Annotated in this window: 97 protein-coding genes and 1 pseudogene (2 of these 98 cut by a window edge); 27 read left to right on the forward strand and 71 right to left on the reverse strand. The window is 37.2% G+C overall.

Annotation, left to right across the window (positions count from 1 at the left end):
* The 4 genes from AAOP42_RS22305 to AAOP42_RS22320 all read right to left on the reverse strand — a co-directional run.
* Window positions 1-382 carry the 5' portion of an acyl-CoA thioesterase gene (locus AAOP42_RS22305; RefSeq protein WP_349530803.1) on the reverse strand. Its footprint begins 137 nt before the window's first position, so only the first 382 of its 519 coding nucleotides appear in the window; the start codon lies at window positions 380-382; the stop codon falls past the left edge of the window.
* A 2-nt stretch (window positions 383-384) separates the two neighbouring features.
* A complete protein-coding gene (locus AAOP42_RS22310; RefSeq protein WP_349530804.1) occupies window positions 385-897 on the reverse strand; it encodes a DinB family protein in 513 nt (170 codons plus the stop codon).
* 26 nt (window positions 898-923) lie between these two features.
* Window positions 924-1436, reverse strand: coding sequence for a gamma carbonic anhydrase family protein (locus AAOP42_RS22315; RefSeq protein WP_349530805.1), 513 nt, complete (start codon window positions 1434-1436; stop codon window positions 924-926).
* 145 nt (window positions 1437-1581) lie between these two features.
* On the reverse strand, window positions 1582-2085 hold the full coding sequence (locus AAOP42_RS22320; protein ID WP_349530806.1) for a toxin-antitoxin system YwqK family antitoxin: 504 nt from the start codon (window positions 2083-2085) through the stop codon (window positions 1582-1584).
* 370 nt (window positions 2086-2455) lie between these two features.
* On the opposite strand from AAOP42_RS22320, the gene AAOP42_RS22325 reads away from it, so the two are divergent.
* The 3 genes from AAOP42_RS22325 (at window position 2456) to AAOP42_RS22335 (ending at window position 7400) form a co-directional block, all read left to right on the forward strand.
* Window positions 2456-3364, forward strand: coding sequence for a hypothetical protein (locus AAOP42_RS22325; protein WP_349530807.1), 909 nt, complete (start codon window positions 2456-2458; stop codon window positions 3362-3364).
* A 219-nt stretch (window positions 3365-3583) separates the two neighbouring features.
* A complete protein-coding gene (locus tag AAOP42_RS22330) occupies window positions 3584-6619 on the forward strand; it encodes an ATP-binding cassette domain-containing protein (protein ID WP_349530808.1) in 3036 nt (1011 codons plus the stop codon).
* A 43-nt stretch (window positions 6620-6662) separates the two neighbouring features.
* Window positions 6663-7400 carry a YdcF family protein gene (locus AAOP42_RS22335; protein WP_349530809.1) on the forward strand — a complete coding sequence of 246 codons (738 nt, stop codon included), beginning with the start codon at window positions 6663-6665 and terminating at the stop codon, window positions 7398-7400.
* Between the two features lies 1 nt (window position 7401).
* On the opposite strand, the gene AAOP42_RS22340 is transcribed toward AAOP42_RS22335, so the two are convergent.
* The 5 genes and pseudogenes from AAOP42_RS22340 to AAOP42_RS23840 form a co-directional block, all read right to left on the reverse strand.
* Window positions 7402-8202, reverse strand: a complete 801-nt coding sequence (locus AAOP42_RS22340) for an SDR family oxidoreductase (RefSeq protein WP_349530810.1) — start codon at window positions 8200-8202, stop codon at window positions 7402-7404.
* Window positions 8203-8205: 3 nt separating this feature from the next.
* Complete coding sequence (locus tag AAOP42_RS22345; RefSeq protein WP_349530811.1) at window positions 8206-8703, reverse strand: dihydrofolate reductase; 498 nt, start codon at window positions 8701-8703, stop codon at window positions 8206-8208.
* 30 nt (window positions 8704-8733) lie between these two features.
* Window positions 8734-9639: a methionyl-tRNA formyltransferase gene (gene fmt, locus AAOP42_RS22350; RefSeq protein WP_349530812.1), complete on the reverse strand. Its 906-nt coding sequence runs from the start codon at window positions 9637-9639 to the stop codon at window positions 8734-8736.
* Window positions 9640-9780: 141 nt separating this feature from the next.
* The gene (locus AAOP42_RS22355; protein ID WP_349530813.1) at window positions 9781-11007 is read right to left on the reverse strand and encodes a DNA-methyltransferase; all 1227 of its coding nucleotides are present in this window, start codon (window positions 11005-11007) and stop codon (window positions 9781-9783) included.
* Window positions 10997-11628 (reverse strand): annotated as a pseudogene (locus AAOP42_RS23840) (ApaLI family restriction endonuclease). Before AAOP42_RS23840 ends, AAOP42_RS22355 begins: the two are co-directional and overlap by 11 nt.
* 151 nt (window positions 11629-11779) lie before the next feature.
* On the opposite strand from AAOP42_RS23840, the gene AAOP42_RS22370 reads away from it, so the two are divergent.
* A complete protein-coding gene (locus tag AAOP42_RS22370; RefSeq protein WP_349530816.1) occupies window positions 11780-14236 on the forward strand; it encodes a hypothetical protein in 2457 nt (818 codons plus the stop codon).
* A gap of 11 nt (window positions 14237-14247) precedes the next feature.
* Here the strand turns inward: AAOP42_RS22370 and yidD are convergent, their stop codons facing one another.
* Window positions 14248-14466: a membrane protein insertion efficiency factor YidD gene (yidD, locus tag AAOP42_RS22375; protein ID WP_349530817.1), complete on the reverse strand. Its 219-nt coding sequence runs from the start codon at window positions 14464-14466 to the stop codon at window positions 14248-14250.
* 138 nt (window positions 14467-14604) lie between these two features.
* Here yidD and AAOP42_RS22380 point away from each other — a divergent pair, with 138 nt between their 5' ends.
* The 5 genes from AAOP42_RS22380 (at window position 14605) to AAOP42_RS22400 (ending at window position 17482) form a co-directional block, all read left to right on the forward strand.
* Window positions 14605-15492 (forward strand): lysophospholipid acyltransferase family protein, encoded by an 888-nt coding sequence (locus AAOP42_RS22380; RefSeq protein ID WP_349530818.1) that lies wholly within the window; start codon window positions 14605-14607, stop codon window positions 15490-15492.
* Window positions 15493-15657: 165 nt separating this feature from the next.
* On the forward strand, window positions 15658-16257 hold the full coding sequence (locus AAOP42_RS22385) for a SatD family protein (RefSeq protein WP_349530819.1): 600 nt from the start codon (window positions 15658-15660) through the stop codon (window positions 16255-16257).
* Window positions 16254-16976, forward strand: coding sequence for a DUF3307 domain-containing protein (locus tag AAOP42_RS22390; RefSeq protein WP_349530820.1), 723 nt, complete (start codon window positions 16254-16256; stop codon window positions 16974-16976). Before AAOP42_RS22385 ends, AAOP42_RS22390 begins: the two co-directional genes overlap by 4 nt.
* Window positions 16977-17048: 72 nt before the next feature.
* Complete coding sequence (locus AAOP42_RS22395) at window positions 17049-17189, forward strand: hypothetical protein (RefSeq protein ID WP_349530821.1); 141 nt, start codon at window positions 17049-17051, stop codon at window positions 17187-17189.
* The gene (locus AAOP42_RS22400) at window positions 17186-17482 is read left to right on the forward strand and encodes an SRPBCC domain-containing protein (protein ID WP_349530822.1); all 297 of its coding nucleotides are present in this window, start codon (window positions 17186-17188) and stop codon (window positions 17480-17482) included. The genes AAOP42_RS22395 and AAOP42_RS22400 overlap by 4 nt, the downstream gene beginning before the upstream one ends.
* A 276-nt stretch (window positions 17483-17758) precedes the next feature.
* Here AAOP42_RS22400 and AAOP42_RS22405 read toward each other — a convergent pair whose 3' ends face one another.
* A complete protein-coding gene (locus tag AAOP42_RS22405) occupies window positions 17759-19213 on the reverse strand; it encodes a DUF1501 domain-containing protein (RefSeq protein ID WP_349530823.1) in 1455 nt (484 codons plus the stop codon).
* Between the two features lie 25 nt (window positions 19214-19238).
* Window positions 19239-22523, reverse strand: coding sequence for a DUF1553 domain-containing protein (locus AAOP42_RS22410; protein ID WP_349530824.1), 3285 nt, complete (start codon window positions 22521-22523; stop codon window positions 19239-19241).
* A gap of 177 nt (window positions 22524-22700) precedes the next feature.
* On the opposite strand from AAOP42_RS22410, the gene AAOP42_RS22415 reads away from it, so the two are divergent.
* The gene (locus tag AAOP42_RS22415; RefSeq protein WP_349530825.1) at window positions 22701-23933 is read left to right on the forward strand and encodes a hypothetical protein; all 1233 of its coding nucleotides are present in this window, start codon (window positions 22701-22703) and stop codon (window positions 23931-23933) included.
* 27 nt (window positions 23934-23960) lie between these two features.
* Here the strand turns inward: AAOP42_RS22415 and AAOP42_RS22420 are convergent, their stop codons facing one another.
* From AAOP42_RS22420 to AAOP42_RS22510, 19 genes are all read right to left on the reverse strand, one after another.
* Window positions 23961-26348: an FG-GAP-like repeat-containing protein gene (locus tag AAOP42_RS22420; protein WP_349530826.1), complete on the reverse strand. Its 2388-nt coding sequence runs from the start codon at window positions 26346-26348 to the stop codon at window positions 23961-23963.
* Between the two features lie 109 nt (window positions 26349-26457).
* A complete protein-coding gene (locus AAOP42_RS22425) occupies window positions 26458-28668 on the reverse strand; it encodes a hypothetical protein (protein ID WP_349530827.1) in 2211 nt (736 codons plus the stop codon).
* 42 nt (window positions 28669-28710) lie between these two features.
* On the reverse strand, window positions 28711-29439 hold the full coding sequence (locus AAOP42_RS22430) for a hypothetical protein (RefSeq protein WP_349530828.1): 729 nt from the start codon (window positions 29437-29439) through the stop codon (window positions 28711-28713).
* A gap of 188 nt (window positions 29440-29627) precedes the next feature.
* The gene (locus AAOP42_RS22435; RefSeq protein WP_349530829.1) at window positions 29628-31232 is read right to left on the reverse strand and encodes a DUF5060 domain-containing protein; all 1605 of its coding nucleotides are present in this window, start codon (window positions 31230-31232) and stop codon (window positions 29628-29630) included.
* Window positions 31233-31291: 59 nt separating this feature from the next.
* Window positions 31292-34237 (reverse strand): DUF5060 domain-containing protein, encoded by a 2946-nt coding sequence (locus AAOP42_RS22440; RefSeq protein ID WP_349530830.1) that lies wholly within the window; start codon window positions 34235-34237, stop codon window positions 31292-31294.
* A 64-nt stretch (window positions 34238-34301) separates the two neighbouring features.
* On the reverse strand, window positions 34302-36218 hold the full coding sequence (locus AAOP42_RS22445) for a hypothetical protein (RefSeq protein WP_349530831.1): 1917 nt from the start codon (window positions 36216-36218) through the stop codon (window positions 34302-34304).
* 29 nt (window positions 36219-36247) lie between these two features.
* Window positions 36248-38119, reverse strand: a complete 1872-nt coding sequence (locus AAOP42_RS22450; protein ID WP_349530832.1) for an alpha/beta hydrolase — start codon at window positions 38117-38119, stop codon at window positions 36248-36250.
* 142 nt (window positions 38120-38261) lie between these two features.
* Window positions 38262-41354, reverse strand: coding sequence for a golvesin C-terminal-like domain-containing protein (locus AAOP42_RS22455; protein WP_349530833.1), 3093 nt, complete (start codon window positions 41352-41354; stop codon window positions 38262-38264).
* Window positions 41355-41599: 245 nt separating this feature from the next.
* Complete coding sequence (locus AAOP42_RS22460) at window positions 41600-42817, reverse strand: hypothetical protein (RefSeq protein WP_349530834.1); 1218 nt, start codon at window positions 42815-42817, stop codon at window positions 41600-41602.
* A 54-nt stretch (window positions 42818-42871) separates the two neighbouring features.
* Window positions 42872-43669: a DUF1338 domain-containing protein gene (locus AAOP42_RS22465; protein WP_349530835.1), complete on the reverse strand. Its 798-nt coding sequence runs from the start codon at window positions 43667-43669 to the stop codon at window positions 42872-42874.
* Between the two features lie 204 nt (window positions 43670-43873).
* Window positions 43874-45592 carry a SusD/RagB family nutrient-binding outer membrane lipoprotein gene (locus AAOP42_RS22470; RefSeq protein ID WP_349530836.1) on the reverse strand — a complete coding sequence of 573 codons (1719 nt, stop codon included), beginning with the start codon at window positions 45590-45592 and terminating at the stop codon, window positions 43874-43876.
* A 12-nt stretch (window positions 45593-45604) separates the two neighbouring features.
* Entirely contained in the window at window positions 45605-49117 is a 3513-nt protein-coding gene (locus AAOP42_RS22475) for a SusC/RagA family TonB-linked outer membrane protein (protein WP_349530837.1), read from the reverse strand.
* A gap of 198 nt (window positions 49118-49315) precedes the next feature.
* Entirely contained in the window at window positions 49316-50398 is a 1083-nt protein-coding gene (locus tag AAOP42_RS22480) for a FecR family protein (RefSeq protein WP_349530838.1), read from the reverse strand.
* Window positions 50399-50453: 55 nt separating this feature from the next.
* Window positions 50454-51044, reverse strand: coding sequence for an RNA polymerase sigma factor (locus tag AAOP42_RS22485; RefSeq protein ID WP_349530839.1), 591 nt, complete (start codon window positions 51042-51044; stop codon window positions 50454-50456).
* Between the two features lie 218 nt (window positions 51045-51262).
* On the reverse strand, window positions 51263-51850 hold the full coding sequence (locus AAOP42_RS22490) for a LutC/YkgG family protein (RefSeq protein ID WP_349530840.1): 588 nt from the start codon (window positions 51848-51850) through the stop codon (window positions 51263-51265).
* A complete protein-coding gene (locus AAOP42_RS22495) occupies window positions 51843-53213 on the reverse strand; it encodes a lactate utilization protein B (protein WP_349530841.1) in 1371 nt (456 codons plus the stop codon). Before AAOP42_RS22495 ends, AAOP42_RS22490 begins: the two co-directional genes overlap by 8 nt.
* Window positions 53207-53944 (reverse strand): (Fe-S)-binding protein, encoded by a 738-nt coding sequence (locus AAOP42_RS22500; protein ID WP_349530842.1) that lies wholly within the window; start codon window positions 53942-53944, stop codon window positions 53207-53209. The genes AAOP42_RS22495 and AAOP42_RS22500 overlap by 7 nt, the downstream gene beginning before the upstream one ends.
* Before the next feature lie 27 nt (window positions 53945-53971).
* Window positions 53972-54826, reverse strand: coding sequence for a fumarylacetoacetate hydrolase family protein (locus AAOP42_RS22505; RefSeq protein ID WP_349530843.1), 855 nt, complete (start codon window positions 54824-54826; stop codon window positions 53972-53974).
* A gap of 83 nt (window positions 54827-54909) precedes the next feature.
* Window positions 54910-55656, reverse strand: coding sequence for an SDR family NAD(P)-dependent oxidoreductase (locus AAOP42_RS22510; protein WP_349530844.1), 747 nt, complete (start codon window positions 55654-55656; stop codon window positions 54910-54912).
* A gap of 165 nt (window positions 55657-55821) precedes the next feature.
* On the opposite strand from AAOP42_RS22510, the gene AAOP42_RS22515 reads away from it, so the two are divergent.
* Window positions 55822-56676 (forward strand): AraC family transcriptional regulator, encoded by an 855-nt coding sequence (locus AAOP42_RS22515; protein ID WP_349530845.1) that lies wholly within the window; start codon window positions 55822-55824, stop codon window positions 56674-56676.
* A gap of 7 nt (window positions 56677-56683) precedes the next feature.
* Here AAOP42_RS22515 and AAOP42_RS22520 read toward each other — a convergent pair whose 3' ends face one another.
* Entirely contained in the window at window positions 56684-57700 is a 1017-nt protein-coding gene (locus AAOP42_RS22520) for a Gfo/Idh/MocA family protein (RefSeq protein ID WP_349530846.1), read from the reverse strand.
* A gap of 133 nt (window positions 57701-57833) precedes the next feature.
* On the opposite strand from AAOP42_RS22520, the gene AAOP42_RS22525 reads away from it, so the two are divergent.
* Window positions 57834-58337 (forward strand): mechanosensitive ion channel domain-containing protein, encoded by a 504-nt coding sequence (locus AAOP42_RS22525; protein ID WP_349530847.1) that lies wholly within the window; start codon window positions 57834-57836, stop codon window positions 58335-58337.
* Between the two features lie 244 nt (window positions 58338-58581).
* On the opposite strand, the gene AAOP42_RS22530 is transcribed toward AAOP42_RS22525, so the two are convergent.
* The gene (locus tag AAOP42_RS22530) at window positions 58582-60381 is read right to left on the reverse strand and encodes a DEAD/DEAH box helicase (protein ID WP_349530848.1); all 1800 of its coding nucleotides are present in this window, start codon (window positions 60379-60381) and stop codon (window positions 58582-58584) included.
* A gap of 260 nt (window positions 60382-60641) precedes the next feature.
* Between AAOP42_RS22530 and AAOP42_RS22535 the strand changes: the two genes are divergently transcribed.
* From AAOP42_RS22535 to galK, 3 genes are all read left to right on the forward strand, one after another.
* Entirely contained in the window at window positions 60642-61475 is an 834-nt protein-coding gene (locus AAOP42_RS22535; RefSeq protein WP_349530849.1) for a hypothetical protein, read from the forward strand.
* A 163-nt stretch (window positions 61476-61638) separates the two neighbouring features.
* Entirely contained in the window at window positions 61639-64749 is a 3111-nt protein-coding gene (locus AAOP42_RS22540) for an ATP-binding cassette domain-containing protein (protein WP_349530850.1), read from the forward strand.
* A gap of 114 nt (window positions 64750-64863) precedes the next feature.
* A complete protein-coding gene (galK, locus tag AAOP42_RS22545) occupies window positions 64864-66009 on the forward strand; it encodes a galactokinase (RefSeq protein WP_349530851.1) in 1146 nt (381 codons plus the stop codon).
* 21 nt (window positions 66010-66030) lie between these two features.
* Here the strand turns inward: galK and AAOP42_RS22550 are convergent, their stop codons facing one another.
* On the reverse strand, window positions 66031-66834 hold the full coding sequence (locus AAOP42_RS22550) for a glycosyltransferase family 4 protein (protein WP_349530852.1): 804 nt from the start codon (window positions 66832-66834) through the stop codon (window positions 66031-66033).
* Between the two features lie 344 nt (window positions 66835-67178).
* Here AAOP42_RS22550 and AAOP42_RS22555 point away from each other — a divergent pair, with 344 nt between their 5' ends.
* A complete protein-coding gene (locus AAOP42_RS22555; RefSeq protein ID WP_349530853.1) occupies window positions 67179-68066 on the forward strand; it encodes a glycosyltransferase family protein in 888 nt (295 codons plus the stop codon).
* Here AAOP42_RS22555 and AAOP42_RS22560 read toward each other — a convergent pair.
* From AAOP42_RS22560 to AAOP42_RS22570, 3 genes are all read right to left on the reverse strand, one after another.
* Window positions 68063-68794: a glycosyltransferase gene (locus AAOP42_RS22560; RefSeq protein ID WP_349530854.1), complete on the reverse strand. Its 732-nt coding sequence runs from the start codon at window positions 68792-68794 to the stop codon at window positions 68063-68065. The genes AAOP42_RS22555 and AAOP42_RS22560 overlap by 4 nt on opposite strands.
* Window positions 68795-69171: 377 nt before the next feature.
* Window positions 69172-70065 carry a glycosyltransferase family 2 protein gene (locus AAOP42_RS22565; protein WP_349530855.1) on the reverse strand — a complete coding sequence of 298 codons (894 nt, stop codon included), beginning with the start codon at window positions 70063-70065 and terminating at the stop codon, window positions 69172-69174.
* A 95-nt stretch (window positions 70066-70160) separates the two neighbouring features.
* Window positions 70161-70952 (reverse strand): class I SAM-dependent methyltransferase, encoded by a 792-nt coding sequence (locus tag AAOP42_RS22570; RefSeq protein ID WP_349530856.1) that lies wholly within the window; start codon window positions 70950-70952, stop codon window positions 70161-70163.
* Window positions 70953-71111: 159 nt separating this feature from the next.
* Here AAOP42_RS22570 and AAOP42_RS22575 point away from each other — a divergent pair, with 159 nt between their 5' ends.
* Window positions 71112-71276: a hypothetical protein gene (locus tag AAOP42_RS22575; RefSeq protein WP_349530857.1), complete on the forward strand. Its 165-nt coding sequence runs from the start codon at window positions 71112-71114 to the stop codon at window positions 71274-71276.
* A 61-nt stretch (window positions 71277-71337) separates the two neighbouring features.
* Here the strand turns inward: AAOP42_RS22575 and AAOP42_RS22580 are convergent, their stop codons facing one another.
* The 29 genes from AAOP42_RS22580 to AAOP42_RS22720 all read right to left on the reverse strand — a co-directional run bounded on the left by AAOP42_RS22580 (window position 71338) and on the right by AAOP42_RS22720 (window position 98536).
* Complete coding sequence (locus tag AAOP42_RS22580) at window positions 71338-72201, reverse strand: glycosyltransferase family 8 protein (protein WP_349530858.1); 864 nt, start codon at window positions 72199-72201, stop codon at window positions 71338-71340.
* 45 nt (window positions 72202-72246) lie between these two features.
* Entirely contained in the window at window positions 72247-72933 is a 687-nt protein-coding gene (locus tag AAOP42_RS22585) for a class I SAM-dependent methyltransferase (protein ID WP_349530859.1), read from the reverse strand.
* A 26-nt stretch (window positions 72934-72959) separates the two neighbouring features.
* Window positions 72960-74285, reverse strand: a complete 1326-nt coding sequence (locus AAOP42_RS22590; protein WP_349530860.1) for a glycosyltransferase family 4 protein — start codon at window positions 74283-74285, stop codon at window positions 72960-72962.
* A 151-nt stretch (window positions 74286-74436) separates the two neighbouring features.
* Window positions 74437-75378, reverse strand: coding sequence for a glycosyltransferase family 2 protein (locus AAOP42_RS22595; protein ID WP_349530861.1), 942 nt, complete (start codon window positions 75376-75378; stop codon window positions 74437-74439).
* A 53-nt stretch (window positions 75379-75431) separates the two neighbouring features.
* Window positions 75432-76415 carry an NAD-dependent epimerase/dehydratase family protein gene (locus AAOP42_RS22600; protein WP_349530862.1) on the reverse strand — a complete coding sequence of 328 codons (984 nt, stop codon included), beginning with the start codon at window positions 76413-76415 and terminating at the stop codon, window positions 75432-75434.
* Window positions 76412-77296, reverse strand: coding sequence for an O-fucosyltransferase family protein (locus tag AAOP42_RS22605; RefSeq protein WP_349530863.1), 885 nt, complete (start codon window positions 77294-77296; stop codon window positions 76412-76414). The genes AAOP42_RS22600 and AAOP42_RS22605 overlap by 4 nt, the downstream gene beginning before the upstream one ends.
* Window positions 77297-77493: 197 nt before the next feature.
* On the reverse strand, window positions 77494-78477 hold the full coding sequence (locus AAOP42_RS22610) for a GDP-mannose 4,6-dehydratase (RefSeq protein WP_349530864.1): 984 nt from the start codon (window positions 78475-78477) through the stop codon (window positions 77494-77496).
* Between the two features lie 45 nt (window positions 78478-78522).
* Entirely contained in the window at window positions 78523-79794 is a 1272-nt protein-coding gene (locus AAOP42_RS22615) for a glycosyltransferase family 4 protein (RefSeq protein ID WP_349530865.1), read from the reverse strand.
* A gap of 9 nt (window positions 79795-79803) precedes the next feature.
* A complete protein-coding gene (locus tag AAOP42_RS22620; RefSeq protein ID WP_349530866.1) occupies window positions 79804-80700 on the reverse strand; it encodes a glycosyltransferase in 897 nt (298 codons plus the stop codon).
* 16 nt (window positions 80701-80716) lie between these two features.
* Window positions 80717-81841 (reverse strand): glycosyltransferase, encoded by a 1125-nt coding sequence (locus tag AAOP42_RS22625; protein WP_349530867.1) that lies wholly within the window; start codon window positions 81839-81841, stop codon window positions 80717-80719.
* Window positions 81838-82788, reverse strand: a complete 951-nt coding sequence (locus tag AAOP42_RS22630; protein ID WP_349530868.1) for a glycosyltransferase family 2 protein — start codon at window positions 82786-82788, stop codon at window positions 81838-81840. Before AAOP42_RS22630 ends, AAOP42_RS22625 begins: the two co-directional genes overlap by 4 nt.
* Before the next feature lie 129 nt (window positions 82789-82917).
* Window positions 82918-83736 (reverse strand): sulfotransferase, encoded by an 819-nt coding sequence (locus tag AAOP42_RS22635; RefSeq protein ID WP_349530869.1) that lies wholly within the window; start codon window positions 83734-83736, stop codon window positions 82918-82920.
* Complete coding sequence (locus AAOP42_RS22640; RefSeq protein ID WP_349530870.1) at window positions 83733-84422, reverse strand: WbqC family protein; 690 nt, start codon at window positions 84420-84422, stop codon at window positions 83733-83735. Before AAOP42_RS22640 ends, AAOP42_RS22635 begins: the two co-directional genes overlap by 4 nt.
* Complete coding sequence (locus AAOP42_RS22645; protein WP_349530871.1) at window positions 84419-85498, reverse strand: DegT/DnrJ/EryC1/StrS family aminotransferase; 1080 nt, start codon at window positions 85496-85498, stop codon at window positions 84419-84421. The genes AAOP42_RS22640 and AAOP42_RS22645 overlap by 4 nt, the downstream gene beginning before the upstream one ends.
* Before the next feature lie 24 nt (window positions 85499-85522).
* Window positions 85523-87286, reverse strand: a complete 1764-nt coding sequence (locus AAOP42_RS22650; RefSeq protein WP_349530872.1) for a hypothetical protein — start codon at window positions 87284-87286, stop codon at window positions 85523-85525.
* A gap of 69 nt (window positions 87287-87355) precedes the next feature.
* Window positions 87356-88513 (reverse strand): dTDP-4-amino-4,6-dideoxygalactose transaminase, encoded by a 1158-nt coding sequence (rffA, locus tag AAOP42_RS22655; RefSeq protein WP_349530873.1) that lies wholly within the window; start codon window positions 88511-88513, stop codon window positions 87356-87358.
* Entirely contained in the window at window positions 88501-89235 is a 735-nt protein-coding gene (locus AAOP42_RS22660) for a GNAT family N-acetyltransferase (protein ID WP_349530874.1), read from the reverse strand. The genes rffA and AAOP42_RS22660 overlap by 13 nt, the downstream gene beginning before the upstream one ends.
* A gap of 9 nt (window positions 89236-89244) precedes the next feature.
* Complete coding sequence (locus AAOP42_RS22665) at window positions 89245-90162, reverse strand: glycosyltransferase family 2 protein (RefSeq protein WP_349530875.1); 918 nt, start codon at window positions 90160-90162, stop codon at window positions 89245-89247.
* Window positions 90163-90195: 33 nt separating this feature from the next.
* The gene (locus tag AAOP42_RS22670; protein WP_349530876.1) at window positions 90196-91023 is read right to left on the reverse strand and encodes a class I SAM-dependent methyltransferase; all 828 of its coding nucleotides are present in this window, start codon (window positions 91021-91023) and stop codon (window positions 90196-90198) included.
* Window positions 91024-91110: 87 nt separating this feature from the next.
* Window positions 91111-91794 carry a class I SAM-dependent methyltransferase gene (locus AAOP42_RS22675; protein WP_349530877.1) on the reverse strand — a complete coding sequence of 228 codons (684 nt, stop codon included), beginning with the start codon at window positions 91792-91794 and terminating at the stop codon, window positions 91111-91113.
* Between the two features lie 236 nt (window positions 91795-92030).
* Window positions 92031-93296, reverse strand: a complete 1266-nt coding sequence (locus AAOP42_RS22680) for an ABC transporter ATP-binding protein (protein ID WP_349530878.1) — start codon at window positions 93294-93296, stop codon at window positions 92031-92033.
* A 315-nt stretch (window positions 93297-93611) separates the two neighbouring features.
* A complete protein-coding gene (locus AAOP42_RS22685; protein WP_349530879.1) occupies window positions 93612-93779 on the reverse strand; it encodes a hypothetical protein in 168 nt (55 codons plus the stop codon).
* 168 nt (window positions 93780-93947) lie between these two features.
* Window positions 93948-94229 carry a hypothetical protein gene (locus tag AAOP42_RS22690; protein ID WP_349530880.1) on the reverse strand — a complete coding sequence of 94 codons (282 nt, stop codon included), beginning with the start codon at window positions 94227-94229 and terminating at the stop codon, window positions 93948-93950.
* A 284-nt stretch (window positions 94230-94513) separates the two neighbouring features.
* Entirely contained in the window at window positions 94514-95854 is a 1341-nt protein-coding gene (locus AAOP42_RS22695) for an RNA-binding domain-containing protein (RefSeq protein ID WP_349530881.1), read from the reverse strand.
* Window positions 95855-95957: 103 nt separating this feature from the next.
* A complete protein-coding gene (locus AAOP42_RS22700; RefSeq protein ID WP_349530882.1) occupies window positions 95958-96821 on the reverse strand; it encodes an ABC transporter permease in 864 nt (287 codons plus the stop codon).
* 26 nt (window positions 96822-96847) lie between these two features.
* The gene (locus tag AAOP42_RS22705) at window positions 96848-97186 is read right to left on the reverse strand and encodes a HepT-like ribonuclease domain-containing protein (RefSeq protein WP_349530883.1); all 339 of its coding nucleotides are present in this window, start codon (window positions 97184-97186) and stop codon (window positions 96848-96850) included.
* A complete protein-coding gene (locus AAOP42_RS22710) occupies window positions 97179-97469 on the reverse strand; it encodes a nucleotidyltransferase family protein (RefSeq protein ID WP_349530884.1) in 291 nt (96 codons plus the stop codon). Before AAOP42_RS22710 ends, AAOP42_RS22705 begins: the two co-directional genes overlap by 8 nt.
* 99 nt (window positions 97470-97568) lie before the next feature.
* Window positions 97569-98063 (reverse strand): UpxY family transcription antiterminator, encoded by a 495-nt coding sequence (locus tag AAOP42_RS22715; protein ID WP_349530885.1) that lies wholly within the window; start codon window positions 98061-98063, stop codon window positions 97569-97571.
* Window positions 98051-98536 (reverse strand): ArsR family transcriptional regulator, encoded by a 486-nt coding sequence (locus AAOP42_RS22720; RefSeq protein ID WP_349530886.1) that lies wholly within the window; start codon window positions 98534-98536, stop codon window positions 98051-98053. Before AAOP42_RS22720 ends, AAOP42_RS22715 begins: the two co-directional genes overlap by 13 nt.
* 426 nt (window positions 98537-98962) lie before the next feature.
* Between AAOP42_RS22720 and AAOP42_RS22725 the strand changes: the two genes are divergently transcribed.
* A complete protein-coding gene (locus AAOP42_RS22725; RefSeq protein ID WP_349530887.1) occupies window positions 98963-99721 on the forward strand; it encodes a glycosyltransferase family 2 protein in 759 nt (252 codons plus the stop codon).
* Window positions 99722-100002: 281 nt separating this feature from the next.
* Window positions 100003-102051, forward strand: a complete 2049-nt coding sequence (locus AAOP42_RS22730) for a transketolase family protein (RefSeq protein ID WP_349530888.1) — start codon at window positions 100003-100005, stop codon at window positions 102049-102051.
* A 157-nt stretch (window positions 102052-102208) separates the two neighbouring features.
* Here the strand turns inward: AAOP42_RS22730 and AAOP42_RS22735 are convergent, their stop codons facing one another.
* The 3 genes from AAOP42_RS22735 to AAOP42_RS22745 are packed head-to-tail and all read right to left on the reverse strand — an operon-like array spanning window position 102209 to window position 106454.
* Window positions 102209-104173, reverse strand: a complete 1965-nt coding sequence (locus AAOP42_RS22735) for a fructose-1,6-bisphosphatase (protein WP_349530889.1) — start codon at window positions 104171-104173, stop codon at window positions 102209-102211.
* A gap of 48 nt (window positions 104174-104221) precedes the next feature.
* Complete coding sequence (locus tag AAOP42_RS22740; RefSeq protein WP_349530890.1) at window positions 104222-105358, reverse strand: glycerate kinase; 1137 nt, start codon at window positions 105356-105358, stop codon at window positions 104222-104224.
* A 28-nt stretch (window positions 105359-105386) separates the two neighbouring features.
* A complete protein-coding gene (locus tag AAOP42_RS22745) occupies window positions 105387-106454 on the reverse strand; it encodes an ABC transporter ATP-binding protein (protein WP_349530891.1) in 1068 nt (355 codons plus the stop codon).
* A 131-nt stretch (window positions 106455-106585) separates the two neighbouring features.
* Here AAOP42_RS22745 and AAOP42_RS22750 point away from each other — a divergent pair, with 131 nt between their 5' ends.
* From AAOP42_RS22750 to dinB, 4 genes are all read left to right on the forward strand, one after another.
* Window positions 106586-107956 carry a UDP-N-acetylmuramate--L-alanine ligase gene (locus tag AAOP42_RS22750; RefSeq protein ID WP_349530892.1) on the forward strand — a complete coding sequence of 457 codons (1371 nt, stop codon included), beginning with the start codon at window positions 106586-106588 and terminating at the stop codon, window positions 107954-107956.
* Between the two features lie 45 nt (window positions 107957-108001).
* Complete coding sequence (locus AAOP42_RS22755; protein ID WP_349530893.1) at window positions 108002-108811, forward strand: exonuclease domain-containing protein; 810 nt, start codon at window positions 108002-108004, stop codon at window positions 108809-108811.
* A gap of 153 nt (window positions 108812-108964) precedes the next feature.
* Window positions 108965-109480 (forward strand): thioredoxin family protein, encoded by a 516-nt coding sequence (locus AAOP42_RS22760; protein WP_349530894.1) that lies wholly within the window; start codon window positions 108965-108967, stop codon window positions 109478-109480.
* A 223-nt stretch (window positions 109481-109703) separates the two neighbouring features.
* Window positions 109704-110792: a DNA polymerase IV gene (gene dinB / locus AAOP42_RS22765; RefSeq protein WP_349530895.1), complete on the forward strand. Its 1089-nt coding sequence runs from the start codon at window positions 109704-109706 to the stop codon at window positions 110790-110792.
* On the opposite strand, the gene AAOP42_RS22770 is transcribed toward dinB, so the two are convergent.
* Window positions 110793-111161, reverse strand: a complete 369-nt coding sequence (locus AAOP42_RS22770) for an ArsC/Spx/MgsR family protein (RefSeq protein WP_349530896.1) — start codon at window positions 111159-111161, stop codon at window positions 110793-110795. It lies immediately after the preceding gene.
* A gap of 223 nt (window positions 111162-111384) precedes the next feature.
* On the opposite strand from AAOP42_RS22770, the gene AAOP42_RS22775 reads away from it, so the two are divergent.
* Complete coding sequence (locus tag AAOP42_RS22775) at window positions 111385-111786, forward strand: DUF3127 domain-containing protein (RefSeq protein ID WP_349530897.1); 402 nt, start codon at window positions 111385-111387, stop codon at window positions 111784-111786.
* A gap of 153 nt (window positions 111787-111939) precedes the next feature.
* Window positions 111940-112296 carry a hypothetical protein gene (locus AAOP42_RS22780; RefSeq protein ID WP_349530898.1) on the forward strand — a complete coding sequence of 119 codons (357 nt, stop codon included), beginning with the start codon at window positions 111940-111942 and terminating at the stop codon, window positions 112294-112296.
* On the opposite strand, the gene ddlA is transcribed toward AAOP42_RS22780, so the two are convergent.
* A complete protein-coding gene (ddlA, locus tag AAOP42_RS22785; RefSeq protein ID WP_349530899.1) occupies window positions 112297-113391 on the reverse strand; it encodes a D-alanine--D-alanine ligase in 1095 nt (364 codons plus the stop codon).
* A gap of 251 nt (window positions 113392-113642) precedes the next feature.
* Here ddlA and AAOP42_RS22790 point away from each other — a divergent pair, with 251 nt between their 5' ends.
* Together AAOP42_RS22790 and AAOP42_RS22795 are read left to right on the forward strand one after the other, a co-directional pair.
* Window positions 113643-114518, forward strand: coding sequence for a PASTA domain-containing protein (locus AAOP42_RS22790; RefSeq protein ID WP_349530900.1), 876 nt, complete (start codon window positions 113643-113645; stop codon window positions 114516-114518).
* 58 nt (window positions 114519-114576) lie between these two features.
* Window positions 114577-115343, forward strand: the start of a protein-coding gene (locus AAOP42_RS22795) for a T9SS type A sorting domain-containing protein (protein WP_349530901.1). 1120 nt of this gene lie beyond the right edge of the window; 767 of the gene's 1887 nt are visible here — the first part of the coding sequence; the start codon lies at window positions 114577-114579; its stop codon lies beyond the right edge, outside the window.

The following is a 115343-nucleotide window of genomic DNA, read 5'->3' on the forward strand; positions in this document are numbered from 1 at the left end:
CGTAATCGACGTAGCGCATAGTTGACCAAAGCACATTTTTCAATTCATTTTCTTCTTCATTGGTCATGAAGTATTCAACCAACATCGAATTTTGATTGTGCCAGATAATGCGGGAAAATATCTTCACCCACTCTCCCATCGGGGCAGGGCGTATATAGGCGATTTGATGGTTATAAACCACCCATACGGCACTGAACTCCTTAAATATCAAAGATTGTTTGACTCCATAAAGTTTAGGGACCTGATCTTCTCTGGCATTAAAATAATAATCGAAGTATTTGGCATTATTCAAATGCCTGAGTGGATCACAATCCTGAAAACGAATCAATGAACTGGATTTGGTTGTTTTTTGGTAATCTTTCTTTGGGTCAAAATCGAACATTCTTATAAATATTTTTCCTTCAAAACCAACTTATGATGTTCTATATGCCCGGCAAGGATATACATCTGAGCTCGAACAGAGATAGGAAATCCACTGGCTTTTCCCATATTTTTAGACAAAGCCGGGTCAAGGTTTTCTATCATAGAAATATTGGCCTTCCTTACATTGTTAAACTCTTCTACCAACATTTCAAAAGTATTTTGGGAGTCATTGGAATTAGTCATATAATCATTCTGATCCATTCCCGGAAGCTCTGCTGCTTTATTCTTAGCAATAGAATGCACCCTGTAACCAAAAACTATTTCGGTATCTATCATGTGACGGAGCACCTGTTTCACAGACCACTTGCCTTCGCCATATTTATAACTGTATCTTTCTTCAGGAATAGCATTCAAAAACCTAACAATACTTTTTCGTTGTGTCTTCAAAAATTCAATAATGTCTTTGGTTCGAACTTTATCAATATAGGTCTGATAAAATTCATTGTATTCACCTTCTTCTGGCTTTTCTATCATGTTATTTTGTTTGAGTGCTCCTACTATTATTCCTTAAACCAACCCGCATATTTAATGTAATTATTGGCTGTTCTTTCAATCAATCCTACTCCATTCTCCCCTATTTCTTTTACTTTTTTTGCCGGATTACCAACATAAATAGAATTTGGTTCGATCACTTGATTCTGTAAAACAATAGCACCGGCTCCTATTATTGAACCACTTTTTACTACAGCATGATCCATTACTATTGCTCCCATGCCTATCAGCACATTGTCTTCGATAGTGCAACCATGCACAATGGCGTTGTGTCCAATGGACACATTTGAACCTATTGTAGTACCGGCTTTTAGGTATGTACAATGAATTACCGCTCCATCCTGAATATTGGTATTTTCACCTATTTTTATAAAGTTCACATCCCCCCGTACGATGGCATTGTACCAAATAGTGCAATTATTACCCATTTCTACATCACCAACTATCACTGATGTTTCAGAATACCAGCAGTTTTCTCCAAACACAGGTTTCTTTCCGTTTATTTCTCTTATTACTGACATATCTGTAATTTAGAAATAGCCATCAATATGTCATTAAAAATTCAATAAAAGAAAAAAACATGAAAAGTTTAACAACAAATTTAATCAAAATTAAAGCAATCATTTAAAAGCCTGTGAGATTTACGTTAATGAGATTCCGCTTTCACTAATATGTTTTATACTTCTTTTTCTTTCCTTTTTTATTAATAAAATACCACTGTCCTATTTCTCTACCATTTTCATAATTCCCTTCGTATAGTACCCTACCTTTGTCGTCAAAGAATTGGAAAAAACCGTGCTTATTGCCATTCAAATATTGTCCTTTTTCGATGAGCGTTCCTTCTTCATTATAATGCCGCCATTCTCCATCCGGTAGCCCGGATTTATAATTTCCCCTTCTTTCCTGTTTTCCATTTTCATAATAAACAATCCACTCTCCTTCATACAACCCTTCTCTGTAGATTCCCTTTCTTTTTAATCTCCCATTTTCATGATAATAAAAAGCCGAATCGGAAGGAATTCCATCTTTCCAGTTTTCTACAGACATCAATTTGCCTTCCGGATTGAAATTGATGACTTTGCCATTCAGTACATTATCTTTATATGTTTCAATAGAATTTCTTGAACCATTGGGATAAAAATACAACCACTCTCCCTGCTTCTTCTCCATTTCCTGTATTCCTGTTGACCTGACCCGACCATTAGTATAAAATGTAGAATCTAATTGCTGAGATAAGGCATTATTTTGTAAAGCAGAAAAACAAAATACAACCAAAATACTCCGAATTGTACTTAAAAAATTTAACAAAGTCATAAATTTAGTTAGAGCCAATAGTTACAAATGAAGCTTTTAATCATAAGTAACGCAAATCAGCATTTCTAAAAAGAACCAAACGAGCAAAATCAGGAAACAAATAACAGCCTTATTTAAAATCTCTTTTTAATAATTAGTAGATTAATTAAAATATATTTGTAATCTTTCAATTGAAGTGAAAAAGAATTAAAATTGAATTTAAGAATTTTCATAAATCAACATACGTATGATAATCAACCTAAAACAAACTAAAACCTATTTTTCATTAGCTGTAACAGCTCTATTCTTGTATTCATGCGGTGATTCAGGAAAGAAAAATGCTGCTAGTGAAAAAGCTGCCGCATTCGATAAAGCTGAAACAAAAGTCATTGATGAAATCGACAAAGTAGTGCATGAGTTACCACCTCCATCTGAGGTTCCTTACATGCTACAGGCCACAGGTGCAGATTTCAATCCCGCATTGCCTAATTCATTAGAAAATGCCGGTAAATATCAAAATTCTATGGATAAGTCGGCTCTAAATCTGGGTGGTTATGCTACGGACATTGGATATTTAACCAGCAACGACAAAACACAAGAAGCACTGAAATATATGGAAGTTTGCCAAAAACTTGCTGACAAGGTTGGGATTTCTTCAGCGTTTGACCTTGATATGATGGAACGGTTTGAAAAAAATCTTGGTAATAAAGACTCCCTTTCCAACCTTATCAATATTGCCATCACTATGGCCGAAGATAAACTGGAAGACAGTGACAAGCTGAACATGGTTGCCATGATATTATCAGGCAGCTACATTGAAGGTTTGTATTTGTCAGTAATGGTTATTGATACTTATCCTGAAGACTTATTGACTGAAGAAAGCCGCAACCTAATTCTTGAGCCTTTGATGCGAGTTATCATAGAACAGGAAAAATCTTTGATTGACATCATCGCTCTACTGAAAGACATAGAACAAGATGAAATTATTGCGAATATAATAGCTGAATTTAGCATCTTGAGAATACTATATGATGATGATGTAGCAGCCATAAGCGAGAAAATATCAGGTAACGATTCCAAATTTGTTTTGAAAAAAGAAATGCTTGTAGATGTTATATCTGAGGTAAAAAGGATCAGGGCTGATATGATAAAATAATATTGTAATCATCACAAATAAAAAGAGCATTGGAGTACTCCAATGCTCTTTTTATTTGTCCAAAAGTCAGTATTGATAAATATCTGTCACTTCTAATCCTGAAATTACATCTTTGGCTAAAAACCTCAACAGATCAATTAAACTTAGAATTTGCTAATCTCAGCAGAATTGAATTATATTTATATTATTTAGAACTAACCTGTATTCTAATAATCTAACATGAGTGAACAATTATTAAGAGCTATCATAGAGTTACTGGCAATAGTGGCCATAGAAGATGACGTTACCGAAGATGAAAGGCTATCTGTAGAAAATTTCCTCCTTCAAAACCTAAACAAAGAAGAGACAAAAAAATACATGTCTCAATTTGACAAATTTGCTGCCTCCATCGAAAAAAAAGTACTTACCGGAGATTTTGATAGTAAAGAAGAAATATCTCAGCTTACCTCCAGAATAAATCAGGAATTAACGGTACAACAAAAAATCGTTGTTGTATTGAACCTAATAGAACTCGTAATTGCCGACGGGCAAGTATCTGATCGTGAAAAGGAATTAGTATATCACATTGGAGAGTCTTTTAAGTTTTCCAGCAGGGTAATTGATCACATCAAAGCTTTTGTTGTAAATGGTGAAAAAGAAAAGCTCAGTTCAGAAAATATTTTAATAATTGATGCTAAACCCAATGATGATACTCTTGCTTCAAAATACATTTTCAAAGAGCATCTTGATGGTCATTTGGCATTTTTCAGGCTTCCTAAACTGGAAATTTACTTTTTAAAATATATAGGAAATACAAGTTTATTCTTAAATGGAATAGCACTCAGGAAAAACCAAATTATGGTTTTTTCAGCAGGCAGCACTATACGTGGCAACAACATAAGTCCGATATATTATAGTGATGTGGTAAGTACCTATCGTGAAGAGCATTCTGACAGTAAAATATCTTTTGTAGCAGAAGACATTTCATTCGAATTTCCAAATGGAAAACTTGGCCTCAGGCATATCAACATTGCAGAAGAGACTGGGAAATTAATCGGACTTATGGGAGGTAGTGGTGCTGGTAAATCCACACTGCTAAACGTATTGAACGGGAATGAAAAACCTTCAGAAGGTTCCGTTCGAATCAATGGAATTGATATTCACAAAGACAGCAATAAAATTGAAGGCGTAATCGGATATGTGCCTCAGGACGATCTCATGATCGATGAGTTGACGGTATTTGAAAACCTTTATTATGCCGCCAAACTATGCTTCAGTGAAGCCAGTGAAAGTGAATTAACAGAACTGGTAAAGAAAACACTAGCCGCTTTGGGACTAACTGAAACCAGCAATTTGAAAGTAGGTTCACCTCTTGAGAAAACAATAAGTGGTGGCCAAAGAAAACGACTTAACATCGGACTGGAGCTATTAAGGGAACCATCCGTCCTGTTTGTTGACGAACCTACGTCAGGGCTGTCATCGAGAGATTCAGAAAACATAATGGATCTCTTAAAAGAGCTCTCCCTTAAAGGAAAGATGGTGTTTGTAGTAATACATCAACCATCCTCGGACATTTTCAAGATGTTCGACAAACTTGTGATTCTGGACGTAGGAGGCTACCAGATATATTATGGAAATCCTGTCGAAGCAGTTACGTACTTCAAAAGAATTGTCGATATGATCGACAAAGAGCAGGGTTCCTGTATAGAGTGTGGTAACGTAAATCCCGAACAGATTTTCAATATTATTGAAACCAAAGTGGTAGATGAGTATGGACATCTTACCGATACTCGCAAGATTTTACCTCAGGACTGGAATGAATACTTTAACGAGCACAATAAAGTAGAAAAAATCAATGAAACCGCTACTGAGCCGAAAAAGACCTTAAGTATTCCCGGTAAAATCAAGCAACTTCTCATTTTTATAAAAAGAGATGTTGCCACCAAAATAAGCAACAAACAATATTTGGTGATTAACTTTCTGGAAGCTCCGGTATTGGCTCTACTCCTAGCCTTTATCATCAGGTACACTGCCACTGGTCAGGATGAATATATCTTTCGAGAAAACCCTAACATTCCGGCATTCTTCTTCATGGCCATTATTGTATCACTGTTTATGGGACTCACCATCAGCGCCGAAGAAATCATCAAGGACAGGAGGATTCTTAAGAGAGAATCCTTTCTCAACCTAAGCAGACTGAGTTATCTTATGTCAAAAATGGTTATTTTATTTTCCATGTCTGCAGTACAGACACTACTGTTTGTACTCATCGGAGATGCTATTTTAGGAATACAGGGAATGACACTTTCTTTCTGGCTGGTCATGTTCTCAGTTTCATGCTTTGCCAATATCCTGGGACTTAATATTTCTTCTGCTTTCAATTCAGCTGTAACCATATACATATTGATACCGCTACTCATCATACCACAACTGATCTTAAGCGGAGTAGTTGTAAGTTTTGACAAATTGCATCCCTGGCTGAGTAATAATTCCAAAGTACCTGTGATCGGAGAAATGATGGCATCAAGGTGGGGCTATGAAGCATTACTCGTCAGTCAATTCAAAAACAATGAATACGAAAAGAATTTTTTCGAATACGATCAGGTGCTTGCAAACACAGAATATAAAGTAGCCTACTACTTCTCTACATTGGATTCTCAATTGGATTTTGTAAACTCCAACTATCGTGATAAAGATGAACAAAATCAACTTAAGATCAAGAATAAGCTAAGCCTTATTCGTAACGAATTGAGAAAAGAGATGAACTTATTTAATTTACCGGATAGTAAATTTACTACAATGGATAGCTTGTATATTGACAAGTTTAGCCAAAGCGTTTTCGAGAATACCCGAAGATTCATGAATATTTTCAAGAAAATATACAATGATCAATCTAAAGATGCCGGAAAAGAAAAGGATGCATTGATTGCCTCCATGATGGCAACTCCTGAAGGACAAGAAGCATACATCAAGTTGAAAAATGACAATGAAAACGAAAATGTAATTTTCTATCTTAAAAACTCAATTGCCGAAGATCGTATTTTAAACACAGGTGATGAGTTGGTTCGGAAAATTTATCCTGTTTACATGGAGCCTATACCAAATGGCTTTCTGGATTTTAGAGCACATTTTTATGCTCCTAAAAAGCATTTTGCAGGTACCTACTTTGACACACTATGCTTTAATATTGTAGTAATTTGGTTAATGTCTATTGTGCTGATATTTACCTTATATTTTGATGTGATGAGAAAATTCGTAACCGGATTTGGAAAATAAATCAACAATCCCTTACTAAATGTTTTTTATCCTCTCTAAACTAGTGACCACACTGATAATGCCCGTCAGTCTGATTTCTATGGCATTTGTTCTTTCTTTTTTTTATAAAAAGAAACGTAAGCAACTACAGTTAACAGCAATAATTCTATTATTTGTATTTTCGAACCCATTTCTGGCGCACACGCTTATGAAATGGTGGGAAGTTCCCTCTATAAGTATAAATAGTATCATAAAACCATATCCCATTGGAGTGGTACTTTGCGGAGTTACTAATACCCGACTCAAACCAAGAGACAGGGTTCATTTTCAAAAAGGTGCTGACCGCATCATCCATGCTGTTCAATTGTACAAAGAAGGGAAAATAAAGAAAATTCTTATTTCCGGTGGATCAGGATCATTGTTGTATCCTGAAGAAAGTGAAAGCAATGATTTAAACCATTTTGCCCTGATGGCTGGAGTAAAAAAACGAGACATAATTCTGGAAAATGAATCACGAAACACTCATGAGAATGCACTGAATTCGGGGAAAATCATAAAAGAAGAAAACATCAAAGGAAATGTCCTTTTGATTACTTCAGCATTTCACATGAAACGTGCGCAGGCCTGTTTTAAAAAAGAAAATGTAAAGTTTGACGTATTCAGTACTGATTTACACTCGGGAGAAATGGAGTACTCTCCAATTGACCTCATAGTACCAAATGTTGGTGCTATTAAAACCTGGACAATTCTTCTGAAAGAATGGATTGGAATGGCCGCTTATAAAGTATCCGGATACATTTGAATCAGGTAGATTTAATTTTTCTTACCATAATAGAAAATAGGCCCGGGAAAAATCTCTTTACATAAATCCCAAGGTTTTCTAAAAAACCACCAATATATACTTCCTGTTTTTCCTCAAGAATTGCCTTTATTGCTTTTTTTGAAAAATACGTTGGAGTCAGGCCGTTTTGCTGTGCCTTGTCCAAAAGGTTTTGCTCACTTCCATCCCCCATCAATGCATTATAAGAAATATTGGTATTCACATACCCCGGACAAATCAAAGTAACTTTGATATTATCATCATGATGTTCAGATCTGAGTGCATCGTACCAGCCGTGCAAGGCATGTTTGGAAGCCGAATAACCCGCTCTGAGCGGAGTGCTCACAATCCCGACCGCACTGCTGATGACCACATGCTGACCACTCTTTCTTTTTACCATTTCGGGCAATACATATTTCGACAAAGCTATCGATCCAAAATAGTTGACTTCCATGATCCGCCGATCTACTTCCATAGAAGTATTGATCACTTTGTCTCTTTGGCTTATCCCTCCATTGTTTATCAGAATGTCTATTTTGCCAAAAATCCCTTCTGCCTCTCTGGCTTTAGATTCCAGCGAATCTGCATCAGCCAAATCCATCGGTAAAATTCTAATATCTGCATTTTGAGCACAATTTGCTTTAACCCTCTCTAGCTCCTGTTCCCTTCTGGCAGACAAGATCAGTCTGGCATTCATTCCTGAGATGGCTACAGCCAATGCCTCCCCTATTCCACTTGATGCACCTGTTATCCATACTACTCTGTTGTTAAAATCTTTTGCCATGAGCTACCTTTTTTCGTAAACCACAAAATCAAAAGCAAATTGATGTCTGTCATCTACATCGTGATGTTCTCGACTTATTTCTTTCCAGGAATCGTCTAAAGAAGGAAAAAAAGTATCTCCTTCTATTTTAGTATGTATTTCTGTAAGGTAAATTCTATCACTATAGGAAATGGCTTCCTGATACACTTGTCCCCCACCAATCACAAAAACTTCCTTTTCTCCTTCGCTTCCGGCAAACTCAAGTGCCTGATTCAAATTATTAAAAACCACACAATCCTTAGCTTCATACCCTTCTTGTCTGGTGAGAATTACATTTGTACGATTAGGAAGTGGCTTAAAACTTGGAGGTAAAGAATCATAATTTTTTCTCCCCATAATTACCACATGGCCTTTAGTTGTTTTCTGAAAATATTTCATATCATCAGGCAATTTCCAGGGAAGATCATTATCCTTTCCGATTACCCTGTTTTCAGTCATAGCGGCTATAAGCGATATTATCATTGCATGAATTTTAATTGTAACAAAACCAGGTTAAAGAGTATTTCCCCTCAAAAAATCGTCTGCTTTCATTCTCTTTTTTCCTTCAGGTTGCATTTCGTCTATCGATACACAACCATCCCCTGTGCCCATCAATATCGTTTTCAAATCTTTGATTCTCGATTCTCCTGAAGACAAATTTGAGTTGCCAGCTAAAGTTACTTTATATATTTTATACTTTTTACCATTGATGGTTGTCCAGGCAGCAGGATGGGGAGACAATCCCCTGACAAAATTTACAATTTGCACGGATGATTGAGTCCAGTCAATTTCACAGGTTTCCTTATGAATTTTAGGTGCAGATTTCAAGTTACCATCATCTACCTGCGGACTCAATTCGTATTTATTGCTTTCAATCGCCTTTACCGTTTTCAACACCAAACCAGCTCCTTTATGCATAAGCCTTTCGTAAAGTGTTCCTACATTGTCTTCAGCCAAAATTTGTTCCCTTTCCTGAAAAATAATACTTCCTGTATCTATTTCATGCTTAAGAAAAAATGTAGTCACTCCGGTTTCCTTTTCTCCATTGATTACAGCCCAGTTTATTGGAGCAGCACCTCTATATTGGGGTAAAAGCGAACCATGCAAATTGAACGTGCCCAAAGGAGGCATGTTCCAGACTGCTTCAGGCAACATACGAAAAGCAACCACTATTTGTAAATCTGCTTTCAACACTCTCAGTTCTCCCAGAAATTCTTCAGATTTCAAATTGACAGGTTGAAATACATTGAGTCCTTGTGATACGGCATACTCCTTTACGGCCGATCCTTTTAGTTTTTTGCCCCTGCCTTGTGGCTTGTCCGGTGCTGTAATCACACCAACCACCTCATACCCATTTTCCACCAAAACCCTAAGACTGGGAACCGCAAACTCCGGTGTACCCATAAAGACTATCTTCATAATAATATTGGAAATTTTAAAGCCTCAAACTTAACCAATCTTACAGGATTGTAATCTGTTCGGATGCATTAAATGAAGATAGCACGTACCCCTTACTTTTTAACGTCTACTAGGTTTAGTATGCACGATCCTTTCAGATAACTACTTAGAGGCATGTGCTATATCATCTGTTGTGCTTTCGTGCTCTTTGGCTTTTTCTTTCATTACTAAATCCAGTGACTTAATGACCTCAACATCTGATTGAATTCCAAAAAGCCTCCTAACCCCCACTTCTTTGGTTTGAATTACAATTTTTAAGCAATATTCTTTTCCAAGAGATGCTTTTTCAAGCTTTTCTATTGCATCATCGAGGGATTCGTATTTCCCTTGAATCTTAACTGGAACAGGTTTTCCATTGACTTGCTCTTTCAAAAAACCATCAATCCCTGAATTTCTTTGAACAGGAAGAGCACCTATATTTTCTAGTATGGCTAATTCTTTGGGAGATTTTTCGATGTAGCTATCCAATCCTTTGTTCAAGAGTTCAGAATCAGTAATTATCATTTCATCAAGTCTTGAATTAGCAAGTTCAACGGCATCTAAAGACTTATCTATTCCGATAAAGTTCCTTTTGAGATGCTTTGCCGAAACGCAAGTTGTTCCACTACCGCAAAAAGGATCAACAACTAAGTCCCCTTCATCTGTAACCAAATTGATTATTTGGTTAAGCAGCAGTACTGGTTTTTGAGTTGGATAACCAGTTCTTTCTTTTGCCTTTGGATTCAGATAAGGTATGTCCCATACATCAGAAAGACGGACTCCTTTTTTTTCTTTTCCTAAAACTACATTTCCATGTTCATCTCTCTTATAGACCGATTTTCCATTCTGATCACGTTCTCTGTCCTGAAGGATTTGATCTATGTTCGTAGTTGCTGAATAATTTGTAAAAATTTTATTGAACTTAAAATCTTTAGTCTTTGAATAAAAGAAAATGATTTGATGAGAATTTAAAAGACCCTTTTTTGAGTTTGACCATCTTTTGTATGACCAAACGATTTCACTCTGAAAATTGTCACGTCCAAAAACCTCATCTAAAACAGTCCTGACATTATGTGAAGCGGTCTTGTCACAATGTAAAAAAACACTTCCTGTATTTTTAAGTACTCTCTTGCTCTGGATGAGTACTCCTTTGATTAAAGAGAGGTATTGTTCTAAGGAATCATATTTATCTTCAAATTCATACTGTTTAGAGTTATCCCGTGTTTTCAACGAGTGTTTTTTCTGTGTGAAAAATGGTGGGTCGAAATAGATTAGGTCAACCTGAGAATCCTGAATATCCGAGAGTTTTTCCAAACAATCTCCGTGTATAATAATATTGTTAATTTCCATCTTCGGGAGTTCTTTCGTTCGCTATCTCAGTTAATATTGATTTCAAATCTACTCCGCTGTATTCCTGTAGATAGTTCCAAGCTTCATCTCCACCATGATATTCACCATCTACGCCTGAATATAAGGTCTTAAGAGTCTCTTGAATTCTTATTGCCTGGTCTCGTTGCGGATAATAGAACATAATTCTTATTGGCTTATATCCATGTTCTTTAATGACCTTTACTCTTGTATGTTCTTTGGTGATGTGATCACCGTCAGTTGTGGCATCTCGCCACTTTACTTCTATTGCATCAGATCCGTTCAAAAAGTCTATCTCAAAGGTCTTGGGCCTTTGTCCGAGAGTGTTCTCAATTTTGGTTTTAATACCATCAATTTGAAGTTCAGAGATAAGGTTGCAGCTTCTTCAAGAAAGGAACCTGCATATTTGTAGAGGAATCGACCGGTATTTTGATAGATGTCAATTAGTTCACCTTCTTTTGTTGCAATTCCAAGAACACGATAAATGAGATAATGTGAATTGTCATCGGCTTTCATATCCTCCTTACGCTTTTCTATCTTTTCCTTAAGATTTGAGGAATATTCTTCTGCCAAATTCTTTATTTTCTCTTTTAATTCCTTCATCCAGTAAAGTTAATATTTTTGAAGTATGATTGCTATTTGCTCAGCATGAATCATAACATTGAACTAAAACCTCTCAATCGGATTCTTTAGACAGCAAGTAGTTTGAAATTAGATTAGAATGGTCTAATTATGCCCTTTTAAAGTTTTGTAAGTGAATAATTCCGCAAAGTATTTTCTGATATTGAGTTTGTTTTTTTTAACAAATGCAAATCTCTGCGCACAGAAAAAAGAACTCTTGTCAGATACAACTTTTGACACTTTTGCTAACAAATACTCTTCAGAATTTTTCAAGAAAAACTACCATGTCTATACTCTGGAGCATTTCATGGACAACTACTATTCTAATGGACATTACCAGATAGAAACTACGGGAACCTACTCTCAGCCTGATCAATATGTTTTTTCCCTGACAGGTTATTCCTATAAATGGAATAAATTTTATTATGATGATATTCGAATCAACGGCCTGTCTTTTCCGGGAGCCTCGCTGCACAAACCTATGTTGCTTGACAGGAATCTGAAAATAGACCCAATCAATTCAAGAATCGACTTTTCTACTTCTTCAAATAATGATATTTATGTTTACGGTCAATGGAACAATGGATCTTTTGGAGATATGGTACCCTGGACAGATGCCTACAGCCACCTGATGCACGGTCATGGATCCGGGCCTGAAAAAGCATGGAAGCCAATACCAGAACGAAAGAAAACACGAAATGCAGGACTTGTATATTTTTCTTTTCCTTCAGAAAAACACAATAGCTATGGTTATGTTACCCTTGGAAGAAGAATGATCACTAATTTCAATTACATAGAAATGGATGACTATTATAGTGAAGACTATTTTCAGTTCCACTATCACGGAGATATCAATTTGAAAAATAAAAAACTTGACTACCTCATTACTTATAACCAGCGAGATAATTTGAATGCTGAATATTATTTCGGTCGTGATGAAACCGCCTCCCTGAACAACCTTAATTTTTCCCTTTATGCCCAAAAAATGGTGTTGGGAAATGGTGACAATCCACTCTTCTACAATGCCGGACTAAATGTTTCCTATAAAGACATTATCAAAAACGATTTGAATTTTACCAGAAATGTGATCGATCAGGACGGGGAAAGTCTCGAACCATTCTACTCAGATGGTAAATCGACAGATTTTATTCTAAGTGCAAATGGAAGGAAAAAACTAACCGATGACCTCAATTTTGTATTTGATACTTACAATGGTTTGATTTCATTTTCGCCACATAACAATGAGTACAGAAACTACATGTATTTCGAAAACAATTTAACTCCGTTTCATTCGCTCTACATTACCGAGTGGAAATCTGAAGCCTTCTCTACTGGTATGCTCGAAAATACCTTTGGGTTAGACTATTTGAAATCTACATCAAACGATCGCTTTTCAGTTAACTTAAAAGGAAACCTGACTTTTGATGGAATCTATTTTAGCCCCAAATCAATTGCCAGTGTTAATTATGAATTGGGGCTAAACATGACGAAAAAACTGGGAAACAGACTAACATCAACACTCGATATTGGCAAGAGACGAGTGCCGTATGAGTACGAACAGGTGAAGTTTTTATCAGACAAATACCAATCCGGAGAATCGTATTATTGGAACGACACAAACAATAACAGGAAGTTTGAAACAAGTGAAAAGGGGGCACTATATACCACAACTGGTGGCAAGTACCATGCTGCCTCAAGTGAATTAAAACAACCTGAAATTTACTATTTGGACTATGGCAACAAATGGAAAATGGGCAGAAAGTGGGAACTTACATTCCTAGCCCAATACAGAAAATTTGCCAATCAATGGACAGTGGAATACTCTACTGAAGCTGATAACTTAGGGTATTTCCAAACCAATTCAGAAAGTCAGGATGTTTTTTACTTTGATGGGGCAAAACCAATGAATTACAATGTCGTTCCATTTAATCAGGAGCTATTTGAACAATTAGCTGAGAAAAAACCAGGCTGGTTGTTCAATTCACCTTTTTATGGTGGTGTTACATTGAATCTGGAAAAGAAAACCAAAAACACTTACTTCTACATTTCGGCTACCGCTTATGAGGTGGTTGGGCTTTCGGCTATGGGAAATGGTGTTCGTACTAACAACTTAAGTGTACTTTCCGAGTCACTCGCCAACCCAAACACATACATCAATGGTCTGGGAAGACTAGACTCTGATCGTGCTTATATTGTCAGAATCTATTACCATCAAAACATCAGCAAGAATTGGAAACTTGGGTTTCAGGTAAAGTACAAAGACGGGCAGCCTGTCAACCGAAATGTATTTGATCTATCCTCTAACGCCAATGGCAATCAATTTACTTTCTGGAATATTGATACCAAAGGCATCAATCCATTTACCGGACAGTTTGGAGTAAGAGAGGGCGGATTCTGGAACTACGAGTTGAGGTTTCAGCATACTTTCAGTCTTATAGGCAAGCAGGTAACTGCTGATTTGAATATTTACAATATAATGGATGTAGCCACACCACTGAACAACTATAACTTCCCGGAACCAGACAATCAATATGCACTTGACCTACAAATCCCGAGAGGTTTTTTACTTTCCTTGAAATACCCTTTTTAGTGAAGTGAAAGTTATGGTACAGGATCATAACCACTTCCACCCCACGGATGACATTTGGCAATCCTCTTTACGGCAAGTAAAAAACCTTTTGTTATACCATGTTTGATGATGGCATCTTTGGCATAGTGTGAGCACGTAGGACTAAAACGACAGGAAGACGGGAACAACGGAGAAATACTGTACTGATAAAAAAGTATGGGCAGTATAAATATTTTTCTCAGGATTTTCACGTCTTTGTAATAACAGCTACAAAATAATGAAGTTCAAATCAAAGTACCTTTACATTTAGAAAAAAACGAGTACCATTTGAATTGACTAAATGAAATGATAAGATTGCAGTTGAATCCAGAGCGTAGCGGCAACCATATATGAAAATATTCAATTTTCTCATTATCAATTTCCTCAAAGCCCTCTCCTACATTCCATTAAATGTGCTCTACATATTCTCTAATGGCTTTTATTACCTACTCTATTATATCATAAGGTATCGCAAAAAAGTAGTCTTTGACAACTTAAGAAATTCTTTTCCTGAAAAAACTGAAACAGAAATTCAATCTATTGCTAAGGGGTTTTACCGACATTTTGCAGATATGATTTTTGAAATTGTGAAATCTCATTCCATGGACGTGGAAGCTTTCAAAAAACATGTAACATTTAAAAATATAGAGGAGATCAACAAAGTATATGACGAAGGAAAGAGTATCATTCTGTTGACCACCCACTATGGCAATTGGGAATGGTGGGTATATGCACCATACTTTCTCAAACACAAGCTTCTTATTGTATATCTGCCTCTGGACAATAAATTGTTTGATAGGTATATGAACAATCTCAGAACAAAGTTCGGTGGCATCATGCTTCCATTAAAAGACACCTTTAGAACAGTACTGGATCACCACCAGCGCAAAGAACAAACCCTGACCTGGATATGTGCAGATCAAACCGCCAGATGGAACAATAAATTTTGGGTGAATTTTCTTAATCAGGAAACTTCATTTTTCACTGGTGGAGAAAGAATTGCCAATAAAACAAACCAGGCTGTTTACTTTCTGGATGTACAAAAAGAAAACCGTGGAAAATACAGCTTGGAATTTAAAGAGTACTCAAGCGATCCCAAGAGTCTTGGAGAACATTTAATTTCCATCGACTATGCCAAAGATTTGGAAAAGCTGATCATGAAAAAGCCCGACTACTGGCTTTGGTCTCACAAAAGATGGAAGCACAAAAGACCCGAAGGTATGGAGGTTTTGGGGTAAAAATCAGTCTCAGAAATTGATGAGTCAAATTAAAGTACAAAAAGCTACAAAGCAGGTTTTATTGATTATCGGCTGTAGAACCGATAATACTAAATATCGGCTATAGAACCGATATTCTTGTTTATCGGCTATAGAACCGATATATTTGGAAAAAGAATAAATCCAATGACTGCAGTAATCACAGGAGATGTCATTAATTCAAGGATGGAAAAAGCTTCAGAATGGCTTCCATTGCTCAAAGGCGTACTCAATCAATACGGCTCTACACCCTCACAATGGGAGATTTTCAGAGGAGATAGTTTCCAACTTGAGCTCGAACCTGAAGAAGCACTAAGAGCCGCCATGCACATCAAAACAGGTGTGAAGCAGGCAACACATCTGGATGTCCGCATAGCCATTGGTATAGGCGAAAAAACACATCAGGCAAAAAAAATTACAGAGTCGAATGGATCGGCATTTGTTCATTCCGGAGAATGCTTTGAAACCCTCAAAAAACAAACACTGGCTATAAAATCTCCAAACCCGGAATTGGACGAAACAATCAATCTCTTATTGGCACTGGCCTTGCTCACTATGAACAACTGGAGTACCGTTACTTCGCTGGCAGTGAAAACGGCTCTGGAAAACCCACAGAAAAACCAAAAAGAACTTGCTGCATTACTGAGTAAGTCACAGAGCAATATCAGCGAAACATTGAAAAGAGCTGGATTTGAAGAGATAACCCGACTGGAAGAAAAATACAGAACTTTAATCAAAAGGTTATGATCCTACTCAGTCTGAAACTAATACTGGCGCATATAATTGGTGATTTTGTATTTCAACCCAACCAGTGGGTAAAAGACAAAGAACTCAAAAAACAAAAGTCACCATACCTGTATGCACATCTGTTGATACATACCGTAGCACTATGCATTGTACTACAGTTTGATACTGCATACTGGGGTGCAGTAGTTGCCATTGTCATTTCCCATTTTGTGATCGATCTGATCAAACTCTACCTAAATACCAGAGAACGGGCCAGAATACTCTTTTTTGCAGACCAGATGGCTCACCTTTTGGTCATAGTTGTGGTGGTGTGTATCTATGAATCAGACTCATTATCCACTATCAACTTCTACGAGCCGCAAATATTTTTATTAGCCACCGCTATTTTACTCGTAAGTGTGGTATCTGCTATTGTGATGAAAGTAATCATGACCAAATGGAACCTGGAAGAAGATGCTCATGGCGATTCATTGACAAATGCAGGCAAATATATTGGAATGTTGGAGCGGTTATTTGTGTTTGTATTCATCCTCCTAAACCAATGGCAAGCCATAGGGTTTCTCATAGCAGCCAAATCTGTCTTCCGGTTTGGTGACCTCTCAAGAGCCAAAGACAGAAAACTCACCGAATACATACTGATAGGCACATTGATGAGTTTTGGGCTGGCAATAATTATAGGGCTTGGATATCAATATACTAAGGTATTTCTGGCTAAATGATTTAAACCCGATGAAGGCAACACACAATAAAAAGGAACGTACAACACTAGTTTACAAAGTAGAACCTAAAAAATGAAACAAATAAAAACTGAGATTTTGATAGATGCAGCCCCTGAAAAGGTTTGGTCTGTCCTTACAGATTTTGAAAATCAAACTAAAGGAATCCATTTATCAAATCCATCTCAGGTGAAAAGAAAGCAGGCACAGCATTGAAAGTATTTATTCAGCCTCCGAATGGAAATGGCATGACATTTAAACCAGTTGTACTCACCTTTTTAGAAAACAAAGAATTTAGATGGAAAGGAAAATTGGGTATTAGTGGTATTTTCGATGGAGAGCATTATTTTCAATTGACAGATCTTGGGAATAATCAAACAAAATTCATACATGGGGAACAATTCAGTGGACTCTTAATACCCTTGATGGGAAAAACACTGGACAAAGCAAAAGAAGGTTTTGAACTGATGAACCTGGCACTGAAGGCTGAATGTGAGACCAAAGTGTAGATTCTTATTAGAGTTGTGAGTTGCAAATCAGTGCCAACAGATGGCATTACAAAAAAACCAACTATCCTGGTTACAAACAAAGGCTATTGCAGACAAAAAACATGAGACAGATGGATATTTCTCTCATTAAAACCTAATCAGAGAGCTTTATAATCACGGTTAAACTTTCACCGATCCTCTTCAGAATTGTGTGTATCCGTATGAGATCACCACTGACCAACATAGTATTTTTTATAAACTTCCTCCTTGAGCATTCTCTTGTTCATAATATATTCTTTAAGCCAAAATACCCTTAACCACCTTTCCATGCACATCTGTGAGTCTAAACCTTCTTCCTTGATATTTAAAGGTAAGCCTTTCATGGTCTATTCCCAGCAAATGCATCATAGTTGCCTGAAAATCATGCACGTGTACAGGGTTTTCTATCACGTTGTAACCAAACTCATCTGTTTGCCCATATACCATTCCCGGCTTTACTCCTGCCCCAGCCATCCACATGCTAAAACATCCCGGATGATGGTCTCTGCCATAATTGGTTTTCGTTAATTGTCCCTGAGAAAAACTGGTACGCCCAAATTCTCCTCCCCATACTACCAACGTATCTTCCAGCAACCCTCTTTGCTTTAAATCTTTAATCAAAGCGGCTGTTGCCTGATCTGTGTCCTGAGCCTGCCTTTTTATTCCAGAAGGCAAACCGCCATGCTGATCCCAACCCGTATGGTACAGCTGTATAAATTTAACATCTTTCTCTGCCAGTTTTCTAGCGAGCAAACAATTGGCTGCATACGTACCTGGTTTCTTTGCATCTTCCCCATACATTTCATAGATATGATCCGGTTCTCCGGACACATCTACAGCATCCGGTACAGAAGTTTGCATTCTGAAAGCCATTTCATACTGATTGATATTTGACTCTATTTCCGGATCACCCCACAAACCAAGTTGATGCTCATTCATTTTTTTGATATAGTCCAATGCACGCCTTCTGTCCTCTTTGTGAATGCCATAGGGATTGTTGAGGTACAGAACAGGATCAGCACCTGATCTAAACTGCACTCCCTGATGATGGGATGGTAAAAAACCATTGCCCCAAGATTGAGAATTGAGAGGTTGAGCCCCTCCTCCCTGAGAAACCATCACCACAAAGTTTGGAAGGTTTTCATTGTCAGACCCAAGCCCATAACTCAACCATGAACCTATGGATGGTCTGCCACTTAGTTGCGATCCTGTTTGCATAAACATGACGGCTGGCTCATGATTAATGGCTTCTGTGTACATGGATTTCACAATACACAACTCATCTACTATTTTGGCTGTATGGGGGAATATCTCGCTTACCCAAGCACCGGATTGCCCATATTGCTTAAAATCATATATGGATCTGACCAAGGGAAAAGTAGATTGGCTTGCCACCATTCCAGAGTTTCGTTGACTGCCTCTAACTGAATCCGGGATTTCCTGTCCATGCCATTTATTCAAAGAAGGCTTATAATCAAAGGTTTCCAACTGAGAAGGGCCACCACTTTGAAACAGGTAAATGACTCTTTTCGCTTTGGCTGGTATATGTCCTAAACCCAATACACCATTTTTTGTATCCAATCTGGCATTTCCCAATGTCTCCAAAGGATTAATCAAGTTTGACAAAGCGATTGAACCCAGTCCCATAGCCGTTTTTTTCAGGAAGTCCCGTCGTGTTTCCTGTTGAATTATTTTATTGAAATATTGATCCATACATCTGTTTTCTATAGATAAACAACTAATTCTTAGTAAACGCATCATTTGTATTCATGACGGAGTTTACCACTACTCCAAGAGCAGCAATTTCAGAAGGATTTAACTTTTCATCCCACCTGGACTCACCTATGCTTAGGAAAGCCAAAGCATCTTCTTTGTTTTTATCAAATTTTTTGAGTTCTTCCTTATAAAATTCGTTAAGCATATTTTTTTCCGTGTCATCAGGAAACCGGCCTGTTGCCAGTCTAAATGCCATATTGAGCCGTTTGGTAGTATCATTTTCATACTGAATAAGGTGCTCGGCAACAACTCTTCCAGCCTCAATGAATTGAGGGTCATTGAGCAAAACAAGTGCTTGCAGTGGCGTGCTGGTGGGTTTTCTTCTCACGGTGCAAACACCCCTGTCTGCAATGTCAAATATCAACATAGATGGTGGTGGAGCTGTCCTTTTCCAAATGGTGTACAAACTTCTTCTGTAGAGCCCTTCACCGGATTCTTGTAAATACTTGTATGACCAGCTTTTAGTAGAAAGTTCATCCCAAATCCCGGCTGGTTGATAAGGATATACACTCTTGCCTCCTATCTTATTAACTAAAAGGCCGCTAATTGCAAGCGCATTATCTCTGATCATTTCCGCAGGTAATCTAAATCTTGGCCCTCTCGCCAATAGTATATTTTCAGGATCCTTCTCCTGTAACTCTTTGGTAACCAGAGAATTTTGCATGTATGTGGCAGAAGTGAGTATGAGCTTGTGCAGGTCTTTTACATTCCAACCATTTTCCTGAAAGTAGATAGCCAACCAATCCAGCAACTCCGGATGTGAAGGTAAACTTCCCTGACTTCCAAAGTCATCTGATGTCTCCACGATTCCCTTTCCAAAATACATTTGCCAAATTCTGTTCACAAACACTCTTGCTGTGAGTGGATTCTCAGGATCAAACAACCACTTGACCAGCCCCAACCTGTTTTTAGGAAGGCTTTGACCAAAAGGTAACACACTCTCTGGCACACCCGGTTCTACCTGTTCTCCCTGAGCATTGTAAACACCTCTGTTGAGTACATAAGTTGACCGTGGTTCAGGTAAATCTCCCATCACCATGATCTCCTGAATACCATTAACCAATTCGTTTTCTTTATCCCTGATCTCTTTGAGCTTTTTTGCAACATCATGATAGTCCGGATTGTAATGACTGATGTAGTATTCATACAACATTTTTTTACTTTCACTACTTTGATCTTTGACAAGTAACAAAGTGCTGTTTTCGTCATAGGAATATAAAACTTCCAAAGCGGTAAGTTTCCTTTTATAAACTTTCACCTCATCTATGCCGCCATTTTTGAAAGGGACAAATTTGGTTCTTACGCCAAATCTTATTCCTCCAAAACCATAAGTATGGATGTTTTTCTCATACAATATTCCCTTATAGAGGTTATCAAAATCTGTACTTGTACTTTGGGGTTCACCGTTGACATAAATAGCTACACCGTCAGCCTTGCTTGATCCATCGTAGGTAACGGTAACTTGTGACCACTCCTTAACAGGAAGGGCTTGTTTGGCTGTTAACTGTATCGCATTTTGCGGCCATGAATGAGCCATTATAAATTCCAGCTTATTATCCCTTAAGGTTAAAGAGTAGCCTTTAAGACCCAATCTTCGATCTTCACTATGCCACATGACAGCTGCTTCTTTATAAACTGTATCTGGATATACCCACAGTTGAAATGAAAACGGATCGGTACGTTCATACCAGCCCACCTTCTCTCCCAATCTCGCTGAATTGTAATCGGTTACAAAAAATGCTTTGCCATCTTTGCCCGGTTTGATGTTTGGTTGGGAAAGTTTAGCTGGCTTGGATGAATCCAGCACGTTTGGTGATTCGGTCTTGTCTTTTGAATTGAATTGATCAAAAGGATAGTAGGCAACTAAATCTTCTGAAATTTGCTTATTCAAATCATTGGAAGTCAGTTTCATTTTCTTCAGCCATTGCTCAAACCCCATATCATTGGTTTTAGTGAGTTCTGCTTTTGCTTCCTGTTCTGCAATAGTTTTATGCAAAAAATCGAGCTGTTCTTGTTGCTCTTCGGAAGTGAGCAGCAATGCGGGACCTGGCGTTTGATCAGGCCCATAAACCGGAGTGCCTATCTCAAAAGTACTGTTGAAAAACCCGAAAAGTTTGTAATAATCTTTTTGAGAAATAGGATCATACTTATGGTCATGGCATCTGGCACATTCAATAGACAACCCCATAAAAGCCTTACCCAAAGTATGGGTTCTATCAGCGGCGTATTCCACCCGATATTCTTCATAGACTATGCCAGCTTCAGAATTTTTTTTATTCAACCTGTTAAAAGCTGTAGCAAGTTTGGTTTCCTGATTAGATTCAGGAACTAAATCTCCTGCAAGCTGCCATATTGCAAATTGATCATAAGGCATATTTTCGTTAAAAGCCTTGATCACCCAATCCCTCCAAGGCGAAAAATCCCTGTGTTTGTCATCCAGATAGCCGTCACTGTCGGCATACCTTGCCACATCCATCCAATCAGCGGCCATTCTTTCACCATAAGCCTCAGAACCCAGCAACCGATCAACCAACTTTTCATAAGCATTGGATGAATCATCCTTTAAGAAATCATCTATTTCAGTAATAGTTGGTGGTAAACCTGTTACATCAAAACTTGCCCTACGAATAAGGGTTTCCTTTGATGCAATCTCCGATAAAGACAGTCCTTCTCTTTCCAGCCTCTTTTCAGTGAAGTTATCAATAGGTTGTTTTATTTTGGAATTGTTTTTCACTTTAGGTGGCTCGCTCTTCACTGGAGGTATGAACGACCAATGAGGTTTATACTCCGCTCCTTGTTCAATCCATTTTGCAAGGGTAGCAATCTCCAAATTGGTCAACTGCAAATGAGATTCCGGTGGTGGCATTTTTATTTCAGGATCTTCTGAAATCATTCTCATAAACGCCAGACTATTTTTCAACTCTCCCGGCACTATAGCCGATCCTCCATCTGCTACAGCCTTATAAGCTCCTTCTTCAGTGTCAAGTCTCAAGTCTCCCTTTTGGCTCGCCATATCAGGCCCATGGCAAGCAAAGCATTTATCAGATAAAATAGGTTTGACATGAAAATTATAATCAATTACATCAGGAAGGTTCTTTTCCAATTTCACTATTTCATCTGGTTTATCAACATCACAACCAATTAAAATCAAAAGAAATAGTCCTTGAAATATATAAACAAATGGTTTCAATAGACCATCTGAGAAAAGGAAATGTCTAATTGCATTCAAGCAACATTTTATCTTCATTTGTTGTATAGTTTTGTCTTTTCGCAATTGATAAGTATCAACAGCCAAGGGCATGAATCGTTTTACTTCAATACCTAAATGTAGCACATTAAAGCATTAATATTGCGTAAATTAACTGTTTAACAAACGGTTAAAAAATATGTTTTACCCCGAAACAAGGCAGTTTAGAATCATCTGATGTCAGAAAAAGAAATACATAATGATCTTGTAAACCGAATTATTGAAAGTGACTCTTTTGGTAAATCTGACACTTATGCCAACTTATTGAAATATTTGGTGGATTGCACCAAAACCAATGACATTCCTAAAGAGACTACTATTGGAACGCACTTGTTTGGATTGAATGCCGCTGAAAATTATGACAGTGCCAAGGTAAGGGTCTATGTTTTTAACCTACGAAAAAAATTAGACCAGTACTTTCAAAATGAAGGCCAAAACGAAGAGTGTATTTTAACCATACCAAAAGGGAGCTATAAAGTAGAGATGGTTAAAAAATCGTCTGCTGGTAAAAAGAGTATTTCATTAAAAAATCCAAAAACACTGCTCTTAATATCTGTACTGTTGTGTATCTCAATTGTTTTGAACTTCATTTTCTGGAATAAAAACACCGAAATAGAAAAATCTTATGAAGTCATTCCCAAAACTAAATTCTGGAATGATTTCATTGAAGGTGAGCGACCAGTATTGGTAGTCTTAGGAGATTTATTCATTTATACTGAACAAAATACCATTACCGGATTACGTCAAACCATCAGAAACTCCGGTATCAATTCAGAAGTAGAGTTCGAAAATTATAAAGAGAAAAATGCAGACTCCACAAGGGTATTTGGAGACCTGACCTATACCTACCTGATTAGAAACACTACAGATTGGATTGAAAGCCTTACCAAAATCTTTTACTCGAATCATAAAAGTTTTAACACAAGAGTAATCTCAAGAATTGGTGCAAAAGACATCCATGACCACAACATTGTTTTTATTGGAATGCAAAAAACGGCAGGGCTGTTCAACAACTACTTTTTGAATAGTAAGTTTTCTTTGATAGATGACAATACTTTAGGTTATCAAGCTAATCCAGAGTCGGATATCCAAAAGTTTTCTCCGTTAGGAAATCCAGATCAGTTCCATACTGACTATGGATTTGTTGCCAAATTTCCCGGTCCCAACAACAATACCATTTTTATGTTTGGAGGTATTTGGGACACTGCAGCTTCTCAAAGTTTAAAAAACTTTACAGACCCTGAATTGATTGCCAATCTGGAAAATCAGATGATACAAAAGTTCAATAAAATTCCACAGTATTTTGAAGTGCTGTTTGAGGTAAGCGGACTGGATCGCACCGAACTCAATACCAAAGTAGTTCACATGAATGAAATAGATAAAATATCTATTGTGTGGGCAGAAAAATGAGTCAACTTATTACATTCCGGCTATATCTCATTTCGAAATAATCAACTTGAATACCTGATTTTTAATACCTGTTTCTACACTAACAAAGTAAATCCCTGAAGGCAGTTGAAGGTCAAAATCGCTTTGAGTCAATTGATTTGAATTTTCAAAATAAAAACTGTTAAGTTTTTTTCCTGATTGATTCATTAATTTTATCGAAACTGGTTCATTATCATGTATGTTTATGTGAAAATTTCCATTGGATGGATTAGGGTAAATATGGACTTTTTCGAGTTTCTCTTCCATACCAGTTATGATGGTCGATAAAGCCAATATTTGACTGAAATCGGATGTATCACCTCCCCTATAAGCTTGAACTCTATAAAAATAGGTAAGCTCGCTATTGAGGTTTTTGTCTTCATAATAATGAGATCCAGGAGGTAAATCAAATGACAAAAACTCGTCAAAAGTTTCTGATTGTGAACGCTGTAAAATATATCCATCTTCATTTGAAGCGTTATCCAACCAGGACAAACTAATTGATGTATTGGATAAAATATGACCAGACAAATTAGTTGGTGCATGTATCAGTGGTTGAGTCAGGACTTTTATTTCCTTACTTGGCTCTGACAAAAGACTTCCATTTGAAGCCTGAACTCTATAATGATAGTTGGTAGCTGGCTTCAACCCTACATCCATAAACTCCATAGTGGATGAGGATATTTTGAATTGTACTACATCATCAAATTCACCGGATATTGAACGTTCAATCACATATTCATTTTCAACAGAATGGTTATGTTTCCAAACCAAATGAACACTTTCTGAGGAAGAGTAAACCACTTTCAATGCAATCGGAAAGTGTAAAACCTTATCATCATTAATAGTAATGCTCCTGTTGCTTTCAATATTATAAACCATAGAGGTAGCACCTCCTGGCCAGATAATGCTAACTTCGTCGATGTTGGTAGCATCTCCAATTCCAAAAAAAGCTTCCGATGGCTCTTGCCCATAAAAACTAATTCCGGCTGTCAAAGGACGAGTCTGAACCTTATCACCAATTTTGATCCTCACAGTAGCTCCAATAGCCCAATGATTCGCTCCCAGCATTCTTGGTTTTACTACGAGGTAATTCTTAAATTCCAGCGTCCGTCCCAATTGATTTTCAAGCAATCTTAATGCAACAGTTTGACCATCATTTACTTTCAGCGTTTGAGCCAAATCCAAGTCGCCATCCCTATCAAAATCAAAAGAAATCAGAGTAGTGGCATCCAGAAAATCGTTGAATCCTGAATCATTTGAAATGTCTTTAAATACCTCTCCATTATTTCTCCAAAGTTTAGATTGGTAGGTTTCCTCAGTCACCCAACCGTTGGTAGCAGCCAAATCCAAAAGTCCGTCATTGTCCACATCCAAAAAAGTAACACCCCAACCCCATCCTCCTTTCTCTACACCCAACTCTTTTGATACCTCATCAAATACAAATTCACCTTCTTCAATCTTGTTTTTCAACAATACATTATGATGTCCTTCAATATTCGGATTGTCAATATTGGATACATAAATATCCATGTCTTCATCCGCATCATAATCTCCAAGAGCCACTCCCATATCATTGTGGTCATTGTCCAGATTTGCCTGAGTACCTATCTCTTTGAAGGTTTCATCTCCATTGTTCAACCAAAATTTGTTTTCAGTATAATCAACGGTCAGGTATATATCAGCCCATCCATCTTTATTGAAATCAAATATGACGGGCTGGAAGTACAATTGAGTATCTTTTATACCACTACTTGCTGTTGCATCTGTAAACTGACCATTACCCAGATTTAAATATAATGTTGCTAACCCACGGTATTGGGTTACAACTAAATCTATATATCCATCATTGTTGACATCACCTGCTGCCACACCTCCAATAGTAGCAGAAACTCCTAAAGTCAATGAAATTCCAGCTTGAGAGGTCATATCTTCAAACATTTCATTATCAAGTTGCCTAAATAGCTTGAAATTTTCATTATTGCCACAGCCAGAACAATCACCAGCTACAAAAACATCCAGTCTATGATCCCCATCGTAATCAAACCACACAGCAGCCCTACTCCGCATCATCAAAGACAATCCTACTTCGACTACTTTAAAATTACCTGAGCCATCATTTTTATAAAGTCTGTTAGGTGTATTTTCATCAGAGAGCACATATAAATCCAAATCTCCGTCTTTGTCATAATCAATGGCATTCACACCACTACCAAGTGTAGGCCCACCTTCAAAGGCTTCAAATTGTTTGATTTGAGTAACATCAATAAAACCCGGTTGCGACAAAGCTAAAGATGAAACAAAAAACATTGCTATCGCCAACAATGCTTTCAATGTATTGTTTTTTGCCGTTTCAAAAGATGTAACAACTGATTGTTCAATGTTATTGCTAACCATAAAATCACAAACTATCAGAATAAGATGTGAAATTTCATGTCGTGAAATTATAGCAGCCATAGCAAATAATAAATAAAGATTAAACCGTCATAACAAATAACTTTATTGCTCATCTCAACACCAATGTCAGTTCTGAATTTTGATTCAATTTCACAACTTCACTTTTCTTTCCAACCTTTACTGAATATGGAGCCAGTGAGGTTTTCACGGATCCTTTCATAGAAAATTCAGGTAGCTCCTTGCTAATCAACCCTGTTTCAGATGAAATTGAACTACTAACTTCCAATCCATTTACATCGAATATTTTGACATCTGCTCCAGCTACTGGATTTCCTTTTTTGTCAACTACTTTGACATCTAAAGTCCAGTAAACAGTATAGCTGTGCTCCAAATCCACCTTGTCAAATCCTAATTCTGTATTCACAAAAGTGTTTGACCGAAAGTCGATATTGGAAGCAATGGAATAATCAGACCAACCCATTCTAAATGGCTTGAAATTGCTGTCAGCGGCAGATGATTTTATGATTGTATTGTTGAATATTTGCGTGTCTTTAGCGGATCCATACCAGCAAGCTACCCATGCTGCCGGTACGTTGGTCGTGATGCGATTGTTGAAGAACTGACCACCGATAGTTCCACCGCCAATGTAAAATGCCGTGGCTTCATTTTTGGCTCCAAGAGTCTCGTCTTCTACAAAAATTTCATTTCCGAAAATATAATTATCTCCACCGCTTGCACTATAAAACACTGCCCAGGCCATAGGAATATATTCCGGGTACTCTGGGTAATCCATACTGGTAATGTGTATTTTGTTGTTATACACCTTATTGCCATAGCAACCCCGGGTCAAATCACCCGGTTTGGCATTGTAATCGGCCAATCTTATGGCAGTGGTACTGAATTCTTCATGTCCAAATTCACAAGTCGGGGGCGAAGGTTTGATCCATATTTCATTGTTGAAAATTTCCATGCCCCTATGGATGTAAACCTCTATTCCAGAACCAATTTCAGGTTTTATTTTATTCTCAAAAATTTGTGAACTGTCCCCCATAGCCATGACACTGTAATGGTTGGTCACCATCTGTCTGTTGACAAATAAGTTATGGTGTATTTTAGAAAACCTGCCCTTGAAAGCAAGGCATCCCTGCCCACCATAAACCTCAGAAAACGATACTTCTGAGGAACGTTGGCCTGTGAGGTCAATCGCATAAAATTCCGAACCATGCCTGTTTATAATAAAGGGGTTTTGTATATCGAACTTACAATTGGTGATTGTTGCCTGTGGTACATCTACTGCAACGGTATTGATACCAGACGATTCAATTTTCACATTGTCCAAAATGATATTGGCTTGTGAAGCCGTGGACTGTATGCCCCAGGACATTACCCCCCTCGTGCCATTCTTGATGACACCATTTTTAATGGTAACAGTGCCTTCTCCTTTCACGATTGGAATTCCAGCCAATGGTGTCCCGGAAGGGGCATCAGCAGTATAGTCAAAAAAAGCACTGTGATTGCGCTCGAAGTGATGATCGGTATGTCCTTTGGGGTGGGTCTTTTCCACTATACCAATCCCCACGTCCATGGATGGCCTGAGGTCAATATGATCCACCAAACAATCATTTTCTGCTTTTACTTTTATTCTATACTTTCCCGCTGGAAGCTTATTTAGATGTGCCACCACAAAACCACCACCTAACCTAACAGGTCTTTTTTCTACCGGGCAACTCACCATTGTGGAATCACCATAATTGGTCAAACACCTCACTTCATTACCTTCTTCATCTTCCACATACACACTTACCCTCATTTCGTCATTGTTGTAATCTTTCATTTCACGATAAAAACGACCAGTAACACCACACATGGCATAATATGAGCGTCCAGCTACAGGTAGGTTGATGTATTCTGATCTAATCACATCTCCTTTCTTTAACCGCAGGATTTTGTCCCCAATGAATTCATGAACTTCCTTTGCGTTTTCAATTTTAGCTCCCGGAGCTTTGGATACATCCCAGTTTTTCAACCCCTCTTCAAAACCATAATTGGGAATATGCTCGTAGTTGCCATTAGCATAAGTAATGGTATAACCATTCAGGTCAAGGGTCACATCCTTGCCAAGAAACAGGACACTTTTCTCTGATGATATATCCTGGGTCAACATATAAGTCGTCCCTGGCTCACCATAATACCCTGGTTTACTCACTGGCACAACATTTTCTGACAATCCTGTATGACCATAGTCCACATACTGTCCGCAAGTTGGTTTTGCTACCAAGAAGAGGGATAAAGAGAAGAGGAATAAATTTAGGTTTTTCATAAAAGAAGTTTGTTTTAACAATCACATCTAAATCTGGATTTTTCAATTGTTCCCCTGTCTATAGTATCCTATTCCAAAAGGTACCATAAGCAATAAAGGAAAGATCCATATTGCCCAATAGGAAAAATGTTCGAACCAATTATCTACAGAATAAATCTTTTTGAAGCTTCCGAAAATCTCAACTATGAAATCAGTAGTATATGGGTCTATGGCATCAGGATAATATAAATCCGCCATTTTACTGTAAGGCTCCCTGACAAGCTCAGGGTTTGCCTGAACAGCCGCAGTATCATAAGGGACGACAATGCCATAGTCAGGATCAAGAATGTAAGTCACGTTATCGTTGAGTTCTGCCCTAACAACCACGTGCCGCCCTCCAATGTCCATCAATTCGGCTTTCATTCCATTATCCATTAGTATTCCTTTTACTACAATTGAATGACCTGAACATAATCCTACTCCTCTTTCCAGATTCTTTTTGTAATCGCTAAATTCGTAGCGTTCATACTTCTCAGGATTGACGAATGAGGCGAAATACAACATATAATTTTCCCATATCGGCACTCTCAAGTTATATTTATCTATTCCCTTTTTTTTCCAGTAATGGGCATAACCATCGTTGACCACCTTATTTATCCTTACAGCAAAATCTATATTTGATTCATTTTCTTTTCTATCTAACATCTCCAATACCTCAGGATACTTGATCGTAACATCGTTGATCCTATTTCGCAAGGTCACTTCTTCAGTATATATTTCAGGGTTCCTCATAGTTTTGAAAAGGCCCCAAATGCTTATGGATAGTAAAATCACTCCAATTGAAAAAAAAATTATCCTTAATGTTTTCATAATTTATGTGTTAATAGTCATCAGTTTTAAAGTTCTCATTTACTATCCAAGTCCATTCTTCAATGGACTCTTGTTTTCTATATTATTGTAGTTGATTATGCACTTGCAGATTACAATCTATTATATACATGAAGTATCCAATCATCACCATCATCTGGCGTACTAAAAATATGTTTCTTGTTCACTTTAGGCCCAACTCTTTTATCATCGGGATTTTGAGCATTGATCCATTCAGAATCCAGCAGGTATGGAAAATCTAGAAATAATTCAACTTTACCTATTGAATCCAGATAGATATAATATTCCTGGCCTTCATTTGCCAGGCAAAATCCCTGCTTTACTAAATCCTGTCTGGAGGTCATTTGATGAAAATTAATAGATTCAAACCAATCCCAAACTTTGTGTACTATATCATGCTTATTTTGAAACCGATTATTTAAATCTAGTGTGCCTGAAAAACCACTAGATGAATTACCATCCATATCAGCAAAATTGAGTATTGAGCCAGAGAATAGGATTGTATAGGTATGCTTTCTCAGGTCGTCATCCGTATAGATTGGATGGTACTTATTTCCTGCCCAAAGTGTCTCCTGAGCATAAACCGGCTTGTACCGATGATGGTTCATACTTAGACCGGTATACAATTCTTCACGGTTTTTCACAGTTGGCCCTTGTAGAGTACTCAAACTATACCAGGGTTCATCAATGAAAGGATCACCGTATTGGGTGGCTCGTTTTTCATTATGAACGGTCAAAATATGAGAGTGAACATCCAAACTGTCAATAAGATTTCCCAATTGCAGGATATCGTCCAATCGCATTTTCCCTTTATAATATTTCTGGTCATCTAACCAGAAAGGCTCAGGCCCGGCAACTGAAAGAATGATATTGGGGTAATGTCCAATGCGTGCAAGGGTGTACTTAATATACAATACCTGATCTTTAGGATTAACAGGCCAGCTACCACTGCATCCGAAAAACCCTGCAAATGGAAAAACCGTAATATCCCTGTTTTTTAATTCATTGAGTATAGCTTCCATTTTACGAAACTCATCAAAATTTAATGGCCAAAGTACAGGAGTATCCCACCCTGCCCCTCGACCTGTTTCGTTACGATTTGTATAATGGCTGGCAATAGAAAGCATATTGTACTTGTTCTTTTGTAACCAATCGAGGAATTTCATGCGTGAATTTCCATCGGATTCTTCATTCGGATCATCCCAGTTATTAGCAAAAAACCTATCACCAACATGAAAGCTCCGAAATAACGTTTTTGCGCTACCACCTTTTCCTAACCAAAAAGGATTGTTTTCATTTTTTAATATCAGCCCGGGCAGCTGGGAAGAAACGCACCTAAATTCTCCTTTTGTTTCTTTTGAAGAGTCCGAAAAGAATGCTTTATAAGTCCAATCTCCTTTTTGATCTGGGCTAAAACGCACTTTCCAAATACCATTTCCATCGAAAAAGCCATAATGCAGCAATATCTGACCATCTGGGTTTCTTAGATGAACAACCAATTCCACATCCTTGTATGCATCACCGTATTGTCTGTCGTTTAATATACTCAACTCAAATAGCTCATAAATTCCGACTTCCTTATTTTTGTCAGTCACTATTTGACCAGCGTATATTTTTATAGTTAGTATAAAAAAGAAAAAGAAGGTCAAAAACTTATGTTTACACAAAGTTTCAGGACTAAATTTTTTTAAATTCATTTTGTGTTTCAGAATTTTATAAATACAATACAAACTAATAGATATACTCAATAAATCTCTTATTTAACTTTTTGTCTTCTATCATTTTCATCAGGTACATCATTTTGATCTATCCCCAGCACTATTTTATCTAGACTGAATCCATCATCTCTTCCAAAAACATGGATCGTATGAAATCCTTTCGATAAATACATTTTCGGTTCTGGTACATTATTTTTATGGCCATGTTCCCAGACCCATTTTTTGTGAGGACGGAAGCCGCTCATATTGGTTCCTGCGCTATTCATGACGAATTTGTTATCTATCTGAATATGTACACCATTTGACTCACCCCCAAGCGATTTTCCCAGCAACCAAATTTTATACACTCCATCAGTATTTATTTTCACTTGATACACCATTTCAGCACCTGAACCATTTTTAGGTGAATTGTGACCACTACAACTTTCACACTGTTCATCTGGAAGGTTGGTCATATATCCCTTTCCAGAATATCCATCCATTTTCTTTTCAAATGACCAGTCGTGATTTAACTTTTGGGTTCCGTTAGTGGGAACAAGGGCAAACTTGGAATGATAATCCTCTGCTTCTAATATTACCATTCCTTTCGTTTCTTCGAAATACTCCTTAGGTTCTGATTGGTTTATTGGTTCATAGATTGCAGTAAAGTTTAAGTGCCTTGCAGGCATCTTAAAATTTGGGCTCAAGACTGTCGAATCATTCAAAAACGAAACATCTCCAATCCATTTTTTGAATTTTTTTCCCTTATGTATTGGTTTAGCTTCGATTTGAACATTTTCTCCAGGGTCAAAGGATTTGTTGCCAGAAGCACCAATCACATTTACACGATAACTGGGAGTGCTTATTTTTTCAATAAACATTGGTGTAATTGAAGACACAACATTGCCATCACTATCAGTTGCGGTAAGTGCAACATTTCTTTTTCCTTCATCAATCAGGGTAATTGTGTGTTTATATATGTAGTATTCTCCTGATTTTGTCATTTTAATTTGATTCCTTTCCCCCAGTTCTCTTAAATCGAGAATAACACTTATTATTTCCCCCGGTTCAACATCGGTGACTCGCGCATAAAAAGAAATATCAACGGATTGACCAATGGGAAGACTCAAACTTGGGACAGTAGTGAAGTTTCTGATCTGAATTCCTGTTGGTTTACCAGATATGAGAATAGTCCAATCCTTGTCTTTCTCAAAAGGAGGGTTTCCAAGGCTCTTTTGCCCAGGACCAGTAATGGAAGTAACAGTCCCATTTTGAAGTTTACCTCCTTTGCGGGGATCAAACCATTTCACTGAGAAAGTAGAATTGGATGAACCTAAATCAAGTTCTGTGGAACCTCCTTCTGTCAGGTACACCGTATAAATTTCACCGGGCTTAGCAAGACACAGACCTTTTGAAACTAAATGATCTGAGTGACTGACTTCACTCAGAGGAATATTATTTTCAAAAAATTCACGGGCAATTCTGGTTTGAACCCACATGTCTTCTCGTGTTGTAAAATTTTCAAGTGTTCGGTCACGATTAGATACACCCGCTATATCATCAGGTAAATTTGATTCTGACCCACAATACCATTCTACTCCCGCAGCGCCTGCCATATAGCCGGCCCATAAATCATAAACCCTGCGATCATCGTGACCAGGATTTTCCGAATCAGGTTTTAATCCTGTAGTATGCGGATTTATTTCATCAAAATTCACAATCCACTTCCTATTTGCTGTTTTGGATTTATCAATCCATTCCACCAATAAATCGTGTGCTTGTAAATCCCCTTGTCCATTAATCTGGAATGATGGCCCTTCAAAATAAGGGTTACCCAATAGTGAATTGTAAACTCGATCATGTTCACTTTTGGCAGGCCAGGTGTGAATTACTATGGGGTGATTATATGAATCTACTGAACGAATATAAGCCGCAAATTCGGCAATTTGTGATTTAGTATTTGTAGTTTCTTCTCCCAGGTTCCAGACCAATGCCGGGTGATGACCGAACCGGGCAATAAGTTCACGATAGTATAGCTTCCGTTGAATACCGAGGTTGCCATTATCTAAGTAATGATCGTTTTCACGTTCTTGATGAACCATCTGGATCATCAATCCTTTTTTTTGCATATGCTCAAAAACTATTTCCCACTGATCCAATTTTGAGCAATCATATTCCGTTGTTTTTTCGTGTGTAGTCCATGGCCATGTATCATCCCCGTCTCCATCAACATTTTGAAGAAGAAAATAAACAGCATTCAACCCTATATCTGATAAGTAGTTGACTGCACCAATCAATCCTTTACCTTTTCCTCCATCCCAGGTGGGATCACCGGTTTTCCAATGTTTAACGTGTGGTGAATAGGTATGAAGATAATTGGTTACCTGCCCTCCATGATCATAGGTGTCGTCGAAATCATCGTACGCTAGCATATTTTCCGGGCTATTAATCCCTCCTTTTACAAAATATTTCCCCGTTTCTTCAAACTTTAGATAATGCTCCCCTACATAACTCAAGCGTCCCTTACTTCTAAAGTCAACACCTGACTTATTTGAATCTTCTACAAAAAATGAACCCTTCAGGCCATTGATTTGAAGTTCGGCCTTACCTGCATTAAATTCATTGCTTACCGAAATATTGACACCCCTTCTAAAAGAAGCAGTATAATTCCATAACCCTGTTTTATTTGGAGAAAAATGTACCCGCCATATATTACCATTGGTAGCATGGGACTCAGCAGCATTTCCGTCAGCTGCAAAATAGCCGGGTACAACAAATTTATCAACACCATTAGTAAACGTTAGGAGCAACCTATAATCCAAAAAGGGACTTGGGTCAATGGAATTCTCGGCCAAATCAGGACCTTCAAAAGATAAAGTCACTGTATGCCACTTTTTCAGTTCCCCGCCGATACTGACTCCTTTAATTTCATTATTTGAAGCTGAGGAGTGAGCATATTGACCAATCAGCATTAAAAATAAAAACCTTCTTACCAATTTTATCATCTTCCTATTATATAGACTCATAAATCTTATTAATTAATTTTTCTGCCATCTCCGTGAGTTGCCCTTATTTAAAGGGGGTTGTCAAATAGCTTTCAATATCTATCCAATGACGGAGCATTATCTTCCTTTTGAGTTTGAGTTGGTCTATGAGGTCTGGCCCAAGCAAGAACGTATCTTCATACTCCGGGCTTTTGGCGTGATTGATAAAACCCATCCCTCCATTTTCCAGAATATTGATCAATGTCTGTGCATTGTCCAACTCATCCCGCATCACAGCATTGAAGCTTTGTAAATCAGGGTCACCAGTCCAATCTCCAGACTTACCCGGACGATGCGGGCCTGTTTTCACCTTGTCAGCGCTACGTTCCCTGATCACCTGAGCTTCGGCGAAATTGCCAGCACTCCTGATAAAACTACCATAAATACTGAGGCCAGTTGCCAAATTTTGAATGGATATTTTTTCAGGTGCTTCAGCCCCAACTTTTTCCAATAAACCAATTGCTTTGTTAAGCTTGGACAAGTATTTCTGCACCACTCCATCCTGTATATCCGCGTGACCGCCATGTATATCCGTGTAGTCCATTCTAGCTTCATCTTCCGTTGGATTGAAAACATACGGCATAAAGTAAGATTCTTCTTCCTTTTTCAAAAGATCGGGTGCAAATACCAATGGTCTGGTAACATGTCTGGAAGACACACTCCAATAGATAGCCGAAATTCTACCTAACACATCGGATTTGTACTTATTGGCTTCCTCCAGCGCCAAAATGCCTTTTAAAAGTATTTCGGAGTATTGCTCACCTGCCCATTCCAGGCAAATTTGTTGCAAGGCCTTGATTTCATTGACTTCCCCTTCCCCTATTTCAACACTCAGGTACTTTACAAACATTTCTAAAAACTTGCCACTGGTATCCAGTCGCTCATATCCCCTATCGTAAGATGCCCGAAAGCTTATAAAAATCGTCTTGTTCTTTTCCTCATCTATGGACTTTATACTTCTCAAAAAAGCCAATGGATCCAACATTCCCTTTACTGGAAAGTGGCTTACAGCCAGACTGGACACTGCTTTTACCTTATCCGAGTTGTGGCTCTGGTAGTAGCAGTTTTCGGGCAAATGACTATAAATATCTTTCTTTTCTTCATCAGAAAACATGGATCCTGTCAGGTAGATAGATATCTCGTTTCCTGCTGCTTTTGCGCCCTCTTGAAACGTATTCATCAACAGGGCAACACGCTCACCCATGCTTTTATGCTTGCAGTGTGAAGGCCCGTTTGGCCCCACATATTGCCAGTCCGACCAACAAATACCAGAACCTGCATCATTGGTTTTGAAAAAGAAAGTTTTGATTTCCGGTACATTTTTCAACAGTTCAGCCACCATGCTTTGATACATTTCACGCGTCTCTTCCACACTGATACAGGGTGCAAATGCTGGTTGATTGTTCCTTCTGGGATGGTCCACTCTTGGCCCCAACATATCTGGATACTTGTCAAAAAATGCAACTGGCAGGAAGTTGGGCTCGTAACTCCAAAATGCTGCACCCAACCCCATTTCCCTTAATATTTTCGCCTTGGCCAAAAGCGATTCCCTGTTCTTTTTAACAAAGTCCACAGGTATATAGGGTGCTATTTTGGGATCAGGAAAAAACTTGTATGGTGTTGGGTTTCGACTTGCATATTCATACCAAAAATTCCTTCCTTCAGGAATTTCATAAAAGCTTTTATCTGCCAATGTACTGATGTTGATTTCAACCTGACCATAAGGCTTCAACAAACTGGCTTGCTTTGCCAATTCCCTGAATTCTACCAAATCAGTAATAGGGGCATGGATGATGAAAACCCTTTCCTCATCAAGTGCTTTTTTATCGTCAGGCTCAATTTTCGTTTCTGTACCACTTGCAAAATGAAATCCACTAATGACCAAAATAACTGCTACTAATAATAGTTTGGGAATCCATTTCAAATGCTTTATACCACTCATTTATTGTTTGTTTTAAATTCTTGTTTCAATTACTTATTTACCTCACCAACTGTAATGCTAAACGTGCCCCAGGTCACATTGCGTTTAATGGCCTTCCACTCTTTCACTTCATAGCTGGCAAGAAGCCTAATCTCATGTCCGATTGGGCAATCCTGTGATACTTTGATCAAAGAAGACAAGGTGTAACCATCGCCCCATTTATCTGGCTGTATTTCATCATAGAGTCGCTCATCCAGGTATGGGTCATCGTAGTACACACGCAAACGCTTGCTCATTCCTGTAATTTCATAGAACATAACGGTTTCCCCTGGTTCAGCTATATTGTTGCCATTGCCACTTCCAAATATTTCAGTATCCCCATCATCTATCCCGATGTTGCCAAATTCCAACACATCATAAAAAACAGGTGCATCAAACTCATCCTGCCAAGCTTGCTTTTTACCAGCAGAAAAAACAAGGTTAAACCTGATCCTAAATGGTGTACCATCTTCAACGGGATCGTTTGAAGCGATCACCCTAAAAGGTTCGGGCAACCAAATGGCTTCTCCAGATTTGATTTCTTTGATCACTACTTCAGGATTGGCAATGACAACACCTGATTGCCCGGTACTCAACTGAACAACTAAATTCTTGATGCTACTCCCTCCCCGGTTGAGCAATTGAAGCTTCAAATTGGACTCTTTGCCCTGATCAAGAAAAATGTCCTTATCATTGACCTTGTAAGTCATGAAAACAATATCTGCTGGATCATTTTTCTTATAAATACCAATTTGATGGTTTTCATGATTGGTTTCAAATTTAATACTACCTGAAGGATCACTCTTTACCTTCGAAATCACTTTCGCACCTTTTGAAATGTTGTAGTCCAACAAAGTGTATTCTGTTTCTGGTTCATATAACCCAGGTGTAATAATCTGTATATTTACTTCAGGAATAGGCCTTCCATTTGGCTGCCATTTTTTTGTACCAATCCCCAACCCACTTTTCGTCACCCCCCTCATATCGATAAATCCAGGCTCATTGAGGTTGCTTTTCACTTTATAGCCCCAAATATCAAATTCAGGGTAGATATCCGTATGGTGCCATCTTCGAGGAACAGGCGCAGGGTCTTTGAATGATTTAATCACGAAATTGAAAGCATCTTCAAACCCCTTTGCAGTCAAGGTGTGTCCTCCTTCATATACCTGATATTCATAGTTCAATCCTTTTTCCCTGAGAGCCCCCTGGTGTACTTCATTGTTCAGGTAGACCAATTCCCCATTGCTGCTGTTGTGAAACCTGGTATTGACACCATGTAAGTATTTAAAGAAGTACCTGACACTATACAAAGTATGGTTGTCAGGATATCCTATAAAAAACTCAGGTGAGCCTTTGGAATTTACAGCCGTACCAATTCGGTCTGGGTATTTGGCAGCAAGGAAAAATGACATAATCCCTCCCATACTATGGCCAATTACAGCCCTGTTCGACCTATCGGTCAATGTACGATAATGGCCATCAACATGGTCAACAAGCTCCAGAAAATAGTCTTTAAATTGCACCTGATAATTGACATTGGAATGGTTTCCTATGTTGTAAGGGCGAATATCCGAATCAACCGATCTTCCATTCCATGCTACCAAGATCACGTCATTGGCTTCCACCAGTTCAACTACTCCCGGCAACTTCAATTCATGGGTTCCTTTGTTGCCATGAAAGTAATAAATGACGGGATACGCCTTTACAGTAGTATGATAATCTTTGGGGAGAAAAACCCTAAATGGTTTTTCCCTTCCAAAAACTTTGCTAAAATGTGATTTGTCTTCTTGAGCAAGAATTTTAGCCAATACCAGTAGTTGTAAAAATAAAATCAACACGAATATTCTAGTCAATTTAGCATATACAATAATTCGGTTTTTCAATTTTATAATTTTTGTTAATGTGAGTTTGTCATATAAGTCAAATGACAAATAGGTTTATAAAACATCTCTTTTCAACTATATTTGATAGTTTATTTTTTTACAATATACCCTCCCGGAAAAGCCAGGAGGGTATATTGGATTATTATTCTTTAATGATCCTTTTTACAATACCATTGGTTCCATTCGTTATCTTAATCAGATAAATTCCTTCCTGGTATGATGAAATGTCAACCTGATGAGGAAAAGACACTTCTAATTCACGGAGCACTTGCTGCCCCTGGGTATTATATACTTCTACTTTCGAAAGACCTTCCCATTCACTGTTTACAGTTATGGTGAGTGTTGTGCTGGAAGGGTTTGGATAAACTTCTATTCCACTCTCTTTACCTGCTTCAACTTGTTGCAACAATTGTTTATTGTTTAATACCCTGCCACCCTCTATCGGAATCGCAACTCCAAACACCCTGAACTCCAACAGACTAACCCAGGTTCCTGAATAAACGTTGGCCCCTGTGACGTTTATCCTGACATAGCGGGCAGCTACCTCTGTAAAGTCGTCCCTTATCGGGGAAGCCTCGCTTCCACCCTGTGTGTTGGCGCTTCTGTCCACTATCTGACTATAGCCGCCCCCTATAGTGGTTTTTGCTTCTATAGTAAACTGGTAAGCCCGGTCTTGGTAACAGACCACTTCTGTAGCATTGATATTGTAAATATCTCCTAAGTCAACTTCGAGCCATTGTGGGTACCCCCCAGAAGCAGACCAACGGGTAGTAACAATACCATCGACTGCAGACGTCCCAGGATTGGCTGGTTCAGGCTCTCCGGAAACAGCCACTGATTTATTTAGGGCAAGGTTTTCTATGGTAGGGGCTTCAACGAACTTTACCGCATCGGCACACGCTCCTTCAGGGCCATTGGCACTACTATTGAGACGCACAACGCCTGTTGTACCAAAAGTGTAGGTGCCCAACAGGTTCCATTGTCCACCATTAGTAGTCTGATCCCCTGTAACATTGGCAGTGCCCCCACTGTGGGTAATGTGATAGACTGCATCGGCAGGACGGCCAGCAACTGCCGACCACCAGGCATACACCTCGTATGTCCCGGCAGTCAGGCTGGCAGACCATTCGTACCAATGCCCAGTGGCATTGGGCGCATACATATAACTACTACCATAATACCCGGGGAAATTGGTAGAACTACTCCACGAACCGGATTGTGAAGTGCCTGTGCCTCCATTATCTACAATGATGTCACTGCTAATGACAGCAAAACTTGCAGAAATGGTATGGTTGGCCTGTACATCGGTAAAAGTGTAGCTGGAAACCGCGCCCTGGCTGACACCATCAACAGTCACATCACTGATCTGATAACCGGTATCGGCCGTGACGGTAAAGCTTTGGTTGATCCCCTGGATTACCTGCACCGAGCCATCTGGGCTAATACTCCCACCTGTTCCGGCTGATGCCGTAATGGTATGTGTGGGTACTTCAACAAACTTTACTGCGTCAGCACAGGCACCTTCAGAACCATTAGCATTGCTATTGAGACGCACTACTCCTGTATTGCCAAAAGTATAGGTACCGAGCAGGTTCCATTGTCCACCATTAGTAGTCTGATCCCCTGTAACATTGGCAGTGCCCCCACTGTGGGTAATGTCATAGACTGCATCGGCAGGACGGCCAGCAACTGCTGACCACCAGGCATACACCTCGTAAGTCCCTGCAGTAAGGCTGGTCGTCCATTCATACCAATGCCCGGTAGCATTGGGCGCATACATATAACTGCTGCCATAATACCCCGGAAAATAGGAAGAACTACTCCACGAACCGGATTGTGAAGTTCCGGTACTTCCATTATCTACTATCACCTCATTTCCAATGGGAACAGCACTAAAGCTGGCTGAGATCGTATGGGTGGACTGTACGTTAGTAAATGTATAACTGCTAACAACACCCTGGCTAACACCATCAACAATAACGTTACTGATCTCATAGCCACTATCAGCTGTGATGGTAAAGCTTTGGTTGTTGCCTTGAACTACTGATACCGATCCAGAAGGCGTAATTGTACCATTTGTACCTGATGAGGCTGTAATGGTATGTGTGGTTACACCACCATTTCCATCGATGACTATTGGGTAACCTGTCGGGTTAACGTTATAATCTTTATCGATAACATAAAGGTATACCGTATCCATTTCATCAAAACTCCCTGTTCTTACTGTTGTAGCAATCGTGTTGTCAGACCAGGATGTAGGTGTTGTCAGGGCAAGGTTGGTACAAGCACTGTAAGAGGAGGCGTTACCTATTTCAACCCTTGCTGCTGCTCCTGATCCTGTGGCTATATATATATCATCGTATACACCGTCAAAATAATTCCGGTTACCATCCCAGTTTCCGATCCATCCGGGCAAACTAATGTGATCCCATTGCTTGGTTTGAATATTGGTTTCGCTACGATAATCATCATCAAAAACCCGAGCATCGTCCATTATCTTCTCATATTGTCCTGTAGCATTAATAGTCTGTACGTATGCATCGCTTGTCCACCCTGTCAAGTTAGTGGGGTCTGCTCGCATATGAATAGTGAAACGAGCCCAATTGGTGAACGTAAGCCAACCGCTGCTAAGGTACAATGTTTTGGAGGAATTAGAAGCACTAGCATATTTGAGTGCTGCCTGATCATTACCGCTAATATTGCAGCTTCCAGGAGAAATCCAAGTGGGAGTGCAAACATCATTGTCACCCCCATATCCTGTATTGCCCTCGTAGATCCAACTCATCTTCCAGTTACTCGTATGGTTCCATTCACCTGGAGTGGAAGCACTAGGCATGATACCGTTGGGAAGCGTTACCCAGTAGGAAAGAAATACTTCTGTAAAAGAATTGCTTGATTCGTATTGAAACTGGCTGTAATTAGTAGAACCACGGTTCAATGCAAAACTGTAGTCGCCGGAGTGGGAAGACGAATGATATTTAGGTTCATTGGATTTTCCATTCCAACTACCAATAGCCGGACTAGTAAGAGGAATGTTGCCATTTTCCATGGCATTAGTTCCCTCAAATTCGTCATAGATTACAATATTGGGGCCTGTATTTCCAAAACCACTACCATTGATGGTTATGGTTTGCCCATTCTGAGCTGTGCCGCTCACATTGCTAATGATTGGCTGAGCATAAACGCCCGCAATCATACACATACTGGTTAATAATAAAAGCAATTTTCGTTTCATTTTGTTTAGTTTTAATTAAAAAAAATTCTCATTCCATATCTTATTATATTAGCTTGCCTTACCTGATCAGCATTTCTATTTAACCTCTTTTCTTTCTTTACCTCACCGTTTGCTTATTGGGTTCCATTTTCCATTTTTTAAAGACTAAACCCTCTACCCTTACCCTTGATTAATCAACAGGTTTTCTTTCCAATGAAGATAGGCCTTATTCGTTTTCAAAGTCTGTAACTACTTAGCTGTGCCAATTAATCTGTTTTTAGCTTTCCCATCCCTATGGGTTTTGTACTGACTACAACATCGTCGTAAAAAACGCCTGCATCAGCATGGGTTCCATCATGATGAAATAATGAAAGCCAAAGTATATTTAATTTTAAACCATAAGTGGTGCGCATCCATAAGTCATCCCATTTTCCATAGTTGACTCCATCAACCCAAAGGAAAATTTCCCCATCCCTGATAGATCCATCAGGTGAAGGTGTTCCTAGATTCAATTTCATTTCCATGCCATACCATGTATCCGCCTCCAATACGGGTGGAAGCGGCGGGTCACGGTGTTGCACATGTTCACAATAGGTTTGTCCTTCATCACTTGTGCAAGGAAATATATCGCCCCAACAACTTCCATTCGGAACTGCACAGTCCTGATGCATGCCCCGGTAATAGGCGTATATATGAGGTGTATGAAGGCTCGAACTATATTCTAAAGTACAGGAGGCTTTGTTGGTTCCATCAGGTCGTATGCCTGCTACTCCCAGGAGATTTCTATCCCCTGCAAACAAGCCCCCTCCATGGTTGAGCGCATTAAAATTGAACCCGTTTTCATATTTAATGTACCAACGAACATACAACCTGTCATGCTGAGATGGCAAAACTTTTACCAGGTCAGCACCACCTCGTTCCCCCGGTGGTGGGATCAATTTCATCACGTGGTTGCCTGGTGTATCAAAGGGTCCAGGGTCTTCCACTAGCAGGTTGGATTCGTCTGGATTTCCGTCCCAGTCGTCCCATATGTCCTTATTTCCCTCTTCAAAACCACTTTGAAAGACAACTACTGGACCTTCAATATTTACAACAATAGTTTGGGTAGCGACCTCATCCTCATTATCGGTCACCTCCAATTCCAATTCTATTGTTTTATTGGCAAAGGGAATTTCAACTTCAATTTGTCCTGTGTAATTTACCTTCCCACCTGCCTCAGAAATACTTTCTGTGGTCTCATTTATGGTTAATTTTAACAAACGTATCCTGTTAGGAGCATCAACTATGTAATCAATTATAATAGTTGAGTCTTGTGTAACAGAAACATTAATGATGCTGTCTGCAACCATTAGTGCATTGTCATCTATTGAAATAGAAGGTTTGCCTTGTCCATTGTCGTCCCTTGTAACATCTTCAGTGCCACATGAAGTAAGAATACATAAACAAGCTGCAACGATATTGACTAGGGAAATTAGGTCTTTCATATTTTTCATGATATTGATACTTTATTTTTCGCTTTCATTAAACCTAAATCAGTTTTATAGTGGTGAATTATCTGTGCTTTCAAATATTTTGTCTGCCGAATTGGTAATGAACCCATTGAACAGCTTTCCGTTTTTCTCATACCTCATGGCAAATTCATAGTAGCAACCAGGCACTTCATGCATACCTTCTTGAAAGTCATATTCTATCCTGTCAGCCAAAATACTTGACTGTTGAAGCAAATCTGAAGGTTTTCCTTTTACCTCACCACCAGAGGCGTTAAGCTTATAGCCATTGTCTTTCAAAAAATCGTTGACCTGTTCGATAGAAGCAAACCCGTTAAGGGCATTCACATCTATGGTAAAATGATTGACAACAAAACCATATAAGTATAGCCAGGCTGCATATTCCGATTCCTTTCGCAATAGCTCATAGGTATCTACAAAAGGTTTATCCCATAGCCTTCCTGAGAAAATAAGGTCTTCTGATAAGTGCCTTGGTGACAATGAATTGAGAAGATGCAACACAGTTGCCTGTAAGGTTGGTGTGCATTTCTCCAGTATCAGTTCACTTATAAAAATTTTAGGTAAACCTTCATCAGGATGTTCGTAATGCCTGGCGTTGAGCTTCTTTTCTTCGAAATAATAATCCTGTTTTGGTTCATAGCCCAATCGGATAAATGGCAAGGCTAACTTTTCAATATTTACCCTGGGGTCATTGAATGTCCTGAATGCGATATGATCGTTCTTAACCTGCTCACCAAGTGACTCAAATAAATTTTTAATACTAAAAGCCGAAGGTGTTATGGCACTATAATTCAGCCACAACTTTTCCAAAGTATGTTCAATATCCATAATAACAGATTGTCTTTGTCCTGTACAGATTTTAAGATTGATTAGAAATTGTAAAAGCTTATTGTATTCAATAATTGATTTCTACCTCTGTCTTGCCATTCACTTTAACAAGACCTTATCAATGGTATTGGAATGTGAAAATTTATTAAAAACCAGACCATCTAACTTCGTTAGTTGTCAGATGATCTGGTATTCAAATTTTCATCAATTGGTTTGTACCCAAGGTTGTTCCATCCATTCAACTGTGCCTGGATGTTGTGGTCTGTTTGTGTTTTGATCCCACCATACTTTAGTGAGTCTGGTGTTTTTACCATCACCTCCTATGGCTTCTAAAGCAGCCTGATATTGTTCACCATTAATGGTTTGCTCACTGGTAGGCCATGGCATTCTGCGTGGTATGGTACCTGCAAGCGCACTGTTGTCATCTCCAACAAGTATCCTTGGGTATCCTGTCCTTCTCCATTCAGCCCATCCTTCCGACTCTTGTGGAAACAATGCAATCATTTTTTGATTAATGATTTGTTCCAATTGTTCTTCAAGAGATCCAGACAAAGTAACTACAGCAGCATTAGCTATAAAATCATCAATCTCTGTCTGGGTTATTTTATGACTCTCAAGCAAGCTTTCCACATGAGCATCTACCCGGGCCAGATAAGCAGCATCACTTTCACCACCTCCCTGAGCCAAAAACAAACTTTCGACTTCCGGCAATTCACTTTTCGCTCCTTCATACATTTCAAGCACACGCTCCTGAGCCAATCTGATACCTTTTTCAAAGTAACCCTGAGCATCTGAGGTGTTGCCTTTCAATCCAAACAACGCTGCTTCTGCCAATGCAAAATAAGTTTCTGAAGCATTGAAAATTGGCAACTCTTGTGTCGGCGTATAAAGAATGTCGGACCAATCCGAAGTTGTTTGATCTCCATAAGGATACTTTTGTTGCACAGGGGCAGATCCCAGTAATGGTGTTCCCCTGTATCCAAAAAAGTCTATGGATTCATAACCAGGAGTGCCCGGAAAAGATGCCTTAGCCGTGTCCGCAAATACTTTCAATCTTGGATCATTAGAATCTTTTAGAATGTCAATAAAGGTTTTTGGAGGCTTTCTTTTCGCCAGATTACTTTTTGTTTGGAGTAAACTTGAATACTGATCATTTAATTGATCAGTAAACTCTGATCGGGTATAAAGCTTTGCATCATCGGATCTAGAAGTGATCAGGTTAGCCTCAGTCAAATCGGCCATTTCGGTTGCTGCAAGAGTCTCATCTGCATAACGAATACGCAATGCCAATCTTAACCTTAGAGAATTTGCCAGTTTCACCCATTTGTCCATATCGCCTCCATAAAGGATGTCAGCTGATCCATAAGAAGCTTTGCTGTTGTCAATCTCAGCTACAGCTTCCTTCAATTCTTTGAACAAATCGATATAAATATCTTTCTGAGAATCGTATTTAGGAGTAGAAATGGCCTTGGTAATATCTAATGAAGATTCAGAATAGGGAATATTTCCATACCAATCTGTTGTTCTGGCGAATACCCATGCTTTCATAATTCTTGCGGCAGCCTTCTTATTTACCAAATCTTCAGAATCTTCACGAGTAGAAGCCAAATAGATAATATCACTCAAGTTTCTTGAGTAGTCACCATAAGTTCTGTTCCAAACTCCACTGTTGTCACCGGATACAAACGGTGCATTGGCGCCAGAATACGACATACCACAATAATTACCAGTTGTGCCCATTCCATTCTCTTCTGAATGAACTATTGATTCTGCCAATACCCTAGTAAATAAGAAATCCAGGTTGATTACATCAGATGTTATTAGGTCATTTGGTGTATTCAATTCAGCAAAATCATCCGTACATGAAATGTTGATCAGTAGTGATACTAACAACATAAAAGCTATTTTTATATATAATTTCATATCTCTTATCATTTAAAATGTCAATTTAACATTGAACCCATAAGTTCTGGTGGAAGGCACAGCGAGTGCTTCTACACCCGATGCTCCCCCTGATGTGTTCGGAGCTGATTCAGGTGCTATTCCAAAATCAGTGGTATGTTCATGGAGATACATCAAATTCCTGCCGATAACAGACAAATTAAGAGATGTAAAAGGTGTTTTTTTCAACATAGCAGGCTGGAAAGTATATCCTAGGATTACTTCTCGCAGAGAAATGTAACTTCCATCAATTACGAATTCTTCACCAATACCATTCCAGGCTCTGGACGCCCAATATTTTTGTCCGGGTACAGCTTGTGTATTTTCAGAATAAGTTCCATCAGGATTGAGTACTACACCATCCAGCACACCAGTATATGGCAATTGATTGCCATCAGAATCTGTGGCTACTGGTCTTCTGCCCTCTACGGTCCATTCTCCAGTTCCTTTTTGCGTCATCCATCGCTTTGTATGAGATGTAAAATCACCTCCCTGAACAAAGTCCAAAAGAATATTCATACTAAACCCTTTATAAGAAAAAGTGTTGTTGAGACCACCAATCCAGTCAGGATTGATATTTCCAAGGACAGACACTTCGCTTTCTCTTTGGTATTCACCACCAGCCGAAACAATTTTTCGTCCTTCTTCATTTCTTAAGTATTTAAATCCTATGATATTGCCATAAGGAGCACCGACCTCAGCATGGACATCATTAGACCAAGAATCGTCATTGGTATTAAGTATTTTATATGTCTGTACTGTACCATCCAATTCCACAACCTTAGATCTATTAGCAGAGAAGTTGGCATTTACATCCCATCGAAAAGCTTCGGTTTTAAACGGTGTAGCGCCCAATGTAATTTCTATTCCTTTATTTTGAATTTCTCCTGCATTGATCACTTCACTGCTATAGCCTGATGCATTGGATATAGGCAATGCTAAGATCTGATTGCTGGTTTTCGCATTGTAGTACGTCATATCCAAGCTAATTCTATTTTGAAAAAATCTTAAATCAGTGCCCACTTCCCATGAAGTAGTCAGCTCATTTTTTAAGTCAAACAATGGTATTTGCCCACTTTTAGAGGCATAAGGCTTCCCATTATAACTTTCTTGGCTGAAAGAATACCCTGATGTAGTGAGGTAAGGATCTGCTGATGCACCTACTTGTGCCAAGGAAACTCGTATCTTTCCTAAACTTAATATCCGTTGATCAAGATCCAATGCTTCTGTAAATACAAAACTTGTGCTCACAGATGGATAAAAGAAAGAATTGTTGTTGACCCCTAATGTTGAAGACCAGTCATTCCTTCCTGTCACATCTAAGAACAAATAATTTTTATAGGCAAGTTGCCCAGTCATGAATACAGACTGCATTTCATTTTGAGCGAGTCCAGAAGATGGTCTCACATCGAGAAAATTGGAGATTTGATATACATCATCCACTTTGGAATCTCTAGCATCCCATTGCATATTGTTGGAGAAACTAGTCCAAGTATTGGCACCCAATACAACAACCAAATTAAAGTCTTCAGAAAGCTCCTTATTGGCTGTTAACATAAGGTCAGCATTTAATTCTCTTCTAGTTCTATTGCTTTCGATCATACGACCTTTACTTTGATCGTTTCCACGAGCACCTCGTCTCCAACTTTGAAAGTGCGACTCAGCATAAAAATCCAAACCAACTCTACCCGTCAGACTCAACCAATCGTTAAATTTTAGGTTGGCAGAAGAATAACCTATAAACCTATCTCTGACATCATTGTTCTTTATTTCATTCACAATATACCAAGGACTATAGTTCATTCCCGGAGGCCTATTGTAACTTTTTGTTTCTTCGTAATATTCCTTTACATAGTCTAAAGGGGTAAATCTTGACATGATGGCAAAATTCCACATAGGATTGTATTGAGAATACCCATTTGCTGGTCTCTGGTCACCTTCTGTACGCAAGTAATTTACCTTTCCCTCAAAAGACAGCATTTTATTGACCTTTGTAGATCCTCTAAAAGAAACCGACTTCTTTTTTATTTCATGGTTGGGAGTGATTCCGGAAGTAGATGAATTCCCAACGGATAACCTCATTGAAGAATTATCATTTGCACCAGTGATAGCAATAGTATTGGAAATGGTCACTCCAGTCTGAAAAAAATCTCTTACATTGTCTTTAGGCTGAGCCACATAATCCATTGTTCTTAAAGGAAGTCCTTCTTCATCAGGCATCAAAAATCGATCTATTATTTTAATACTTCCATCCAATGGACCACCCCAGTTATCCAAGTTTCCATTGTCAGGAAAAGGATACTGAACACCATCTACTTCTTCGTTCCAAAAACTAGCGACACCATTGTCATCATACCCGGAACCGAATTGATTTTGGTAATTTGGAAATAAATTGAGCTTTTCGAATGTCACATTGGAGTTAATTTCCACGCCAATTCCCTTTTTGCCTTTCCCGGATTTAGTTGTAATCAAAACCACACCATTGGCACCTCTGGAACCATAAAGAGCAGTGGCAGCAGGCCCTTTAAGCACATTCATAGATTGCACATCAAGAGGATTTATATCACCAATGCCATCTCCATAGTCATGCTCTCCTGAACCTGAAAGCCCTGAACCACTACCACTATTGCTAAAGTTTATGATTGGTACACCATCCACAACATAGAGCGGTTGATTTGACCCACTTATAGAGCTATTTCCCCGGATGACTACATTGGTAGATCCACCAGTGCCACTGGCAGATTTTGACACCTGTACTCCTGCCACTTTTGCAGTCAAGTAACTTGTCACGTTAATGTCTCTTGCTCCCGATAAATCTTTAGAACCCAATTCTTGTGCAGAATAGCCTAAAGCTTTCTTTTCTCTCTCTATTCCGAATGCTGTTACTACTATCTCATCCAATTGAGTCGCATCCAAAACCATTTGTATGTCAATGACACTTCGATTTCCTACTGCAATCTCCTGAGATAAGTACCCCACAAACGAAAATACCAACACAGCATCATTGGGTACATTTACTTTAAAATTTCCATCCAGATCACTGGTAGTTCCAGTGCCAGACCCTTTGATGACAACAGAAGCGCCTGGCAATCCCTGACCATTTTCATCAGTCACCTTACCAGAAATATCTACATCCTCAAAAACAACTTCCAGAGATTGTTGTCCAGATCTATTGAGTTTATCAACATTAATGGTCTTATTCACTTGTTTGAATTTCAGCCCAGCACTTTCAGATATCTTTAATAAAACTTCTGCTACTGAAACGTTTTTCTTATGAAAATTCATTTTCGTTTCGTTGCTCAATTCGAACTTGTCATAATTGAAATTATATTCAGTCTGGCTTTCAATTGCCCTGAATATCTTTTCAAGTGAGGCTTCTTTCAGTTGTATGTCAATAAAAACATCTTTCACACTCAAGCTGCTTCCTTTTTGGCCGCTTGAATCATTTGCTAAAATTAAATTCAACAAAATGATTTGTAGAAAAACACCATATATTGACAATTTCATAATCTTAATTAGTAGAGGTAATGGTCTAATTTTCATATCTTTGTATGGTTTTAATTAGTTAATACTTATTTAAAACTGAACTAGAGTAAACCAATGCTTGGGGAAGTATGGGGTTTACTATAGTAAAATCCAGAACGGTGCTGCCTTGCGGTACCGTTTTTTTATTTGTCTTTATTTTTTCAAATCATACTATACATTTTAATTGAACATGATTTTTACTTTTTTTCCATCTATACTATAGTCGAAATTGAGGGTAAATCCCACAGCTTCTAATACCTGCTTTAAGTTTTGATCTTTGAATACACCTCCATAGCTGACCTTTTTATTGCCTGGTACTACAATTTCTATCTCTACTCCATACCATCTTTCCAGATTGGCAACCACGTCAGATACTGATGCTTTTTTAAAAGAAAGAATACCATCTTTCCAGAGCAAATCTCCATAATCATTGTATTTCTGCTTTTCAAACTCTTCAGTTTCTCGTATATATGTCAATTTTTCACCAGGCATAAGGATATTTTCTATCCCCTGGTTTCCTTTTTTATCAATTCTTACTTTGCCTGTAACAAGCGACACAGTTATGTTTTCTTCTCCATAATTACGTACATTGAAGGATGTCCCCAAAGCTACTGTGGAGATTCCTCCACTCCTGACTACAAATGGCTGTTCCGGATTTTTGACTACTTCAAAAAACGCCTCACCTTTCAGCTCTATCTCTCTAATGCCAGAAGAAAAATTTTCATCATAAGAAATCGAGCTTTCTGAATTCAGGATAACCTTAGAACCATCTTTGAGAAAGATAGTAGATTTCCTTCCTTTTGGGTTTTCTTTAGTTTGATAACTAAACTGGCCAGAAGCTTTATCCAAATTATATTCGCTTACTTTGATATAAATAAAGATAGTGCTTATAATCAATGCCAATGAAGCTGCTACTTTCAGAGCAGGTTTCAGCCAGATTTTTTTTCTGTTACCCTGATTTGCATTTCTCAACCCATTTTCATCGGGTATGATTTGATTTGAGGAATCATTTAACTTCAATCCCTCCTCCTGCAATTTTACAATGGACAGTATTTCGTCAACGATATGATCAAGATTAACGGATTTATTTGGGTTACCCTTTTCTATTTGATCAAATAAATCCTGTTCTATGTATAAACTTAGATCCTTCTCAAAATTTGCCGAATTGATCCATTGAATTAATAACTCAGGATAATTTCCAGAGTAATTATTTTTAATGAATTGTTTTAGTTGTTCTTTGTTCACTTTTATAGTCGTTTGCATATAGTACACTGTACTACGCCCGACTACTCACTCAACATCACAAAAAAATAACAATTTATTGAAGAAAAGTTAATAACAGGCTTAATTCCAGATAGCCACGGCTTTTTAAATACAACTTAAGAGACTTCAGTGCTCTGTAAATATGATTTTCAACCGTTCTTTCGGCAATATTGAGCTGATGGGCTATTTCTTTATTGCTCAAATTTTCATTTCTACTCAGCTTAAACACTTCTTTTCTTACCAATGGAAGGTTTTCAATATAGTGTTCCGTAATTTTTTTTATTTCTTTGAAATGTACATTATTTTCTGTGAAACTGCCGGCAATATTTGGTGAATGGGAAAGGTGCTGCAAATAGGCCTGCTCGACCAGTTGATGTTTTGATTTATTGAAAATAAGATTCTTTGCTATACTTACCACATAAGGGGCAAAGGGCAAATCCTCTTTAATTTTTGATCTATGTAGCCAAACCTTGAAGAAAACCTCCTGAACTATCTCTTCACTTTCCGATTTTGAGTTTAAGTACTGCAATGACACATTGTAAACATAAGGACTATACTTACTAAATATCTGACGAAAAGCATTTTGCTCTCCGTTTTTTAATTTTAGAAGTATTTCGCTTTCGTCCAACATATTTTGGTCTTTCATGGCAGGATTACATCCAAAAGAAACGTTTTGGAATAAGATGTGCACTGTGCACAAGCACTTTCACTTCCGAAACCTTTTCACATTTCTAGTCAATCATCTGACAATTTTAATCCTAATGTCAGTAAGCAAAAAAATAAAATGATGATTATTTTAAAAAAGCAGTATTGCTGTTGATCATTATTCATCAACAATAGAAAGGTTCTTAAGGCTTGGGCTGTTTACACCAACACTACCAAATGAGACTTGGTGCCATGTGCTCCTATTACGAGGTTTTGTTCTATATCGGCTGTTTTGGAGGGGCCTGCGATGAATGTTCCAAAACCAGATTTCATTCCACCTAAAGTTTGATAGGCGTGGTGCATGGTCGGTACAAGGTTGTTTTTATCCAGGATAAAAATAGTTCGTTCCACGATAAAAGGAAGCGCACGAACCTCGTGTAAAATATCATCATCCAGCCAAATAGCTGCATTTTCGGCTACACCTAATTTTCCTGCAACAATTAAAATTTTAACTTCAGACAGCTCTTTAGGTTGATCAATACCTTCATAGTTAAAACTCGTTTTTGATTTGATTATCCCTGTCAAATCAACAAAGGATTTATCCCCTACTTCTTCCAAAAGAATGCCTTCCAGCTTTCCCTTATCAGGTAAATCAAGACTGTTACCACCATTGGCTGCCAAACTGGCCTGATAGCTTTCAACCAAATCGTCAAATGGCACATCCAAGAATTGATTCAAATCAAAACTGGAATCAACCTCCGGCTTATTTTGTCTTATTCTATCCAATATTTTAGCCCTGCTATCCATTTTTCTTTCTATTCTGCTTATACCATGCTTTAAAACTGGATTCTGGAACGTCAGGTAAGTCTCTTTGCTTGCCCCAGACATTCAATTTACTATAAATTATCCCTCGTGGTATTATTTTGAGCATTGTCCGGGCAAATCCTCCAAGTATATCATAGAGCCAAGGGTATTTAAACACCTTTCCATTCACCTTCATGGCTACTTGTTTTACTTTATCAGGGTGTTCTTTCATGATCACCTGACGCCATTTGTACAACTGACTATGGATGTCAATTTTCACCGGACACACATCCGAGCAAGAACCACAAAGAGTAGAAGCAAAAGGTAAAGTCGAGTATTTTTTTAAATCAATATTTGGAGACAAAATAGAACCAATAGGCCCTGGAACGACACTGCCATAACTGTGTCCACCACTCCTGCGGTAAATCGGGCAGGTATTCATACAAGCCCCACATCGGATGCATTTCAGCGAGTTTCTAAAATCTTCTCGTCCAAGTTGTTCTGTACGCCCATTGTCAACAATTACCAAATGCATCTCCTGCCCTTTTCTTGGTTTTAGAAAATGAGAAGAATAAGTAGTAATCGATTGTCCGGTAGCACTTCTTGCCAACAAGCGCAGAAATACTCCTAAGTGCTCCATAGTAGGAATAAGCTTTTCCATGCCCATACAAGCAATATGCACAGGGGCTAAGTGTACACCCATATCGGCATTTCCTTCATTAGTGCATACTACAAATCCACCAGTATCTGCTATTGCAAAATTTACTCCTGTCAATGCAGCATCTGCATTCAGGAATTTTTCTCTTAAATCAACTCTGGCAGCATTGGTGAGAAACTGAGGATCTCCATTGCCGGGTTCTGTGCCCATAGTACGTTGAAAAAGCTCGTCAATTTCCTCCTTTTTCTTGTGAATGGCGGGCATCACTATATGACTCGGCGGCTCTTTCGCCAATTGAACTATCCGCTCACCAAGGTCTGTATCAACGACCTCTATTCCATGTTTTTCAAGAAATGGATTGAGGTGACATTCTTCAGTCAACATTGACTTACTTTTGACCAACTTCTTGACGTTATGCTTGTCCAGAATGCCCTTTACAATTTTATTGTGTTCGTCACCATCTATCGCCCAATGTACTTGAATACCATTGGCTTTAGCATTCTTTTCAAACTCTTCGAGGTAGGTGTCTAAGTTTGACAGCACCTTCATTTTAATCTGAGATGCCGTTTCCCTTAGTTCTTCCCATTGAGGAATTTTATTTACTGCCAAGTCACGTTTGTTCCTGACAAACCAAAGAGATTTGTCGTGCCAGTTTACCCGATCCTCATCTTTATTAAATTCCGCTGCAGCTTTTGGATGTGTTAACATTGGCTATTGAGTATTTCTGCTATATGTTTCACTTCAACGGGTTGACCATTTCTTTTCAAAAGTCCTTCCAGGTGCATCAGGCAAGACATATCACCCCCCGTCAATACTTCTACGCCGTGATCAATGTGATCCTGCAACCTGTCCTTTCCCATTTTAACCGAAATTGCTTCCTCAGCTACAGCGAATGTCCCACCAAATCCGCAACATTCATCTTTTCTGGTCAGTGATATCAACTCAATGCCTTTTACTTTCTTCAGTTGAGATTCTGCAAAAGAAAAAGGCACTCCTACCCTTTCACTACATTCGCCAAGTCTCAATCCTCTTAAGCCATGACAACTCTGGTGCAACCCCACTTTTTTAGGGAATGATGCTTCAAAACCCGGATCGCCCAAAACATTTGTAATAAAATCACAAAGCTCATAAGTCTTATTTCTAATGTGTTCGACCTCTTTGCTTTGATCTATAATGTTGAAATGATGCTTAACATGATAAACGCAACTACCTGAAGGAGAAACTATGTAATCGTATTGCTGAAAGTTTTTAACAAAAAGTTCGTAAGAGTCTTTTGAATAACACTCAAAACCGGAATTGGCCATAGGCTGTCCACAACATGTCTGATTTTCGGGGTAACTGACATCTACTCCCAATTTTTCCAGTAATTCCAAAGTAGCAATACCTACTTTTGGATAAAACTGATCTATGTAACACGGTATGAACAAACCTACTTTCATAAATAATTTTTCAGTTTCGGTGAAATATCAACCTTTGTATGCTTTCAAGTTTTGCTTAGAAGTACCCAATCCATCGATACCCAATTCTACCACATCTCCATCTTTAAGATACACTGGTGGATTTAGCCCAAGACCTACTCCGAAAGGTGTTCCGGTAGAAATTATATCACCAGGGAGCAATGTCATAAATTGACTCAAGTAACTGATAAGTGTTGGAATACCGAATACCAAATCGTCAGTATTGCTATTTTGCATCATCTTTCCGTTCACTTTCAACCATAGGTTCAAGTTATGTGGATCTTTGATTTCATCTTTAGTAGCCAACCATGGCCCTACCGGAGCGAAAGTATCACAACTTTTACCCTTCACCCATTGTCCTGAACGTTCGAGTTGAAATGCCCTTTCACTGTAATCATTGTGTAGCACATAACCAGCTACATGGTTCATTGCATCTTCTTCACTTACGTAAGAGGCTTTTGCTCCAATTACCACTGCCAATTCTACTTCCCAATCTGTTTTTTCACTTCCTTTAGGAATGATTACATCGTCGTTAGGCCCTACAATTGCACTGGTTGCCTTGAAGAAAATAACAGGCTCAGCAGGTACATCCATACCACTCTCTGCTGCATGTTTGGCATAGTTCAACCCAATACAAACAATTTTCGACGGCCTGCAAATAGATGCTGCCAATCTTTCATCATCAGAAACTTCCGGTAGATTGTCCTGACCTTTAAGCCATTCGGCCAATCTTTCTATTCCATTAGTTCCGAAGAAATTTTCATCATAATCCTCTCCAAAAGCAGATACATCCACTTTCTTTCCACTTTCCAATATCAAACCGGGCTTTTCATTGCCCTCTTGTCCAAATCTTATTAGTTTCATAAGTATAAATTTATATTATAGTTGTCTTTACAGTATCAATCACATTATTGCTCTGAATCAAAAACAGGTAAATGATACCTTTGTTAATTGCTTAGTTTTATAAATCCCCCGTCGATAGGGTAATCGGTACCGGTAATAAATCCTGCCTTATCAGAACAAAGAAATAAAGCCAATTCAGCTATTTCAGATGGCTTGCCCATTCTCCCGATAGGTTGAGATTTTGATAGTTTCTCAAACATCTCCTTTTCTTGTCCGGGATAATTTTTAGCAATAAATCCATCTACAAAGGGTGTATGTACCCTGGCAGGAGAAATGCAATTGCACCGAATACCGTCAGCCAGATAATCCTTAGCAACAGAATAGGTCATGGTCAATACTGCACCTTTGGTCATGGAATAGGCAAAGCGATCAGGAATACCGATTGACGAGGCTATAGAAGCCATATTCAAAATAACTCCTTTCGTTTTTTTTAAAGAATCTAAGCTTCCTTTGATACAATTAAATACCCCTTTGATATTTACATTATACAGGCGATCCATGTCTTCTTCGTTGGTGTTTTCTATTTTGCCAACATGGGCAATACCAGCATTGTTAACTAAAATATCAATATCATGTTCTTTGACAATAGATTCTAAAACCTGATTGACCTGTGACTGATTTGCCACATTGCATTGATGAATTTTAACATCACCTTCAGCATCTATAGTGACATTTTCATTCAATTCCAAAACATGAACGTGAGCTCCATTAGAAGCAAAAAGTTGTGTAATTGCAAGTCCTATACCACTGGCTCCTCCAGTGATCACTGCTACTTTATTGGCTAGTTGCATAAGTTGATAGTGTTTTAAAAAAACTGACCTCATTTCAGTCAAGAATACTACTGCAATATTGATTCATTTTAGAACTTCCTCCCTCATTTTTTTTGACTTTTTGCGATTCTTTTTTTGCATTAATGACAATAACACACATATTTATGCAAATAATTTATATAAAATATGCATCCTGAATTTTTGGACAGAAGTGTTGACCACAACAGATCTGTATCTGTTACCAGGTATTTCAACAAGGAACTGATAAAAATATGGCATTATCATGAACAAGTAGAAATTGTAGGAATTATCAGCAATTCGGGAACAAGGTTTGTCGGAGACAATATTGAAAAATATGAGTCCGGTGATATTGTCATCATTGGCGAAAACCTGCCTCACATGTGGCAAAATGACTCAGAAAACTCTAAATCCGGCATAAGTTCTGAAGTAATAGCTATCCATCTGGGGAATGTTTTCACTCATACCAATTTGTTAGAACTACCAGAATACAAAAATGCAAAAAAACTGATCAAACTCTCGAAGCAAGGCATAGTTTTTCACAATGCAAAAGAGACACTTACGAAAATCAGTAAACTTCACACTATGGATTCCTTCAATCAATTTATGGCCGTAATGGACATCATGCATGATTTGGGAAATAACCCTGATTATGAGTTATTGACCAGTAAGGGGTTTGTTGAAAAGATAAACGATCAAAATGAAGGACGGCTGCAACATGTTCATGATTATGTGATGAACAATTTTAAATACCAAATAAGTCTTGTACAAGCTGCTGATGTTGCCAATATGAACTCATCTTCATTTAGCAGGTATTTCAAACAAAAATACGGGAAAAATTTTTCTCAATATGTAAATGAAATTCGCATAGGTTACGCCTGTAAATTACTACTCAAAGATCAATATTCGGTAACCGAAGTGTGTTTTGAATCAGGGTTCAACAACATCTCAAACTTCAACAAACAGTTTAAAACCATTCATTCCATTTCACCAAAAGAATACAAAAAAAAGTTCAAGTCATAAACTAATCTCAAGACAGATAAACCACTTTATTCTCCCTCGACGATTTATAAATGGCGTTGATCACTTCCACAGATTTAATGGCTTCATTTCCATTTACACGAGGTTCTGTGTCATTGATAATATTATCAACGAATTCTTTGAATTGTGCGGAGTGAAGTTTGTAGTCTATGGCCATGGGGTCAGACGCACCAGACTCGCCCCCGTTGGTGTCTTTTAAAACCATACCATTCAGATTATGAACTAACTCCCCTTTCTCCAAAATCATGCTACCCCGTTCTCCATGTATTTCTAGTTTTTCAGGAAAACCTGCACGAATAGATGTACTGCCTTCTATGGTACCCAAAGCACCACTTTCAAATTCTAAAATGGCAACACCCAAATCCTCTCCCTCTATATTGTGAGTAAGTGTAGTTATTTTTCCACGAACAGATTTTACCGGCCCCATCACTTCCAACAATAAGTCAATAGTATGAATGGATTGATTGATCAGTGCTGCTCCTCCGTCTCCACTGAGCACGCCTTTCCAATCCGATGTATCGTAATATTCCTGCCCCCTGAACCATTTGATATATGCATTACCTAAAACGAGTTTCCCGAGATCACCACGGTCAACTGTTTTTCTAAGTTTCATATAATCTTCAGAATACCTGTTTTGGAAAACACAGGCGAGTTTTACATTGTGCTTTTCACAAGCTGCTATTATTTCTTTTGACCGCTCAATATCTATTTCAAGTGGCTTCTCTACAATCACATGTTTTCCTGCCTGAGCTGCTTGTATGGCAGGTTCCAAATGAAAACCTGAAGGAGTACAAATACTTACCACATCAACTTCAGGGTCATTGATTAATTGATCATAATCCGAATATATTTTAACACCTTCCAGGTTTTTATTTTCCGCTAATTTTGAAGTGTTTCTGGCAGAAACAGCAACAACCTCTGCTTGCTCCAGATCGTTAATCGCCTTTAGATGATGGCCTGCAATACTCCCAAAACCAATAATTCCAAATCCTATTTTTTTGTTCATGAGAAAAAGATCATAACTTCACTTAAATATATTTGAGTGCAATATATTTGGTGAAAATGATTTACAAAACTATTGAGTTGAGTTTTTGATATTCACTCCACATAGAATTTAGAATATAAATAATCAGACATAAATGACAGAAGAAATCATTCACCAAATTGGTATCACGGCAGGAGTATTAGTATTCTATTTTATTACCAGGTTTTTTATAACCAGATTTAATAAAAGATATGCTGTTAGAAACAAAATACAGAAGGACAGAGCAATACTGATTAGTAAAATTATCAATTTTATACTATCGCTATTGTTTGCTGTAGGGATTGCGATTATATGGAATTTTACCTTTGAAAACTTTTTTGTTTACCTCACTTCGTTTTTTACCATACTGGGTATTGGACTATTCGCTCAATGGTCTATTTTAAGCAATGTAACCTCTGCGCTGATACTGTTTTTTTATTACCCCTATCGCATAGGAAGTAAGGTCAAAATCATTGATGGAGACAATTCTATAACCGGTATAGTCCGAGACATTACATTGTTTTCTGTTAAAATTGAAGATGAAGATGGACATATAATTTCGTACCCAAACAACCTTGCCATACAGAAACCAATGGCATCAATAGAGCCTAAAGAATGACTTTTAGGGTACGGGTTTAAATCTTAGTGAGTGAAACCTTAAGTTTCACAAATGAGGGAATAAAAAAAGAGGCTGTCTCAAAAGACAGACGGTTCCCAGATTCATTCTGGGATCTGCTCTAGAAACAGCCATTCATGCCTTTTCAAAGGGATGCCGGAACACCTGCCTAACGACAGTCAGGAGCCCGGCAAGTGTTTAGCTCTTTTGAAACAGCCTCTTTTAACTTTATGCTTTAGGAGTGATTTTAAAATCTTCTTCTTCCTCCGCCTTTTCGTCCACCAGATCCACTTCCTCCATAACTACCGCCACCGGAAGAATTTCTACCACTGCTTCTACGGTCTGAAGATCCACCTCGTCCAGAAGAACGGCCACTTCCTCCTCTTCCATAGCCTCCGCCACTACTTTGCCCTCTTCTCCGGTCTCCTCCTCTTTTCTTACCACTCGAAGGTGGACGATCTTCATCAGGGTTAGTTCTTACTTCGCGCCCGTCAATGTCCAGGCCATCTAATGCTTCCGAGATTCTAGATGCCTGATCTCTAGGTACTGTATAATAAGAGCATTTGTTCAGGACTGTCATGTCCGTAATGCTTGAATCTTTGATTCCTGTAACTTCAGTAATAAGTTTGGTCAATCCTTCATCGTCCATCCCATCCATTTCCCCAAGGTTAATATAGAACCTTTGCTCATTTGGATTGCCCTGACTTCTCTCACTTCTTCCCTCTTCCACATTAATGTTTTTCGTCTCAGAAGAACCAGACAATGCCTTCAACTCTCTGGAAATAAGCTTTTGAATAAGCTGATCCTTATCCATATCAGCAAATATCTCCTGTACTTTGTCCCAGTCCTCTTTAGAAATGTTATTGGAAACTTCTACTTTTTCGATTGAATTTGCCCACTGCTCCAGCTTGTTGCTTCTTATATTGGTCATAGAAGGCAATACATCTTTCTCAAAACCAATTTGCAATCTTTGCTCAAGGAATTTGATTTTCTTCAAATCTCCTTTAGTAGCAAGAATAAGCGATACTCCTGTTTTTCCGGCACGGGCAGTTCTGCCACTTCGATGGGTATAAAATTCTATCTCATCCGGAAGCCTGTGATGAATGACATGGGTTACATTGTTTACGTCTATCCCTCGTGCCGCCACATCTGTTGCTATCAAAACCCTAAGCTTCATGGCTTTGAACTTCTTCATCACATGATCCCTCTGCTTCTGTGTAAGGTCTCCATTCAAGGCATCTGCACTGTATCCGTCTTTATTCAACTCATCTGAAAGACTTACCGTGTCCATTTTGGTTCGGCAAAAAATAATGCCATAGAAATCTGAATGCGTATCCATGATCCGCTCAATAGCTTCAGTTTTGTCACTTGCTTTCAGTAGCACATATTTGTGCTCAATATTTACATTTACTTTGACCCCAGCACTTACCGTTACCTCTTTTGGATCATTCATGTACTCATGCACAATGTTTTTGATGGCTTTGGGCATAGTAGCAGAAAAAAGCCACGTATGTTTTTCCTTGGGGGTAAAAGCCAATATTTTGTTCAACTCTTCTTTGAATCCCATGTTCAGCATCTCATCTGCTTCATCGAGAATCACATGAGAAATATCCTCTAATTTCAAGGCTTTTCGACCAATGAGGTCGATACATCTACCTGGAGTAGCTACTACGATCTGGCAGCTCTTTTTCAAATCTTTCATCTGACCTGTAATAGAAGCTCCTCCATAAACTGCCACTACATTTAACTTCTTATAATATTTGGAGAATTGCTGAAGCTGATCGGTAATTTGCTGCACCAACTCCCGGGTAGGTGCCAATACGATCGCTTGTGTTGCTTTCCAATCGTGATCTACCAGATCAATAATCGGTAAGCCAAATGCTGCTGTTTTTCCGGTTCCTGTTTGTGCCAGTCCGATAAAATCATTCTGAGAAGCCAACAATATTGGTATGGCTTCTTGTTGTATTTGGGTAGGTGTGTCTATTCCTAATTCTGGGAGGGCTTTCAGTATTTCCGAAGAAAGCCCAAGGTCTGAAAAATTACTCAAGGTGTGTTTTTTATTTGAGCCGCAAAGTTAGACCTATTATAATTAATAGTTATGAAGGACAGACCATTAGTTTAAGTAATTCTATTTCAAATGACCAACAGGAGATTCAGTTTCAACAAAATGCCAACCTTAGTCACCTTTTAACAAGTGTGAAAAAAGACGAAGCTCAACGTAATCATTATAGAAATATTCTCCAGGTTGTGTAATTAGTCTATTTTTTAATACTTTTAGGTCTTATCTCATAAACCTATATTTATAATATGCTTAGTACTTATAAAAACACCCTCAAACTATTTGTTTGTGTTTGTATTTCTGGTCTCATTTTTAGCTGTGGAAGCAATAAAAAATCAGAAAACGCTGCAGCACAATTTGAAGAAAGTGCCGAAAAAATCAATGAAGTAGTACAAAACGAATTCAAATACCCAATACCAACATCTTTTCAGGTCTCTCAACTGTTGCAGGATGCCAACGCTGCATTTATTCTTGCCATCACCAACCCTGTAGAAAATGTAGATAAATATGAAACTCAGAGGGCAAAAGCCCTGAACCTTGGAATCTATGGAGCTGACCTAAGTTACGCAAGTACTTATAACCGAAAAGAGGAAACCATGGAATTATTAAAAGCCTCAAAAGGCCTGATTGATGGTTTGCAAATTTCCAATGTTTTTACTCAATCTATGGCAGATAGAATAGAAGGAAATATAGAAAACAAAGACTCTTTGATAAGTATTATTTCTCACTCGTTTTACCGAACTTATGCACAGCTCAATCAGAATGGACAAGACAAACTGGCTCTGTTAGTAGTGGCTGGTAGCTGGATAGAAGGACTGTATATCACCACTCAGTTGGCAATATCCAGTAATTATGATGAAAGAATCATGAAAATAGTAGCTGATCAGAAAATCACTGCAAAAAAATTGGCTGAGTTGTGTGAAAAGTACAAAGATGATGCTGATGTCAATTCAATACTTCCATTAATCCGTTTTATGAATTTAGTTTATGACGGAGTGATCGAAGGGGCTAACATTTCCAAGGGTCAACTCTTGGATATTTTAGACAATGTGGAAGAAACAAGAAATGATATCGTAGGATAAAAAAACAGCGACAGAAAGATTTAGGGTATATTGATGCTATGTTGTCAGTATGCCCTTTTTAAATTACATGGAATTAATGAGATAATTACCCAAAAAAGCTATTAAAGTATAAGCCGTAACTATCAGAATATTTTCCAATTAAACTCAATATAAATCCATACCTATGAGTGAATCCATTATCAATGCACTAATGCATCTTTTTGCGATCATTGAAAGCGTAAAAGATCAGGTGGTTGATACTGGGAATATGGTTGTTAAACCTTATCTGGAAAGGCGTCTCAATCAAGAATTGTCAGAAAGATACCTGAACCTTTACCAAAACTACGTGGATTTTTACAGACGGGAATCCAAAAGCGTGTCTGAGGAAAAAGTAATGGAACTGGAAACGAAGAATATCATTCAGGTAACAAAAATATGCAATCAACTGAACTCTGAATTGGTAAGGTATGAAAGAACAATCTTATTCATACAACTCATAGAGCTGATCAACACCGATAAGAAGGTATCTGAAAAAGAAAGGGATTTCATCAGACTGGTGGCACTCAATTTCAACATTTCCAATGAAGAGAATGTAAATATCAAATCATTTATTCTTGACCCAGACATCAAAAAAGTCTCCAGGAATGCAGCTTTAGTCATTGACAATAAAATGACCGAATGGCCGGAAGATATGGCTTTGATGATGAAAAACAAAAAGTTGCCAGGATCGAATGATTTCAAGCACATCCATGAAAAAAACCTATTCGGAACGATAGTAGTCCTACATATTGCCAGTGTAGAATTATTTGTGTGTCGGTACACTGGCCCATTGAACCTCTATCTGGAAGGGAACAAAATGGTATCCGGCAGCAACTACATCCTGAAACCGGGAGCAATCATAAAAGGGGCTCAAATTTCCCCTATTTATGAATCTGAAATAAGCAAAATGTTTTTGCTGCAAGAAGAAAAAATAAAAACCGTTCTTGTTGGAGAAAATATAAAATACCAATTCAAAAACAGTGACAATGGCATTAAGCCATTTAGTTTTTACGAAGAGTCAGGAACACTTTTAGGTATAATGGGTGGCAGTGGATCCGGGAAATCAACCCTGATTAACATTTTGAGCGGAAAAATCATCCCAGATCAAGGAAAAATCCATATCAATGGACATGATATTGAAGAATGTGTGGAAGAAGGGTTGATTGGTTTCGTACCTCAAGACGACCTGTTATTTGAGGAACTCACCGTTTATGAAAATCTTTATTTCAATGCGGAACTATGCTTCGGGAAATTTTCTGAAGAAAAAATAAGAGACATCATTCAAAAAGTACTGACAGATCTGGATATTGCCGAAATAGCAGATTTAAAAGTAGGTGATCCCCTCAACAAAACCATCAGTGGAGGACAAAGAAAGCGGCTAAATATCGGCCTGGAATTGATGAGAGAGCCATCCATACTCTATGTTGATGAACCTACTTCCGGCCTTTCTTCCATGGATTCGGAAAAAGTAATGAAACTACTCAAAGAACAATCAAAAAAAGGAAAACTGGTAGTTGTAATTATTCATCAACCTTCTTCTGACATATTCAAACTCTTTGACAAATTGTGGATTCTGGACAGAGGTGGCTATCCAATTTACAATGGCAATCCGATTGATTCCGTTGTTTATTTTAAGACCATGAATACCCATGTGAATGCTGCCGAGAGCGAATGCAGAACCTGTGGCAATGTCATTACAGAACAGCTATTGCATATCATTGAATCCAAAGAAATCAATGAAAAAGGTGAATCAACACAAAAAAGAAAAACACCACCATCTGTATGGTATGAAAAATACAGGGAAAATATATTACCTCAATTAAAACCAATCAAATGGCAAACACAGCTCCCTCCTTCCAATTTTCAAATACCAAAAAAACTTGAGCAATTGTCTCTGTTTCTCAGGCGAACACTATTGTCCAAGCGTAGCAACAAGCAATATTTAATTTTAAATTTGCTGGAGCCACCCCTACTGGCTCTTATCCTTGGTTATCTTTCAAAATATTCGGTAGGCTCTGAATACATATTTAGTGAAAATAAAAACCTTGCGGTTTACCTTTTCATGTCAGTAGTAGTAGCGTTATTCATGGGGTTATCCGTAAGTGCAGAGGAAATTTTCAAAGATCAAAAAATTCTGGTCAGAGAGTCTTTTCTGAACCTGAGCAGGTTTAGTTACCTCAATTCCAAAATCATCTACCTGTTCTGCCTCACAGGAGTACAAATGTTTATATTCGTACTGGTTGGCAATCATATTCTGGAAATTGAAGGACTCACTTTCAATTACTGGCTCATTCTGTTTTCTGCCGGATGTTTCGCCAATATAATAGGGCTCAATATTTCATCAGGACTCAATTCCATTGTTACCATATACATCCTCATTCCATTGATTTTGGTGCCTCAGCTTTTGCTCGGTGGAGCCATGATTCGATTTGATGAACTTCATACAAAAATCAGAAATGAACATCATGTTCCTTTGATCGGGAATGTAATGGTATCGAGATGGGCTTATGAAGCACTCGCTGTGGAGCAGTATAAAAACAACTATTATGAGCGGTTGTTCTTCAATGATGACAGGGAAATCAGTACCAACAGCTATAAAGCATCATACCTGATACCCCGGCTGGAACAAGAAACCAACAAAGCACTACAATACACTCAGGCAAAAGATTCGATTCCTGCTACCTATACTTTTAAATTATTGAGCAGAGAGCTTCAACTTTTAAATACTGAAAGCGAAAAATCACCATTCAACAAGTTTGATCGATTAAATACTACTGATTTTGACAGTACTGTTTTTAAGAATGTGATGGGATTTTTGGAATCACAAAAGGAACATTACCGCAACAAAATGCAGCAGGCAAATGAAGCCAGAGAGTCCAAATACAATGAGACAATCAAGTCCATTGGAAAAGATGAACTCTATTCTCTGAAGCAAAACAATCACAACAAAGCAATAGCCAATCTGGTACTCAACAGAGATGTAATAGAAAAAATACACCTGCACAATTCCAGATTCATCCAGAAGAAAGACCCAATCTATATGACCCCTACTTCAAAATGGGGCAATTCCCAATTCTATGCCCCCTCTAAATACATTGGTACTTTCGAAGTTGATACTTTTTGGTTCAACATTATGGCAATTTGGTTCTTGTCATTGTTCTTCTATTTCACTTTGTTATTTGACCTATTGAAAAAATCTTTGCAAAGAATTACCATACTCATCCAAGCCACACGGAGAAAATCTCCTTCATCCTAATTTCTTTTTTTCTTTGCCAATTTCAGCAGGGTCAGTCCTACTATTTCACCAAAAAATAGTTACAATAAATCAATAAACGTTAGTTTTACGTTTAAATAAATATTTGCTTACAAAATGATACAAGAAATTTCTTCCAAATACTTCTCCTTGTTTGAAAAAACACCTGAAGTAAAAGTTCAGGCACCCGGAAGAATCAACATTATAGGTGAGCATACGGACTATAACCTGGGATTCGTACTACCGGCAGCCATCAATAAATATACTTTTTTCGCAATAGGAAAAAATGGAGCTAAAACCGCAACAATATATTCAGCAGATTATGATGAATCCCGAAAACTGGACATCAACATTCCAAAAGTAAAATCATCGGGATGGATGAAATACATGGAATCCATGATGATTGGTTTGCAGGAAGAAGGCTATAAGATTGGTGGCTTCAATCTGGTCTTTGGTGGAAACATACCTATAGGTGCAGGACTCTCCTCCTCTGCTGCACTCACCTGTGGTCTTTATTACGCATTGAGTGAACTTTTTGACCTGGGTATAAGTAAAGAAAAGATTGCTAAAATGGCCCAGGCCTCTGAGCATAGGGTCGGACTAAATTGTGGACTTATGGATCAGTACGCTGTTACATTCAGCAAAAAAGACCACTGCCTGTTTCTGGATTGCAGAAACCTGAAATACAAGTTTTTTCCAGCTGTACTGGATGGCTACACTATCGTACTGCTGGACACCTGTATCACTCATGAACTGACAGATTCCGGATACAACGACCGAAGAAATGATGTTGAAAGTGTAGTTGAACTGGTAAAGAAAAAATACCCTGAAGTTCAATCAGCCAGAGATCTCACTAAAGAAATATTAGGTACACTTTCAGATCAAATTGACCCAATAAAATTAAAACGGGCTCACTTTGTCATCAATGAAAATACCCGTGTAATAAATACATGTGAAGCACTTAGTGAAAATGATCTTGTAAGCATGGGAAAAAATATGAATCAATCCCATCATGGCTTAAGCAAGATGTATGAAGTAAGCTGTAAAGAACTGGACTTCCTGGCTGACTTTGCTCACAAAGACAAAAATGTATTAGGTGCCAGAATGATGGGAGGTGGATTTGGTGGCTGCACTATCAATATAGTGAAGAAGGGTTATGAGGAAGAGTTTATCTCAAAAGCAAGTCAGGCATACAAAACAGCTTTTAATATTGTCTTGAAATCTTATCAGGTGGATTTGGGTAAGGGTTTGGGGAGGGTTTGATTGAACTCAGGAAGTGTCTTATCAACCAATAATTGCTCTAACTGATTTTATATATTTTGTTTCAGAATACTTCATCTTGGCATCATTTATATTCTTAAGTCTTGTCTCCTCTAACAAATCTTTATCCTCTATATATCTCAAAATAGCATCGGCTAAAGAAATAGCATTTCTAGGCTCAACAAGAATGCCATTGTCCAAACCTATTATTTCAGGCAGAGAGTCGATATTCGTCGTAATTATAGCATTCCCTGAGCGCATAGCTTCCAAAATAGTCAATGGAAATCCTTCTGAGTAAGATGGAAGAACGAAAATACTTGAATCATTCAATAACTTCATTCTATCAATGGAATGTACATACCCCTTGAATTCAACCTTCATCGTAGGATTCTCTTTCAAAAAGCTCTGAACCAGTCTTTCAATTTCTTTTTTACTCTTATACTTATCGCCCATATAGGTTCCCCCGACAATAAATCTTACATCCTTTTCCTTACCATGTATTATCCTACACGCCTCTAAAAATTCCAGAATACCTTTGCTCTTCATTATGTTCGAAAAAAAGGTTATTGCTATATCATCATGCCCAATAAATTCAAATTCGTCAAAACTATCAGGATAGAAATTTGGAACAATTACTTTGTTCATTTCATTAAAATGATCGAATTGCTTGACCATTGACTTAGTCAAAACTATTGATGTACTTACGGTTTGGTAGGCTTTATTTAACCAAGGTTTTAAAATCCCAGATCGTTCGTAGAACAGAAAAAAGTCAAATCCATGCAAATGATTTACAACTTTCTTTTTAAGAAACCCTGCAAATAGGAGCATCGGTATTTCTTTTAGAGCCCCTAGTCTACTTCGAGTACATGTGAAATATATAATTCTAATTCTTCTTCCTTTTACCCACAGATACCATAAACTAGCAACAATGGAATAAACTGTGTTAAAAAATCGCCACCCAAATCTGGTGGTATCTACCAGAAAATATTGATCGGTCGTATATGAGTCAACAACCGTTTTAAATGCAAGGGATTGACCCGTCACCGGAGGAGAGTAAGGACCAAAAAAAAGTATTTTAACCAAATCCTATATATTTTTTCTAATACTAGTAAATTTAAAATCTAATCTTACTCAATTATAGATTACCTAACTCACAATTAAAAAGAATATTAATGAACATCGTTTACTTGGCTTTTGGAAAAAGGTTCGAAATTCCACAGCAAGCTATATTTTCGATTTTAACCATACTTCCACACGTTTCAACAAATGACAGGATAATTGTTTTAACGGATAATCCTGAAAACTTCAACTTATTAAAAGGTAAGGTAGATATAGTCGCAATCGATGATGAACAAATTCAAAGTTGGACAGGCGAACAGGATTTTTTTTGGAGAGTGAAAATTAAAGCATTACAATTTATAGTTGAAAAATTCAACAATGCACCCATTCTATACCTGGATTCAGATACTTTTTTAATTGGTGATTTAAAAAAAATAAAATTAGAACTGCAAAATGGCAACAACCTCATGCACCTCAACGAAGGTAAATTGTCCAAATCGCAAAAAAAAACAGAACAACGCACTTGGAAGAAACTAAAAGGAACCAGCCATGAGGGAATTACCATCGATTCTGAAAAAGCCATGTGGAATGCCGGAGTGGTAGGAATATCGGAACGGGTTAAGGAAACATTAGATCTAGCCCTTAGTCTGTGTGATAGCATGCTAAAAACCAACCCAAAACACCCAAGTCTTTTGGAGCAATTTTCTTTTTCCATATCCCTGGGTGAACATGCCACATTACTACCAATAGAAGATTGTATTGGACATTATTGGGGCAATAAAAATCAATGGAATGACTTAATCGGTTCGTTTTTTATAACATGTCACCTTAGTTGTAAATCCCTTAAAGAACAGATAGACTTTGTTCAAAACATGAAATTCGGTAGCATTCCTGTTCATGTCAAGACAACTGCTATCAGGATTAGATATGGCAAGCTGGTTAATCTGGTTTCTCAACTCTTACCCAAAGAAGAAAAAAAATATGTGATTCCAAATAATTAAAACACCTCATCAACCTTATCCTTACTTATATTTTGCACATAAGTTTCCACCTGGCGTTGGTTTTTTTTTATAATTTCAGATGTGCAATTACTGGATAATTTTTCATAGAGGGAAACATTCATCATTTTCTCTACTGCCATTCTGATGTCATCTTTTGAGGTAGCTTCAACCACAAGTGAATTTTTTTCATGAAAACAAAGGGTATCGACAATGCCACAAACAGAACTTACGATTACTGGTGTACCAAAATACAATGATTCTTCTGCAACAAGTCCCCAAGGTTCATTTACTGATATCAATATCAATGATTTGTGAGACTTATAGTAATTAGCTAAGTCAACATTCTTTACATAGCCCAGAAAATTGATGTTAGTGTTAGCTATACTCTTTAGTTCTCGTTCATCCGGTCCCTCACCTATTACATTCAATTCATAAGGAAGTTCATTGAAAATTTCAATAAGTGTCCTCAAATTCTTCTCTGATGCCAGTCTTCCCACAAATAAAAAACTATTGGTTCGTGGTTTAGTAGTTTTACCTTCAAATGACCCAATCAATCCAACCCCATTCGTAACGACAATTTCTCCGTTGTAATTAAGTAGTTCGAGTAGCAATTTATGTTTAACCCCACTAGCAAATACTTTATGGATTCTACTCAAAAATATTCTCTTTGCTACTTCCTTTGCTCCTAATTTAACCACACTATGTACATTGGACTCTAATATTAGCATTGTATTTGCCCTTTTAAAGAAAAGAAGGGCAAACCAGTATTCAATGTTTAACCATTCCCCTAGGATTAAATTTGAGAAGGTATGTGATCTTATAATCTGTCCAAGTTTGATACAGGTTTTAAAATAATTTCGGCTTTCAAGGGAGTGTGATAAAACAGCGTAATCAAATTTCTCATCTTCGCCAATGGACAAAAAATCATCATTTCTTCTGCTTTCACTGGACGATATAAAGACTATAAATAATTTACGATTTTCTGCTATCCTATTAAACAAATTTATTTTATAATAATTTGGAAGATTGGTTACTATTAATGCGTCATAGTGCATACTTTTTCTATTCCCATTTAATCAATTAAAATCATAGAGTACCCCTATTTTCACGACCTTTGTCTAGTCAATTTCCAAACTGTAAAAATCAGATTTGGAAATAATGTAAACACCTGATACTTAAAACTCACCCTCCAAAATATATCCTTCAATTCATCCATGTAAAATTTTTTATATGTCTTATTGAATCTTGCTGCGCAAACCCACGCCCAAGTGAGATAGCGTGCCAAATTGTTAAAATTAGCCACATTAGACTTATACTTTTCATAAAAAGCAATCATTGAATCGAAATCGTCAATTACCTTTACCCGTTCCCAATGTACTATTGTTAAATCATTGTTATAGTAAGTCCACCCATACTTCTTGCCTACTTTAATGTAAAAATCCATATCCTCGTGGCGTTGCAGTTGTTCATCAAATCTTATCTCTTTTAATGATTCTCTTTTTACGACCAATGTTGAAGACTGGGCGAAATTTTCTCCTGAGAAAACCAAATCCTCATATGTCTCACCTTTTAAAACATCCCGAGTCCGTGCCTTATATTTTTTTACGCCGTTATCAATGAGTACCCCAGAATAAAACGCTTTGATACCATTGAGATTTTGAATCATTGTACAATCATTCAACAATCTTTCCGTATCCCATTCATCATCAGAATCCAAAAAAACCACATATTCCCCTTTGGCCTTTTCTATCCCAATATTTCGACAGGTACTACCTCCTTTTCTTCTTTCTGGAATTCTATGATAGTAATAGATACGACGATCTTCATTAGTGTACTGATTCAAAAGAGATTCTGTCTGATCTTCTGATCCATCGTCAACGACAATAAGCTCCCAATCAACAAAGCTCTGAGCAATAACGCTTCCAATTGATCTTTTAAGTTCCTCGTAACGGTTAAACGTGGGAATTACTATACTGAAAAATGGATTCGTTTTCAACATTGTAAAGTTTCTGTAGCTATTATAATATTTTAAATATCAATACTATTCCCAACAAAATTGCAATCCATTTAAATCCATCTCATTTGATAATTGTACTATTGCAATGAATACAATTTTGATAGCAGTTTCGAATTACAAGCTTCTTTCATGAAATTTGGATTTCGAACTATTTTAGTAAGCCCATCAGACTTATTCTTGGACAAAATAGTGAAACAATCAATTTTGTGATACTTTGTTCGCCAAGGTATAATTTCCTGAGATACACATTTTAATTCATATTTATTAGCTAGTACCTGTACCGTTTTAAAAGTAACCAGAGGATCCCTAAGGTGAGTATTTCTTTCAACAACTCCTATTCTACCAAGAAAACCATGTAATTTTGGCACTCGATTTATGTTGTTATAAATAAACGAATACTCACCTAAATTAGAATGATGTAAAAAACAATTTCCACCATCCTTAAGAATTCTAGGTAATTGCGAAATATAAGAGTCTAACACATCATTATCAACATGAACTAGTGAATCAAAACTGAAGACAAAATCGATAGAATTATCAGGAATCATCTCAAGAGATTTACCATCATTTACCATAAACTTTGCTTGGTCAATTTCAGAAAATCGTTCATTGCAAATTTCTATGCAGCTAGGTGAAAGATCTACTCCTATCAATTTATCTGTATGATTAATAAGAAATTCAGTCCAACGACCATGCCCACAGGCTATTTCCAACATACTACGAACAGGAAGATATTGATTTATTCTAGGTAAAATACAGGTCAACCATTGCATATAAGAACCTCCCCATGGACTAGACCATTCCTCACCTCCTTTTTCCCAACTATACTTTTGATTCCAATTTGATAAATTAAATTCTACCGAAGGCATATCTATAAATTCTTAATAAAAAAAGTACTAACCAAAGTCCACTCCACTTTCAATGTATACAATGAGCAAATATTAAATGAGTCTGATTACCATCTTGCTAAAAATAATTAGTGGCGTCCGACTAAATTTTAAATACCCTAAAAAGTACGTTTAAACGAAATGAGAAAAGATTTTTCCGATTTCCTAAAACTACCCCCGTCCCCTGAAGGGGTGATCAAAAAGTCCCCTTTAGGGGATTTAGGCCTGCCTACCGATCAGGCAGGGGTGATTTTGATGAACTTCCTTCGAAGGCAAAATCTTTTCTCGGACACCAATATAAAATAATTAATTTTTCTCTTAAATTTAGAATCAATACCAGTAATACTTTCTAATAAATACAATTTTATCAGTTCCCTCTAATTACAGTGATTATCGGCACTAAGAACAGAGTAATTAGTCCACCAAATTTCTCCCTTATTATGCTTTTAAAGTTGTAAAAAGGAGTCCTACTCAACACTTGCCAATACAGCTCCCGATACACATGATCACAAATTATATTCCAAGGTTTCCTGTTTCCTGTATAATGAATGATTTCAGGGGTTTGCACAAGTTTTTTCTTGATATCAAATGCATTATAAGAAGGAGGAAGCTTTTTCCACCTCTTATTAAAAAGGATGTTTAGGATGTCCTGATCCCAAAACAACAAACCATCTTTATTATCAATACCGTATCTTATCAATGTTGGCGAAATATTCTCATTTCTCATCAACTGAATATTAAGGAAAAGCACCCCTGCATTGAAATAACTTTCTAGGGTTGGGCACAGTGATTTTAATCTATCGATACTTCCATATCCATGATCGACCGCATAACACATCAGTTCAGGATTTTCTAAAAAATCCAGCTCTGAAAAAAGTGACAGCTCCTTGGTTATGATTGTGTCTGGATCTAACAGTAAAATTGATTGAACATCATTAGGTAAAAAATCAGCCAAACATAATCTGTAATAAGTAGCGTGAGAAACATGTCGGTCTGCTCTTAGTTCATTGAATTGAGAATCATCAATCTCTATGGAATTGATATTTAACCCGTACGCTTCATTAACAAAACTGGATGTTTTTTTAAATTCTTCAGAAGAAGCAGATTGTACATTTTGTACTACAAAAACCCGATCAATTAAACCCTTATTATGAGAAAGAAGTGATGTTAAGGAGCAACAAAATGGCACTTGATATGCTCTGTCTATCGTATAGACTACATTGAATTTCAAAGGGATAAATTATTCAATATTGAGTAAAATAAGATTGTTCATTGATCAACTCGATTTTGTATTTGAAATTTTTCTAATTGCAAAACTTGGATGACCACTTACCTCCATTGTAAGAAATATCAACTCCCAATCGTATTCGTTGCAGAATTCCGAAACAGCCTCAATCACACCATATCTATTAAAGCCTAAATATTCCCATGTAATAAAATCGTGCCCTACTATTACACCTCCATCCTTCATTTTTGTACTATAACATATGAGTTCCTCTTTTGTCAGTTTGTAACCATGCCCGGTATCAATATAAACCCAGTCAAAATACTTGTCTGGAAAATTCGAGCAAACCTCTGTAGATAGCCCTAGATTTATTTCAACTCTTCCTTGGTTGATTTCGGGAATAAATTTCTTCTCTACCTTTTCTCTTTTATGCCTATATTGTTCGCTAGACCAAGAATCTACTAAATGTAGTTTCTTTGGATTATTCAGTTCAAGAATTTGACTAGAATAACCACCTTCATCCACTCCAATTTCAGCAACCACCCCATTCTTTGGTAACATTTCAAGCAACTCGCTTCTATTTATTAATAGTTTTGCGTTTTGTAAATGGTCTTTCTTAAAGTCAATTTTTGGAATTTCCGCTTCAATAGCTATCCTTTGTTTTAAAAGTTCATTCTTTATAACTCTGGTTAGTATTTTACGCAAAGTTTTAGGTAGGAAATTTTGAATTCTAAACATGTTTTGAGTTAATTCGGGTTAAAAAATCAAGTACGAATATTAAATAAATAAAAAAACCGATGTTTAAACTCTTTTAGTTGATCAAATATTGAAAAAGGAATGCACCCCAAAATCTCATATTGAATCCTCAAAAAGATATTTCTAATTTTTTTAAACTTGGAAGCACCTTGCTTCGACTCACTTAATCCATATTTATTTTTAATCAAACAATCACTTATATCAATATTAGAAGGTATTTCTACAGCTTTAACTGTTTTTTCTGGAAATGTATCTAAGAAATTTACCCATCTCTTTGCACTTGTTTTGGACGAGTATTCTTGAATAACGGTCTCTCGTGCAGATGTTCCTATTTTTTCTAGTAATTCAGGCTTTTCTATTAATAAATTGATTGACTCTACAAAAGAATTCTCTCTATCCTTTATAATTATACCATTATCCAAGTGCCTGATCACTTGATTCACTCCACTGTCTATATCCAAACAAATGACCACTAGGCCACAAGCCATGGCTTCCAACATTGCCAATGGCAACCCTTCATAATCTGACAGTAAAACGAGTACATCATATTTCATCAATTCTCTTTGAACTTCATGACTGTCAAATCCACCCATGAGATTTATCCTTCCTCTACCATTGTTTTTTATACGAGCTTGCAAATAGCTCTTTTCCGGACCGTTCCCTAGAAAATAACATTCAACATTATTAAACTGATTGACAACTAACTCAAAAGAGTTAAGAACATCTCTTACTCTTTTTTGTTCCTGAACCAACCTTCCGCTGTAAACAACTTTGAGGTTATTTGTCGCTTGTTTCTTTCCTGTGTTCATAGGCATTGGTGCACCACATCCTATGCAAGCTCTTTTAACTGTGTCATTGAGATCCTTAGACCAATTATGAATATATTCGGATACAGACACCACCGCATCAGCTTGGTATTTCGTTTCAGAAGTCACAAAGTCCTCCAAATATGATCTATCTAGACTATCGTCAGAATGAAGTACAACTATTGAGTAAATATTGGACTTTCTCAAAAAAGGAATTGTGAAATGAGCACTAGATAAAATCCCTGGAAGAAAAAAATGTGGCTTCCATAGCTTGACTATTTCAATAATTTTGGTCACCTTATCTTCAGCAAAGGGATAAAGCTCTTGCTGAATTATTAGAAATTCAATTCCATTTTTTTTTGCGAATTCAACTAATGGAAATACTCCTTTACCAATTGTCAAAATTATTAAACGGGGATTATGCCCTGAATTCAACAACTCAAGAGAAAAATTTCTTACCCATGTATTGACACCAGAAATATACTTATGAGTATCAATTGAGCAAATGGTAATATCAATAATTCTCATTAACTCTTAATCCATAAGTAGTAAACAAATACACTTCACCCTCAGTATTGGTTCATCTATGTGAGTAGTAATCCTGCAATTAATAGAATTTTCAACCTCATGAAATCAAATCTTCACACCTATTACTATCTAGCTTGGTTGAAATTACTCCTTACCGAAAACACGATCTGTAAATAGTCCAAGGAAGAATGATTAAAAAATAAAGTGGAGTATAGATGTTTTTAATATTCAAATACAATTTGACATTTTTAATATTTATAGAATATGTATTTAGATACGGCTCACTTTTAAAACACCATTTAACAAAACTCAACATAAATTGACCTTTCGGTAATTTGAGTCTCTCTAGTACTTTATAATATTCCAACAGAAATTCGATTACTTCTTTTTTTTCGACTGCTTTATTTAAATTTCTAGCCGTGCCATGATGTAATCGATTGTGGTTTAGCACTTCATTAATAAAACGCCCTTTACCTCGCATAACAAATGAAAGCCAAAACAACCAATCGCCTGTTAATTTATAAGATTGAGCCATTAGTAAATATCTTTCAAATATTTGTGGATCATTTCTAAATAGAACTGCACTGGCATTTGAAATGTAATTCATTTGGTGATAATATTTTTCCAAGAATTCAAGGTCAATAGCCCTAGATATACCTAAAAATTGTTCCTTTTTATACAAAGGCATCCAAGCTTCAATACCGATTTCAGTATGATCAGTATTGTTGTAAATTTTTGATTTGCAAAACACAAACTCAATTTGAGTGTCGTTTTTAATTGTTTCAATACAACTATTTAGAAAATTCACATTACTCCAATCATCACTCTCTGCAATCCATATAAAGTCACCTTTTGCCAAATCAATCCCTTTTTTCCATTGTTTAAATGGGCTGCCAGAATTTTTTTCATTAAGTACCAAATGGGTGACTTTTTCATGATTTGAATATTTATTTAATATCTCAACACTATTATCAGTGCTTGCATCATCAAGTATGATCACTTCAAAGTCTTGATAGGTTTGATTAAGAATAGAATCTAGTCGCTGTTCTAAAAATTTTGCATGGTTATAGTTTGGAACAATAACTGAAATCATCCGAGCCTTTCAATTCTATCCTGAATTAGGAAATACAAATAATTCTTATTAGGCTAATTATTTGATTGCTGGGTGCTATTAATTTCCCTATTAATCCATTCATAGGTTTTCCGAATTCCTATGTCCAATGAATTATCGGGTTTCCAACCCAAAACCTTTAAAATGAGTTCGTTATCTGAGTTTCTACCTCTTACACCTACCCCATGGAAAGGTGTATTCCTAATGCTTAATTCTTTTCCTGATATTCTTATTATCATTGACATAAAGTCATTCATGTTGATCAAGAAATCTGACCCAATGTTTAATGGGCCTTTAAAGTCTGATTTCATAAACCGATCAATTGCCTCTAAACATTCGTCAATATAAAGGAAAGAGCGACTTTGTTTACCATCACCGAAAACCTCTACCTGTTCTCCGTTATTCACGGTAGCTACCTTTCTGCAAAAGGCAGCAGGTGCCTTTTCTTTACCTCCTTCAAATGTACCTTGAGGCCCGTAGATGTTATGAAATCTTGCCACTCTAATATCCATTTGAGGATTATCCTTGTGAAAAGCAAAGAACAAGCGCTCGCTGAAAAGCTTTTCCCAACCATACTCACTATCTGGCTCGGCAGGATAGGTTGAAGCTTCCTTACAATTGGGATTTTCTGGATCCATTTGATTGTATTCTGGATATACACAGGCTGAAGAAGAGTAAAATATCTTTTTTACCTTTTGAGTGGCTGAAAGTTTTAACACGTTTAAGTTTATTAAACACGAATTGTGCATCACCGCAGAATCATTTTCTCCGGTATTGATATATGTGGATCCTCCCATGTCGGCCGCAAGTTGATAAACCTCGTCAAATGGCTCATCAATAACAGAAGCAGCCTCATCATAATTCCTCAGGTCAGCAATTACAAACTCATCCGCATCCGACACTCTAAATTCATGGTTTTTAATATCAACACCTCTTACAAAATGCCCCTCGGATTTTAAACGTGAGGTTAAATGACCACCTATAAATCCACCAGCTCCTAAAACAAGAACTCTCTTCATCTCTCTTTATACATAAAGCTATTAAATCTCTCCTTATGATAAACACTCCAATCATCTGCTTGGAGTTTGTCAATTAAGATATTGCACACTTCGGAATATTTCTCGTTCTTCTTAAATAATGGAATGTAGGCATCTGGAAAATATGGAATATCAGCGAACATCTTTGACGCATTGAGACGGTATATTTCAAGCTCTGGGTTTACTACTTTTGAAAACGCTGAAAGTGCTGAAGATACTTTCAATACTGTTTTACATTTAGACAAAACCAACATGTCCAACATCGCTTCTCTCGCATTCCTAAGGGGGTCCTTATGATTTCTCCAAAATAATTCATGATCGAATTCCCTAGACTTCAATACCTCAATTCCTGAATAATGTCTTTTGATGTAGTTATAAATTTCAGGTTCGTCAGTTGCTAAAAAAACCTTGCTAACCTTATTATGAGCTGCATATTCATCCCATATTACATAGAATTCTTCTTTCGTTATCGGAGAGTTCATTTTACTGTCAGACGTTTTATCAGTACCTCTGAAATGGATCCCAATGGCATCAGACACATCCATTTTGGAAGCTAAATCATCTAAGTATTCCGGAATTGAAAAATACTTAAAGAACAGTTTTGAGATGCTGTGAAAATCGTCTCCAAGTGCATACTGTTTGAAGCTTGCTGATCTTAATCGTTTTAGTTTCCAGATATTTCTGTGTTGAAAATATCGAATAGGACTTTCAGCTTTAGCTTTGAGTATTTCAGGAAAAATATTTCCATAGCTTTTAGTGGAGATATCCCAATGTAATTTTGAGATATCTACTTCCTTTTTTTCAAGGATAGGAAGTACTTCAAGCAAAAACAGAAATACCATTCCAAAAATCCCTTCTGACATTTCATTTTTGGATCGGACTATAGTAGGCTTTTCAGAGCTTAGTATTTTCGAAATCTTCAGCACTCCCTAGTGATTTAATTAGAACGCTTTAAATACTATTTTGCTAACCATAACTTTATCTATAACCTAAATTTCCCCTTTCGTTATAAAGTTTAGATTATTTTTCCATAGATTTTTACTAAAACCCGATGATTGAATCATCCGTTTGTCTTAAAATTCTGAAATTCATACTCATCCGATATCAATAGGTCGATTAATTCTTCATTTGATAAGTCATAATTCCAACCAAGATCTTTTTTGGCTTTATAATTATCTCCATAAATACAGTTTAATTCAAGGTTTCTGAATAGCGACTTGTCAAAACTCACATGTTTATCAAAGTCTAATTCGAGTCGATGAAAGACTTGCCTGACTAAAGATTCAAGACTCGAAACATTACCGGAACAAATTAAGTAGTCTTGGGGCTCCTTTCTTTGCAACATCAACCACATAGCCTCGACATACTTAGCTGCATATCCCCAATCTCTCTGAATCGATGTATCACCAATTTCTAATTGAATTTTAGCACCCTTTTTTATGGCAATTGCTGTTTTTATCACCTTTTTGACTACAAAATTTTCTTTTCTCAAACAAGATTCATGATTAAACAAAATACCACATGAAGTATGAAGACCATAAGCTTCACGATAATTCACAGTAGCCCAATGTGCAGCAGCTTTAGAAATACCGTATGGACTAGCCGGATGGAATAGCTCAGCTCCTGTAATTGGTAGCTGTGCTGGCCGAATATTACCAAACATTTCACTGCTAGATGCTTGATAATACCGGGTGTGCGGAGAGTTCTTTCTTAGAGTTTCTAAGATATTTAAAACACTTAAAATATTGAATTTGATGGTATCCTGAGGGGTCTTAAAGGAAACTCCAACAGAACTTTGTGCGGCCAAATTGTAAAATTCATCCGGTTGGTACTTATTGATTATCGCCTCAATCTGATCATAGTCAAGAAGGTCAATAGACTCAAAATAAACTCTTTCTTTAATTTGAAGGAATTCTAAGCCTGTAAAGTCACTTATATCATTGGGTCTCGTAATCCCAATTACTCTGTAATTCTTGCCAAGCAAAAGGCGGGATAAATACGCTCCATCCTGTCCGGTAATTCCAGTTATTATTGCTATTCTCAAGACATTATCTTTTTTATTACAGGATAGGTGTTCTAGAGTATTCGTTTAAAAAACTTTCGTTCTCCGCATTTTTGTCTCTTCATAAATATCCATAATTGTTTGAATCCTCTGCTTTCCAAGTTTTTCTACTGAAAATTCTTGTTTCATGAGTTTGATTGAGTTGTTACTTAGATGAGACCTCAAATCATCATTTTCAATTAATTGGATTACCGCATCTGTGAATCCCTTAGAAGAGTCTGTAATTATCAGGTGTTCGTTGTTTTCAACTGGAAGCCCTTCAGCAGCATGAGTGGTGGCTATAGTCGGAACACCGAGTTTCAGAGTATCCATTACTTTGGTTTTAAGCCCACCGCCGAAACGGATGGGAGCCAGATGAATAGCATCACTCATGAACTCATCCAAATCATCAATTATTCCCGTAAAGTGGACAGAGTATTTCTTTTTCCATTTTTTAATAGTGCCTGATGTCCAACCGCCAATGATGTATATGGATAGTTCCATTTTATTAAGCGCTTTGGCCTCATGCTCCAGAAGCCATTCAATTCCTTCCCTGTTCGGAACATGGTATTCAGAACCCAGTAGTACTAACTTTTGGGGGCGATCTGATCTTTTGGGGATCAAACGCTCAGGTGGAGTGAAAGGAGAAATTCGAATGGTTTGACCAAGATATTTCTTATGTCTTTCTGCCTCTTTTTCGCTAAATACAATAACCCCATCGTATTTCTCTATTAAGGCAATTTCCATAGCAGATTGGAATTTTTCCAAGTACTTTTCATAAATAGAACCCTCTCTTCCCAAAGCTGCTATCTGAGATTGAATTCTTAAGAATTGGGCTTCCTGGCTTACAAATATCTTCACACAATCATCAGGAAGCAAAGGAGTAATAGCCAGATTTCGAAAGACTTCCACCTGAATAATATCAAAATTAAATTGATCTAGAATTGCAGATAATTTATTAACAGTATTTTCCGTCTCAGGAGGCAACTCTGTGAGCAACGGGTTTGTCAACTTGGAGGTTATCTTGAACGGAGAATAGAATTGATAAAACTTAATGATCAATGATACAATTTTTCTTTTCAGTCGGTTTTTAAAACTGTTGGAAGTGCTTGTAAAGCAATAGTGAACGATCAGATCCGGGTATAATTTTTTAAACTCTTCCAGCTGATTAAAATTGACATTTAATGGAGTTAGAAAAATATGAGTCTCAAAATGCTCACAGTATTGTTTTAAAAAACAGGTTTGAGCAACTGCTCCACCGGAATGGGATGGATATACTAAATAGCCCGGAATAAGTAAGATTTGCGATTTTTGTCTCATAGATTCATTTTATCGGATTAGTGGTGAGTGCCTCGATGGCCTGTGAAAACATCCCACAATTAGTCCGAGCAAAATTGCCAAAACTCTTCTGAAATCTTTTGATTTGATTTGATGAATGATGTTGTTGAAGTAAAATAATATCATTCCACTCCAACCCAAGGGGTTAAATTTCTTATTGAAAATGATATGGCCTCTTGTGAAGTAGAAATAATATTTTTCATTCTGCTTACTTATGGCTTGTGATGCTACACAATCTGAATCTACTTTAATGTCCCAACCTGAACTGATGGCTTTTTGACACCAATCTAGTTCTTCAAAGTAGAGGAAATATTCTTCAGAGATTAAACTAATTTCATCTAGAGCCCGAGCAGAAATCATCATGCAAGCACCATGCACATAACTCGTATCCACCAAACTATTTGGCGCACATTTTTCAATAACCTTTCTATAATTCTTATGTGATGGCTGGAGGATGCCATTGATCAAAGAGACCATGCCACCATCCGAATATATTACTTCTGGCTCATCTCTATGAACAATTCTCGGCCCTATAGCTGCCAGATTTTTATTATGCTCAAAATGAATCAAAAGTTTTGATATAATGGAAGGATCAAAACGGACATCAGGATTAAGTATAAGAAAATAATCGATTTTGGCTTGGTTTAATAAATGTTTTATGCCCCTATTATTTCCGGTAGCATAGCCATCATTTTTTTTACTTATAATAAGGTCGCTGTGAATGATCTCTGATTCGAGTGCTTTTGCTTCAATTGGATTACATGAATTATCGACCACCAAGATCTGACAGATGATATCATTAAATTCAAAATTTTTAATTGATCGATAGAGAGAAATGCTGTCCTCACTTGAAAAATAATTAAGAATTATTACTCCCAGTTTGGTCATAATCTTAAATATTAAATCACTTCTTAATAGAAGTTTGCATTAATGACAAAGTCTTTTTCATCATTATTTCTATATCGTATTCCTTCACAATCAATCTGGCAGCTTCACCTTCTTTTTCCATGAGTAAAGGGTTGTTTTGATAAATTTCTATGGCTTTAGCAACTTCAATTAAGTTTGAATAGGGTAGTACTCTACCTGCACCTTTTAAAACTATTTCTGAAGCCCCGCCCGCATTTTCAAAACATAAAATAGGATTACCGCATGCTGCATTCTCAAGACTAACTAAAGGGAATGGATCCTCCCTTGAGCATAAATAAAACAAATCAAAATCTTTATAATACGGTATAGGATTCTCTACCGAGTCAATCAAATGAATTCTATCAGCAACACCAAATCGCTCCAACTCATGATTTAATTTTGATAGTTCAACCCCAACAGAAAAACCTCCAATCCACACAAAATGCACTTCTCTATTAGTATATAAAGCTGTTTGCAGAAAAAGATCGAACCCTTTTCTCCAGTCCCTTGTACCACTTCCACCTACGATAAAGGCATCATTTTTTAAATTGAGGATATTTCTCAAATCAATGGGGTCTGTCAAATTAAAAGTGTTAAGTCCAACCAGGGGTTCATGAATCAACTCTATTTCATCTTCCGGTATGTTCAGTTTTAAATTCAAATATTCCTGAACCGCTTTGGAAACTGCAATTATTTTATAAAACCTACTAAACTCTTTTTGCAAAAGTTCTGCACCATTAAAGAAATCAAAAGCGAATGAGAGTTCATGGATATGTATGATTTTGGGCTGAGGAAAATCCTCTCCTAATTTTGATAGAAATTTCAATGAAGCAATTGTGTTGAAGTATATCAAATTAAAGTTTTGCTTTTTGAGATTTTTGATCAATTTATGATTGACATCTTTTTTAAAGGTGAAAAACCTTCTTATTCCAGATTGCTGTTTTAAAACATGCGTAGATGCCAATTCTGTAAATTCTTCAAATAATTCACCACCCTGAAGAAGGACAAACTGGAACTCAAATTTGGTGTGTGACTTCAGCCACTTACAGATGTTCAACAGCACAATTGGGGCACCTGTTCTCGAAGCATCATGAGAAATGAAAAGAATTTTATTCTGATTCATAAGGTTTTTTGATAAACCTTGCATATTAAAAAAGTAGCATAGTACTTAATAAACCTTAAAGGATTTTTTCTTTTATTAATCAAAGAAAAAATAATCTTATATGTCTCTATTTCCTTCTTCACTAAGTCTGATTGGTAGGTGTTGTCATTAAATAAATTTTTGCGTATCAAGCTGTTACTTACTAAATGCATTTTATACGCCTCGATTAGTTTTTCTGTGTTTTCATGCAAACGACCATGAACACCTCCATGATGGACTCGGTAAACAGACATAGAATCTTTTAAAATGTAGATTTTATGATTTGTATTCTTCATAACCTTCAATACCACTATTATGTCACCAAATGGAGCAGTGAAGAACCAATCTTCAATAGGTGAAAATTTATCCCGACAAAAAACCAAGGAACATGTCCCTGTTAGATTATTCGCGATATAATCTACAATGCCGAAAGCTGAATCTTCGTTAATAATTGGAAATAGCCTAGAGGTATTCTTAAATTCATTTACCTCTTTGACCACATGAGCGCAAATGCCATACTCTGGATTCGCCTCCAAAACATCCACTTGTTTCTGAAGTTTGAGAGGATCAGTCCAGTAGTCATCTCCTTCACATAGGGCAATGTATTTAGCTCTTGTAGCTTTAAGATTTTCAATGAAATTAAATCTTCCCGAGGGGTTATCATTAATGTAGATTACATCTTTTCGTGATCTGAGAAAAAGACGGATTTTGTCGGGATTTTTTTCCGCATATTCAACACAAATTTCTCTGGTACCATCATTTGATTCATCCTCGCCAATGACTATTTCGAATTGGAAACTCGTTTTCTGCATTAATATGCCTTCAAGACATTCTCGAATATAATTAACATGCTGATAGGTTTGGACACAAACCGAAACTAAGGGGAGTGAATCGTTAGTACCTTCAATTTGAATATTATCTTTAGACATTAGACATTATCACGGTTGATTGTGCATAGAGAGATTACAAGATTTTTTTCTCCAAAATTAGTAATGAATTGGCGGTTTTTTTTTAAGAGCAAAATTCTCCATAATAAATCAACCGTGATAATGTCTATTCTATACTAAAAGATATTTCTCGAGGGTTGTATTTTTCAATTCTTTCATTATTTGAGCACCAATTCTATCAATTTGGTACGAGCTAGTTGATTTGGTTTTATAAACACCATATGGATCCCTGCTCTCTTTGCTTTTGGATTCATGAATAAATTCTCTAACTGACGATACCAATTCCAATTGGCAAAAATCAAATGCTTGTTTTACGGTTTTAACGGTTTCATCAACGAGATTTTTGTAATTGATTATAAATACTCGATCTGGAAATTCATTTCTTAGCTGTTCAAATGTACTTGCCACTTCAATCCACTTTGCAAAACCGTTAAATTCTTCAGGTTTGTTCTGATTTTTTTTTTTTGCATAGTACCACTCATCGTCTGCATTCCACCCTAGATCATATCTGAATTCCTTTGGTGCTTTTAACCACGAATGAATAACCTCAATTGGATCCCTTATTAAAGCAACGACCTTGATTTCATCATTTTTGTTTAGGAGATTCCTGATTATGTGGTGATACCTTACTTCCTTGTACACAATATGAGAAGGTAATTCTTTGGTGAATTTTGGAACTTTTGCTTTTTCCGGACTTCCATGACCCAGTACAAACTGGTCTTTTGTTTCTAAAATGTCTTTAAAAAAAATATCAATATCCGCTGAACCTGACCTTTCCGAAATCTGACCTTTATGGCCATAAGAGAATAGCGGCTGAAACCTGTATGCAACCTTGGGATGGGAATCGAAAATTGCTCCCAACCAGGTTGATCCGGATCTTGGAACACTGTGAATAGCGACAGGAATTAAATCTAATTCCTTTAAATTCATTCAATTGTGTATTTCTTGATCATTTCTGAAGTTTTCTTGACTCCATTGAACATTAGAATATCAACTATACTTAATGCTGGAATAAATTCCTGATTGAATTGCGAGTAAGATTCTATTGTTGGTTTTAAAAAATTCAGAGTTAATCCATTCTCTTTAAACACTTTGGAACTATATAATTCTAATCCCCCAATAGGATTAATATAAACTTTTCCCTCAAGTTCTTTGCATATTCTTATCACCCTTTCTTGTCCCTTGTAATTGAGAGTTTTTGGTAGCGAAGACGATTTAATAAATTTAGTTTTTACCTTAAGATATTCGGTAATGCTAATAATGGAGTTAATCGCAATATCTGAAATATTGGTCGAATCATAGCTTAAGATTTGAACCATTAAGGCAAATACTTCCTCAAAGTATGGGGCCTTGTTATAAGCGAGTTTGATCGTTTTAATTAGTTTCTTTCGATTATCAATTACTTCAATTTGATTAATTAACTTTTTGGGACTTGCATGAGATAGATTTAATGTGATGAATGATTCTTTGCCATTGATCAATATTCGGTTTCGATTAATCCAACCTCCCTTTATGAAGTTCACATCATCGTAAAAAACGAATTTATCTACTGCCTGAACTAGATGAAAATAACCTATATACGGGAATAGATAAGGTTGCATGATACCAACCTTCATTTGTCGAGGTTTTGTAAAATCAAATTGGAAATTATGATTTGATCTTCCTTGGTAATGTCTTGATACACCGGGAGACAAAGAATTCTGCTTGAAATCTCTTCTGAAATTGTCATTGAAGGCGAATCACCATTATATTCTAATCTGTTTAAGCTGGGGTAGAAATACCTTCTGGGAAAAATATCATTATTTTCTAAGAATGATTTTGTTTTAATGGTTTGCTCCTCTGATTCAAAAATGATTGGGTAATAAGCGGAATTTCCCAAGCTAAGGTCTATTGATTTTAACCGACTATTCCTTTCGATTAATAATGAATTATACCTTTCACAGGTTTTCTTGCGCTCTTGAAGAATTTCGTCAATATGCCTAAGATTGCACATTCCCATAGCCGCATGAAATTCAGAGTTTTTTCCATTAATACCCACTCCATTGAACTTTTCAGGCCCATCGTGTCCAAAGTTCCTCATATAAGAAATTCGTTTAGCCACATGATCATCTCGGGTAATTACAGCCCCTCCTTCAATGGTGTGAAATACTTTGGTTGCATGAAAACTGGTGACGCTAATATCTCCATAATCCAGAACAGAGCGGCCATTTATGGTGCAACCAAAGGCATGGGCTCCATCATAGATTACTTTTAATCCATGTTTCTTGGCAATAATCTCAATGGCTTCTACCTCGCAGGGATTTCCAAAAACATGGGTAGCGAGTATTGCCGATGTTTTATTAGTGATAGCATTCTCAATAAGTTTTGGATCAATGTTTAACGTTTCCGGATCAATGTCCACAAAAACAGGCGTGCAACCTTCCCAAACAATGCTACTTGTGGTAGCTACATAGCTAAATGGGGTTGTAATTATTTCACCTGTTAGACCAAGTACTTTGATCGCCATTTGAAGTGCAATGGTTCCATTTCCAGTAAACAGTAAATGTTTTACCTCTAAGTATTCTGTGAGTTTTTGCTCTAGCTGCTGTACCAAAGGGCCATTATTAGTCAGCCAGTTGCGCTCCCAAATTCCAGAAATCATTTTTTGATATTCCTCAATGGGAGGGAGGAATGGTTTGGTTACGGGAATCAATATATTTCAGCCAAGTTTAGCATTCTAGTAGTTTTCAATAACATCCCTTTTAAATATTGAATAGTCTTTATTGTTCTCAACACAGGTATAATGATTATCAGCAAGAAAAGTGTCCAGGTATTCCTTCCCCTCACTTCCCATAGCATTTTCTTTAGTATCAATGATCAAAGGCCATTGCTTGCTTTGGATTAAACGACTACTCATATCTTCAAAAAGTACTCTTGGTTTTATAACATTTTGAGTAATCCAAATGTGCTTTGTGAATGGTCGCATATTTGATAGATAATAAAGCATGAGTGGCGTGCCGTATATAAATAAGGTATTATCTCCTCCCTTATGATTTTCAATAGAATGAGTTATTTCATTAATATATTGAGCTCGATCTTTAGTTGTGTGAACTCCCCACATCAAATCATTGTCAATGGAATAAACTGCTCTAACCCTTGATATTAAACCTGAACTTACATGATAAATCCAACCCAATCGAATTATTAAGCATGCACAAAAGATAATTACCATGTACATTATGAGAGGTGGTTTCCATGAAATTTTAAGTCCCCATAAATCAGTATTTCTGATTTCAAACAGAACGATAATCATTAAGGGGATTACTAACATTAAGCCATAATTCATTTTTAAAAATAGGCCTGTAGCTGTACCAAATACCTGCACTAAAGAAATCCCCAAAGACAATAAGATAAGAGACGAGAATTTAGCCTGTCTTGACCTATCAACCTGCCCAAGTAGTATTACAGAAACAGGAAAAAGCAAAAATGCCGGAGCAAAGTACTTTATGTCATTGCCATAGGAATACCCTGTATATGCAATGGGAATTAGGACTAAGGCGATCAGGGAACAACTTATTGAGAACAATAAATTTCTTGAATGTTTCCAAATTTGACTGACCGCTATTGTGAAAAATACGATCGCTATAAAATGTGGAACAAAAATTAAAAGCTCACTAAAATAATTTTTCAACAATCTGCTTATACCATGTGAACTACCTCCATCTTTGGCTCGCAAACTAACAATCAAAAAGTCATCTTTGATTGCGTCCAGCATGCCAAAATGCCAAAGCAATCCGGCCATGCAAATGCATGAAAAGGCAAATCCTGAGACATAGAGAAAATAGTTATTTAGGGTTCTTGTTGTGATTCTTTTTAGCCCAATATCTTTATGTTTTAAATATTCATTATGGAAAATAACTACAAGTACAAGTACAAGAATAGTCAAATCGGGCAATCGAGCCATACAAGCTATTGCTGAATTTATACCCGCAAAAAAAAGGAGCTTTTTCTCCCCACTTTTCAATCCTTTGATAAGACAAAACACGGTAATTAAGAGAAACAATAAAGAAGCAATATCAACATTAAAAACCATGTATTGAAACCTGATAAAAAACATATCCCCAATGAACACTCCAAGAAGTAAAAGGTTTTTATTGGGAGTAAAATCTTTCAATATCAGGTATACCATGCCAGAGCAGGCATACAGAAACAGTAGATATAAAAAATTCAGAGCAATTACACCTGATAAAATCTTTAGCCAAACTGCGCCTATTAAGTCAGTGAAAAATGTAAGGATATTGATTTCATTCATTGAAAGGAAATCAAAGAAATATCTATAGCGAACAGCAAAAAAACCGGAATCAGTTAAGTCCCCACCTTGCCAAATGAATGCAAAGGGATAAATAACAATTAGTGCTATTAAAAAACGACGTGTCAATAGTGTTCTGGTATTGAGAAATGACTCTGCATTACCGAATAAATATTTAATTTTTGAAGACATTGAATTGATTTGGAATTTGCCTTCAGTCATTCTTCAATTGATTGTTCAAAACTCTATTTAACTCCGTATTCAAATAGATTGAATTGTATTAGCAACATATCGGATGTCTGATTCCATCATGTCATAATAAAGTGGCAACCGAACTAAGGAATTGGCGTAGTGATCACATTGACTAAGTACTCGTCCGTCATGCTTTTGACTATAAAAAGGGCTGCTATGTAAACTCAGATAATGGAACACAGCCAGAATCTTATTTTTCTTCAGGTGATCCAGCAATTTATTTCGTTGTTCAAAATTTTCACAAACCATATAGAACATATGTGCATTGTTCATGGCATAATCGGGGATTGAAGGTAGTTGGACTTTATTGCTTGTTGCCCAATCTGATAATAGTTCCTTATAGGAATTCCATATTTTCTTCCTTCTTTCTTGAATCTGATCAATTTTCTCCAACTGAGCATACAAAAATGCAGCGGTCAATTCTGATGGTAAAAACGAAGAACCAATATCCACCCATTGATATTTACCTACTTCGCCTCTATGAAATGCAGCCCTATTAGTTCCTTTTTCCCAAATAACCTCAGCACGGTCTATAAACTGCGGGTCATTGATGACTAGCATGCCGCCTTCTCCACAACTTATATTTTTTGTTTCATGAAAGGAAAAAGCCGATAAATGCCCTATTGATCCCAAAGCCTTTCTTTCCCCGTCTATTCCAGTAAAATAACTATCCACGGCCTGAGCGGCATCCTCAACAACAAAAAGATTATACTTGTCCGCCAAAGCCATGACCTTATCCATGTTGCAAGCAACTCCAGCATAATGAACGACTACAACTGCTTTGGTTCTCTTTGTAACGAGATACTCAATTTTATCCTCATCTATGCCGGGGTGGTCTCTTCTGCTATCAACAAATACTATTCTCGCGCCTCTCAAAATAAAAGCGTTAGCAGTACTTACAAATGTATATGATGGCATAATTACCTCATCACCTTCTTTGATATTCAAAAGGATGGCAGCCATTTCCAACGCTGCAGTGCACGAATGTGTTAATAAGCATTTTTCAATTCCATACTTGCTTGTGAATATATCATGGCAAAGCCTAGTATATTTTCCGTTTCCTGAAATCTGTTTTGAACTTGTAACGGCATCTATAATGTATTCGATTTCATCACCAGTAAAAATGGGCTTATTAAATGGGATCTGATATGATGTTAATCTATCCATTTATGCATTGTAACTTCTGAAGTTCTTATATAGCAATTATTGAATATCATAGCGAAATGACTTGGGTAGTTATCAATAAGTACCTTCGTCATCCAGTACTTAGCTCCTTTTTCTTTAGCCCATATTATTGAGGCGTTTACAATTAGTTTCCATAGGCCTTGTCCTCTATGCCGTGAATCAACTGCACCAATTAAACCCTCGGCAAAATTCTGTTTACTATTCATTTTTAATGCAAAAAAACCGATTGCAGTTTGAAATTTATCAACCAAGACAAATAATTGGTCAGCAATCTTCTTATCGGTTGAACATCTTTCGACCCAGTCACTATAGATTTCAGCGCATTTTGATTTATTCAATTTGCTGTTTCTTGCGTAGTGTCCATAGCCATAAAAGGAATCGTAGGCAATCCTTTTTAAATGTGGCAAATCGTCATCCTTATAATCTCTAATTGATACTTTTTGATCAATTTTTATAATATCCTGTAATCTAAGAGAATGTTTATAGCTAACCTGGATATCTTTTATTTCAAATCCAAGGTATTCTAATTGATTTATTAGTAAAACGTTACTTGAAGAAACTCGGGAGATAACGAGTCTGACATCATTTAATCTCAAATTATTGAGTATTTCTTCTGGTGTAAAATGGTTGAATTCGTTAATCTTAGCAACATTAAAGCCAAATCGCTGTGTATCCAAATCACTTATAAATGCATTGGCTCTCATCAAATTATGTCAACCATTAACCCTATCACTGATTATGTAAGTCGGTCTGTTTTTTACTTGAACTGAAATTTTACCTATATATAAACCTATCATGCCCAGAAATGTAATAACCAAGCCCGTTGAAAAGGAAATAAGTATCATCATACTAGTGTAACCCGGCACCAAGATTTTTCCCATTAGATACAAAATCAAATAAAAAATTGATAAAACTATAGAACCAAGTGAAACAACAATCCCAAATTTCAACCCCAGACGCATAGGCTTTTCCGAAAAGGATATAACCATATCAATCGCTAGCCTTACCAGACTTCTTAGCCTATATGAAGATTTGCCTTCCATTCTATCTGAGTGCTCCACATCAAGGTAACTTCTACTAAATCCTACCCATTGAACGAGGATAGGGAAAACCCTGAAATAATCTCCCATTGAATTAATGGAAAGGATGACCCTACTACTATATATACCGAAATTAGCCACCAAAGCATCCTGCTTTGTTTCAGTCAAGTAACCGAAAAATTTGTAGAATATTTTCGAACTCATGCGCTTAAACAAACTATCTTGCCTATTGACCCTCCTTGCCAATACTATTTCATAGCCTTCCTGGGCTTTATTATACAATCTTTCAATTTCTTCTGGCCTATCCTGCAAATCGCAATCCATTACAATTATCCATTCTCCATTAACCTGATCCAATCCAGCTGTAATTGCATTGTGTTGACCAAAATTTCTACTTAGCTTCAACCCTTTGACTCTACTATTCCTCCCTGCAATTTCCTGAATTATTTCCCATGAGTTATCAGAACTACCATCTTCTACCAAAATGATTTCGTAATCATCAGTGATTTTTGATACATTCCCTTCAATTCTGTCAATCAATTGAGGAATTATGTTTTCTGCTTGATATACCGGACTAACTATCGACAACATAATATTCATTAATAGAATAAATTTGCCTTACTATTATTTGCTCGCAACCACAAAACAACTTCCACCAAAAGGAATTTTGTTTAAACTTCTGATTTTCTTTAATTCCCACTGCAACACTTTGTCCAAAATTGATTTAGACCAACCATGAATAGGTTTATGTTCCTTTTTATGTTTTGACAGTTTATTTGAATTCTTATTTAAGCCTAATAAACTAGGGAGTGTTCTGAATAGGAATACTGGAACGGGTAAGAAAGAGAATAAATAGGTTGAATATTCTATTCTGAATCCACAAGTCTCAATCATCTTGCTCAAATTGATCAACGTATACCTTCGAAAATGTCCAGCATCTATATCTTCATTTGACCATAAAAAATTATAGGAGGGAACTGTGATGTATATCTTTCCATCATCCTTTAAATAGCCGTGTATATTGACTAAGAATTGTTTGTCATCTTTAATGTGCTCTATAACATCAAACATTCCAGCTGATTCCAAGGTGCCAAGTTGAAATCCCGCATTTTCTAAAGTTGAGCAAATGACCTTTTCCACTTCTCTTTTTTTAGCGTTCAAGCAACCTTGATAACCTGGTTCAACAAGTACAGTCTCTATCCCAACTTCTTGTAAACCTTTGGACACAAATCCATTACCTCCGCCTATGTCATAAAATATGGAATTAGAGCTAAACTTCTTAACTGCCTCTGTTATGAATCGATTGCGATGATCAAACCAAAAACTATCCTGTTCCAAAAGTAGACTATCTTGATTACCGGTTTCAGGATACGATACTTTTGATTTGCTTCCAGAAACAAAAATTCCGTTTTCATCTTTCACTAAATTTCCGGCTATCAAGTCAATTTTCATAATCTTGCAAGGAAATTGTTATGAATTTTGAAAACGTTAGAAAAAATATACATATTCAATCTTTGAATGAAATTAAGTCTCCACAACTCAGTTGTTGCTACACCTAATAGTTAGAATCGTATAAGGTATTCTCAAGGTATCGTGCAAGACTTGTGTCGTTAGGTTATTGAAATAAAGGGCTACAAGTTTTGTATACTCCTCTTGGGTTCTTACATATTTACCTCTATCATTTTTTATTAGCCACTTGGCAAACCAGTGCTGATTCTCAATAAATACATTGTCGTATGTCACAAAAATTCCTCCTTGATTCAAAACCTGAGCCGCAAAACTAAAAAGCTGTTTTGCATGTTCATCACTTAGGTGATGAACTAATGCTTTTGCAACCACCACGTCATATTTGTCAAAATCCCTTATGTCGAGTTCACCTACCGTGCCCTGAATAAAATTAACATCCTCTCTATTAGACCATTTATCGTTAGCATATTCTATGTAATTTTCATTCATGTCTATACCTAAATAGCCATCCACGGTTTTTGGTAGATACTTTACAAAACTTCCCGGCCCACATCCTATGTCCAATATCCGGCTCTTAGAATTAATTTGACATAATTGTTCCATTAAACTTGCTGTCTTTGACTTATCTGATATCAAATCTGAAAACAAAGAATATGCCCAAGAAAATTTCAAAATACCCTTCATGCCGCTATCACTGTGAGCAGACCTTATCTTATTCATATACTGACAATTTATAAAGATTGTTGAATCTTCCATTAGTCATAGCGTTTAGGAAATATTTTTTTATCATAGAAGCTAAAATGTGTTGTGATTATTTATCCCGTCAGTTCAATAGCCTTGATCGATGCTTTATGTCCAAATGCTTCGTTTGTTTCTGTTCCAATTCTTGTACCACGGTTCATTCTTCGTGAGCAAGTTGCTGCCCCAAATACCAATAATTAATTTCTGGTATTCCACTACAGGAGGAAGGAAGGATTTTACAACGAATATCATCAAACCCACTCAAATTTATGTCGAATTGAACCCGGTTCTTTGCCCATCCAAGAACCCATTGGACGCTTTTCCGGAAAAATTCGAACCATTAACACATCTCTTTCATTTACATAAATAACATAACCTTTCTTACTATGACTTAAAACCATTAAGTCGATCGAGAATTCACCTTCATTAAAAAAATCAGCAGGAATTTTCATTAATGCTTTACCCTTACCTGACATTGTATAATTTTTGCGATGTTTTGATGTGGTAGTAATCAGATATCTGCCTTCTTCATCCTTTATTTTCAAATTCCAATATATATTCTCATCAGGGGATTCATTAACATAATTAAACTCAATTAGTATTACTTCGTCCCTTACAATTTTATCATTAAAATCACGATTAGTGTTTCTAATCCCTAAATCTTTGATTAAAAATCCTTTGTTAATATAATTTAGATCCCTGTAGTTAAAACTATCATTGTTCCCTCCCATGTATAACTTTAGAATTTCATCGGTTAAACCATAGAATTTCAATGCTCCATTTTCTAACAATATCCCTTTAAGACATAAGCTTTTTATAGATGCCATATTATGACTCACAAACAACACCGTCCTCCCCTCTCCTTTGCTCACATCCTGCATTTTGCCTATGGCTTTCTTCTGAAACTCAACATCCCCTACTGCCAGTACTTCATCTACAATCAATATCTCTGGCTCTAGGAATGCCGCAATGGCAAAGCCCAACCTTACGGTCATGCCAGAGGAATACCTTTTGGTGGGTGTGTCGAGGTATTTGGCTACTCCTGCAAAATCTACTATTTCATCCAGCTTCTTGTCTATCTCCCATCGGCGCATGCCCATAATGGTGCCGTTCATGTAGATATTTTCCCGGCCTGTCATCTCCGGGTGAAAGCCTGTGCCTACTTCCAGTAAAGATGCCATCCTGCCTTTTACTTTTATGCTGCCTGTAGTGGGTGATGTCACTCGGGAGAGCAACTTGAGCAGGGTAGATTTTCCTGCACCATTCTTTCCTATAATCCCTAATATATCTCCCTGCTTCACTTCCAGGTTGATGTCTTTCAGTGCCCAAACATGCTCGCCTTTTTCTGCCTTTGAAGTACGGTCATTGACTTGCCCTACTTTGGCAAATGGGTCTTCTTTTCCTCGTATTTTTGTTGTCCACCAGCGGTTGAGATCATGGGATATGGTGCCCGTGCCTATTTCTCCTATTCTATAGAGTTTGGAGAGGTTTTCTATTTTTATTACTGTTTTGGGCATTTATTATTTTTCAGATCAGACCTTCCAAGTCTCGAAGACTTGGAAGGTCTCCAATTAATAGAAAGCCTCCAAGAGCTTCTATTAGACAAATATTTATTGATAAAGTACTGTTTACTATGGGCATAACTCTTGGAGGGGTAATTTGGAGAGTTGTTGTTACCTATTTACTTCTTTGGAAAAAACTACCTGTATCTTTTAAAATAGAAAACCCTATGAGATTCCAGTACATCTTACTTAAATGTTGTAAGTAACTGGGGATGGTATGTATTTTTGAATACCATTTCCCTATTTAGTTTATCTATTTTCCTAGACATCCTATAGATCAGATTTAGATTGTTGTTTAAATTTTTCAGCTCCTTTTTTGAAATACGCTTTTTCTTGTTCGAAGGTCATGCCTTCAATATCCTTGTCCATTTGGTTACGGATATCTCTCATCATTTTAACCGCATCGAATTTCTTGGAGGTCTTTTCAACTGTTTTCATAAGTCAATAATTCTCTTGGTGTCCTAATTTCTATCGTTCGATAACCATTTTGCAGGTTTACTCCATTGTATAAATGAATTTTATCAAGATTTACAATATGCTTAAAATTCCAGCTTGTCAAAATGTCTATTTCATTAACAGTTGCCGTAGCAATATGCCGACAATCAGTTAAACTGGTTTGACCGACGATGTTCGCTTCCAAATATTTATTGGCAAGCTGTCTGCTTCTTCATTATATTCGACAAAAACGAATTGTTCTTTGGTCATTTCAGAAAGAAGGCTTCTAACACGCTTTGGAGCATTGATAAGTTCAGTATATAAAATTTCGGATACGGCAATCTTGAATTTCTCTTCCTTTACAGACTTAAAGAAAAGTTTTGTCCAAAGCTCAAATTCTTCATCAAAGTATCCACCAACCACAGAAGTATCAATATAGACCTTTCTTATCATTCTTTAAAGTTCGTCAATCGTTCCTGAATTTGCAATAGACCACCCAACAGATACTACCCAAGTCTTGATTCTCTTTCTTAATATTTTCTACACTTTTAGCACGCTTTTCACCAGCGATTGAGGTCATGGGAGATGGTTCCGGTACCTATTTCTCCTATTCTATAGAGCTTGGAGAGGTTTTCTATTTTTATTACTGGCTTGGGCATTTATTATTTTATCAGATCATACATTCCAAGTCTTCAAGACTTGGAATGTCTATACGTTAATAATTTACTTTGCATTGATCATCTCACTACTTCCCAATATCCAGTCTTATCACTTCCAATTCGCTTCAACTTGCCCTGATCTCGTAATCTTCGTATGTCGCGCTTGATGGTCTCTACACTTACATTCGACCCATCTGCCAACTGCTCCCTGGTAATAAATTTATTCTCTTCCATTTTTTGTAAAATCCCGTTCCTCCGATCATTTACAGGGTCATTTACAGGGTCATTTATAACAATTACTTTACTTTCTGTTTTTTGTTGCTTATAGGATATTTCTACAAAATACCCCCCGCTGTTCTCCATGAAATCAAACTTCATGGTTGGGTATTGGCTGATTTTCTCCCTTACCCTACGGTATCCGCTACCATATTTTTCTATTTCTTTTGTCAGGTAAAATGCTTCTGCAATCAGTTTGTTACGTGTTTGGGCTTGATAGTTGTCCGTTTTTAAATCTTCTATAGTAAGCCCGCCAAATAACTTTCCCGGGTTGAATATACTTATTGATTGATCGAAGATCTTAATCTGAATATCTGTTGGGCTGGTATAATCCCTATGAACGATAGCATTTACTACCAATTCACGCAGGGCAGTCAATGGATATTCGAAAATCTCATTTCTACGGGTACTTTCCCCGGTAATCTCAAAAGCTACTTTTATTTGAGAAACAATAAACTGCATGGTTTCTTCCAATACTTCAAAAAGACCTCCGCTGATCATTTTGTCGGCAATAACCAAGGTTGGTGTTTTAAAACGACCCACATGAACATTATAAAACAAATCTTCTTTTGAGAAAAGAAGCATAGCAGCATTTGTGGGCCTGTTTTCCTTAATAAGTCGGAGCTTCGACAGGCAGTCAATCGGCGACCCTTCCAGAGAGAATCTCTTATTTTCATTGACCCGTTGTATAAAAGCCTCCACCTTTTGCATATTGATATCCTCCAGTTGCCCTTCTTTCCAGGGGTAACTGTCCCACGATGTTTGCAAGGAATTGGTGTACAAGTCATTTATCTCTGTTAGTGAAAGCAGGTGATTGGAATTTTGCTTCCGGCTATAATATCTTCCGTTAAAAGAGACAGGCTTTATGGGAAACTCCTGAACTTCCATCACTACCACGGTATTACCCTCCACTTGAATGACTTCAACATCAGGAATTACAGATGGTTTTGTATGTTGTTTGATTTCATTGATCCACTTTTGCACACTTTCTTCACCAACCGAAATTCCAATTATTTCTTTCTTATCAGAAACTCCAATGACTATTTTACCACCCCTGGTATTGGCAAACCCGACTAGCGTTTCAATAACAGATCTGTTAAATGAGGACTTGAATTCCAGGGATTCACCCTCTCTTTTGGCCAAAATATGTAATAATTGTTGGCTGGTCACCTAATCATTGGTCTGGTTCATTGTAAAAAAGCAGACATTCCAAGTCTCGAAGACTTGGAATGTCTCAACGTTTGAACTAAACTGTATCAATAAAAGTCTTTTCCGTTCTATTGAATATCACTACACCAGCAATCATCAGTACTACTAAAACACCCACCGAATAAGCCAAGCTATTCCAACCGAAACTTCCACTCCCCAGTAAGGAATACCTAAACCCTTCTACTATGGGTGTAATGGGGTTGGCCTGCAGAAACATTCGATACTTCTCTGGCACACTACTCATGGGGTAAATAACCGGAGTAGCATACATTAAGAGTTGTACACCAAATACTATAAGAAAATTAAGGTCTTTGTATTTGGAAGTAAGGCTGGTAAATATGATGCCAAATCCCAAACCGTATCCCGCCATCATGAGAATGTACAGCGGAAGCAACAGGATATTGATATTGGGTTGAATGGTCTCGTTTCCAACGAAAATAAAGTAGAAATAAAAGACAAGAAACAGTCCAAATTGAATACCAAATTTGATAAGCGCAGAGGTAATTTTGGAAAGAGGCATGATCAACCGTGGAAAATACACTTTTCCGAAAAGCCCGGCATTGTCTCTAAATGTGACAGAAGTTTGATTGAATGATTCCGCAAAGTAATTCCAGATCACCACACCAGATAAATAGAATAAAACCTTAGGCAATCCATCGGTAGAGATGCCAGCAATATTCCCAAACACCACGATGTAAACAATGGTCGTCATAATTGGTTGGAGTACATACCATATCGGCCCGAGAATAGTCTGTTTGTAAACGGTAACAATGTCCCGCTTTACAAACATGCGCAACAGATCCCGGTAATTCCAGATGTCTCGCCAGGGTATCTCCAATAGAGAAGATTTTGGTTTGATGACCAAATCCCAGTTGTCGTTATCTGTATTTTCTTGATTCATTTATTTTACGATCAAACCATACAGGGTTATCGTTTAATTATACTTTCCAATTGAAAAATAAGTTCATCCAGATCACTTTGTATTATTTCCCATACAATCTCATAATCAACTCCAAAATAATCATGGATCAAGCGGTTACGAAATCCTTTTAGCCTTTTCCACTCTATTTGAGGATATTCATATCTAAATTCAAGATCAATTCTACTTGCAGCCTCACCTATAATTTCAAAATTGCGAACAACAGCATCCACCGTTTTTTCATCATTAGTGAATTGTTCAATACTTTGGCCATTGGTGTATTTCTTGATTTTTTGAGCAGACTCCAACATATCCTCCAGAAGCAACAATGGATTCCTTTTAGACATAAATTAAATCTGATTTTATTACCTGATAGTATTTGTCTTTTATTCCTTTTTTTGACACTAAATCAACTTTCATTTTGAGATAGTTCTCAAGTTCTTCAGCTAAATCAATAAATCTTACACCAATCTTTTCATCAAACTCAACTAACAAGTCAAGATCACTCTTTTCACTTTGCTCATTTCTGGAATAAGAACCAAAAATTGCCATTGATTTTATGGCATAACTTTTATACAAATGTTCTTTATTGATTTCTAAAGTGTTTTTTATTTCAAACAGAGATCTCATAATAGAAAAGTATGATATGATGCCACTAAATTATAAGTGATATTTAATATTTTCCAGATATTGCAAGTCTCAAAGAACTGTTAGGTTTCAATAAAGTCCTTACCCGTTATACTTAAAACTCACCTTGCAATCCAACTGCTCTATGTAAACAGTCAACTGGTGCTTATTGGTTTTGTCTATGATGCCGGACATTCCTTTGAATGCCCCTTCTTTAATTTCTATAAAATCGCCTTTCTGCATGCCATTTCCTTCCACTATTACTTCCTCTCCATTTTCCGCTATGTGTCTGAAAGCCTCCATTTCACTTTGCCTTACTACCGCAGGTTTTCCAAGCCAGTACACATAGTTCATCACTCCCTGATCATGCAATGGCAATTGTCTGTTTTTCTCATCGATATGAATAAATACATAGGAAGAAAACATGGGAATTTCTACTTTCTTTTTCCTGTCACTCCATTGTCGTAGCGTCTTGATCAAAGGACAATAAACTTCAAATCCATTCTTAGACAGCCTTTCGGCTACTTTTTTCTCATTGCGAGGCTTGGTATAGAGTACCAGCCATTTTTTATTATCCACTTCCATTAGCTCTCCCAAATCAACAAATATTCTTTCTTTTCGGTTTCACTCTGTATTTTGTATTCATCTAAAGAATAAATGAGAAATCGGATTTTTCTTTTAATCAATTTTTCTACCTTAGCTATCAACCTAAGTAAATAGGCCTGATCAATATCTCCCACCAACACCAAATCGATAATACCTGAATCTTTTCCTTTGGCTATATCTCCTGTCAGGTAAACGGTCTTTAAATTTCCCAATTTCCTGGCGATCTGATCTATGACCACATCAAGACCAAAATACTTTTGTACGATACTTTTAATCTCTGAAAACAACGGATGCGCCTGATTTACTTTAAAAAGCTTTCTATTGCCCACTACTTCTGTGTCCAGCATATTGGCTTCAGTAAGCCTGTTGAGTTCCAGCCTGATAGCATTGGATGATTCTTCAAATTCCGACTCCAGTCCTCTCAAATAAGCCGAATTATCCGGATTCAGAAAGAATTTCAGCAAGAGTTTGATTCTTGTTTTTGAAGTAATTAGCGTTCCAATCACTTCAAAAAAAATAAAATATATAGATGATTTTTTTTCACAGCTTCGCCATCTCAATCACAGCAGTAAAAACAGATTGAGTAAAAATATTACTCAATTATAGTATTAGTTATCGTAATTATGAAATTATTGCTATCAGAAATTTCGTAAAACCTGTTTCGGACTCAGTAATATCGTTTGAATATTCATTAGTAATCCTACTGATGGTTTTAACAGTAAGTTTTCAACCTAAAAAATAGTATTAAAAATAATTTATAGCTTATCTTCGAAAAACAGTATTGTTAAAATTCAGTCAGGTATTTCTAATATCATAATTAACAATCCAGACCAGAGGCTAGTCTATAGATATAGCCCTATTATTAGCTAATGGATTTCGAACTTTCTTTAATGAAAATATCGGTAATAACAGTATGTAGAAACAGTGCAAAAACTATTGGACAAACCATAGAAAGTGTACAATCTCAATCGCATGAGAATATTGAGCATATTTTCTGTGATGGAGGTTCCAGCGACAACACTGTTGGTATCATCAAAAATATGGGTGGTGAAAACGTCACTCTTTTGGAAGGAGAAGACAAAGGTATATATGATGCCATCAACAAAGGCATACGCTATGCCAGTGGTGATATAGTAGCCATTTTAAACTCAGATGATTTTTATAGCCATGACAAAGTTCTTGAAAAAGTAGTCAATGCTTTTGACACAGGTGTGGATGCCGTTTATGGTGATTTGATATATGTCAATCCAATAAATACCAATAAGGTAGTGAGGTATTGGAGAACCGGAAGCTGTCATCCCAGAAAATTTCTTTGGGGCTGGACAGTCCCTCATCCCGTCTTGTTTATCAAAAAATCAATATATGATGAGCATGGGCTCTATGACAGTTCCTTCAAAATAGCAGGTGACTATGACCTTATTTTGAGGCTACTGTATAAAGCAAAAATATCGGTTCATTATCTACCCGAAGTGATGGTAAACATGAGAACCGGAGGGGTAAGTAATGGAAGTTTTTCAAAAAAAATAAAAGTTCACAAAGAAGATACACGGGCCTGGAAAACGAATAATATCAAACCAAACCTACTTACCCTATGGTTGAAACCTCTGAGAAAAACGGGGCAGTACTTCTTTCATAAAATAAAGGAATAACCACTATTTCACATCAGTAAAACCTGCACCTTTATCAAACTTGTTTTTCCCATTACTATAAATAGTAATTAAAGTATTTTGACATAGCATTGCAAAGAATTAGGAGCAAGTTGGCATTTTTATTAGAATTGCGGTTTGGAATTATAAATTGCCAATAAAACACAACATTTTAATTAAAACCACCTTCATATTTAACCTTAATCATTGTGGTAATTGTTGTGAATTACAAATCATAAAGCCAATCGAGATAGAATTAAAACTATAGCAAAACAGTAAAATATATGTCCAGTACATTAGCAAAAAAAAGTGTTGACCTGCAAGCAGCTGATAATATCAGAATCCTGTCTGCAGCCATGGTAGAAAAAGCCAATTCAGGCCACCCGGGAGGACCAATGGGTGGTGCAGATTTTATTCATATCCTTTATTCAGACTATCTGAATTATGATCCAAATGATATGAGCTGGCCTCACCGTGATCGCTTTTTTCTTGATCCTGGTCACATGTCACCTATGCTCTATTCGGCTCTTGCCCTGCAAAACCACTACAGCATGGAAGACCTTGCAAATTTCAGACAATGGGGAAGTTGCACACCTGGACATCCCGAAGTAGATGTAGCCAGAGGTGTAGAAAATACTTCCGGCCCACTGGGACAAGGACATGTAATGGCTGTCGGAGCTGCAATCGCTGAACGTTTTTTAGTTCAACGTTTTGGAGAATGGATGGCTCACAAAACTTATACTTACATATCTGATGGAGGCATTCAGGAGGAAATCTCACAAGGAGCGGGTAGGATTGCAGGTTTTCTTGGCTTGAGCAACCTGATCATGTTTTATGACTCCAACGACCTGCAGTTATCTTCTGCTACTTCCGAAGTAACCAATGAAGACACTGCTAAAAAATATGAAGCATGGGGCTGGAGAGTTGTGACCATTGATGGACATGATCATAGTGCACTCAGAAAAGCAATGGATGATGCAGTAGCTGAAACTGAAAAACCTACCCTGATCATTGGCAAAACTATAATGGGAAAAGGAGCAGTGACTGAATCCGGTGACAGCTTTGAAGCTCGTTTCGAAACTCATGGTCAGCCACTAACAGGTGCCGGAGCTTCTTTGAATAAAACAATCGAAAACCTGGGAGGAAAAGCTGAAAATCATTTTACGATTTTTCCTGAAGTTCAGGAACATTACGCTAAGCAGCTTGATAAAAAAAGAGCACATGCTGCCAGCAAAAAACAAGAAGGAGAACAATGGGCTGCTGCCAATCCTGAATTAGCAGCTAAACTGGAAAGGTTCTTAAGTGGACAGGTTCCTGATATAGATTACAGTGCCATCACTCAAAAAGAAAATATTGCGAGTAGAGCAGCTTCTTCTGCTATGTTGGCTCACTTTGCCGAGCACGTTGACAACATGATTGTTTCTTCTGCCGACTTGTCAAACAGTGATAAAACCGATGGATTTCTTAAGAAAACTACTGCCTTTAAGAAAGGAGATTTTTCTGGGGCTTTTTTACAAGCTGGTGTAGCTGAGTTTACCATGGCTGCTATTGCCAATGGAATGGCATTGCATGGTGGTGTAATTCCAGTTGTGGCTACATTTTTTGTATTCTCCGATTATATGAAACCTGCGGTCAGGCTTTCTGCCCTGATGGAATTGCCTGTGAAGTTTGTATGGACTCATGACGCATTCCGTGTAGGTGAAGATGGCCCTACTCACCAACCTGTAGAGCAGGAAGCTCAGATCAGGTTGATGGAAAAAATCAAAAACCACTCCGGCGACATGAGCTTGTTGGCTTTGAGGCCTGCCGACGCAGTAGAGACTACTGTAGCGTGGAAAATGGCTCTTGAAAACACTAAGGTGCCTACAGCATTGATTCTTTCAAGACAAGGGATCAAGGACATTCCTGCCAATGGAGCAAGCAGGTATGACGATGCATTGGCTGCTGAAAAAGGAGCTTATGCCGTTAAAAGTTCCGATAACCCTGACGTAATCCTTGTTGGAAATGGGTCTGAAGTATCTACTCTTTTAGAAGCTACTGCTTTATTGGAAGCACAAAAAAGGCTTAAAGTGAGAGTGGTTTCTGCAATATCAGATGGCTTGTTTAGGCAACAAGATCAGGCGTATCAGGATGCTTTGATCCCTTCTGATGTCCCGGTTTTTGGACTGACAGCAGGACTACCTGAAACACTGAGGCCTATAGTTGGCTACAGAGGTGAGGTGTTTGGTTTAGATCATTTTGGATACTCTGCTCCAGCTAAAGTATTGGATGAAAAATTCGGCTTTACCGGACAGCAAGTGTTTGAAAAAGTTGTTGCTTTTTTAAGTAAATAAAAAAATAAGGTTGTCTCAAAAGGGTTAAACAGTTGCCGGATTTATTCCGGCATCCCTTTGAAAACACATCCATAGTTGTTTCTCGAACAGATCCCAGAATACCTGTCTGACGACAGTCAGGAATCTGGGAATTACCTGCCTTTTGAGACAACCTTATCTATGTGTTACCAAAATACCTTTCCTTAATAGTTCCCTTCTGAAAACAGTCAAGCAGGCTTTTCAGTTCTGTAATTTTTGAGAGTACCCTGATGCCATCATTGGTATCTCTCACGCACAACTTTTCGTCAAGTTTAGACAAGATAGTCTGAGACGAAACAATATCAGTTTCTTTCGTAATGGCACTTTTTGTTGATTCAAATGGTTCGTGTGAGACCAGTTGCAACCCCAATTCATTGTGAATCAAAGTATATCCGGCAATACCGGTTTGTGTCTGATATGCCTTGGAAAAACCACCATCAATCACTATCAGTTTCCCGTTGGCCTTAATGGGGCTTTCTCCTTTTTTAACTACCACTGGTACATGTCCATTGATTATTCGGGATTTATCAGGATCTAAGCCAAATTCGGAAAGGATCATTTTGCACGTAGCTTCGTTATCCCTGAATTTATAGTAGCCATTTTTATGCTCTGCTTTTGGTTTTTCATCACTCAGGAAATATCTTTCAAAAGTTGCCATTTTATGTTTTCCAAACAAAGGTGATTTTGAGCCAGCCCACAAATACCACATGATGTCCCTGCCAAATTCCTTTTCCACTGACTTTCTTTTGCCAAAATATGCCTTGCGTGCCATCTGATCAAAATAATCCAACAAGGCTCTTCCTTTGAGTAATTTTCCTTCGAACTCAACTTCTTCCAAATTACCGGAATCATCTATCGGAATACAACCATGATACAGCAAGCTTTGGTTAGACACTTTATACATACCCCCATTCTCATACAAAAACCTGGTATGCCTCTGCAACCTTTCGCTATCACGAAATGATTCCCACAATTTTTGAAGCAATGCCGATTCTGACTCTGACAATTCATTAGGAGAAGCTGGATTTATAGTTGGAAAGAAACCATCATTTAAATCATACTCTGTCCCTTCTATTGCAACTGTTGATTTCCTATAATCGATTTTACTAAGGACGTCTCTGTCTCCTACTCCAAATTCGGGACACCTTTGTGCGAGTTGTCCTTCAAGTTTGAATTGTATGATGGAAATGGCTTTGTGCATGATCCTGTTCAACCACTGCTCACTTTCATTGAAAGCGTCTTCAGCAGAAGACTTAGGCTCAAACACCAGACTTTCGTCGTTTTTATATACTTCGATCGCAAATGAAACCAAAGGCATAAGGTTAATACCATATCCCTTTTCAAGTGTATCCGTATTTCCATAGCGCAGTGACAACCTAAGGACATTGGCAATACAGGCACGGGAGCCGCAAGCTGCTCCCATCCAGGCAATATCGTGGTTTCCCCACTGCACATCCACGGATTGATAGTCCATCAATGCGTCCATGATATGTTCTGCACCAGGCCCACGGTCAAAAATATCACCAATAATATGTATTTTATGAACAGCCAGTTTTTGAATAAAATTAGCAAAGGCAACAATCAACCTGTCTGCCTGATCAATCTCGATGACAGTTTTAATAATTTGATGGTAATAGTCTTTTTGGTTTGAAAGCCTCTCTCTCTCTTGTGTCAACTCTGATATGATATATCCATAGTCTTCCGGAAGCAACTTTTGAATCTTTCGGTTGGCATATATGGAAGCAAACTCCCGGCTCAACCTCACCAAACGGTAAAGAGTTTGAGCATAAAATTCCTCTGCATTCTCCAATTCATTCTTAATAATCTCAATTTTATGCTCAGGATAATAAATCAGACTGGCAAAGGCACGTATTTCTTTCTCATTCAATTCATCTGAGAAAAGGTCTATGATTTTGCTTCGAACAATCCCTGAAGCATTTTTTAACACATGACGAAAAGACTCATGTTCACCGTGCACATCACTTAAAAACAACTCAGCACCCTTTGGCAGGTTCAATACTGATTCCAACAATATAATTTCTTTGGCTACTGCAGGTGCATTAGGAAATTTATCTGATAGTAATTGAAGATACCTCAATTCCATGCAAGAATGATTTATAGTTTAAATAGTGAACATTACCAAATATACTTACTACCTTGCTTTCAATTGAGCAGATTGGTTTTTTATTAATTCATAAGCGAGGTTTTCCACATGAAAAGCTGCATCATTAATGGCACTGTCAAGTGAAATATCAGGAGATTTTACCTGCAAAATATCAACCGCATTTAGTTTCCTTTTGACTTTTTCAAAATCTTCTACAACGCCACAGATAATAGCATAAGGAATGCCGTTTGCTCTTGAAATATCATCTACTCCATGAATGACCTTTCCCTGAATGGTCTGCTCATCCAGTTTGCCTTCTCCGGTAATTATAAAATCCACACCTTTCAGTTTTTCCTTATATCCGGTCACTTCCAATACAGTCTGGATTCCGGGTAGAATTTGAGCCTTTAAAAACACAGCCGCTCCTGCTCCTATGCCACCGGCCGCTCCTCCACCTTCCAGACCTGAAATATCCATTCCGAATGCCGATTGCACCGTCCTTGAAAAGTGTTCTAATCCTTTATCAAGGTGATTTATGGCTTCTTCATCAGCACCTTTTTGTCCCGCATACATATAGGCAGCTCCTTCTTTGCCAAACAGGGTATTTTTCACATCGCAGATCACAAAAAACTCTACTTCAGAAAGGTTCACTTTTAGGTTATTGCTGTCAATAGCCTTTATTCTGATAAGTTCATTCCCAACAGGACTTATTTCTTTACCTTGTTGATCCCAAAAAGTATAACCCAAAGCGGTAGCCATACCAATCCCTGCATCATTGGTAGCACTGCCTCCTACCAACAAATAAATACGTTTCACCCCTCGACTGATAGCATCCAAAATCAACTCTCCCGTACCAAAAGTGGTAGTATGCAAACAATTTCTTTCTTCATTTTTCAACAATGGCAAACCTGATGCAGCAGCCATTTCTATGTATGCATTTTGCCTGTCTTTTTTATAGGATGCCATTATGGGCCTAAACAATGGATCGTTTACTTCTACATCAATAGTCTCCAAATCCAACGCAGAATCCAATACATCAAGTGTGCCTTCTCCACCATCCGCCAATGGATGCAAAATGGTTTCAATAGCTGAATCAAAACGTTTGATCCCTTTATGTATGGCTTCACAAACTTGGAGTGCAGAAAGAGATCCTTTGAATTTGTCCGGTGATATTATAATTTTCATTTCAATTATTTATATATAGTGGGATAATTTAAATCACCTCAAATTCAACCTTTGATCCCTTTTTTCTATTTTCCTCAGAATAAATAAGTATAGAATTGTTTGAAATATCAGATTGAATGTAAGTATGATAATGCATTCCCTGAAAAGTAGTTTTTTCAACTATCCCCTGATATTTTCCTGATTTTACTATTTTCAGTTTTTCAGGTCTTATTCCTATAGCACCAGAACTGCCATTTAAAGACAAATAGTTAATCGGCCCCAGAAAATCAGCAGCATATTCCGATTTCGGAAAATGATAAAGTTCTTCTGGTGTGGCAACCTGAACCATCTCTCCTTTTCTCATGACCATAATCCTATCTGCCACTGACAAGGCATCAGCATGGTCATGGCTCACCATAATTACTGTGACTCTCTCTTCACGTAAGATGTCAATCATTTCTTGTCTGATTATGGCTTTAAGTCTGGAATCCAAACTACTGAAAGGCTCATCCATCAGCACAACCTCCGGATCCTTTGCCAGTGCAATGGCTATGGCTACCCGTTGCTGTTGCCCTCCGGAAAGTTCGTGAGGAAAGTTCTCTGACTTATCAACCAATCGACAGAGTTCCAGTAATTGATCTACTCTTTCTGTTCTTTCTTCCGCACTCAAAAAGTATATCTCGGAGGCAATATTATCTCTGACTGTTTTAAAACGCTGAAGTTGAAAATTCTGAAAAACCAATGACACAAAATCATATCCGGGCACTAAATTATCAGCAGGGCCTTTGATAATTTGATCATCTATCAATATACTCCCCTTGTCAGCATCCTCAAGTCCGGCAATGAGCCGCAGCAAGGTACTTTTCCCTGATCCACTTTCTCCCAATATGCTTATGACCTCTCCTTCGTTGACATCAAAAGAAATGTCTCGAATGGCATTTACCTGCGTATCATAAGTCTTGCTGACTCCTCTTACATTTATTACCGACCCCATATACTTCAAATAGACACAAAGAACATTCGTTTTTTCATCTTTAGCAAATGTCTGATCAATAGTGAAAAATGCTAAAGATAAAGTAGGTGAAAAAATCCTTCCGTACAGCTCTGTTCCTTTCATTATTTGTTTACCATTTTATCACAAACAAATAATGAAGGCAGGGTTTTATATTAAATTTAAAAATCTCATTTTCGCATTAAATTTGTGACATAGCCAAATTGTCTTATTTTTGGATGTCTTATTGAATATATATGAACCAGAATATTGAGAAAGTACATTTTATTGCGATTGGGGGTTCAGTAATGAGCAATCTGGCGATTGCCCTTCATAATAATGGAATAAAGGTATCCGGATCTGATGACAAAGTGTATGACCCTGCCAAATCAGCTTTGGAAGCTACAGGGTTACTTCCGGCATCATTAGGATGGTACGAAAACAATATTGATGACAGTCTGGATGCTGTAATCCTTGGCATGCATGCCAAAGCAGACAATCCTGAATTGTTAAAAGCCGAAGAATTGGGAATAAAAGTATATTCTTATCCTGATTTTATCTACGAACAATCAAAAAACAAACAACGTGTCGTTATATGTGGTAGTCATGGTAAAACAACCATTACTGCCATGATTGTACATGTATTAAAATACCACAACAGAGAGTTTGATTACTTAATAGGAGCTCGTATCAATGGAATCGAGCAAACCATTCAATTGTCTGATGCTCCATTGATAATCATTGAAGGTGATGAATATCTGACATCACCAATTGACAGGGTTCCTAAATTCTTAAAATATCAACACCATATTGCACTAGTAAGCGGGATCGCATGGGATCATATCAATGTATATCCCACTCTGGACAGTTATGTAGAACAGTTCGAACTGCTGGCTGATGCCACTCCTAAAGCAGGCACCCTTGTGTACAACGAGGAAGATGACATGACTTCCGTTATCTGCAAAAAAGAAAGGTTCGATGTAAAAACAGAACCCTACTGCACACCCAAGTACAAAATAAAGAATGGACAATTCATTATTAAGAATGATGATGAGAAAGTAGCTTTAAAGATTTTCGGCAAACACAACATGCAAAATCTGAATGGAGCAAAAACTCTTTTAGGAAGAATAGGAATCACTGACGAACAGTTCTACGAAGCTATAGGTAGTTTTGAAGGCACGCAGAAAAGAAACAACTTGTTGGCTAAAAACAATTCCGTCTCTGTTTACGAAGATTTTGCACACGCCCCTTCTAAACTAAAGGCAACAGTAAATGCTTTAAAAGAACTACATCCTGAAAGGAAACTCACTGCCTGTTTTGAATTACACACGTTCAGCAGTCTGAATAAAGCATTTTTAAAACATTATAAAAACACTTACAATTCTCCTGAAACGGCGATTGTATTTATTAATAAAAAAAACCTGTCTCAAAAAGAATTACCTGAGATCAGTGAAGAAGAAGTAAGGAAAACTTTTCACCGGAATGACATTCTGGTAATAGATGAAGCAGAAAAATTATCATCTCTCCTATCCAATAAATCATGGAAAGATGAAGATTTAATTTTCATGAGCTCCGGGAATTTCGACGGTTTAGACATTAAGAAACTAGCTCATAAAATTACAGCTTAATCCGTTAAACCAAATAATCAGGATTTCCTGAATGACCACATATTTATGCAACTCAAATTAAGAAATCCGTTAGTATTTTTTGACCTTGAAACTACAGGTATCAACACAGCCAAAGACAGAATTGTAGAATTGTCCTTTGTCAAGGTTTTACTCAATGGTGAAACCACCATAAAAACGCTGAAAATAAATCCTACCATACCTATTCCTATAGAAACCAGTTTAATACATGGCATCTACGACAAGGATGTTGAAAATGAACCTACATTTAAAAGCATAGCCAAAAATCTGGCTGCTTTTTTGGAAGGATGTGACCTGGCTGGGTTCAACATCTTAAAATTTGATGTACCTGTACTGGCAGAGGAATTTCTCAGAGCTGAAGTGGATTTTGACATGAGCAGTAGAAAATTAATTGATGCTCAAAAAATTTTCCACATGATGGAAAAAAGGACATTAACTGCCGCATACAAATTTTATTGTGGAAAAGAACTTGAAGGTGCTCATGGAGCAGAAGCTGACACACTTGCCACCTATGAAGTTTTAAAAGCTCAGGTAGAGAAATACGACGGACAGGATGTTGTTGACAACCTGGGCAAGAAACTCGGAACTATCAGCAACGATATGGCTACCTTGCATAGCATCACCTCTTCTAATATGGTTGACCTGGCAGGCAGGATCATAAAGAACAATGACGGAGTTGAGGTGTTCAACTTCGGTAAGCATCGCCTAAAACCTGTTGAAGAAATTTTCGCTAAAGAACCCGGGTATTACGACTGGATGATGAAAGGAGATTTCCCATTAGATACAAAAAAGAAGTTGACTGCTATAAAATTACGGGGATTCAACAGTGGCAACTAATAATTCCCAATGCCATTTATTGAAAGTAAGGCTCGTTTTTTGTTAATTTGTAACAGTTCTATAATTGAAACGTTCAAAAAAATACTGTTTGTAAAATAAAAAAGGAACTAAATTGTTGTAAAAACAGTTGGTTGTAACAGAAAAGAAAAACTAATGAAGCTCAGGAAATTATATATTTTACCAATCTTGCTACTTACCGTAGCTACAGTATTTGCTCAGGAAAAAAAAGTAGAATTTAAAAAAGCACAAGATGACAACTGGCTGGTAGATATTGATGAAGCTTATAGGATTTCTAAGAAAACGGACAAACCAATCCTTGCCAACTTTACCGGAAGTGACTGGTGTGGATGGTGCAAAAAATTAAGAGCGGAAGTATTTAACAAACCTGAGTTTAAAAAATGGGCTGAAGAAAATGTTATTCTATTAGAACTTGACTTTCCAAGAAGAACGCAACTACCTGCGCAACAAATGGATCAAAACAGAGGCCTGCAGCAGGCTTTTCAGGTGCGTGGATTTCCGACCATTTGGGTTTTTTCCCTGGACAAACCTGAAGAAGCTAAAAACTATGCAATAACAGCTTATGGAAAAACCGGATACCTGAGTGGTGGCGCATCTAACTTCACAAAAGAAGTAGATAAAATGATTTCAAGGAAAACAGCTTCAAAATAATAAAGTACCAGGAATCAATCTTCGATTGATTTTTCTATCTGTTTTACCCCTCCCATTTTCCTGAATTCAGTTCTCCTCGAGAAATCTATTGCCAATAAAATCATGGCAATGAAGAATATCGCTGCAATAATCAAAAAGATTTTCTTAGACTTTTTCAACTCTTTATAGTTTATCAAAAAATAATTTCAACAAATTTAAATTTTGATACAAATATCACAATCCAATGAATGTGGATCAAGCAGATGGACTAAGAAAAATAATTCACATCGACATGGATGCATTTTTCGCATCTGTAGAGCAAAGAGATAATCCGGATCTCAAAGGAAAACCAGTAGCTGTTGGGGGCAGCAGACAAAGAGGTGTAGTAGCTGCGGCTTCCTATGAAGCCAGGAGGTATGGAGTACACTCAGCACTCGCTTCTGTCACTGCTTACCGAAGATGCCCCAACATCATATTTGTACCTCCCAGGTTTGATGTATATAAAAAAGTATCCGAACAAATCAGGGAAATATTTTTAGACTATACAGATTTAGTAGAACCTCTCTCTTTGGATGAAGCTTACCTGGATGTGACCAGCAACAAAAAGGGCATGCCATCAGCCACTCTCATAGCCAAAGAGATAAGGGCAAGAATAAAAGAAACCACAAACCTAACAGCATCTGCAGGTATTTCTATCAATAAATTTCTGGCCAAGACCGCATCGGATATCAATAAACCAAACGGGTTAACATTGATAAAACCTGATGAGGCTACCAGTTTTATTGAGAAATTGAAAATTGAAAAATTTCATGGTATAGGAAAGGTCACTGCAAAAAAAATGAGCAGAATGGGCATTCACTGTGGCCTGGATTTAAAATCAAAATCTCTTTCATTCTTACAATCCAACTTTGGAAAAACAGGAAAGTATTATTACAATATTGCCAGAGCTATTGATGAAAGAGAGGTAAATCCAAATAGGATTAGAAAATCAGTAAGTGTAGAAAACACTTTTGATTATGACATTGTCGCTACAAAAGACATTATTCAGGAATTAGAGATTCTTTCTGATTCGCTTTTTTCAAGGATAGAAAAATCAAAATCATACGGAAGAACACTCACTATAAAATTTAAATTTGATGATTTTACTCAAATCACACGGAGTAAAACTTCTTTTGATTTTCTCAGATCAAAAGAGAGTATTATCAACTTGATGAAAGAAATAGTTCAGACCGAAACCAGTGAATTTAAACCCATTCGTCTTTTGGGAATTGGTATCTCTAATCTGGAGCATGAAGGAGAAAATCACTATATACAACTCACTCTGGATTTCTGATCAGGTCAGAGATTGCAAATTAAAAATATCAGCTTTGTTAGTAATGATATACGCTTTGGATTCCGTTAATACAATGGGGGTTTTCAATAATTGAGGGTATTTGTGGAAAAGTTTAATATAATCTTCTTCTTTAAAATGATCTATTTGAGATTTAAATCGATCCATAAAACTAGATTCTGCAATTATCAGATCTTTAGAGTCCATCTTCAAACGAAGGAGCAAATCCTTAATAAATGAAATGCTAAGGCTAACTTTTGATGTGTCGTATTTTTTTATATGACTACTCAGTATATTCATGTAAGCCAGTGTTTCCTTACTAAAATTATCCTCTCCATTGTACACTATGGTCATTTTACTAATTGTAGTCATTCTATTTTCAATTTACTCTTTTCAAGTATTTCAAAATTAGAAAGAGGAGTAAGCACCAACATTGACATCCATCAATCAGCATGTTTTTTTTACATGACTTTAATCACATTTTAGCAGAGACTTCTGATAAAAAATAGAGATATTCATTTTTTATCTCTCTATACTTTGGGATGAATTGAATAAAAATTCATCTTTGTCAAACAAAATAGAAAGAACAAAAATTATGGAGATCAAAGGAAAGTTGATAGAAAAATCAGAAACTGCAAATGTCACTGCAACATTTAAAAAAAGAGAATTTGTACTGGAATACGCAGAGAATCCACAGTATCCTGAGTTTATCAAATTTGAATTAATACAAGATAAATGTGATCAGCTTGACGGATTTAATATAGGCCAGGAAATCAATGTGGCTTTTAACTTGAAAGGCAGAAAATGGACTGATCCTCAAGGAGTGGTCAAATATTTCAATTCCTTACAAGCGTGGAAACTTTCGGCAGCACACGACATTACAGTCGGTACACCAAGCAATAAGCCTTCTGTAGAGCCTGAAGCTCTATCGGGTCAATCGGAACCTGAATGGTTACAAAGCACAAGTGGAACTGACGGAGATGATTTGCCTTTCTAAAGCGTGTTTTATATTAATCTTCAAAAAAACTCCAACTTATTTAAGTTAAAATTTATCAAGTGAAATTTTATTACTATTTTGATGTATAAATACTAATAAAATTTATAGAATTAAAGCATCAACCAACAACACCTATTAATATAATTATTGGCTATGAATGTAAACAAACCACGAGTAATAAAAGATTTCGAAAAACTGGATGAATCAATTCGCGAACAGATTAAACTGGTATATCCGGAGGGATTTGTGGACAACTTAATATCTTATGTCAACAAAGACGGACAAAAAGTGAGTGCATTGCCACTGGAAACAGATGAATTTTACTATCTGGTAAGAATGACCACCAAACAAGCTGCCCAAATCATTGACGAAGACGATGACTTTGATGATGACGGTATATTAAAATCTGAAGTGAAAGAAGATTATGAAAATAAGTATTCAGATTTAGATTATTTATCGGACAATAGCGATGATGATGGTGGTGATGATGATGACGATGATTACGACTGATCATCGTGTCGTTTTTATTCTTTTTTCCTTCTCAAACCTGTCAATTGCCAATTCGATCAGTTTACTGATCAATTGGCTGTAAGAAATCCCACTTGCCTCCCATAATTTAGGATACATACTGATTTTTGTAAACCCGGGTATAGTATTTATTTCATTGACGATAATTCTATTGTCTTTCGTTAAAAACACATCTACCCTTGCAAATCCTTCACAGGACAATGTCTTAAAAGTCTTAATGGCGATATCTTGAATCTGAGATTGTATATCAGATTCAACCTGAGCTGGAATATCAATCTTAAAACCAGAAGCATCAACATATTTGGCATCATAAGAATAAAAAGAATCACTAAAGCTAATCTCTCCCACAACTGAAGCTTTTGGGTTTTCATTTCCCAGTATAGCACACTCAATCTCTCTTCCAGCTATGAATTCTTCAATAATAATCTTATTGTCATATTCAAAGGCCTCCTTCACCGCTTTTATATATTCCTCTTCTGTATCAGCTCTATTGATGCCTACTGACGAACCTAAATTCGCAGGTTTTACAAAACATGGAAGTCCCAATTTACCTTCAACATCATCAAATGACGGGATTTCATCTTGAATTCTTAGTGTTATAAATTTTCCGATTGGCAATCCGGCATCTCGCAGCAGGCGCTTCATCACATCCTTATCCATACCAACAGCCGAGCCCAATACACCTGCTCCAACAAATGGAATATTTGCCAGTTTCAACAAACCCTGAATTGTCCCGTCTTCGCCGAAGGGACCGTGCAAAACAGGAAAAACAACATCTATTTTCTGATCAAACCCTGAGTTAGTAAAATTAGATATTTTCCCTCCACTCTGCGGAATTAATGCCACTTCATCGCTTTCAAGATTAAGACTAATCGTTGCATCGTCATGGCTGTTAAGTAAAATAGAAGTACTTTCATTGAGAAGCCAGTTACCCCCTTTGTCTATCCCTATTAGTATTGGATTGAACCGCTCTTTGTCGATGGCTTCAATGACATTTTTAGCCGATTTTAAAGATATCTCATGTTCGGCTGACTTCCCTCCAAACAGTAACGCTACATTAATTTTCTTCTTTTCCATATTCTCATTCAAATATAGCAGGCAATTAGCAATGTGCAATTATTCGTGCACAATTTTCAATTTCATTCAAAATATCATGAGTTGTTTCAAAACAATTTCAGCTTTCATCTCTACATTTATATATATCCAATATCCTAAATAATTGATATCTCTATAATTTTGAAACAGAAGCTCAACAAAAGATTTCAATTGATCTGTAGATTAACAATTCAATTGATTAATTTTCCATTTTTAAAAAACAATCATCTCGAATGGGTGAAAAACTTCAGGATGTTTTAAGAATATTAAAACATTTAGCCATAGTTTCGGCAATTATATTATGCCTAATTGTCGGATTTTTCTACATCTATCTGCCTATCGTCACCAATCATGGTGACTCAATATCCGTCCCCAACCTGGAAGGTAAAGACATTGAATCTTTAGAAGAATTTATGGCCAATAAAAAATTGAGATATGAGGTAGAACCTGATTCGGGGTATTCAGCTAAATATCCTCCTTTAGCAGTACTTAAGCAATTTCCTCTGCCAAATTCAAAAGTGAAGGAAAACCGAAAAATTTACATTACGCTAAATGCGAATAAACCTCCGGTGATTCGGGTGCCCAATCTATATGGATACTCTTTAAAGGATGCAATGCTTCAATTAAACAGTCTTGGACTAGCGGTCGGGGTTACCAAATATGTCCCCGAACTTCATATCAACACTGTATTAGAATGGAGTTACAATGGTAAAAAAATGAAACCTGATCAGGAAGTGCCCAAAGGATCAAAAATTGATTTTACCCTGGCAGATGGAGCTGGAAATCAGAAGTTTCCTATCCCAAACCTTATCGGTCAGGATTTTGAAGATGGAAAAGTAGCTTTATTCGGTATGGGGCTGAAAGTTGGTAACTTATTTTTCAAAAAAGAGGGCATCATCGAAGTGGAAACCAAAGACGAATTGGGAAATGTAGAGTTGAAAGAAATCAAAATTGGCCAGGGAAAAATATTCAAACAAAAACCAGCCAGTCAGCAAGGGTCTATAAGGATAGGAGAACCAATAGATCTTTGGGTGGTAGAAACCGATTCCGTTGATTTATTCGACATTCAGGATTTGGATTTAGGGAGTGAAGAAAAATCAGAAGAATAATTCTCAAAATAAAATCAACCATAACTTATTGCGTTAGGTATTAGTAAAACCGAATTTAGTGAACAGATTATTTCTATTATTACTCTTTTTTTTAATTAATACAACTTTGCTGGCGCAATTGGAATTGAGACCTATTCCCAAATTCCACTCAACCACCACTCCCTCCTATTCCAACGGAAGGACTACCGCTGCTCTGGCAAAACTTGACACGATCTCTCTTCCATTTTGGGACGATTTTTCGTTTTCATCTCCGGGAGTTGACACCACACTTTGGCAAAATGGCGTAGGTGTATTTATCAATCCTTCCATAGGCATCAACCAACCTACCATCAATGTAGCTACTTTTGATGGTATAAACTCTACAGGCAGGCCTTACAACTCAGAATCTGACTTTGTAGCACCTACCGATAGCCTTATATCACAGGCAATAGATTTGTCTGAAGTACCTATTGAAAAAGAAAACAGCGTGTACCTGAGTTTCTTCTGGCAGATGAAAGGCTGGGGTGAGCTGCCAGATCCTAAAGACTCCATTCGGGTTGATTTTCTCAACCGCAACGGAGAATGGATTAGAAAATGGTCGGTAGCAGGACTCCCGGCAAACCTTTCTAACGACTTTCAAAAAGTATATATTCAGGTTTCAGGTTCGCAGTTCTTTCACGAAGGGTTTAGATTCAAGTTTCAAAGCTATGGGAAAACTACAGGGGCATTTGACAGTTGGCACATAGACTATGTATATTTAAATCAAGACAGAAATACCAACAACGAATCTATTTTTGATCATGCAGTAACGAATGAACCCCTATCCATTTTTAAAACTTATACTTC

It is taken from the genome of Reichenbachiella sp. MALMAid0571 (genome assembly GCF_040151475.1).
GTDB lineage: Bacteria > Bacteroidota > Bacteroidia > Cytophagales > Cyclobacteriaceae > CAXBNB01.

Coding starts and splice junctions, on each gene's coding strand:
- fmt (WP_349530812.1), bottom strand. CDS start 9,639: ATGAAGATAGTCTTTATGGGTACACCGGAGTTTGCGGTTCCCAGTCTT.
- AAOP42_RS22745 (WP_349530891.1), bottom strand. CDS start 106,454: ATGAAAGGAACAGAGCTGTACGGAAGGATTTTTTCACCTACTTTATCT.
- AAOP42_RS22735 (WP_349530889.1), bottom strand. CDS start 104,173: ATGGAATTGAGGTATCTTCAATTACTATCAGATAAATTTCCTAATGCA.
- AAOP42_RS22660 (WP_349530874.1), bottom strand. CDS start 89,235: ATGAGAGCCAATGCATTTATAAGTGATTTGGATACACAGCGATTTGGC.
- AAOP42_RS22490 (WP_349530840.1), bottom strand. CDS start 51,850: ATGGATAGCAGGGCTAAAATATTGGATAGAATAAGACAAAATAAGCCG.
- AAOP42_RS22790 (WP_349530900.1), top strand. CDS start 113,643: ATGGGTGAAAAACTTCAGGATGTTTTAAGAATATTAAAACATTTAGCC.
- AAOP42_RS22340 (WP_349530810.1), bottom strand. CDS start 8,202: ATGGCAAAAGATTTTAACAACAGAGTAGTATGGATAACAGGTGCATCA.
- AAOP42_RS22330 (WP_349530808.1), top strand. CDS start 3,584: ATGAGTGAACAATTATTAAGAGCTATCATAGAGTTACTGGCAATAGTG.
- AAOP42_RS22730 (WP_349530888.1), top strand. CDS start 100,003: ATGTCCAGTACATTAGCAAAAAAAAGTGTTGACCTGCAAGCAGCTGAT.
- AAOP42_RS22555 (WP_349530853.1), top strand. CDS start 67,179: ATGAACATCGTTTACTTGGCTTTTGGAAAAAGGTTCGAAATTCCACAG.
- AAOP42_RS22535 (WP_349530849.1), top strand. CDS start 60,642: ATGCTTAGTACTTATAAAAACACCCTCAAACTATTTGTTTGTGTTTGT.
- AAOP42_RS22390 (WP_349530820.1), top strand. CDS start 16,254: ATGATCCTACTCAGTCTGAAACTAATACTGGCGCATATAATTGGTGAT.
- AAOP42_RS22595 (WP_349530861.1), bottom strand. CDS start 75,378: ATGATTTCAGTTATTGTTCCAAACTATAACCATGCAAAATTTTTAGAA.
- AAOP42_RS22435 (WP_349530829.1), bottom strand. CDS start 31,232: ATGAATTTAAAAAAATTTAGTCCTGAAACTTTGTGTAAACATAAGTTT.
- AAOP42_RS22445 (WP_349530831.1), bottom strand. CDS start 36,218: ATGAGTGGTATAAAGCATTTGAAATGGATTCCCAAACTATTATTAGTA.
- galK (WP_349530851.1), top strand. CDS start 64,864: ATGATACAAGAAATTTCTTCCAAATACTTCTCCTTGTTTGAAAAAACA.
- AAOP42_RS22515 (WP_349530845.1), top strand. CDS start 55,822: ATGCATCCTGAATTTTTGGACAGAAGTGTTGACCACAACAGATCTGTA.
- AAOP42_RS22605 (WP_349530863.1), bottom strand. CDS start 77,296: ATGTCAGAAGGGATTTTTGGAATGGTATTTCTGTTTTTGCTTGAAGTA.
- AAOP42_RS22570 (WP_349530856.1), bottom strand. CDS start 70,952: ATGCCTTCGGTAGAATTTAATTTATCAAATTGGAATCAAAAGTATAGT.
- AAOP42_RS22705 (WP_349530883.1), bottom strand. CDS start 97,186: ATGTCTAAAAGGAATCCATTGTTGCTTCTGGAGGATATGTTGGAGTCT.
- AAOP42_RS22395 (WP_349530821.1), top strand. CDS start 17,049: ATGAAACAAATAAAAACTGAGATTTTGATAGATGCAGCCCCTGAAAAG.
- AAOP42_RS22455 (WP_349530833.1), bottom strand. CDS start 41,354: ATGAAACGAAAATTGCTTTTATTATTAACCAGTATGTGTATGATTGCG.
- AAOP42_RS22540 (WP_349530850.1), top strand. CDS start 61,639: ATGAGTGAATCCATTATCAATGCACTAATGCATCTTTTTGCGATCATT.
- AAOP42_RS22565 (WP_349530855.1), bottom strand. CDS start 70,065: ATGTTGAAAACGAATCCATTTTTCAGTATAGTAATTCCCACGTTTAAC.
- AAOP42_RS22710 (WP_349530884.1), bottom strand. CDS start 97,469: ATGAGATCTCTGTTTGAAATAAAAAACACTTTAGAAATCAATAAAGAA.
- AAOP42_RS22680 (WP_349530878.1), bottom strand. CDS start 93,296: ATGCCCAAAACAGTAATAAAAATAGAAAACCTCTCCAAACTCTATAGA.
- AAOP42_RS22550 (WP_349530852.1), bottom strand. CDS start 66,834: ATGCTCCTATTTGCAGGGTTTCTTAAAAAGAAAGTTGTAAATCATTTG.
- dinB (WP_349530895.1), top strand. CDS start 109,704: ATGAATGTGGATCAAGCAGATGGACTAAGAAAAATAATTCACATCGAC.
- AAOP42_RS22380 (WP_349530818.1), top strand. CDS start 14,605: ATGAAAATATTCAATTTTCTCATTATCAATTTCCTCAAAGCCCTCTCC.
- AAOP42_RS22585 (WP_349530859.1), bottom strand. CDS start 72,933: ATGTTTAGAATTCAAAATTTCCTACCTAAAACTTTGCGTAAAATACTA.
- AAOP42_RS22560 (WP_349530854.1), bottom strand. CDS start 68,794: ATGCTAATATTAGAGTCCAATGTACATAGTGTGGTTAAATTAGGAGCA.
- AAOP42_RS22620 (WP_349530866.1), bottom strand. CDS start 80,700: ATGACCAAACTGGGAGTAATAATTCTTAATTATTTTTCAAGTGAGGAC.
- AAOP42_RS22415 (WP_349530825.1), top strand. CDS start 22,701: ATGTCAGAAAAAGAAATACATAATGATCTTGTAAACCGAATTATTGAA.
- AAOP42_RS22520 (WP_349530846.1), bottom strand. CDS start 57,700: ATGAACAAAAAAATAGGATTTGGAATTATTGGTTTTGGGAGTATTGCA.
- AAOP42_RS22495 (WP_349530841.1), bottom strand. CDS start 53,213: ATGTTAACACATCCAAAAGCTGCAGCGGAATTTAATAAAGATGAGGAT.
- AAOP42_RS22500 (WP_349530842.1), bottom strand. CDS start 53,944: ATGAAAGTAGGTTTGTTCATACCGTGTTACATAGATCAGTTTTATCCA.
- AAOP42_RS22640 (WP_349530870.1), bottom strand. CDS start 84,422: ATGAAGGTTGGTATCATGCAACCTTATCTATTCCCGTATATAGGTTAT.
- AAOP42_RS22690 (WP_349530880.1), bottom strand. CDS start 94,229: ATGATAAGAAAGGTCTATATTGATACTTCTGTGGTTGGTGGATACTTT.
- AAOP42_RS22630 (WP_349530868.1), bottom strand. CDS start 82,788: ATGTCTAAAGATAATATTCAAATTGAAGGTACTAACGATTCACTCCCC.
- AAOP42_RS22575 (WP_349530857.1), top strand. CDS start 71,112: ATGAGAAAAGATTTTTCCGATTTCCTAAAACTACCCCCGTCCCCTGAA.
- AAOP42_RS22725 (WP_349530887.1), top strand. CDS start 98,963: ATGAAAATATCGGTAATAACAGTATGTAGAAACAGTGCAAAAACTATT.
- AAOP42_RS22525 (WP_349530847.1), top strand. CDS start 57,834: ATGACAGAAGAAATCATTCACCAAATTGGTATCACGGCAGGAGTATTA.
- AAOP42_RS22775 (WP_349530897.1), top strand. CDS start 111,385: ATGGAGATCAAAGGAAAGTTGATAGAAAAATCAGAAACTGCAAATGTC.
- AAOP42_RS22410 (WP_349530824.1), bottom strand. CDS start 22,523: ATGAAGATAAAATGTTGCTTGAATGCAATTAGACATTTCCTTTTCTCA.
- AAOP42_RS22320 (WP_349530806.1), bottom strand. CDS start 2,085: ATGGAGAAGAAGCAGGGAGAGTGGTTGTATTTTTATCCCAATGGTTCA.
- AAOP42_RS22615 (WP_349530865.1), bottom strand. CDS start 79,794: ATGAGACAAAAATCGCAAATCTTACTTATTCCGGGCTATTTAGTATAT.
- AAOP42_RS22465 (WP_349530835.1), bottom strand. CDS start 43,669: ATGGATATTGAACATACTTTGGAAAAGTTGTGGCTGAATTATAGTGCC.
- AAOP42_RS22635 (WP_349530869.1), bottom strand. CDS start 83,736: ATGAATTTAAAGGAATTAGATTTAATTCCTGTCGCTATTCACAGTGTT.
- ddlA (WP_349530899.1), bottom strand. CDS start 113,391: ATGGAAAAGAAGAAAATTAATGTAGCGTTACTGTTTGGAGGGAAGTCA.
- AAOP42_RS22505 (WP_349530843.1), bottom strand. CDS start 54,826: ATGAAACTAATAAGATTTGGACAAGAGGGCAATGAAAAGCCCGGTTTG.
- AAOP42_RS22665 (WP_349530875.1), bottom strand. CDS start 90,162: ATGTTGTCGATAGTTAGTCCGGTATATCAAGCAGAAAACATAATTCCT.
- AAOP42_RS22760 (WP_349530894.1), top strand. CDS start 108,965: ATGAAGCTCAGGAAATTATATATTTTACCAATCTTGCTACTTACCGTA.
- AAOP42_RS22780 (WP_349530898.1), top strand. CDS start 111,940: ATGAATGTAAACAAACCACGAGTAATAAAAGATTTCGAAAAACTGGAT.
- AAOP42_RS22510 (WP_349530844.1), bottom strand. CDS start 55,656: ATGCAACTAGCCAATAAAGTAGCAGTGATCACTGGAGGAGCCAGTGGT.
- AAOP42_RS22420 (WP_349530826.1), bottom strand. CDS start 26,348: ATGGTTAGCAATAACATTGAACAATCAGTTGTTACATCTTTTGAAACG.
- AAOP42_RS22430 (WP_349530828.1), bottom strand. CDS start 29,439: ATGAGGAACCCTGAAATATATACTGAAGAAGTGACCTTGCGAAATAGG.
- AAOP42_RS22675 (WP_349530877.1), bottom strand. CDS start 91,794: ATGGAAGATTCAACAATCTTTATAAATTGTCAGTATATGAATAAGATA.
- AAOP42_RS22405 (WP_349530823.1), bottom strand. CDS start 19,213: ATGGATCAATATTTCAATAAAATAATTCAACAGGAAACACGACGGGAC.
- AAOP42_RS22750 (WP_349530892.1), top strand. CDS start 106,586: ATGAACCAGAATATTGAGAAAGTACATTTTATTGCGATTGGGGGTTCA.
- AAOP42_RS22650 (WP_349530872.1), bottom strand. CDS start 87,286: ATGTCTTCAAAAATTAAATATTTATTCGGTAATGCAGAGTCATTTCTC.
- AAOP42_RS22345 (WP_349530811.1), bottom strand. CDS start 8,703: ATGATAATATCGCTTATAGCCGCTATGACTGAAAACAGGGTAATCGGA.
- AAOP42_RS22475 (WP_349530837.1), bottom strand. CDS start 49,117: ATGAAATTGTCAATATATGGTGTTTTTCTACAAATCATTTTGTTGAAT.
- AAOP42_RS22770 (WP_349530896.1), bottom strand. CDS start 111,161: ATGACTACAATTAGTAAAATGACCATAGTGTACAATGGAGAGGATAAT.
- AAOP42_RS22470 (WP_349530836.1), bottom strand. CDS start 45,592: ATGAAATTATATATAAAAATAGCTTTTATGTTGTTAGTATCACTACTG.
- AAOP42_RS22740 (WP_349530890.1), bottom strand. CDS start 105,358: ATGAAAATTATAATATCACCGGACAAATTCAAAGGATCTCTTTCTGCA.
- AAOP42_RS22310 (WP_349530804.1), bottom strand. CDS start 897: ATGATAGAAAAGCCAGAAGAAGGTGAATACAATGAATTTTATCAGACC.
- AAOP42_RS22685 (WP_349530879.1), bottom strand. CDS start 93,779: ATGAAAACAGTTGAAAAGACCTCCAAGAAATTCGATGCGGTTAAAATG.
- AAOP42_RS22385 (WP_349530819.1), top strand. CDS start 15,658: ATGACTGCAGTAATCACAGGAGATGTCATTAATTCAAGGATGGAAAAA.
- rffA (WP_349530873.1), bottom strand. CDS start 88,513: ATGGATAGATTAACATCATATCAGATCCCATTTAATAAGCCCATTTTT.
- AAOP42_RS22315 (WP_349530805.1), bottom strand. CDS start 1,436: ATGTCAGTAATAAGAGAAATAAACGGAAAGAAACCTGTGTTTGGAGAA.
- AAOP42_RS22480 (WP_349530838.1), bottom strand. CDS start 50,398: ATGCAAACGACTATAAAAGTGAACAAAGAACAACTAAAACAATTCATT.
- AAOP42_RS22355 (WP_349530813.1), bottom strand. CDS start 11,007: ATGGAAATTAACAATATTATTATACACGGAGATTGTTTGGAAAAACTC.
- AAOP42_RS22700 (WP_349530882.1), bottom strand. CDS start 96,821: ATGAATCAAGAAAATACAGATAACGACAACTGGGATTTGGTCATCAAA.
- AAOP42_RS22755 (WP_349530893.1), top strand. CDS start 108,002: ATGCAACTCAAATTAAGAAATCCGTTAGTATTTTTTGACCTTGAAACT.
- AAOP42_RS22425 (WP_349530827.1), bottom strand. CDS start 28,668: ATGAAAAACCTAAATTTATTCCTCTTCTCTTTATCCCTCTTCTTGGTA.
- AAOP42_RS22670 (WP_349530876.1), bottom strand. CDS start 91,023: ATGAAAATTGACTTGATAGCCGGAAATTTAGTGAAAGATGAAAACGGA.
- AAOP42_RS22590 (WP_349530860.1), bottom strand. CDS start 74,285: ATGAGAATTATTGATATTACCATTTGCTCAATTGATACTCATAAGTAT.
- AAOP42_RS22325 (WP_349530807.1), top strand. CDS start 2,456: ATGATAATCAACCTAAAACAAACTAAAACCTATTTTTCATTAGCTGTA.
- AAOP42_RS22440 (WP_349530830.1), bottom strand. CDS start 34,237: ATGATAAAATTGGTAAGAAGGTTTTTATTTTTAATGCTGATTGGTCAA.
- AAOP42_RS22625 (WP_349530867.1), bottom strand. CDS start 81,841: ATGAATCAGAATAAAATTCTTTTCATTTCTCATGATGCTTCGAGAACA.
- AAOP42_RS22460 (WP_349530834.1), bottom strand. CDS start 42,817: ATGAAAGACCTAATTTCCCTAGTCAATATCGTTGCAGCTTGTTTATGT.
- AAOP42_RS22600 (WP_349530862.1), bottom strand. CDS start 76,415: ATGAAGAGAGTTCTTGTTTTAGGAGCTGGTGGATTTATAGGTGGTCAT.
- AAOP42_RS22485 (WP_349530839.1), bottom strand. CDS start 51,044: ATGAAAGACCAAAATATGTTGGACGAAAGCGAAATACTTCTAAAATTA.